84 protein-coding genes and 1 pseudogene are annotated in these 81,351 nt (G+C 47.2%); 14 read left to right on the top strand and 71 right to left on the bottom strand.

Annotated elements, in window-relative coordinates:
• Nucleotides 1-33 precede the first annotated feature (33 nt).
• A complete protein-coding gene (locus ACFSB2_RS06805; RefSeq protein ID WP_377942283.1) occupies nucleotides 34-840 on the bottom strand; it encodes an undecaprenyl-diphosphate phosphatase in 807 nt (268 codons plus the stop codon).
• Between the two features lie 153 nt (nucleotides 841-993).
• Between ACFSB2_RS06805 and ACFSB2_RS06800 the strand changes: the two genes are divergently transcribed.
• The 3 genes from ACFSB2_RS06800 to ACFSB2_RS06790 all read left to right on the top strand — a co-directional run bounded on the left by ACFSB2_RS06800 (nucleotide 994) and on the right by ACFSB2_RS06790 (nucleotide 4,035).
• Complete coding sequence (locus ACFSB2_RS06800; RefSeq protein WP_377942282.1) at nucleotides 994-2,040, top strand: YkvI family membrane protein; 1,047 nt, start codon at nucleotides 994-996, stop codon at nucleotides 2,038-2,040.
• A gap of 79 nt (nucleotides 2,041-2,119) precedes the next feature.
• The gene (locus ACFSB2_RS06795; protein ID WP_377942281.1) at nucleotides 2,120-2,995 is read left to right on the top strand and encodes a YitT family protein; all 876 of its coding nucleotides are present in this window, start codon (nucleotides 2,120-2,122) and stop codon (nucleotides 2,993-2,995) included.
• 281 nt (nucleotides 2,996-3,276) lie between these two features.
• Nucleotides 3,277-4,035, top strand: a complete 759-nt coding sequence (locus tag ACFSB2_RS06790) for a GNAT family N-acetyltransferase (RefSeq protein ID WP_377942280.1) — start codon at nucleotides 3,277-3,279, stop codon at nucleotides 4,033-4,035.
• Between the two features lie 55 nt (nucleotides 4,036-4,090).
• On the opposite strand, the gene ACFSB2_RS06785 is transcribed toward ACFSB2_RS06790, so the two are convergent.
• The 13 genes from ACFSB2_RS06785 to ACFSB2_RS06725 form a co-directional block, all read right to left on the bottom strand.
• Nucleotides 4,091-4,984 (bottom strand): glycoside hydrolase family 25 protein, encoded by an 894-nt coding sequence (locus ACFSB2_RS06785; RefSeq protein WP_377942279.1) that lies wholly within the window; start codon nucleotides 4,982-4,984, stop codon nucleotides 4,091-4,093.
• A gap of 206 nt (nucleotides 4,985-5,190) precedes the next feature.
• On the bottom strand, nucleotides 5,191-5,487 hold the full coding sequence (locus tag ACFSB2_RS06780) for an HAD family hydrolase (RefSeq protein ID WP_377942278.1): 297 nt from the start codon (nucleotides 5,485-5,487) through the stop codon (nucleotides 5,191-5,193).
• Entirely contained in the window at nucleotides 5,480-5,665 is a 186-nt protein-coding gene (locus ACFSB2_RS06775) for a hypothetical protein (protein ID WP_377942277.1), read from the bottom strand. Before ACFSB2_RS06775 ends, ACFSB2_RS06780 begins: the two co-directional genes overlap by 8 nt.
• Nucleotides 5,666-5,703: 38 nt before the next feature.
• Nucleotides 5,704-6,651, bottom strand: a complete 948-nt coding sequence (locus tag ACFSB2_RS06770) for a hypothetical protein (protein WP_377942276.1) — start codon at nucleotides 6,649-6,651, stop codon at nucleotides 5,704-5,706.
• A gap of 35 nt (nucleotides 6,652-6,686) precedes the next feature.
• Nucleotides 6,687-7,361 (bottom strand): GNAT family N-acetyltransferase, encoded by a 675-nt coding sequence (locus tag ACFSB2_RS06765; RefSeq protein WP_377942275.1) that lies wholly within the window; start codon nucleotides 7,359-7,361, stop codon nucleotides 6,687-6,689.
• Between the two features lie 110 nt (nucleotides 7,362-7,471).
• Nucleotides 7,472-8,491: a phosphotransferase gene (locus ACFSB2_RS06760; RefSeq protein WP_377942274.1), complete on the bottom strand. Its 1,020-nt coding sequence runs from the start codon at nucleotides 8,489-8,491 to the stop codon at nucleotides 7,472-7,474.
• A 105-nt stretch (nucleotides 8,492-8,596) separates the two neighbouring features.
• Entirely contained in the window at nucleotides 8,597-9,130 is a 534-nt protein-coding gene (locus ACFSB2_RS06755; protein WP_377942273.1) for a DNA topology modulation protein, read from the bottom strand.
• 355 nt (nucleotides 9,131-9,485) lie between these two features.
• Nucleotides 9,486-10,466 carry a phosphotransferase family protein gene (locus ACFSB2_RS06750; protein ID WP_377942272.1) on the bottom strand — a complete coding sequence of 327 codons (981 nt, stop codon included), beginning with the start codon at nucleotides 10,464-10,466 and terminating at the stop codon, nucleotides 9,486-9,488.
• A gap of 17 nt (nucleotides 10,467-10,483) precedes the next feature.
• Nucleotides 10,484-10,978 (bottom strand): GNAT family N-acetyltransferase, encoded by a 495-nt coding sequence (locus ACFSB2_RS06745; protein ID WP_377942271.1) that lies wholly within the window; start codon nucleotides 10,976-10,978, stop codon nucleotides 10,484-10,486.
• Between the two features lie 347 nt (nucleotides 10,979-11,325).
• Nucleotides 11,326-11,598, bottom strand: coding sequence for a hypothetical protein (locus ACFSB2_RS06740; protein WP_377942270.1), 273 nt, complete (start codon nucleotides 11,596-11,598; stop codon nucleotides 11,326-11,328).
• 26 nt (nucleotides 11,599-11,624) lie between these two features.
• Nucleotides 11,625-12,056 carry an anti-sigma factor gene (locus ACFSB2_RS06735; protein ID WP_377942269.1) on the bottom strand — a complete coding sequence of 144 codons (432 nt, stop codon included), beginning with the start codon at nucleotides 12,054-12,056 and terminating at the stop codon, nucleotides 11,625-11,627.
• Nucleotides 12,040-12,630, bottom strand: coding sequence for an RNA polymerase sigma factor (locus tag ACFSB2_RS06730; RefSeq protein WP_377942268.1), 591 nt, complete (start codon nucleotides 12,628-12,630; stop codon nucleotides 12,040-12,042). Before ACFSB2_RS06730 ends, ACFSB2_RS06735 begins: the two co-directional genes overlap by 17 nt.
• A gap of 282 nt (nucleotides 12,631-12,912) precedes the next feature.
• A complete protein-coding gene (locus ACFSB2_RS06725; RefSeq protein ID WP_377942267.1) occupies nucleotides 12,913-13,386 on the bottom strand; it encodes a GNAT family N-acetyltransferase in 474 nt (157 codons plus the stop codon).
• A 236-nt stretch (nucleotides 13,387-13,622) separates the two neighbouring features.
• Here ACFSB2_RS06725 and ACFSB2_RS06720 point away from each other — a divergent pair, with 236 nt between their 5' ends.
• Nucleotides 13,623-14,021, top strand: coding sequence for an Rpn family recombination-promoting nuclease/putative transposase (locus ACFSB2_RS06720; RefSeq protein WP_377942602.1), 399 nt, complete (start codon nucleotides 13,623-13,625; stop codon nucleotides 14,019-14,021).
• 7 nt (nucleotides 14,022-14,028) lie between these two features.
• Here ACFSB2_RS06720 and ACFSB2_RS06715 read toward each other — a convergent pair whose 3' ends face one another.
• The 5 genes from ACFSB2_RS06715 to ACFSB2_RS06695 form a co-directional block, all read right to left on the bottom strand.
• Nucleotides 14,029-14,994, bottom strand: coding sequence for a site-specific integrase (locus ACFSB2_RS06715; protein WP_377942266.1), 966 nt, complete (start codon nucleotides 14,992-14,994; stop codon nucleotides 14,029-14,031).
• Between the two features lie 31 nt (nucleotides 14,995-15,025).
• On the bottom strand, nucleotides 15,026-15,415 hold the full coding sequence (locus ACFSB2_RS06710; RefSeq protein ID WP_377942265.1) for a hypothetical protein: 390 nt from the start codon (nucleotides 15,413-15,415) through the stop codon (nucleotides 15,026-15,028).
• Nucleotides 15,416-15,508: 93 nt separating this feature from the next.
• Nucleotides 15,509-15,712 carry an AbrB/MazE/SpoVT family DNA-binding domain-containing protein gene (locus ACFSB2_RS06705; protein ID WP_377942264.1) on the bottom strand — a complete coding sequence of 68 codons (204 nt, stop codon included), beginning with the start codon at nucleotides 15,710-15,712 and terminating at the stop codon, nucleotides 15,509-15,511.
• Nucleotides 15,713-16,017: 305 nt separating this feature from the next.
• Complete coding sequence (locus ACFSB2_RS06700; RefSeq protein ID WP_377942263.1) at nucleotides 16,018-16,881, bottom strand: sugar phosphate isomerase/epimerase family protein; 864 nt, start codon at nucleotides 16,879-16,881, stop codon at nucleotides 16,018-16,020.
• A 77-nt stretch (nucleotides 16,882-16,958) separates the two neighbouring features.
• Entirely contained in the window at nucleotides 16,959-17,192 is a 234-nt protein-coding gene (locus ACFSB2_RS06695) for a hypothetical protein (RefSeq protein WP_377942262.1), read from the bottom strand.
• A gap of 428 nt (nucleotides 17,193-17,620) precedes the next feature.
• On the opposite strand from ACFSB2_RS06695, the gene ACFSB2_RS06690 reads away from it, so the two are divergent.
• A complete protein-coding gene (locus tag ACFSB2_RS06690) occupies nucleotides 17,621-18,217 on the top strand; it encodes a TetR/AcrR family transcriptional regulator (protein WP_377942261.1) in 597 nt (198 codons plus the stop codon).
• 122 nt (nucleotides 18,218-18,339) lie between these two features.
• Nucleotides 18,340-19,293 carry an SDR family NAD(P)-dependent oxidoreductase gene (locus ACFSB2_RS06685; RefSeq protein WP_377942260.1) on the top strand — a complete coding sequence of 318 codons (954 nt, stop codon included), beginning with the start codon at nucleotides 18,340-18,342 and terminating at the stop codon, nucleotides 19,291-19,293.
• Between the two features lie 523 nt (nucleotides 19,294-19,816).
• Here the strand turns inward: ACFSB2_RS06685 and ACFSB2_RS06680 are convergent.
• The 7 genes from ACFSB2_RS06680 to ACFSB2_RS06650 form a co-directional block, all read right to left on the bottom strand.
• Complete coding sequence (locus ACFSB2_RS06680; RefSeq protein ID WP_377942259.1) at nucleotides 19,817-20,245, bottom strand: YfmQ family protein; 429 nt, start codon at nucleotides 20,243-20,245, stop codon at nucleotides 19,817-19,819.
• Nucleotides 20,246-20,542: 297 nt separating this feature from the next.
• Nucleotides 20,543-22,324, bottom strand: a complete 1,782-nt coding sequence (atzF, locus tag ACFSB2_RS06675; protein ID WP_377942258.1) for an allophanate hydrolase — start codon at nucleotides 22,322-22,324, stop codon at nucleotides 20,543-20,545.
• Nucleotides 22,325-22,357: 33 nt separating this feature from the next.
• Nucleotides 22,358-23,053, bottom strand: a complete 696-nt coding sequence (biuH, locus tag ACFSB2_RS06670; RefSeq protein ID WP_377942257.1) for a biuret amidohydrolase — start codon at nucleotides 23,051-23,053, stop codon at nucleotides 22,358-22,360.
• Nucleotides 23,054-23,065: 12 nt separating this feature from the next.
• The gene (locus tag ACFSB2_RS06665; protein ID WP_377942256.1) at nucleotides 23,066-23,824 is read right to left on the bottom strand and encodes a 5-oxoprolinase subunit PxpA; all 759 of its coding nucleotides are present in this window, start codon (nucleotides 23,822-23,824) and stop codon (nucleotides 23,066-23,068) included.
• 61 nt (nucleotides 23,825-23,885) lie between these two features.
• Nucleotides 23,886-25,379: an amidase gene (locus ACFSB2_RS06660; RefSeq protein WP_377942255.1), complete on the bottom strand. Its 1,494-nt coding sequence runs from the start codon at nucleotides 25,377-25,379 to the stop codon at nucleotides 23,886-23,888.
• A 128-nt stretch (nucleotides 25,380-25,507) separates the two neighbouring features.
• Nucleotides 25,508-26,800 (bottom strand): cytosine permease, encoded by a 1,293-nt coding sequence (locus ACFSB2_RS06655; protein WP_377942254.1) that lies wholly within the window; start codon nucleotides 26,798-26,800, stop codon nucleotides 25,508-25,510.
• An 83-nt stretch (nucleotides 26,801-26,883) separates the two neighbouring features.
• Entirely contained in the window at nucleotides 26,884-27,528 is a 645-nt protein-coding gene (locus tag ACFSB2_RS06650) for a GntR family transcriptional regulator (protein ID WP_377942253.1), read from the bottom strand.
• A gap of 533 nt (nucleotides 27,529-28,061) precedes the next feature.
• On the opposite strand from ACFSB2_RS06650, the gene ACFSB2_RS06645 reads away from it, so the two are divergent.
• On the top strand, nucleotides 28,062-28,430 hold the full coding sequence (locus ACFSB2_RS06645; protein WP_377942252.1) for a VOC family protein: 369 nt from the start codon (nucleotides 28,062-28,064) through the stop codon (nucleotides 28,428-28,430).
• A 59-nt stretch (nucleotides 28,431-28,489) separates the two neighbouring features.
• Nucleotides 28,490-28,756 (top strand): annotated as a pseudogene (locus tag ACFSB2_RS06640) (DUF1569 domain-containing protein); the annotation flags it as partial.
• 191 nt (nucleotides 28,757-28,947) lie between these two features.
• Here the strand turns inward: ACFSB2_RS06640 and ectB are convergent.
• On the bottom strand, nucleotides 28,948-30,234 hold the full coding sequence (gene ectB / locus ACFSB2_RS06635; protein WP_377942251.1) for a diaminobutyrate--2-oxoglutarate transaminase: 1,287 nt from the start codon (nucleotides 30,232-30,234) through the stop codon (nucleotides 28,948-28,950).
• A gap of 515 nt (nucleotides 30,235-30,749) precedes the next feature.
• Between ectB and ACFSB2_RS06630 the strand changes: the two genes are divergently transcribed.
• A complete protein-coding gene (locus ACFSB2_RS06630; protein WP_377942250.1) occupies nucleotides 30,750-31,025 on the top strand; it encodes an ATP-binding cassette domain-containing protein in 276 nt (91 codons plus the stop codon).
• 34 nt (nucleotides 31,026-31,059) lie between these two features.
• Here the strand turns inward: ACFSB2_RS06630 and ACFSB2_RS06625 are convergent, their stop codons facing one another.
• From ACFSB2_RS06625 to ACFSB2_RS06455, 35 genes are all read right to left on the bottom strand, one after another.
• Nucleotides 31,060-32,655 (bottom strand): DHA2 family efflux MFS transporter permease subunit, encoded by a 1,596-nt coding sequence (locus tag ACFSB2_RS06625; protein ID WP_377942249.1) that lies wholly within the window; start codon nucleotides 32,653-32,655, stop codon nucleotides 31,060-31,062.
• 127 nt (nucleotides 32,656-32,782) lie between these two features.
• Nucleotides 32,783-34,090: a UDP-N-acetylglucosamine 1-carboxyvinyltransferase gene (gene murA, locus ACFSB2_RS06620; protein WP_377942248.1), complete on the bottom strand. Its 1,308-nt coding sequence runs from the start codon at nucleotides 34,088-34,090 to the stop codon at nucleotides 32,783-32,785.
• Between the two features lie 160 nt (nucleotides 34,091-34,250).
• Nucleotides 34,251-34,706, bottom strand: a complete 456-nt coding sequence (locus ACFSB2_RS06615; RefSeq protein WP_377942247.1) for an NUDIX hydrolase — start codon at nucleotides 34,704-34,706, stop codon at nucleotides 34,251-34,253.
• A 50-nt stretch (nucleotides 34,707-34,756) separates the two neighbouring features.
• Nucleotides 34,757-35,314, bottom strand: coding sequence for a nucleotidyltransferase family protein (locus ACFSB2_RS06610; RefSeq protein ID WP_377942246.1), 558 nt, complete (start codon nucleotides 35,312-35,314; stop codon nucleotides 34,757-34,759).
• The gene (locus tag ACFSB2_RS06605; protein ID WP_377942245.1) at nucleotides 35,311-36,429 is read right to left on the bottom strand and encodes a phosphotransferase; all 1,119 of its coding nucleotides are present in this window, start codon (nucleotides 36,427-36,429) and stop codon (nucleotides 35,311-35,313) included. Before ACFSB2_RS06605 ends, ACFSB2_RS06610 begins: the two co-directional genes overlap by 4 nt.
• A 54-nt stretch (nucleotides 36,430-36,483) precedes the next feature.
• A complete protein-coding gene (locus ACFSB2_RS06600; RefSeq protein ID WP_377942244.1) occupies nucleotides 36,484-37,449 on the bottom strand; it encodes an aminoglycoside phosphotransferase family protein in 966 nt (321 codons plus the stop codon).
• Between the two features lie 284 nt (nucleotides 37,450-37,733).
• Nucleotides 37,734-37,994, bottom strand: coding sequence for an alpha/beta fold hydrolase (locus tag ACFSB2_RS06595; RefSeq protein WP_377942243.1), 261 nt, complete (start codon nucleotides 37,992-37,994; stop codon nucleotides 37,734-37,736).
• A 44-nt stretch (nucleotides 37,995-38,038) separates the two neighbouring features.
• Nucleotides 38,039-39,361, bottom strand: a complete 1,323-nt coding sequence (locus tag ACFSB2_RS06590) for a nickel pincer cofactor-dependent isomerase, group 22 (RefSeq protein WP_377942242.1) — start codon at nucleotides 39,359-39,361, stop codon at nucleotides 38,039-38,041.
• Nucleotides 39,362-39,420: 59 nt separating this feature from the next.
• Entirely contained in the window at nucleotides 39,421-40,329 is a 909-nt protein-coding gene (locus tag ACFSB2_RS06585; RefSeq protein WP_377942241.1) for a sugar phosphate isomerase/epimerase family protein, read from the bottom strand.
• Nucleotides 40,329-41,009, bottom strand: a complete 681-nt coding sequence (locus ACFSB2_RS06580) for an orotidine 5'-phosphate decarboxylase / HUMPS family protein (RefSeq protein WP_377942240.1) — start codon at nucleotides 41,007-41,009, stop codon at nucleotides 40,329-40,331. Before ACFSB2_RS06580 ends, ACFSB2_RS06585 begins: the two co-directional genes overlap by 1 nt.
• A gap of 43 nt (nucleotides 41,010-41,052) precedes the next feature.
• Nucleotides 41,053-42,096: a zinc-binding dehydrogenase gene (locus ACFSB2_RS06575; protein ID WP_377942239.1), complete on the bottom strand. Its 1,044-nt coding sequence runs from the start codon at nucleotides 42,094-42,096 to the stop codon at nucleotides 41,053-41,055.
• 193 nt (nucleotides 42,097-42,289) lie between these two features.
• The gene (locus tag ACFSB2_RS06570; RefSeq protein WP_377942238.1) at nucleotides 42,290-43,447 is read right to left on the bottom strand and encodes a transglutaminase-like domain-containing protein; all 1,158 of its coding nucleotides are present in this window, start codon (nucleotides 43,445-43,447) and stop codon (nucleotides 42,290-42,292) included.
• A 30-nt stretch (nucleotides 43,448-43,477) separates the two neighbouring features.
• Complete coding sequence (locus ACFSB2_RS06565; RefSeq protein ID WP_377942237.1) at nucleotides 43,478-44,221, bottom strand: SDR family NAD(P)-dependent oxidoreductase; 744 nt, start codon at nucleotides 44,219-44,221, stop codon at nucleotides 43,478-43,480.
• A gap of 221 nt (nucleotides 44,222-44,442) precedes the next feature.
• Nucleotides 44,443-44,925, bottom strand: a complete 483-nt coding sequence (locus ACFSB2_RS06560) for an NUDIX hydrolase (protein WP_377942236.1) — start codon at nucleotides 44,923-44,925, stop codon at nucleotides 44,443-44,445.
• Between the two features lie 49 nt (nucleotides 44,926-44,974).
• Nucleotides 44,975-45,565: a hypothetical protein gene (locus ACFSB2_RS06555; RefSeq protein ID WP_377942235.1), complete on the bottom strand. Its 591-nt coding sequence runs from the start codon at nucleotides 45,563-45,565 to the stop codon at nucleotides 44,975-44,977.
• A gap of 36 nt (nucleotides 45,566-45,601) precedes the next feature.
• On the bottom strand, nucleotides 45,602-46,492 hold the full coding sequence (locus ACFSB2_RS06550) for a phosphotransferase (protein ID WP_377942234.1): 891 nt from the start codon (nucleotides 46,490-46,492) through the stop codon (nucleotides 45,602-45,604).
• A 646-nt stretch (nucleotides 46,493-47,138) separates the two neighbouring features.
• A complete protein-coding gene (locus ACFSB2_RS06545) occupies nucleotides 47,139-47,471 on the bottom strand; it encodes a phosphotransferase-like protein (RefSeq protein WP_377942233.1) in 333 nt (110 codons plus the stop codon).
• Between the two features lie 56 nt (nucleotides 47,472-47,527).
• Nucleotides 47,528-47,683 carry a phosphotransferase-like protein gene (locus ACFSB2_RS06540; protein WP_377942601.1) on the bottom strand — a complete coding sequence of 52 codons (156 nt, stop codon included), beginning with the start codon at nucleotides 47,681-47,683 and terminating at the stop codon, nucleotides 47,528-47,530.
• Nucleotides 47,684-47,959: 276 nt separating this feature from the next.
• Nucleotides 47,960-48,397, bottom strand: a complete 438-nt coding sequence (locus ACFSB2_RS06535; protein WP_377942232.1) for a GNAT family N-acetyltransferase — start codon at nucleotides 48,395-48,397, stop codon at nucleotides 47,960-47,962.
• Between the two features lie 165 nt (nucleotides 48,398-48,562).
• Complete coding sequence (locus ACFSB2_RS06530; RefSeq protein ID WP_377942231.1) at nucleotides 48,563-48,949, bottom strand: NUDIX hydrolase; 387 nt, start codon at nucleotides 48,947-48,949, stop codon at nucleotides 48,563-48,565.
• A gap of 263 nt (nucleotides 48,950-49,212) precedes the next feature.
• Entirely contained in the window at nucleotides 49,213-50,118 is a 906-nt protein-coding gene (locus ACFSB2_RS06525; protein WP_377942230.1) for a phytanoyl-CoA dioxygenase family protein, read from the bottom strand.
• 40 nt (nucleotides 50,119-50,158) lie between these two features.
• Nucleotides 50,159-51,061 (bottom strand): carbohydrate ABC transporter permease, encoded by a 903-nt coding sequence (locus ACFSB2_RS06520; RefSeq protein WP_377942229.1) that lies wholly within the window; start codon nucleotides 51,059-51,061, stop codon nucleotides 50,159-50,161.
• On the bottom strand, nucleotides 51,051-51,953 hold the full coding sequence (locus tag ACFSB2_RS06515; RefSeq protein ID WP_377942228.1) for a carbohydrate ABC transporter permease: 903 nt from the start codon (nucleotides 51,951-51,953) through the stop codon (nucleotides 51,051-51,053). Before ACFSB2_RS06515 ends, ACFSB2_RS06520 begins: the two co-directional genes overlap by 11 nt.
• A 53-nt stretch (nucleotides 51,954-52,006) precedes the next feature.
• Nucleotides 52,007-53,320: an ABC transporter substrate-binding protein gene (locus ACFSB2_RS06510; RefSeq protein WP_377942227.1), complete on the bottom strand. Its 1,314-nt coding sequence runs from the start codon at nucleotides 53,318-53,320 to the stop codon at nucleotides 52,007-52,009.
• Nucleotides 53,317-54,282, bottom strand: a complete 966-nt coding sequence (locus tag ACFSB2_RS06505; protein WP_377942226.1) for a helix-turn-helix domain-containing protein — start codon at nucleotides 54,280-54,282, stop codon at nucleotides 53,317-53,319. The genes ACFSB2_RS06510 and ACFSB2_RS06505 overlap by 4 nt, the downstream gene beginning before the upstream one ends.
• A gap of 816 nt (nucleotides 54,283-55,098) precedes the next feature.
• A complete protein-coding gene (locus tag ACFSB2_RS06500) occupies nucleotides 55,099-55,677 on the bottom strand; it encodes a GNAT family N-acetyltransferase (protein ID WP_377942225.1) in 579 nt (192 codons plus the stop codon).
• A gap of 75 nt (nucleotides 55,678-55,752) precedes the next feature.
• Nucleotides 55,753-56,973: a S41 family peptidase gene (locus tag ACFSB2_RS06495; protein ID WP_377942224.1), complete on the bottom strand. Its 1,221-nt coding sequence runs from the start codon at nucleotides 56,971-56,973 to the stop codon at nucleotides 55,753-55,755.
• Nucleotides 56,974-57,055: 82 nt separating this feature from the next.
• Nucleotides 57,056-58,315 carry an MFS transporter gene (locus tag ACFSB2_RS06490; protein WP_377942223.1) on the bottom strand — a complete coding sequence of 420 codons (1,260 nt, stop codon included), beginning with the start codon at nucleotides 58,313-58,315 and terminating at the stop codon, nucleotides 57,056-57,058.
• A 304-nt stretch (nucleotides 58,316-58,619) separates the two neighbouring features.
• Nucleotides 58,620-58,823 (bottom strand): acyl-CoA thioester hydrolase/BAAT C-terminal domain-containing protein, encoded by a 204-nt coding sequence (locus ACFSB2_RS06485; protein ID WP_377942222.1) that lies wholly within the window; start codon nucleotides 58,821-58,823, stop codon nucleotides 58,620-58,622.
• Entirely contained in the window at nucleotides 58,807-58,977 is a 171-nt protein-coding gene (locus tag ACFSB2_RS06480) for a hypothetical protein (protein ID WP_377942221.1), read from the bottom strand. Before ACFSB2_RS06480 ends, ACFSB2_RS06485 begins: the two co-directional genes overlap by 17 nt.
• Complete coding sequence (locus ACFSB2_RS06475) at nucleotides 58,955-59,482, bottom strand: class I SAM-dependent methyltransferase (protein ID WP_377942220.1); 528 nt, start codon at nucleotides 59,480-59,482, stop codon at nucleotides 58,955-58,957. Before ACFSB2_RS06475 ends, ACFSB2_RS06480 begins: the two co-directional genes overlap by 23 nt.
• Before the next feature lie 172 nt (nucleotides 59,483-59,654).
• A complete protein-coding gene (locus ACFSB2_RS06470) occupies nucleotides 59,655-60,224 on the bottom strand; it encodes a YpiB family protein (RefSeq protein ID WP_377942219.1) in 570 nt (189 codons plus the stop codon).
• Between the two features lie 163 nt (nucleotides 60,225-60,387).
• Nucleotides 60,388-61,767: a helicase-associated domain-containing protein gene (locus ACFSB2_RS06465; protein ID WP_377942218.1), complete on the bottom strand. Its 1,380-nt coding sequence runs from the start codon at nucleotides 61,765-61,767 to the stop codon at nucleotides 60,388-60,390.
• Nucleotides 61,754-63,394: a DEAD/DEAH box helicase family protein gene (locus ACFSB2_RS06460; protein WP_377942217.1), complete on the bottom strand. Its 1,641-nt coding sequence runs from the start codon at nucleotides 63,392-63,394 to the stop codon at nucleotides 61,754-61,756. The genes ACFSB2_RS06465 and ACFSB2_RS06460 overlap by 14 nt, the downstream gene beginning before the upstream one ends.
• A 243-nt stretch (nucleotides 63,395-63,637) precedes the next feature.
• A complete protein-coding gene (locus tag ACFSB2_RS06455; protein WP_377942216.1) occupies nucleotides 63,638-64,486 on the bottom strand; it encodes an aminoglycoside phosphotransferase family protein in 849 nt (282 codons plus the stop codon).
• Nucleotides 64,487-64,897: 411 nt separating this feature from the next.
• Between ACFSB2_RS06455 and ACFSB2_RS06450 the strand changes: the two genes are divergently transcribed.
• The 4 genes from ACFSB2_RS06450 (at nucleotide 64,898) to ACFSB2_RS06435 (ending at nucleotide 68,996) form a co-directional block, all read left to right on the top strand.
• Nucleotides 64,898-66,268: a L,D-transpeptidase family protein gene (locus ACFSB2_RS06450; RefSeq protein WP_377942215.1), complete on the top strand. Its 1,371-nt coding sequence runs from the start codon at nucleotides 64,898-64,900 to the stop codon at nucleotides 66,266-66,268.
• Nucleotides 66,269-66,714: 446 nt separating this feature from the next.
• The gene (locus tag ACFSB2_RS06445) at nucleotides 66,715-67,080 is read left to right on the top strand and encodes a VOC family protein (RefSeq protein ID WP_377942214.1); all 366 of its coding nucleotides are present in this window, start codon (nucleotides 66,715-66,717) and stop codon (nucleotides 67,078-67,080) included.
• Nucleotides 67,081-67,285: 205 nt separating this feature from the next.
• Nucleotides 67,286-68,158, top strand: coding sequence for an aminoglycoside 6-adenylyltransferase (locus tag ACFSB2_RS06440; protein WP_377942213.1), 873 nt, complete (start codon nucleotides 67,286-67,288; stop codon nucleotides 68,156-68,158).
• A 184-nt stretch (nucleotides 68,159-68,342) separates the two neighbouring features.
• Nucleotides 68,343-68,996 (top strand): alpha/beta hydrolase, encoded by a 654-nt coding sequence (locus tag ACFSB2_RS06435; RefSeq protein WP_377942212.1) that lies wholly within the window; start codon nucleotides 68,343-68,345, stop codon nucleotides 68,994-68,996.
• A gap of 414 nt (nucleotides 68,997-69,410) precedes the next feature.
• On the opposite strand, the gene ACFSB2_RS06430 is transcribed toward ACFSB2_RS06435, so the two are convergent.
• Complete coding sequence (locus tag ACFSB2_RS06430) at nucleotides 69,411-70,373, bottom strand: translocation protein TolB (RefSeq protein ID WP_377942211.1); 963 nt, start codon at nucleotides 70,371-70,373, stop codon at nucleotides 69,411-69,413.
• A gap of 505 nt (nucleotides 70,374-70,878) precedes the next feature.
• Here ACFSB2_RS06430 and ACFSB2_RS06425 point away from each other — a divergent pair.
• Nucleotides 70,879-71,295 carry an NUDIX hydrolase gene (locus tag ACFSB2_RS06425; protein WP_377942210.1) on the top strand — a complete coding sequence of 139 codons (417 nt, stop codon included), beginning with the start codon at nucleotides 70,879-70,881 and terminating at the stop codon, nucleotides 71,293-71,295.
• Between the two features lie 134 nt (nucleotides 71,296-71,429).
• Here ACFSB2_RS06425 and ACFSB2_RS06420 read toward each other — a convergent pair whose 3' ends face one another.
• From ACFSB2_RS06420 to ACFSB2_RS06385, 8 genes are all read right to left on the bottom strand, one after another.
• On the bottom strand, nucleotides 71,430-72,032 hold the full coding sequence (locus ACFSB2_RS06420) for a sulfotransferase family protein (RefSeq protein ID WP_377942209.1): 603 nt from the start codon (nucleotides 72,030-72,032) through the stop codon (nucleotides 71,430-71,432).
• 59 nt (nucleotides 72,033-72,091) lie between these two features.
• Complete coding sequence (locus tag ACFSB2_RS06415; protein ID WP_377942208.1) at nucleotides 72,092-72,895, bottom strand: class I SAM-dependent methyltransferase; 804 nt, start codon at nucleotides 72,893-72,895, stop codon at nucleotides 72,092-72,094.
• A gap of 567 nt (nucleotides 72,896-73,462) precedes the next feature.
• Nucleotides 73,463-74,311: a glycoside hydrolase family 16 protein gene (locus ACFSB2_RS06410; RefSeq protein WP_377942600.1), complete on the bottom strand. Its 849-nt coding sequence runs from the start codon at nucleotides 74,309-74,311 to the stop codon at nucleotides 73,463-73,465.
• Nucleotides 74,312-74,492: 181 nt separating this feature from the next.
• A complete protein-coding gene (locus tag ACFSB2_RS06405) occupies nucleotides 74,493-75,821 on the bottom strand; it encodes a nucleotide sugar dehydrogenase (RefSeq protein WP_377942207.1) in 1,329 nt (442 codons plus the stop codon).
• A 21-nt stretch (nucleotides 75,822-75,842) separates the two neighbouring features.
• Nucleotides 75,843-77,147: a glycosyltransferase gene (locus tag ACFSB2_RS06400; RefSeq protein ID WP_377942206.1), complete on the bottom strand. Its 1,305-nt coding sequence runs from the start codon at nucleotides 77,145-77,147 to the stop codon at nucleotides 75,843-75,845.
• Between the two features lie 101 nt (nucleotides 77,148-77,248).
• On the bottom strand, nucleotides 77,249-78,655 hold the full coding sequence (gene glmU / locus ACFSB2_RS06395) for a bifunctional UDP-N-acetylglucosamine diphosphorylase/glucosamine-1-phosphate N-acetyltransferase GlmU (RefSeq protein ID WP_377942205.1): 1,407 nt from the start codon (nucleotides 78,653-78,655) through the stop codon (nucleotides 77,249-77,251).
• Between the two features lie 480 nt (nucleotides 78,656-79,135).
• Complete coding sequence (locus ACFSB2_RS06390) at nucleotides 79,136-79,486, bottom strand: hypothetical protein (protein WP_377942204.1); 351 nt, start codon at nucleotides 79,484-79,486, stop codon at nucleotides 79,136-79,138.
• 297 nt (nucleotides 79,487-79,783) lie between these two features.
• Nucleotides 79,784-80,839 carry a hypothetical protein gene (locus ACFSB2_RS06385; RefSeq protein WP_377942203.1) on the bottom strand — a complete coding sequence of 352 codons (1,056 nt, stop codon included), beginning with the start codon at nucleotides 80,837-80,839 and terminating at the stop codon, nucleotides 79,784-79,786.
• Between the last annotated feature and the right edge of the window lie 512 nt (nucleotides 80,840-81,351).

Below are 81,351 nucleotides of genomic sequence, written 5' to 3'. Positions count from 1 at the left end.
CCGATCGCGGTTATGGCGCGATCGGCGTTTTATTTATACCAGCGAAGGGAAAAAGTGATGGCCAAATAGTTGATCATATAGAATGAAAGCAGCTAATGCCCATGTGTAGACTGCGAAAATGCGCATGCGGCTGTGTTGAATCAGCCACCTTGTGCCAAGCACGGCGAAGTAACCAGCCACGGCGGCGGCGATGGCCCCGATGATCATCTGGCTCCAGGGCAATGCCAAGGTTGTCGCTTTGTCTTCGAACACATCGTCCACTTTGACGAGCGTCGCGCCAAGGATGGCGGGAATGGAAAGGACGAAAGAAAACCGAGTGGCAGCTTCGCGGTCCATGCCGCGCCACAGCCCGGCGGCGATGGTCAGGCCTGAGCGGGACAAGGCTGGCAAAATGGAGATGCCTTGCAGTGTGCCGACCCACAAACTGTCTTTGACGCTCATGGTGGCTTCGTTTTTTTTGCCCGTCTCAACGCTGTCCATCCACCACAGGATGACGCCAGTGATGACGAACTCGAAACCAATGGTGATGCCACTGTCGAATAGGCTGTCAAACCATTCCTCGCAAACGGCGCCGACAACTGCAGTTGGCAACAACGCCACCAGAATCATCCACGCTGTGCGCGATTTCGGATGCGCAATCAGCCACTTCACTTCTCTGCGCATGGCATAAACGACTGCCACCAAAGTGCCAAGGTGCAACAACAGGATAAACAGTGTATCGTCCTCAATTTGGATATGCCAGAGCTTTTCCAATAGCACGATGTGACCAGTGCTGCTGATGGGCAAGAACTCGGTCACACCTTGTACAATTCCCATGATAATGGCCTGTAAAGTGGTCATATCCACCCTCCTTTTACTCATCTTGCATACGCGTAGGACATGCTTAGTGAAATATATATGGCCATTGGCGATGAACATGTCCAAAGCTTTGCGCAAAACGGCATCTTTTTTCTGTCTTGTCCATATGTATAAAGCGTATTGGGAGGGATAGTCATGGCCAACCGCTGGCTGAGCCTACAGGTCGCGTGTGTGTATATCGGGACTGTAGTTGGCGCTGGTTTTGCGTCGGGGCAAGAGATTTACCAATTTTTTGTTCAATTTGGTCCGGTGGCCTATCTTTCGATTGTCCTCGTCACCGCCTTGTTCGCTTGGTTGGGTTATCGCCTGATGGCGCTTGGCGCCATGTTGAAAGCAACATCGTTTCGCGATCTCAATGCACATCTGTACACGGGTGCTTTGCGCAAGATCATCGACGCCATCTTGCTGTTTATGTTATTTGGGGTCACCGTTGCGATGTTGGCTGGGACCGGCGCGCTGTTTAAGGAGCAACTGCACCTTTCTTTTTCATTAGGTGTCCTCACAGCTGTGGTGGCCACGTTTGTCACGATGTTGTTTGGCATGAACGGGCTTTTGAAAGTGAACAGCGTCATTGTGCCAACTCTGATCTTGTTCGTCTTCTATACGGCCTTTCACACTTGGTGGGGCGCACATACAGGCACAGGGCATTGGCCGCTGCCCTCCCCTGTTCATCTCGGAGCGCAGGTGTGGCTGTCAGCGCTGCTGTATGGCGCCATGAACATCGCTTTATCAGCTGGTGTGCTGGTACCGCTCGGCGGTCAGATTGGTCAGTTAAAAGTATTAAAACGCGGGGCGATTTTCGGCGCGATCGGGCTGGGCGCGATGCTTGTCGCCGTTAGTTTTGCGCTTTTCTGCTATTTGCCGGACGCACTCGCGTACGCCATGCCGATGGCGTTTATCGCGTCTCATTTCGCACATTGGTTATCCTGGCTCTTCATCGCCGTATTATTTGGCGAGATTTACTCCACTTTGATTGGCAACGTATACGCGCTGGCGGCTACCGCAGCCATCAGCCGCAGACAAATGCTGATTGGCAGCCTCGTTTTGTTGATCATCGCTGGGGCATTGAGCCACTTCGGTTTTAAAATCATCGTCGCCTACGCCTACACAGGATTTGGCTGGGTCAGCCTCTTTCTCATTCTGATTTTAGTGCTGCACCGCACGCATTTGCCGCGCGCTTAAAGCGCTCGTATAATAGCCACTGGGACGAGTTTCATATATTACCCAATTGGCTGAAGCGCGGCAAAGGAGCTTTGCACCCATGTTTAGACAACCTATGCAATGGTTCATGATCGTGATCGGCAGCTTAATTTATTCCATTGGTTTAAACGGATTTCTGATTGCCAATCACCTCGCCGAGGGAAGTTTTGTCGGGATTTCTGTCCTCCTCCTCTACGAATTTCATCTTCCTGTCGGCTTGACTTTTTTGGTTTTAAATATTCCTTTATTGATTGTCGCCTGGCGGATGTTTGGCAAAGAATTCGTGTTCAAAACCGCTTTGGGCGTCGTCGGTGTGAGTGTATTTAGTGAATTGACGAAGTTCATTCAGATCCCCACGCATGATCAACTCCTGGCGGCTTTGTATGCTGGTGTCGTGACAGGGATAGGGCTAGGCCTCATTTTCCGGACGGGCGGCACCACGGGCGGCGCGGACATCATCGCGCGCATTCTTCGCCATCGTCGAGGCATGGGGATGGGCAAGACGCTGTTTTTCATTGATGTCATCGTCATTTGTCTCGTCATCATTGTCGTGGGACGAGAAGTGGCGATGTATTCGTTGGTTGCGCTGTTTGTCTCCAGCCGGGTGATTGATTTTGTCATTGAGGGAGCGCAAAGCGGGAAAGCGATCAGCATTATTTCGGAAAAACACATGGATATCGTGACCGCCATCCACGAACAGTTGGATCGCGGGACCACCTTGTTGCAGGCGACAGGCGGTTACACCGGCCAGACGCGACAAGTCATTCACTGTGTGGTTTCCCGCGAAGAGGTCGTCCGCGTCCAGCGCATCATTCATGAAGTAGACCCACAGGCGTTTGTCACCATCAGCGATGTCCACGAGATCGCTGGTGAAGGATTTACGTTTGACGATGTGGTGACGCCGCGCCGCAAAGGCGTTTTGCGCAAGTCGCGGTAAATCGTGTGCATATCTGACAATCCACTTATATCGACAGGGGGATCGCCGTTTTGACGGTTTATTCCCCTCCCTTCGTGGCCTTCATCAAGGTGCATTTCCGTGAATTTTGTGTATAATTATTCACTGATAATGATAATATATTCATTGGATTCAAATTTGCCATTCGGGGTTTCCCCATTGCTTCTATTTCCATGCTTCTGTTCATGAAATCGGCATTACATATCGTGTTCTCTCTCGATTTTTTATTCATTTTCTTTTATCAGCAAAGGAGGAATTGATGCATGGATACTTCGATCAGTCTGGCGCACTCAATTGAGGAAATCAGCGCGAATGCTTGGCCTGCACGCATTCGCCAAACGATGGGATGTTGGCAGTTGCGTGCGTTTGACGGGATTACAAAGCGTGCAAACAGTGTCCTGCCACTGTACAAAATGCCAGATTATGAATGGTGGATGGATGAAGTGGAAAGGTTTTATCAACACCAGTCTTTGCCCATCAGATTTCAAATCAGCGACGTATCACCGCAACCGTTGGACGAAATGTTGGCCGCTTGGGGTTATCAGATTGAAGGTCAATCGGCGGTGTATACCGCGACTTGCCACGAAATCCTCGCCTGTGCGCACATTGATGACGTGCTGCAAGTCATTGTCTCGTCGGCGTTGACTCAAGAATGGATGGAGGCGTTTATACATATCGAAGAAATTCCGCTGCACATGAAAGGATTTTATCAAGAAATGTTCCAGACAATTGGATTGCAACAAGGGTTTATACAGGTGCGGTCTCAAGGTGAGTGCGTCGGGATCGGCACAGTTGTTTTGGAACGTGGCTGGGCTGGTTTGTTCAATCTGGCCACAGCCCAGCACTTTCGGAGACAGAGAGTTGCGACCCGCGCGATACACGCGCTGGCGGAATGGAGTCTGCAGCATGGTGCGGAAAACGTGTATTTGCAAGTCGTGTCTGATAACGACAAGGCGCTTGCCCTCTATCGTAAACTGGGCTTTCAGCACTTGTACCGCTATCATTATCGGACAAAATATTGAGTTGTCATGATGCGTGCTGAACAAGTACGTCATACCAAACTGGCGCAAATCCGGATCACGAGTAAAAATGCCATACTTTCTCTGATTTCACACTAGACGCCAAAGAATCCCAAGGAAGATAAGTGCTTCCCTGATAAACAATTCCCTGTACGTCTTTGCCGTTGACGGTCATCACGCCGTTTCCCTTGTAAACGTGCGGTGTGCCCATTGTATTCAGCGCCGTCCATAAGACATACGTCACATTGTCAACCGCGATGGCTGAATAGGGGTGATCTAACACAAAGACATTGAATATCGGGTAGGTCGTTGACGCTGGCGTTGGCGCATACGTGTTTTTCAAATCCGTCACCGTCCCTGCATAAACATCCAAATCCACGTTCCCATTGATACCCGGTATAGATCCTGTATCCGAGTATTGCCAAAAGGTCCATGAGGTCCAACCGGCAGCGTTTGCTGGTTGACTGACATCATAATTCGCAATCCACACAGGAATACTGCTCGCTAACGTTGGCTCCAAATAGGTGTCGGCAAAGTTCGGATAGGTATAAATCATGGGTTTTTTGCCAGCCGCGCTTGCGACGAGATCGACCCAGTCCTTAATCCAGGTGGCCAATGCCGCATTGGTTAGTCCACCGTTGTCCTCCACGTCCAATACAGGGGGGAGTTCACCGAATCCGCCATTTGATTTCATGGTGTTGATAAAGTAGTTGGCTTGTATCGCCGCTGAACTTTGCCCTGGGCGCGCATAGCAATATACGCCGCGCAATAAACCTGCGGCTTTTGCGGCAGGGAAATTCGTGGGGAACTTACTGTCCGTGATATTTGACCCTTCGGTCGCTTTGATAAAAGCAAATGAAATATTCGCTTGTGCAACCTGTTCCCAATTGATGTTGCCTTGATACGCTGAAACGTCGATGCCCAGCGCATCCGTCGGTTTTCGTGTTTGCATTGCTCACACCCATCCCTTGTAGCGCATTCTTCATGCTATTTTCAAGGCCGTCTTACACCATATGTAGGTTGCTTACATTCAGTTCATCCCAACCGATGATTTTTCCAGGATTCACGTCTAGGCATCATTCACTCCAGAGCTGGCCAGGGAAGTCAGCGCATGTTCGAACCTCCTTCACAACCAAACTTGTATAGACTTGTGTTTCATTACGTGCGATTCTGTTCCAGAATGATGTGCAGTGCGTCGGATAGTGTATTCACTTTGAAATCTGCATGGACATCATTTCTGCGACGATGATCAACCAAGATGGTCATGAGCCCCACTTGCTTTGCTCCGTCCATCTCGTTGTCCCCTCCATCGCCGATAAAAAAGCAATCTTCTGCGCGCCCGTTCAATTCTTTCAAAGCTTTCAGATAAATATCAGGCATCGGCTTTGCTATCTTGTGCTTGTACGATAAGACGATAGAATCAAAATAAGAACGTATACCAACTGTATCAAGCACGATATGCTTCCACGAATTTTTGTAAATCTACGTTCATTTGGTTGGAGATTGCCGCATAGAAAGGAGAGCCAGGCTTTTCATCAATCAAAGTTGCCCACAAATCAAAAAATACGATAGGTGCATCATCACGTACATTTGAATGATCAAATTCCGATATGTGCTTTGCAGACGCTGACATCCTTGACACCCCTTGTTCACTCAAATCATGTTTGGCACTCAACCTCCCGCACTGAATAACAGGAGCCGCTCTAACCCAATTGCGCTAATCAGCATTCGTTCTTTCTTATTTCCCAACAACTTTTGGGACCAATCGACGTATCCTCCGTCGCCAATCGCATGTTCTTGTCCGTTGAGCTTCGCTTTTATCGTAAATTGAAGGCCTTTGTAATACCCGTTTTCTTCATCAGCTTCTTTGATCGCGATTTTCATCGCATGCGCTTCCCCGTATTCAATGATACTTTGCAACAACCCGGCTGAGTCCTTATAGCCAGCGCGTCGACTGACGACAACCTCAATTTCTGTCCCGAACAACATACGAAATATATCCAGATAGACATGGATATGTTCCCAAAAGGATTGCTTTTCAAAATGATACGAACCTTGGTCAACGCCCGCCGTAACCATACAGAACAAATGAAAATGCGGCCGCATCCCATGCGCATTGCCAAAGTATTGTGCCCTCACATGTCTGTGGGTTGTAGATAGTCTGATTAAATCGGAGCGAGCACGCCTGCTGTTTGTCTGTATCAAATGACAGATGTGGAGCGCCAAGAGATTGGTTGCGTCCGCCACAACTTCGGTTCCCCTGGTTGCAGAGATAACTTTACGTTGATCCACTTTCGCGATAATTGAACACGAACCTAGCGGCGCTACTGGCGATAGTTGAATGGGTGTCGCTGCATGATTTCTTGCCATATTCAATACATCCAACTCGAGTTGTTTCAGTTGAATCGGATCCACATCGGCAGGGTGTACGAACCGGTTATCCGCGTACCCTTTCAGTAAGTCACTGGCTGACTGTTTATCGGTTTTCTCTCTAAACACTTCCAAGAGAAGGGTGTTTAAATCAGCACCATTGATTCGTTCACTGAGCAACGCGACAATGTCCTCTACACCCAGCTTGCGAATGATTCGACCGAGGTGATTTGGCATATCTTCAGTCATCATGCTTCCCCCAAATTTCGACTTTTAAAAACAAGTCAGCTAAAGTGTAAATCTGTTCCGTACTGTATTAATTGCAGCTTCTTCGCAACAGCTTGGGACGCGGAATTATGCCATGAAGTGCTGTAGAGCGCAATTAAACCACGGCTTTGCATCGCGGCAGCCCATGCGATTGATACCTCCACACCATATCCTTTTCCGCGGAAATCCGCTGCAGTCTGCACACTCGCTTCAGCGCCGACAGACGACAGTCTTGCACTGCAACACAAGGAGACAGCAACACCGTCTCGAACGATCACAAAAAATGGTTGCATAGCCGCCAAATCACCCAAAAAATCAGAGAAGTGTGATTGTAACAGTGATTGATTCTCTTGTGTGATTCGTACCGCTTGCGTAGATCTGCCCCTCACATCCGGAAATACATATGCCGGACCAATCCAAATACGGTCCAACTGTCGATCACGATTCAAAATATGCACAATTTCTGCTAGGTTGATCCGGTCGTGATCGCCAGTTGCTTGCTGCAATGCTTCTATCACATCCGCCCCCAACGAATGGAGATATCTTTTTACATTTCCACCCTTCGTGTGGCCAAGGAAAAAGCGTGGCGCAATGCGGTTCGTGCCATCGTTCACAGTGGTCAGGCGACCATTTTCGTCGTGGTTAAATAATAGGCGCGCTTGGAAGTTCATCAATTCCATGTCAGAAAGCAATCAATTCCCTCATTTCGGTTTCAACCAACTGTACTGCGCGAAATATATGTGGTTGGTGTTGCGCATTTCTCTTCATTCACGCGGCGTATAGCGACTAAGCGACGTTTTGCCTATCCAAATATCGCTTCGGGGTGCGCAAGTATCCATTCACTGAGGCGCAGAAGCACGCTCTTTTCATGAAGCTGTTTTACAGGATTGTTTGAGAAGCCGACGTTGGCCGCGTGATACATCGGTATCGAGGCAATATACGGAGCCAACGCTTTTCTCTCTAATGTAGTAAGCCAAGTATGCGCAGCGAGCTCATATTCGTTGACAAGTTGTCCGACATCTTGCCATCGATAGTGATTTGGCGCTTGATGTCCACCTTGAGTGAGCACCATGAATGCCAAAGCATAAGCGATATCATAGATTCGTGGCCTGTGAGCGGCAAACCCAAAGTCGAAATACACTGTCTGACCATCCAGTGTTTGACACACATTGGATAGGCGGATATCGCCGTGGACGAGTTGCGTCGGAAGCTCTGACGTTGAAATCCACTGACTGCGCAAACGTCGCAAGAGATTGTTCAGAAGCTCGGCGGTGATGACAGCCTCCGAATCGTCTTGTACGGCGATGGAGGTCACCTGCAACCATCTACGCAATGTCGACGGACTGGCATATGTGGCAACCAAAGGGCGTGGAACGGCGACATGCAACCTTGTAAGCGTACGATGGAGTACACCCATGGCTTGAAACAGCCACAAGTACGAATCCAACGATGGGTTAAGTCGTTCGTGTGGGATAAATTGCTCCAACTCTGCCCATCGGTTCTGGCATCGCAAGAGTGGCGCATTGTTCCAATACATTGGAATCGGCACAATCAATCCCTGGTTATCACAGCCATATCGAAGCTTTTGAACAGCCAGTAAACGCGATCTCGACACAAAAGGCTGATGTACCCGCAATACCAATTCGTCAGGCTCGATTCTCACATTGAGGCTCATGACTCCGCCAAGATCAGTGGTTTTGGCGTCAGGAGCAATTTCTGCGATCAACTTTTGCGCATGTGGATTGTTCAACAGCATTCGATCAGGATCAGAAGGATCATCCCTCCACCATTTTGTGAGCCGCGCGTGGTTCACTGCAGTCACAAGAAATACATCCTTTCCAGATAGGTTTTTTGAATCGATATGCGCGCTGCTTAAAAGTTTGAGCTGTTTGTAAATCCATATCGTGATCGAATGACTCCGTTTTCATTAACTCAATCGACGAAATGCTCCGGTTTCACGTTTGGCCTGTTCAATCAGCTCATCGATGTCTTTGAGGCTTCTTAAAATGATGACATTTTTATTGGCGTGTTTTTGAATTTTCTCCATGATAATGGCACGTCTGTTCTTGGGAAAATTCCAGACCCACTTTACAAACGCCCAATCGAGTTTCTCCGGACATCCATCATGCAGATCTGGTCTGGTTTTTCCGTGGTATTGAACTCTTCTCTTGATGACTCTGTATGTGGTGATCCAACGAGGCAAGTCTATAAAGATGACGGTATCGGCGGCGGACAGTCGAATATCCAACGTCCTGTTGTACATGCCGTCAATAATCCACTCATCTCTTTGAATAAGTTCTTTTTGCATGTCATCCCATTCATCATTTGGCGTCGCAACCCATCCAGGTTTCCAGAACAGCGCATCCAAATGGTAGACAGGCAACTTTGTAATATCCCCCAGCTTTCGAGCCATCACGGATTTGCCCGATCCGCCCGAACCGATGATCATGATTTTTTTCACTGCGTTCCTCCTCCACGCTTGGAATTGACACGCATATTGAGCATATCAAAAAATGGTTCCGTCAGGGAATGTTGCCTGTCACTTTCTCGCATTATTTCACGAATGCGAAGCGTTCCATTCAGCGCGCAGGATTCCATAGATGTACGCATCGTGCCTCTTCCCATCTCTTCGCAGAAACTCCCTTTGAACACCTTCGCGTTTAAACCCCGATTTCTCGTACAGGGCGATTGCCATCGGCGTTACGAACTTTGTTTCCTTGGAGAAAACCGGTTGCAAGCATTCCAGTACCTTCTTTCTCAATTTTTGTTCGAACCAATGTACACCTGTTCATGACGGTACAAATGCATATTAGCATTCATACATTGGTCTGAACGGTTCTTGCGATCAAACGTCGCAAATCTCGCACTCGGTTTGGCGTTTCTGTGGTGGAATTGTTCAGTAAGTCGCACAAGGCAATCAGATCTTCAAGTTTGGATAGGTGTTTCCAGTTGTCCGCCAAAACGATGCCTTGTGCTTGATAGGCTTGTATAAAATGTCTTTCAAATGGCGAGTCATCCTCTTCATACCGCAGCATGTTGGCGATGTCGGCGTGACGGCTCCAGGCAAAGGCGAATTCCCAATCCAAAACTGCGGATACTGAATAGTTCGTTGAATCGGGTTGCATCAAGAGGTTTAGGCCGTTGAAATCCGAATGGACAAGGACTGGCTTTTCGCTGTTTTCTGACAGAGCGGAATGAGATGCTTTGCAGAAAAGCCACAGTTTTTGCGTAATCTCTTCCCCCAGCCACTTGCCGCATTGGTTATGGAACAGACTTTCTTCCATGAATGAAAGAAAAAAATCGCCGTCCATCCTGATGGGGTAGGTAATTTTCAGCTTCCCGTCGAAGAAGCCCGATTCCGGGAATGAGAAGGCGTGAATATCGGCAAGCACCTTGCCAACTGCGGCCGCGGGTGCAGCGATGTCCTCGAACGATCCGCTCTTCAAGACATCGCGTAAAAGAATGCCTTCTTTCCATTCCAATATCGCCCAAGGTTGTTCAAGCACGCTGCAACTTGTATCGGCGTATATGAAATCAGCAACCGGTACGGTTTTATGTACAAGTTCAGCGAGGGCAAATTCTTTATCCGCAATTTCCTTGCTTCCACGATACAGGCGAAAAACGAAAGGCCTGGAGCCCTCGGAGAGATGGATTTTGTAATTGGTATTGCTGAATCCCGTGCCGATGCGTTCGGCAGATACGATTCGTTTATCAGGAAACACTGGCTTGATGATGTCGCTCATCTGGCGAAGATCGAGCGTAATGGGGATTCCCGTTCGTTCCCAGCCTTCCTTCATCTTGTCGACTCCCTAGTTTATAAGACTTTTTGCATGATCCACGAACCGCCGTCGTCTTCGCTGACTTTCTTGAAACCACTGGTTTCATATAAAAGTATCGCAGGGAAATTATCTGCTGACACGCTTAATGATAATGCCTGATAGCCAAAAGAACGAGCATGTGAGGACATTTTGGACAGCAATTTACGTCCGATTCCCTTTCCTCTGTATGGAAGGCATATTGCCATTCCGAGTTCGGGGGTTTCTTCATCTACAAAACCGTATCCTGCATCATCTTTTTTAAACTTGCGAATCCATATCGCACCTATCGGTGTGCCATCGGTCCGAACCGCCATTAACGCGTAGTCGCCTTTTTCTTCGCCCCAGTTCTTTAGATATTTCTCGATACTGGGATGCTTTAAGACGTCTTTGCTTAATGGCTGGTCGCCATCCGCAACATAAATGGACTGATACAGCATCTCCCAAAGAAAGGGGGTATCTTGTTTTTTGCATGGTTTTACTAAAAAGTCCATATAACGAACCTCCCGTTGGGATCGACGTAGTTGTTTGTCAGCATATCAGCAATGAGGCGGTACCACATAGATGCTTTCTTGGTACCGCCTCATCTCAACTGAATTCACTTTTGTCTCTTTTTCGAGTTTGTGAAGTTTTCACGATATGCGAGCGGATTGAGATTGACCATGTCTCCGTAAGATTTTGTGAGTTCTTGCACGGCACCCGATGACAGGCCATTGGCTAATAGCTCTCGTTGGAAGCGCCTTTGTGCCAGTCGTTTCGCAACGTATATTTTTGGCAGTAACACACTGAGATTTATCATCAGGACCACGCCCTTTAGGACGATACGGATGATGGGCATCGCTTAATCCTCTTCTTTTTCGTTCGATGGCTTAATGTGTTTGATCACATCTTTCAGCGAGATCATATAATTTGACGCCATTTTCAATGCAACTTCCTCTGGAATCCCAGCGGAGGTGAGTTCTTTATAGAGGGAACCAACGGCTTTGCCCAGATCGCTCCCAGCCTGTTCAGAGTAAAGCGTTTTCAGGATTCCCGAGATGAGCTCTGGAACTTTTCGCGATGTGATATCCAACAGATCATATACTTCTTTTGCATCTTCGCTGTAATTTTCCATTTGATATCGCTCCTCTTAAAAACTTTTTATAGCGCATTCGCAATCAGGTGCATCGTTGTCAGAATCGGTTTTCTTAGGCGTTCTGCCATGTTTCGTATCGGGGCGACGTATGAATCCTCGACAATGTGAAGAATGTTGCGAGAGACAGAGGCGGAAACCTCTTTATGTGGCAGGATATTCGTGTGCAAGATTGGCCACAAGCCATGTGGTACGTGTTCGTTCATTCCCTCAATTTGTTGGTTTATCCTTTTGAGCAGGCCGTCAGTAAATTCTCCGCTGGGCGCCGCCGCAAAAGACGCCTGAATCGCAGTGCGAAGTGTGCTCAACAAAAAAAGTTCTTCCATGCATTGTGGGCAATGGCGCACGTGGTCGAGAACACGGATGGTGTCATGACCCTCTAAGCTACTGTTCACGAGCCAAGGAAGCAGCATGTTCGCTTCGTCACATTTGGGGTCCATCTCGGTTCCCTCCTTCCTGCAACCATTTGCGAAGACGCAATTTCATGTAGTGCACACGGCTTTTCACCGTACCTTCCTGAATCGCTAAAATTTGGGCAATTTCCTTGTACGACATCTCTTCGACAAAGACGAGATGGGCGAGTTCTTGGAGATGAACGGGCAGTGATGCCAGTGCTTGATTCCAATCTGCCCTTGCTTCTACTTGTCCGGTAAAGTCACTACAACTCAACTTCTCATCGTCTTCATCCCATGTTTCATTTTGCTCTGTTCGCTGTTTGCTGCGCAGTTTATCAAACAATTTATTTCTGGCGATGCCGAAGATCCACGTAGAGACGCTAGACGCGCCAGAAAATTGTCCTGCATTTTGCCACACAGTTAAAAATGTTTCTTGCAGAATGTCATGAATATCATGTTCTGCACTGCACCGCAAACGGAGATAACCGTAAATGTTCCCTACGATTTCACGGTAAAGTGCCTCAAAGGCAATTCTGTTTCCATTGGCTGTTTGAGCAAGTAAAAAAATCAGGCGTTGATTGGTGCTGTTTACGCCGTTCTCTGAATAAAACCCATTCACCTCACCCCCAACATGTGCGCAGTTCGAACTCGCCTTTAGTTGCTTCACGAAGGTATTACAGGGTCATGAAAGCGGACTCATGAGTAAGTCGTCAAAAGTGAAGGAATGGTTCAACGAATTTTTCGATTTTTTTAATGGATTAAATTCTGATGATTGCTGACCATTCGCGCCGAAGTCCAATAAATTACATAACGCATATCTCTAAAGGAATTCCACTGGGATCGCGAAAATAAAAAGCGTAATATTGCGCTGTGTACTCTGGGTAATGTCTTGGTGTGCTCGTTAGCCATCCAGTTCGCGGATAAACGTTATCCTGTCATAACTTGGTCCCCAAAAGTCGGGATCATGAGCCACTGTTTTGAAACCAAGTTTCTGATAGAAATGTATCGTACGGGCATTTGCGGGATGTTCAAGTGTGTACAAGATGACCTTATCATGTCCAAGCGATTTGATGTGTTTAAAGATGAAATGTATGATGGATGTGCCGATGCCTTGACCCTGCAGACCTTGTTTGACCACAACACCAACGATTTCACACAATCGCAGAGATTCACTGTAGATATATCCAGCATGTCCCACGACACCGTTCAGTTCAGCAACGAAAAAACCATGTGATTCAGGTGCAGGCGCATTCAAAAATCTGTTCCATCGTTCGGGGTAGCTGTCAATGATTCGCTGTGGAAATTGCCATGGATGCGGCACCATTATCTCTTGAACTGCAGACTGATCTTCAGTGCGCAAATCGCGAATTTGCACAGTACATCCCTCCAAAATAAAGCCCTAACGATGCTGTCAACACTATTTTACAGGAATTGCTCCTACGCCAATGAAAAAATTTGACCTTAACTGTGGCACTGTTTGAGTAGCGTCAGCTACTTATCTGCTGTAAACAGTCATCTCCGCATTTACATATGCATCCTTAGAGATGGATGAATGATATTCCTTTATGTGGTATGATCACGCCAGAGTATCTGTAATCTGTATTCAAACGTATCTTCGGCATCGAGGAAAATAAGGATATCCACATGATTGAACTGCAAAAATTGCGAGAGGTCTCTGTGGGGCAACAGCGCAAACTGGTGCGTTGGATGCTGTTTTTACTAGGACCTACACCGGAAAAAATGGGGGAACTTGTGATGGGAGAACCGGCCCTGCAAAAAGCGTTGACGACGCTGGAGTTCTTGAGCCAAGACCGTGAGGCGCGTGAATTGTATGAGTCCCGTCAGAAAGCGATGAACGATTGGATATCCAACATCGAGGGCGCCAGAGAAGAAGGTAGGGAAGAAGGCAAAGCTGAGGTGGCGCGCCGGATGTTGTCGAAAGGGATGTCCATCGAAGATGTGGCGGAACTGACTGGACTCGGTGTAATGGAGATTGAGCGACTGCAGTGAGATGGCTTTAAAGCCCTACGTCTGCAGCCGCATTCTGTCTAAATAGATTTCCGTCGCGTATGTATCCCCGCAATACAGCGACACTTTTATGTCCCGTTTGGCGTTGAATGTTGCGTTCGTCTACCCCTGCTTGGGCAGCGGCTGTGGCAAAGCCCGCACGTAAACTGTGCCCGCTGAAATGGGTTGGGTCCAATCCAGCGTTTCGAATGGCGCGTTTGATGATTTTTGCCACGGCATCGCCCGTCAACCGTGATTTCTCGACTCTATCTCCTTTATTGACGCGGCGGAAAATGGCGCCTTGCTCAATTCTAGACACAGCGAGCCAATCCTGCATCGCGCGCACAGGACAAGTCTCCAGACGCGAACCATATGGAATGGCGATTTTACGCCCTTCTCCTTCTTGGTCAGTCTTGCTGTGGCGAAGTAAAATCACAATACCCTCTCGCTGAAACGTGAGGTCTTCGACATCCAAAGACACCAATTCAGAGCGACGGAAGGCACCTGCAAAACCAATTAAAATCAGTGTACGGTCACGGAACCCTTGAATGGTGTCAGGTATATGTTCCATCATGGCACGCAGTTCTGGTATCGTAATTGGCAAGGCGCCTTTCACGGCAATGCCATGCTTCCGACGAATGCCGCGCCACAACATGCGGACGTGCATATCGTCGATCGGCGATGCAATTTTAGCAGCTTGATGCGCCACGGAGATGGCGCTGATTCGTCGTTGGATCGTACTGATTTTATACCCAGCTTCTACACTTTCTGTGAGATACAACATCAGTGTCTCTGGCGCACAGGGCAGCGCTGTAAAATCATGTTGGTTGCACCAGGCTGTAAAGTGACGCCAATCCGTTGCATACGCGCGCCTCGTATTATCCGTGTGTGATGAAATCAGATACTTTTTTACACTGTCAGACAAGCGATTCAATTCACTTTGCGGCATCTGAAACTTGCGAGTATCAATCGACAAATGGCCACCTCCCTACTACGCTGATATAAGTCTATATAATAGAAGAAACTCGAATTAAATCTTCCTCCGTTAAAAACAGCGCTTTCGATTGTTTGCTTTGCACCAGGGCAAATGCGTCCGCAAACGACGTATCATCAGACCTCGCCCAAATATCCAGCGCTTGAAGAACAACGGTCTCCCTATCGCAGATGACGCCATCTAGTAAAAGCAACCGTGTAAAGACGGAAGTGATCTCTTTGCGGGCAAATCCCGCTTCCATCAATGACATGCAAGTGTCGGCAATTGTCACAGGGTCAATCCATAAGGTGCAGTCTTTTTGCTCTGCTTTCTGGAAAGCTGTCGCGGCGTGTGGCGCCAATGCTGCATCATCATTGAGCAGAAATCGAAGCAGCACAGCACTGGTGACGTATATTTGTTTCATTGTCGCTTCTCCTCGCATTAAGTGGATTATTCTTGGATTGGAAGGTGAATTGAATTTTACCCGACTGATTGGTATATAGATGTATACTAAAATTTAGTCGGAAGTTGTTTCATCTGTACGCCTGAGTGCGCCTAGTAGATCATTTGCACTTGCTTGCTTCATACTTTCAACCACGATGTCTCCATGCGCATTTTTGCGGAAAATCAATCTATCTCCTATATCGATATTCAATGAATGACGAAGCTCACTTGGTAAGGTAATTTGATATTTTGCAGTGACTCGAACATGTGACAGCATATAGATACCCTCGATTCATATGTATATATTTCCTCTATTATAGTTGATTCATTTCACTTTTGCTTAAAATATTCATTTTCTGTTCTACAAGATAAGCTTCGATATGCTTCACTTATCGAAGGTGAATTATGTTCACTAAATTTATGCTTTGTTTTATGTGAAATTAATAATAATTTCTATAAATGGTTTATTGTTTTTTAATTTACAAACAAAATTAAAATAGGCAGCCGATGGGCTGCCTGCTGAGGAACAGATTTAAATTTCGTCATTGAAGCATGCGCGGTACGTTTTAAGTCGTTACTCACTCATTTCATGATGCTGAACTTCTGAAATGCTTGCATGCTGGTCTGGATGGACTCTATTTCTTCGAGCTGTGTATGGTCCTGTTCCAAGAGGATGTATTCGAGATGCGGCGCAGTTTCTGCGGCATCAAGGATGTCCTGAATCGGAAGGATTCCCGTTCCGATTTCAGTAAAGCACAGCGGATCTTTTGTCTCGGTAAATACAGCATCCGTGATCTCTTGATTCAGGTCCACTACACCGTCAAACATCACGATAGGCTGCGGCGCATTGCGGGGAAAATCTTTTTGATGAAGGAGCACCAGTCGGTCCTTGTATTTTTCCATCATCTGTAGTGGATCTTGCCCACCGCGTGTCATCCAGTAAGTATCCATCTCAATGAACACCAACGATGGATCCGTGTTTGACATGATGATTTCATAAATGGTTTGATCGCCGATTTTTTGAAACTCCTGATAATGGTTGTGGTAGTAATAGCGCATTCCGTACGCTTTACACATCTCACCCACTTTGTTAAACAGTTCGCAACGACGCAGCACATACTCTAAATCATAATAGGGATAAAACTCGATGTCACAGCCGATCTGTTTGTTGCCAAGCGTCTGGTGGTACTCTAAAATCGCTGGCAGTCGGTCAAGATTGAGTGGATTGATGTGGCAGCCGACAATCGATAGTCCGAGCGCTTCCATACTTTCCTTCATCTGGACAGCTGGAACACCGAAACCAACACCATCATCTGTAGCTGCATTGTGATTTGCCGCCTCTATATATTTAAATCCCGCTTCGGCTACTTTCGCCAACGTGCCATACGGATCCGCTTTTAATACCTCCCGCACCGAATAAAGCTGAAGACCGATTTTAAATGTCATTGAAACCATCCTTCCCTATGTCAGTTGAGATGTTGGACACATTGCGATCCGATGTTAGCGCTTCCATGACTGTGAGTTTAAAACTTGAATCCTTCATTTTCAGGATAATTGAGCGGTGGAAAATTCACAATGAAAACTTGGCGATGAATTGAGAGCCGACGTCGTGTCCATCTGCGGTTTACGCGTGCGGTTTGAGCGTGAGCGCAGTATGCCATCACATGTATACTGAGGATACATTGGTCGACGTGTGCCTCTACTGCTTTCCGGCCACGTTTATGTACACGCCGTAAACTGTATCCGTCTTTTAGCATCCCAATGCCCCGCTCAATCCTTGTCCGAGCATCATACAACGTATCGAATGTACGGCTGTGTTGTGGGAACTCATGTTCTATCTGAGGCGTCTCCGAAAAATCAACCCGAACACTCGACCTTGTGCGGCATCACTGCAGCAGACAATATGCTTGTGGTGAGGGCAGACTAGCCCATCCTTGACTATTCTTTGGTCGCTTGGTGTCTGGTAAATCCCGTCCGCCAGCACATACAATTAGAAACTTAAATAGACAAGTAAGACGGTTTGTCCACCAAAAGAGTGTGCACTGATAATTGATGTTCGACAACTGTGGAATACAGTGATTCTATGCAGGTAAAATCAGGTGCAGATTTGGACGATCTATTTTCAAGAGACGACTGTTAGCTGATTCGGAGCAATATTAATTCGGTTTCGCTTGATTTAAAACGAATGTTCGTTTATTTTAGATGTATGAGACACAAAGATGAGAATAAACGTGACGCTATTTTTCGAGCGACCATTGAGTTGTTGAACCAAATTGGATTTTCGGATATTTCGATGTCCAAAATCGCGAAACACGCTAAGGTGTCGTCGGCAACCATTTATGTTTATTTTGATAACAAGGATGACATGTTCCGTAAGGTGTATCTCGATGTCAAAGAGAAAATGAGCAGGCAAATGACACGCCACGTTGATATATCCATGCCTATTCGTGACGCTCACCGTCAGATTATGACGGATTTACTAGACTTCATCCGAAATAACCAAGACGAGTTTTTATTTATGGAGCAGTTTTCAGCCTCGCCTATGCCGGATAGGCTCCTTTTGCAAGAATCGTCCGAGATTGCAATTCGCACACTTCATGATTTCATCAATCGGGGTAAGTATGAAAACGTGTTAAAACCCTACGATAATAAACTACTTTTGTCTTATTGTTACTTCCCAATTGCCCGATTGGCAACGGCTGAAGTTCGACACAGAATTCACATTACTGAAGACGACTTGAACGCCGTCATCCAAATGAGTTGGGATGCGATTCGTATGTAATATTCTCGTCCATCATTAAACGAACGTTCGGTTATTATGCGGAAAAGGGGATGATGAAAATGTGAGATGTTTATCAATCATGTCCAGCGAAATTATCCACGAATTGTAGGAGGCGATATAACATGGCTAAACGCGAATTGATTAAGACATCGTTTGACGCAACGTCAACCGCTATAGAAGTCATCTCTGGAATTGACCTGAAAGGTCGAAATGCCATTGTGACGGGTGCATCCTCTGGCATTGGTATTGAGACGGCCCGCGCCCTGGCGCATGCTGGTTCAAACGTAACAATTACGGTTCGTAATGTCGAAGCGGGTCAGCGGGTTGCCAAAGACATTATTGAGACAACCAGAAATCGAAATGTGTATGTGAAAAAGTTGGATCTAGCGGACCGGCTATCGATAAAGTCGTTCGTTTTATCTTGGACCGACCCGTTACACATTCTTATCAATAACGCAGGTGTCATGGCCACACCAGAATCCCGCACGCCTGAGGGATGGGAGTTACAATTCGCAACCAATCATTTCGGGCACTTTGCATTAGCACACGGACTTCATGGTGCACTTATTTCTGCTCGCGGGGCCCGCGTCGTATCGGTGAGTTCGGCAGGCCATCTCCGATCACCAGTTGTATTCGAAGACATCCACTTCCACGATCGCCCCTACGATCCTCTTCTCGCATACGGGCAATCTAAGACAGCTAACATTCTGTTTGCCGTTGAAGCTACAGAGCGATGGGCGGAGGACGGAATCATGGTAAATGCTGTTATGCCTGGGGCGATAAGAACTTCTGGTGTCAAAAATCTCGAACTGAGTGCTGAACGGATTACAAAGCTTCAATCTTCGAGGGCTCCTGGAAACGAGATTGTCTGGAAATCTCCGCAACAAGGAGCAGCAACCTCAGTTTTAGTCGCCACGCACCCCTCCCTTGATGGCATAAGCGGACGCTATTTCGAGGACTGTAACGAAGCGGACACTGCTGTTCCCGGCATTGTGGGTGGAGTGGCATCTTACGCGTTGGATCCAGTTGCGGCAAGACGGTTGTGGAATCTGTCAATAAGCGAGCTCAACTTATAAATGCGTCGATATAGTAGAGAAGACATGAGGCTTGGTGTGGGCCTCAATCACCATGTGTCTGTCCACCGCCTATTTTATGTTAAGTGCTCACACTGAAGAGCATCTAGAACAAGAAATTGAAACAATTTTCTTGGGTAAATCACCAACGAGATGGCCTTGCGTTCTGTCGTTAACTGGTGCAATAGTGCAAGATCGATCGTCGCATAAATGCGAATTAATATGCGAGCGCGGTGTATATATACCGCGTTTCTTCATGTTTCAAGCAACTCTTAGAGTAGGGGAAAATTGAATTTCCATTCCAATAAATGTATTATCGTATATTTTCGTTAAAATGTCGGCGCTACCCCTGGGTTGATATGCCGCAATGCGGATTTGGCGTGTTTGATCGCGATGTGGATTGAACGGCAGAAAAAGTGACAGCCACGCGGCCTTTGCGAGATGCGGCGGTCACGTGGCTGTGGAATACTGGAATACGTGTGTTCCAGCCATTTGTGAAATGATAAGCGGTTGCGGGATGCTCGTATTAAGATGCCGTTGCGACATAGCTCAGCAGTTCTTGTTCCAACGCCTGCGAACGCACTCTGTATGGCATGTATTTATTCTTTTTATATCTGATGATTTCAACCATGCCGTCTCCATAAAGATACATTTTAAAAGAAAATAAGCTTTTGGCTTGCTTAATTTCGACCATGATTGGATTTCGGCTTTGCTCATGAATAATGCCACCGTCATACAGGAAATTTGCTTCATTAAACTCGGCGACAAACTGTTCCTTACGGTCCTGCGACAATTGGACACCGTTTACCATAATGGATGAGACGTTCTCATTTTTTAACTTAGGATGTTTCGCAAACGTGTTAAAAAATTTGTCCGCCCAAGAAGTTGGTGGTGTCATGAAAAATGCACCGACAATATGGAGTGCCAACAAAATCATGATGATCCAGAAAACCATTCCGCAGTCCCCCTAACCAGTACGAGGTGTTGAATTAGTCCTATTCCACCATCAACAGTGAACTGGTTTCTCCAAAATTCTCCTGTATCGCTGTTGACAAAGTGAGTATACCCCCGTGTCAGACTGGATAAAAGGTTTTCAAGAGAGAATTCATGGATTTGTGAAATCATGTTAACCATTTGTACATAAATCGCAGACGAAGGCTTCATCACTCGCGACAATCGCGCTGGATGCAATGATTGGAATGCAAAACGCCGAACTTCTGGCAAGAGAAATTCGGCGTTTTGCGATTGTGCTCTACACAGGCAGCTTGCGCCAGCCACCGTACCTTGTGATATCTTCAGCTTCCTCTGCTGCGATGGCTTCGCAGAGAAAGCCAGATACTTCTTCTTCATCTTGCAGTTCGATTTTGCCGATACAAAGCGGCGAAGGAATGGATGCGACAAAAGCGCCGAGCATCGCGGTTGGCATGGACCAGATTTCCAACTCAATCGCCGCGCCTCCGGATTGACGGCGCACCAATCCAGGTTTAGCGGGTGTTGTAGGCAGTTTGAGCATTTGGTACTTTGGCGCCGTGATCGCTTCACGGATGAACTGTGCGCCGAATTCCTGCATCTGTTTCTCCAGCGGATAGCCACGCATATGCAGACCGCATACGGCGATGGCAGTGGTATCCGTTTGATTGGACGCTGTCGGATTTGTCAAATCGTCAGTTGTTGGCGCAATACTTATACCACATAAGAATCGCTGCGCGACGCCACGAATCAGATGCTCATTTTCCGCCAGTCCGAACAGTGTGATGCCAAATGGAATATTTGTGGCAGCATCTGTCGTCGGCAGCGCCAATGCGCACAAGTCGAGAAGGTTGCAGTGATTGGTGTATCGGCCCATTTCGCGATTGGTGCCAATGGGGTCTTGGCGCACCTCTTCGCGCGTCCAGGTGCCACCTGCGGTCGGCATTGCAAGAACGGCGTCCTCTAGTTGCGTCCGCGCCGCCAATTTCAACGCTTGCAACTGATGCATTGCATTGAATAAGGAAGCTGCGTCATAGTTTGATCCCGCTCCCATGCGCAACACTCGCTCGGTCACTGGGAATGCAGCGTCTGGATGCGTTTCAATGAACTCACCGAGCGCGGCCCAACGTTCCGCCACCCAAGGACCTTCGTAGAGCATGGCCGCAGCCGCAACGTACAAATCCATCTCCACATATTCAATTGAAATGCCCATCTGTGTGAGCTGGCCGATTGCTGCCTGCCATTCATGCTTGTATGATTCGGTATATTGTCCAAAGAACACCGTGGGTTCTTTCGGTAGCAAAATCCGAGTTGGCAGCTTGGGTGACGGAATCGGCAAATGCTTTGACCAAGGATCCTCAGCACAGACGCCCCGTACGACTTCATCCACCAGCAGCGCATCCTCCAAGTGATGTGCAAAAACTGTTACACAGTCCAAACTTTCGCAGGCCGGTACAACCCCTTTGGTTGGCCAAGCGCCAAGGCTTGGCTTGTATCCGACAAGGCGGTTCAGCATGGCAGGCACGCGGCCAGACCCGGCGGTGTCCGTTCCCAAAGCAAAGATGGCGTGGCCGCGCGCGACCGCCACAGCGGAACCGGAACTGGATCCACCGCTGATGAGTTCTGGTTTCAAGGCATTGTGCGTTTCGCCATACGGACTACGGGTTCCGACCAGACCCGTCGCAAATTGATCCATGTTTGTCTTGCCCAGCGGGATCGCCCCAGCAGCAACCAATCTTTCCACCACTGCGGCATGTTTGCTGGGTGTGTACGCATACGCTGGACACCCTGCTGTGGTGCAAATACCTGCCACGTCAATGTTGTCCTTGACCGCGAACGGAATCCCCCACAACGGCGCTTTGTCGGGATCTAACTGGGCTAACCCATCCAGGTACGGTTGTAGCGATGCCAATGAAGGTGGCGTGATCCACACGTTCATGTCTGCATCTGCTTGCACACGCTCAATGATTTCTTCGATCACTTCACGTGGTGTCGTTTCCTGATGCTTGTATCGATTGCGCAATGTTGCAATGGAGTCTGCTGGTGATTGGGTGAACGTGTTCATTTTGTCGCCGCCCCCTGTCTGTTCATCATTTTCTTATTTTCCGTTGTCGGTCAATGCGTCCATGATGGATTTGGAGTCTGCCACCGCGCCAAAAACGCCGCCTTGCATTTTCACCATGTTGATGGCTGCCAGATGGTTTCCGTAGTCGGTGGCGCCTGTGCAGTCCGTGACGAGCAGACATTCATAGCCGCGGTCGTTCGCCTCACGCATGGTGGTGTGTACGCAGACATCGGTCGTGATCCCGGTCAAGATGATGTTTTTGATCCCTTTGCGCGTAAGCAGCAAATCGAGATCCGTGGCATAGAAGCTGCCCTTCCCAGGTTTGTCGATGATGGGTTCGCCAGGAAGCGGCGCCAGTTCGGGAATGATGTCCCACCCAGGCTCGCCGCGCACCAAAATTCGGCCACATGGACCTTCATCGCCAATGCCAGCGCTCATCTGCCTACTGCGCCAACGTTTATTTGCGGGCAAGTCGCTCAAATCCGGCCGATGCCCCTCCCGAGTGTGAATCACGGTAAATCCGGGGATGCTGCGGACCGCATCCAGCAGAGTGCGAATGGGTTCGATGGCAGCGGATGTGAGGCTGATGTCGTAGCCCATCTGCGCTACGTACCCACCGTCGCCGCAAAAATCAATTTGCATGTCGATGATCATAAGCGCGGTGTTTTCTGCTGTCATGGTTTGGTCAAACGGCCATTGATATGGCTCAGCGGCAATTCCATTTTTCATTCCATCATCTCCTTACATGACTGCATTGTGGCAGGCGTAACCACGGTGGGTCAGCGCCTCATGCACTGCACGCGCGATGGTTGGCGCGCCTGGTGTATCGCTGTGGATGCAGATGCTGTCAGCCTGAATGGTCAACGCTTCATGTTTTGTCAATGGCAAACGGCCTGATTCGACGACATGCAGCACACGTTTAGCGCAATCGTCTGGCTGACCGACTTCTTCCGGCGTCCAGCCGAACATTTTGACCCCGCTTGTGGTGTAGGGTCTATCGGCGAAGAACTCTCGCACCACTTTTGCTCCTGTATGTTGCGCTGCAACTGCCAACGCCGAATTTGGCAAAGTGTACACGGCGAGCGACGCGTCAAATGCCAATACAGCTTTGACGACCGCGCGAGCAATGGTTTCCTCGCGAGCGGCCATCATGTAAAACGCGCCATGCAGCTTAATGTGGGCCATGGGCGTTTGCATCACTTGCAAAAATCCAGCGAGCGCGCCGAGTTGATACAGCGTGTAATCGTAGGCATCATCAGGATGGATTTGGAGTTCTCGCCTTCCGAACCCCAGTCTGTCCGGAAACCCGACATGCGCGCCGATGGCAACGTTGTGTTCAATGGCCAACGCGATCGTTTTGCGGATGGTAGCGGGATCTCCGGCATGGAACCCGCAGGCAATGTTGGCAGAAGTGATATAGGGCATCATCGCTTCATCTGCGCCGTACGAATAGACGCCGAAACTTTCCCCCATATCACAATTGATTTGAATCGCTTCCAAGCGCTAAGCCTCCTCGTCAACCTTGAAAAAATGTGCCTTATGATGCACTGTGCAGAACGCTTCACACAGATTCCATATGTAAAGCGGGCGCTTGTCTTGGTCGTACGCTTTGTTCATATTGGTAGGCCACTTGCAGCAGTGAAAGTTCCGCGTAAGGCATGCCCAGCAGTTCCATCCCCACCGGGATGTCAGCCTCCGTGAATCCAGCGGGGACGGAGATTGCTGGCAAACGCGCCTGCGACGCGATGACTGTATTGGTCGGAAATGTGAGCGTACCCCATTTTCCTGCCATCAAGTCGGATCGCAATGGCGGCAAGATTTGCACATCCGGGAATACGAGCATTTGCACATCGTGTTGGCCCATGGTGTGCAGTATCGTCCGACGCAGTGTGTCTTGAGCGACGCGACGACGAAAGTAATCGTTGGCGGACTCGGGTACATCCGGCCCGTTGGCGATATCGTGAAACAGATCGTTCATTGGATGAAATAACTGCTGGTGATAGACATCCATAAATGAGTCGCATGCCTCCCCATTGCGATTGCGCAGAAAACGGTCGAGATCGGCCTTCGACTGATGCGTATAGAGTGATGTCTCCGCCAGCAATGCCGCTAAGTCGGGAATTTCAACCGCATCTACCACGGTCAGACCAATGTCTTTCAACTTGTGGATGGCTGTATGGACAACTGCGTTCACGTCAGCACACTCGGCTGCAGAACCAAATCCCGAGGACAACACACCGATTCTGATTCGATCCGGCGCGAACGCTTCTAGCTTGTGTTCATATAATCCGGCATCTTTGGTCAACAACGCTGCGGTGGTATATGCATCCGCGGGATCATAACCGACCATTACGTCCAACAGTTTCGCGACATCTCTCACCGTTCTGGCCACAGGTCCAGGGGTGTCCTGAAAATGAACCAATGGCGAGAGACCCGTGCGACTGATGAGCCCCGTCGTCACACGCAAGCCAAAGAGGTTGTTAAACGAAGCTGGGAGGCGGATGGAACCGCCAGTGTCTTCACCGATGCCGACCAAACCCAAGTTGGCGGCAAGGCCAGCGCATGTTCCTGCGCTGGAACCTCCTGCTTCTCGGGCGGGATCGTACGGATTCTTGGTGTGGTCTGTCATAGAAGAAAATGAGAACCACCCTGCGGCAAAATCACACATGCTTGTTTTGGCCAGGATGATGGCGCCTGCAGCTTTCAATTTTGCGATGATGGTCGCATCCTTTGCCGGGATGTAATGTTCAAACGCCTTGGTGCCGAACGTGGTTCTGATGTTCGCCGTTTCGGCTTGATCCTTCACCAACACTGGGATACCGTGTAAGGGGCCTTTGAATGTGCCGGTGGCGCGATAGTGTTCATCTAAGGTTGCTGCCTCAGCGAGCGCCGCATGATTCACAGTGACAATGGCCTGTAGCATCGGACCAGCTTTGTCGTAAGTTTGAATCCGCCCAAGATACCAGGTGACCAATTCCACTGCGGTCAATTTCTGTTCAGCATAAGCTTGATGAACTTGCGCAATGTTCGCTTCTATTGGAGAAAAATCATTCATTTGCCAACCCCTCCTCCCTGTTTTCCAGAAACAAGACCTGCGTTTAATCATACAAAATGTGGTATAATTGTCTTGGCTGAGTGTCTAGTGTATTCAGGCAGGTATGGCGGCAACCATACCTGCCCTATTCAATTGACGACATCAGATGTGGGTTTGATGTCGGGTAGCCCGGTCTGGCGGTTCGCCTGCCATTCTGGCAAGCTGATGAGCAGATAGGCGAGTCCAGAGGCGACGATGCCAATTAAGGCATTCGACAAGTTCGGCAGCGCAAAGTTTGCGACTAAGGCCAGCGCGGAACCGATGGCCCAGGCGACAAACGGTTTTGCGCGGAAATTGCGCACGGCGTGAACGCTTCTGCTTCTCACCATGAATTGGTCGACAATGAGAATGGTACCGATGGGCGGTACAAGGATACCTAGCACATTCAGCCAGTCCTCAAAGAAATTCCAAATGCCAAGCACGGCGGCGATCACGCCGATGATGCCGAGTATCGTAGCCAATATCCGCATTTTCCCGCCGACGATATGCGACCAACCGACGGCCCCGTTGTACAGACAGTGTGTACAAACCGTGCCTAAGTTGAGGAAAAGGAAGAGCACCGCCAGAACGGCGAACCATCCTCCTTTGGCTGCCAGGTAGCCGAATACATCTCCTGTGCCATTTGTGGTGGTTGCCGCCAAAATGGCGCCAACCAGCATCGCGACCAAATTTGCAATCGGAAACGCGAAAAACGTAGCGATGGTTGAATGCCCGCGATTTTTCGCCCATCTTGTAAAATCGGCGGTCATCGTGCCAGAATCTGCGAAGAGCGCAAACACCGATGTGATGGCGACACCAAGCGCCATCGAATGGGTTTTAGGCGAGTGGATGACAGTCGTGTGCGCACCATGTGTCAGGGCGTCAATCACTGCGAAGATGCCAAGGATGAGAAAGAGCGGCGCCGAGACCATGCCGATGACGGCCAGTGCGCGAATACCCAGCAGTGTAATTAATAAATAGAGAACGCCGGCGATCAAGGTCATCAGCGTCAAATTGACGTGAAAGGCGCCAATCATGCTCGACCCAGTCAGTCCTGTCTGGACCGCAAACCATCCAATCACGATGGTCGATAGCAGCCCCGAAGCGACGACATAGCCTTTGCGCCCAAATGTCAGCGCAGATAACATGGAAAAGTTCATACCTGATTTTGCGCCGAGCGCACTTAGCAGGCCAACATAGGCAAACAACATGAGATTCCCGATGATCATCGCCCACAGCGCGGAGGCAAATCCCATGTCCTGCACAAGTGTTCCGCCTGTGATGGCCCCTGTGATAATCATCGGGAAACCAACCCAGATCCAAGTGATGGACATGAGCGACTTGCGCTCAGTGAGCGGCACTGGCGCACGTTCGTACTCAAGCGTCACATTCTTCTGTGTCATCACCATTCCTCCTGAATGTTCAAAATGTATAAACCGTTCCATCCCGCTCCCTACATCTTCATCACCTCCCACTCCGTGCATTGCTAGCCTAAATGCATGAGGATGGTTTCCATCGTCTCTTTCAAGTGAATAGAAGTGAGCTCCAATAGCTCTTTCAAATTCCTTTTTTCGATAAAATCGATCATCGCGTGGTGTTGCCTTTGCGCGTGCGCCAACGAAGAGACACCCGTTGCATACACGTGCATATAGGCATCGACTGATTTCCACAGCGTTTCGATGGCTTGAATAAGAATCTCTGATTCACAGCGTCTGTAGAGATAGAAATGAAATCGTTCATTGAGCACTCGCCAGTCAGCGCGCGACGCTTGTGCCTCATCCATTTTCTGCACCATTTTGCGCATCTGTGCAATATCTGTTGACTCGAAATTGGCAAACGCCCATTCGGTCGCCAACAACTCCAGGCGATCCCGAATGGCAAACGTTTGCTCCACTTCAAGTGGCAACAATCGCCTGACGGTGACAGACCTCCGTTCAAATACGACGAGTCCTTCCGCCTGGAGCTTACGCAGCGCCTCACGAACAGGCATCGTGCTCACACCAAACGCGTCTGCGATCTGGCGGATGGTAATTTTCTCACCAGGTTGAATGCGGCCGACGGCGATCTGTTCACGAAGACGTTGGTATACTTCTCCATGCATGGATGGAACTTCAATCCATTCTCGTTCCATCTCGTCACCTCCGTGATTTGTGATCACAAACACTTCTGAAAAATGGCTTTGTATCTCGCGCCGGATCGCAACACCTCAACGCCGCGCGGGCAAAACCATGGGGACAATCCATGAACCGAAGCGTCCGAAAGGTTCCACTTAAATTTCGGATAGCTGCATTTTAGCAGATGAAAATAAAAATCCAATCATGTATGTTAGTTTATATTACATAAAAGAAAGAAAATTTGATTTTTTATCGTGATCTCAATGAATATTCGTTAATTTATATGACATATATGTGTTCTGAATCATAGATGAAGGCGTATCGTCAACAAACTCAAAAATTGAACGATAATACATTTTTTTGATTGTAAAGATCAATTTTTGTACTCTAAGCATGTTTGTCAATGAAAGTAGATGCTAACTAACACTCCTAAAGTGTTAGTCTATCTCGCTAAAACTACGCAGAAGACCGATGATTATCGCATGTTCTGATCGTCTACACTGTGGAGAGGTAAAATCGTATTCACTCTATATTCGATGGAGGTTTGCGTATGTTGGAACATATGTTTATTTGGGTCGAGATTCCGGTTGCGGACATGAAACGTGCCAAGGCGTTTTACGAGCACATTCTTCAGTGCGAGATGCAAGAGATGCCAATGGGGGATTCTGACTACGCTTTTTTCCCGGTTCAGGAACAGTTCAACGGTGGTGCGCTGGTCCAAGGGACGAATCACAAACCGTCCACAGAAGGGGTTACTGTATACTTGTATGGAGGCCCGGACATGGACGTCATATTGTCACGGGTTCAGCAGGCAGGAGGTCAGATTCTCATGGGTAAAACCTATATGGGCAAGACCGTTGGCTATATCGGGATGTTCAGGGACAGCGAAGGCAATCGGATTGGAGTACAACATTTGTGAAATTCGGAAAGCCTGGTGTTTTCCGTTTGCCGTTCTTAAATTGAAACTTGCAGGGGTTCATTGGACGGTTTGTGAAACCTATTGTTTATAATGACAAGCCGTTACCACGAAATATGTCGACAATTTCTACCTTACTTATCTTAGATGACAAAGATTTTCAGGTAGAAAAAGAAAGGCTGAAGCAAAAGATTTTAACTTTCCAAAGTAACGGTCCGGAAAAATGCACACGCCACCCACATCCGTTTTTCGGAAGGCTAACGCCTGACCAATGGGGGAAAGGAATTTGTAAACATCTAGATCATCATTTAAGACAATTTGGTGTATAGTATTTCTCGCAGCGATGAATCATTGCTCGGCGGAGACAAGTGCTGAATAAACACAAATGAAAGCTGCCGATCATGAGGGTGCGGTGGCCAATTCGAACAAGACGAGCGTACAGTAAAAAGATGATTCTTGCGCTTAGAACAAGAATCATCTTTTTTGTCGAACCCAAGACGAAGTTGGACTCGCTGAAATACTAGTTAAAATCTTTGCTCCAAGCTTTGACGCTATATGCCAAAATATTCAAACCGTGTTCAAGTCCTTCGCGGTCAATCGTGAGTGGGGGCATGACCTTGGCTACCTCTCTATTCACTCCGGCGGTCTCCATGATTAGCCCCTGTTCGAAAGCTGTCTTGCACACTTTGGTCGCAAGGCCTTCAATACCAAAGGCAATGCCCTGCATCAGGCCTCTTCCCCGCACTTCTCCCTTCATATTCGGATATGTTTTGATTAAATCTTCCAGAAAAAGACGTACTGTCTCTCCATGTCTCTCCACATGTCGGCAAAGTTCATCATTTTCCCAGTAAGAAAGGGCTTCTGCAGCAGTAATGAACGCCATGTTGTTGCCCCGGAATGTCCCGTTATGTTCCCCTGGCTCCCAAATGTCCAACTCCGGCTTCAACAATGTGATGGCCATCGGCAGTCCGTAACCGCTTATCGATTTGGAAAGACAGACAATATCCGGTTCGATCCCGGCTTTTTCGAAGCTAAAGAAAGTCCCGGTTCTGCCGCAACCTGCCTGAATATCGTCCACGATCAGAATAATCCCTCTTCTTTTGCAAATATAGGAAAGTTTTCTTAGCCATTCATAATCAGCTACATTGATACCCCCTTCCCCCTGAACGGTTTCTAGAATCATCGCCGCAGGAAGGGAAACACCGCTGCCCCCGTCATCCAGGACCCGCTCTACATGTTCAATGGTGTCTACTTTATCACCGTAGTATTTGTCAAATGGGACAAAAACGCTGTGATACAAGGGCACGCCTGCGCCATGTCTTTTGAATCTATTGCCGGTAATGGCCAGAGAACCTAACGTCATGCCGTGAAAGGCGTTCGTAAAGCTCATGATTGTTTCTCTGCCTTTTACCTTCCTTGCTAACTTTAGTGCGCTTTCCACCGAATTCGTGCCTGTCGGGCCTGGAAACATGACCTTGTAGTTCAGTCCGCGCGGTTTTAAAATCACTTCGTTAAATCTTTTTAGAAATTCCGCTTTGGCTGAAGTAGCCATGTCCAAACTATGAGTTATTCCATCGTTCATAATATAATCGACCAGTTTTCTCTTCAATTTTGGGTTGTTATGTCCATAATTCAAAGCGCCGGCTCCGGCAAAAAAATCGATATATTCTTTGCCGTCAGTATCCCGAAGCATATAATTATTTGCTTGTGTAAATACAATTGGAAAACTTCTGCAATAGCTTCTTACTTCAGATTCAAGTTCCTCGAAAACGCTCATGTTCGACGTCTTATCCAATAGAGATTTCATGTTTAATCCCTCCTGAATCGTTACTTCGTGTCGCCGTCACACATTGCGAGGCCAACCTTCACATGAGAGAGCATAGGCCTATGGCTTGTACGAAGGCTCAGCGCTTACGCTTATGAATGATCATGGCCGTAGGACACTGGTTGATGTATTGCCTGATCAGGGAATATTGAACTTCCTCATCAGCTGTTGGACACACATCAAATTCCATTTCGAAGGGAGGTCGCACTGGGGATGTGATGACTGGGAATGCCCTTACTTTATTCGAGGAGTTGGGTGTTCCAGTTGCATATATTTCGATACTGGCTAGGTACACCCATAGCCCTATTGAAGTGGTCAATGTGATATCTCACTTGTGAACGCGTTGTTTTTAACCTTGCCGGATCCGGATGCCTTGTGGACCTTTATGCATGGCCATCTCCCCTTCCTACAAGAATAATCATAATGCATAGATAATTCCTCAGAAAGCAGGCACATTTTCTATAGTCAGTTACCTCATTGTTACTAGGGTTGGAAAGATGTATGGACATACCCGATTTCGAACCTGGGGCGGTAGCAAAAGCGGTGAGTACACACGTTGTCGCCATTCGTTGCGACTTGTTCAGGCTACGAAGTCGTATGCAAGGAGACGTGTACTAGATGGAATCACGCTGACCATCTATGAAAAAGAGACACTTGGCATCATCGGATCCAATGGCTCTGGCAAAAGCACGCTGTTGCGTCTGATAACTGGCTTGGTTCCGCCATCCGCTGGAAAGCGAGAAGTGATAAAAAGCAATTTGCGCACCGGTTAATCCCAAAAGCGCTCTAAAAAAACCTTGCAAAAAGTCATTCGAGCAGCAGTTGATCCTTCTTTGGCTCTGCTGATTTGTTTCTACGTCTTTCCTTCCCCTTCTTGCTCGAATAGAATAGGACGACAATGACACCAAATGCAGTCAACAGCGTGGCCACCATAAATGCGTCGTTCATGCCGACGACGAAGGCCTTTTCTTGGATCAAGTCACTTATCATTGATAGTGCACTTGCTTTCGCCGCTTGAAGCGACATGCCCTGTGCCTGCAAGGTTTGTTGAATCCGCAGCAAATATTGTCCAGAAGAAGAGGCCGGTGTCACCTGCCAAGACATATGTGCGGCAGAAATCTTTGATTGAGTGGTCATGTATGTCGTCAGGATGGCAGTTCCCAAAGAGGATGCAACTTGGCGCACTGTGTTGCTCATTGCCGTTCCCTGACTGGTCAATTCAAACGGCACCGTATTCATGCCTGCAGTCATGATGGGCATCATCGCCATACCAACACCAGCGCTACGGGCAATGTACAGCCACTGAATGGTAGACGAACTGGTATTGACACTTAGCGTGGTGAATCCAAGCGTTGCCAAGGTGACGATGGCAAGTCCGACTGCCCCTAACGGACGTGCGCCAATGCGGTCAAATAAGCGACCGCTGATCGGCATGATAATGGCTGAGGCCAATGCGGCAGGTGTCATGAACAGTCCTGTCCGAACTGCGGTAAAGCCTCGGATGTTTTGCAGATACAACGGGAGGAAAAATATCCCCACAAACATGGATATGCTGACAACCGAAACCAAGAGAAGGCTCATGCTGAACTGGTAGTTTTTCAACACCTGCAACTGGATCATCGGGTTCTTCACGTTCAATTCAATCAGAACCAAAATGAAGAGACAGATAATACCTCCCCAAAGAAAGGTCTCCACTTGCGCCGAAGACCAGCCGTCGGAAGACACTTTGTTGAACCCGTACAACAGGCTGCCAAAACCGACAACGGTGAAGATAAAGCCCAAGGTGTCGAATTTGCCTTTTGTGCCATGTGGAAATTCGTGCATCGTAAATACACCCAGAATCACTGCGACGATCCCAATCGGGACGTTGATATAAAAGATGAACCGCCATGACCAATAGTCCACTAAATATCCACTCAGCGCAGGTCCAAAAGCAGGAGCAGCCATCATCGCAATTCCGAAAATTCCCATGACTGTCCCACGGCGATTGGGTGGGAAAATGCGAAAAATCATCGCCATCGCCACAGGTTGCATCAGGGCTCCGCCAAGTGCTTGGAGTATGCGAAATGTAATGATGGAGGCAAGATCCCATGATATACCGCAAAGCGCCGAGCCGATGGTGAACGTCGTCAAGGCAAAGAGAAACACTTTCTTTGCGCCGAACTTATCGGTGAGCCAGCCGGAAATGGGAATCAGCATGCCCAAGACCAGCATATATGCTGTGACGACCCATTGAATTTGATCTGTACTTGCGTCTAGGGCCGTTTCCATTTTGGGGACTGCAACATTGACGACGCTCGTATCTAAAATGGCCATGAAGACGCCAAGAATGATGATGGTCATCTGCAAAGCCGGTGACTTGATCCGCTCTATTTCGTACACTGGAGCCGCTGTTTCTGCCACGTTGAACTCGACCTCCTATCTTTCCCAATCCATAATAGCAGTTTGGATTCTGGAATGGGATAATATCCAGAAACAACAATCCCAGTCCGTGCATAGGGTGGATTTTATAGGAAGTCAACGTTGGAAATCAACCGCCGATGGCATCGTGACTGCTCACCAGATGAAGCTTGGCCCCATTTCCAAATCGATGCACTGAAGCACCTAGATTTTGCAATTTGGCCTCAAAGCAACTATATCCCCGATCCAGATGATCCAATCCGTCGATAATTGTCTCGCCCTCTGCCGCCAACCCACCTAGCGCAAGTGCAGCAGCAGAACGCAAGTCGGTTGCTTTTACATGTGCGCCAGACAGTTTGCGTACACCATCGATCATTAACGTTTGGCCTTCGACCTTCATACTTGCGCCCATGCGAATCAATTCAGGAACATGCTGAAATCGGTTGCTGAATACCGTCTCGGTAATCATACTGGTTCCCTGTGTTATCGCCAAAAGGGACGTCATTTGTGCCTGTAGATCTGTGGGGAAACCAGGAAACGGCAACGTCTTTAAAACTGTGGGTTTAAGTGGGCGTTCGGCATTGACATAGATCCCACTCGTATCGTCGATTACTGTGACACCCATTTCCCGAAGTTTTGCGCAAAGGGGGCTTAGATGGTAGTGAATGGAGCGTTCGACATAAACGCTACCTCTCGTCATAGCAGCAGCTATCATGTAAGTTCCTGCTTCCATTCTGTCAGGAATGATTCGATGTGACTGCCCGGTCAATTTATCAACACCCTGAATTCGGATCACGTTCGTTCCAGCACCGCGTATATCGGCGCCCATTTTGATGAGAAAACTACAGAGATCGACAATTTCAGGTTCTTTAGACGCGTTTTCGATGATGGTCTGCCCGGTGGCCAGCGTGGCTGCAAGAATAATATTGATGGTTGCACCATGGCTTTGAATATCCAAGTAAATCTCATTGCCTTTTAGGCGACTACGCGTATGGCCAATCAAGTAGCCACCTTCAATTTTTACAGTCGCACCAAGGGCTTCAAACCCTTTGATATGTTGATCCACGGGACGCTCACCGATATTGCATCCCCCCGGCAACGCCACCTTAAAATGGCCAACTCTCGCCAATAGCGCTCCGGCCATGTAGTATGAAGCTCTAAGTTTCTTGGCAAGTTCAAAAGGTACAGTTGTGGTTTTGATATTTGAAGCGGATATATGTAGTCTACCGTGCGGATCTCGATCCGCTTTTGCTCCGAGCCCAGTTAAAATGGCCAACTGCGAATCAATATCGGTCAATGCTGGCGCGCCTTCAATCACGGATTCCTCGCTGTCTGCCAGAAGGCACGCAGCCATGATCGGTAAAATTGAGTTTTTCGAACCATCCGCTTGAACTGTGCCACTGAGCGGGACTCCACCAATCACTCTTAGGTAAGTCAATTTTTAAACCTCCGTCCAAACTTTTCATCTAAGTTTGATGATTAATATGCAACGACTTCTCATGGTTCATGATTGAACATTCTGCCTTACGGAGGCGGAATATTGGAAAAATTGTTTTTTGATGAAGAGATGATACCAAAGTTTATGAACTTATGTTATGTCAGTCTATGAAGTGGGTTTTGTAGTGTTCAAAAATCGTCCTGTGTGACTTTGCAATGTTGCCGGGCAATTCTTCTGGTCTGAAGAAGCGCAATGCCAATGATTCATGATCGTTAATTGTGAGGTTACCATAAAAATCGTTCGTTGCGTATACAATATTCACTGCGAAAAACTCGTCTCCGTTTTGGGCTCGAATAAAGTAATCTGCGCCAGAAAACACTCCGACAAGGCGTAAATTGCCTACATGCAGTCCTGTTTCCTCAAAAGCCTCCCTTCGGGCGGTTTCTTCTGCCGACTCACCAATCTCCATCAATCCGCCAATCAATCCCCACCGCTCATTCGTCTCGTTTCTCTTTTGAAACAAAACTTTGCCCCCGGATTCGATAATGACAACCGAACCGACGAGAATAAGTGGTCTGTGGCCGACCAACTGGCGTATTTCTTCTATGTACCCCAAATTTAGTCCACTCCCTTCGTGAGTCATTTTACGACCTCATTTGCGTGAGTTTAAACGCGGATGATGCTAAGGCAGTTCCAAGTCTGCTTCCATCTTTTTGAATCCACTCGTTGTGCATAAACATCTTTCTTATCCTCGGCGGTGAAAAACGGCGTGGGACGCACCACTAAGTTCACCAGATCATCAATTCCATACGGAGCAATCAACCGCATTTGGTCATTATCGTCCAAATGAGCACCAATCGCGGTACATACTTCAGGAAAATTCGCCAGACCGTCTTCGGTTGAAACATACGGTACATGACCATTTTTCGTATGCATTCTTGCCTGATTCTTTACAGACCAAGGAATCGAAGCATCTAATTGCTGCAGAACTTTCTCGTACGCCTTCTCTGGGGTTTCTTTTGTGTTATCAGCGTCGAAGTACACCACATCAACATCAGATAACGGTGTAGAAGTATCAAACCCATGAAGATGATCCCAAACTTTCGACCGAACAAACCCAGCACATACACACCAATCGGGCAATTTCAATGATCGAACTAAACGAAGCACGTGCATCATCCAATTATCATCGGATATCAACTTTATGATATTCTGCTCATTCATCGAAAATCATTTCCTCCTATATATGGGCTTAAATGTTCCGCTTCCTTCGCACAGTCCATGTGAATCTTATTAATACGAATGAGCTCAACTGCTTCATCTTTCATTTCTGTCATATTTGAGTCGACCAATATTTTTAAAAGTTTTGGTACTTCCCAAACACTTCTACAGGCCAGTGAAACACAGAATCCGTATCTTGGTCTGGAAATACTACCTTGCCACCCTGCATTGGTAAGACCATCCATATAATTTTGAAACAGAAGTTCCTTGTAAAACTCGTAACTATCACGCGGGATGTTTCCTTGACTCATTGCCACACCATATAACTTGCCTAAATCCTCTCCCAGTCCTGAAACGCTCATGAATTGCCAGTCAATCAGCGTGAGCTTTGGTCCTAGGTCTGTATTCGATATGTACATGTTTCCTTTGCTTAGGTCTTGGTGGGCAAGCACACGAGGCAAATGATTCAATGCCAAAATGTGTCTGTCCATATTCGCTTCGAACTGTAGGAATCGTGCCCATAGCGAGTCAATTTGGGAAAATCGATTGTGAATCTTTGAATAGTGCTGAAATGGATCACTTGCGTACTTTTTACACCCATCAACCCAAGAACGGAGCCACTGGCGACAGATCCATGGTTCCTCTGGAAGAGGCATATCAGATAAGTAAGCCCCATTAAGAAAACCAACTTGCCTTGCTATAAAGGCCCACTCATCCTGTGAAAAGAGGCGGTCATTATCAACTTTAACTTCATCCATCCAGAGCCAAACAGTACCGTCCGTTTTCTCCTCTACCAAGTAACATTGCGGAAAAGAGACGATCGGAGGCAGTTTTGTGAGAAGTCCAGACGAATGTATTAAGGCTTCCCTCTTCCAGTAATTATGGTGACTCGGATCGTTTTTCTCTTGACTATCAGGTTTTATGATTTTTACTACGATTGACCATTCATATACTTGGTAGCCTACTTTCGCGTTTCCACGGATTTTAAAGATTCCATCTGTCGTGAAATTCATGGGCGTATTGATTGATGTGATAGCATAGTCCACAATTTCAATCTCATCTCTACCAAACAGCCTAGATAAGCATGTATGTAAACTACTTTGATGTTCTTCAAGCAATCGTAATCTCTCCAAAATCCCACCTCATCAGCAAACTGTATTGATGCTACCAAATCATTTGGATAGACCACTATCGGATACTGCGCAGGAATGTAGTAATCTTTCAGCAACAAAAATGTTATCAACAATAAACTGGGAATCGTCTAGACTTTCTCCGTGTTGCAAATCAGAAGATAGCCACGTAACGTTGTCCACGAACAGGCACTGGATCAGTAAACTAGATGCCATGTGTAATCTATCTGCCACTTTTGAAATAAACTCTAGGATTTCGCATTCCGGTGCACTCGTCAAATTATCGTCGAACTCCAGCATGATGAATCGTGAGACGTCGAACACAGGATCACCTATATACCCTATCGGATCAATAATCAGGTAATTTTGGTCCTGCGACAGCAGTATGTTCTGGTGATGAAGGTCGCCGTGTAACAATATTTGGTTTGTGCATTTCGAACAAAGTGATTGCAGCGTATTTTTTGCTTTGTCAATTACCCGCGAAAGGAAGTGGCAATCTTCTCTCGTTCGGATGTACCCAAGTCGTCTATTCATCACCTCATGAATTGTCGGAAACGCTGCATCGGCGCTTGGTACAACGTGTAGATTCTCGAAGAGTGAGACGAATTTATCGATTCGGTCGTCCTGATTCGTAACTTCCAATAGCGTCGTACCTGGTGTGATCCGTTGTTCCAAAATGACATGATGTGCTAAGTCGCAAGCGAATACTTCACAGGCCCCTCTTCCTGCGAATTCGTGCAAACAGTTGTATTCATTTTCTAGTGGAGAATATCCAACTTTTATCACCGCATCACCAAACATACCTGAGAAGCAAGTGAAGACACAGTTCTGGGAATAGAAAGGGTACAACTGAATATTGCTCAACTGCCATTTAGGACTGAATGTCTCCAATATGGATAACAGTTTTTCCACATAAATCTCATTCCATCTCGCACTGATATGTACCTTTTGTTCTGCAGATAAGATCCTGTCAAACCGGCTATTGATACAGCCCACCTTCTTATTCAACTAAAACAGTCTTTTTGGAAAATTATGCGGAGTTCAACACTTATGTTCAACAAACCATCCCACTGTTTTAGCAAACAATTCTGGTTCTTCGTGCCGTGGCATGTGGGCTGAATTTTCGAAAACAATCGTCGATGAGTTCTTTACCTTAGAAAGGAAGCTTTCTGTCTGATTCTCACTACAAACCGGGTCATATTTCCCCTTTATGAGCAAGACTGGACATCTAATAAACGAGAGCTTGTCGGTTATTGGGGAAAGTGCCTCCTGATTTAGCTTCTGCTGGTATATCATTTTATTCCGAAGTGCTGCCTGATCTCTTCGCAGTCTGCAACAAGATCCTGTATAGAAAAATCCTCCTCATCATCGATAGCATCTGATCGCAGACATCCTCTTTGGTCAATAGAGATGAGGTGAATATATCTGGACAATCGCTCTCCTTGAATGAAATTGAAATCATATGATCCTATACCAGGTCCACCGTGCAGGTATAAAAATGTTGGAAGGTTTTCTTCTCCATAAATTTCATAGTAGATTTTCTTGCTTTGCACGTTGAGATACCCCTTGATGATGATCACCGCCAATCCTTGGGATACTAACCCTTACCATGACTCGGGTTTTGACCGTAACTTCCACACCAACTCCGTGTGACATTTAAGGCGCCGTTAGCGTCAAAGTCCCACTCCATCGGATCAGAAAGAATCTCAATGTCAGCTCGATTGTTTAAAACCGGAAGCAACGACTCTGAGACGCGAATCACGTCCAATTGTAAAGTTGTGCGAAGATGCACCAATTTGACGTCCTCTTCCCGCAGTAGGTTGGATGTTTTAATCGCTGTTTGGATGGCCAGTTTGTCGTTCTCGAGTACCATCGGGAGTTTGACTGGCTCGATGACCGTGGAGGTCAACGCGTTCGGATATGTCTTCTCAAAATCAATGGCCTCAAACACCTGCTTCGTCGTCGTATCTGCCAGGCCAATTCCATTTGCGTTTCCATGCGTGTGTTCCGTGAGGCGACGGACGCAGATCCGGGTCACCTTTGGGCCGCCCGTCGCAAAAGGGGTCGGATAGCGACCTGTGATGTTCGGATCCATGCCATCTCCACTGATGTTCTTGCCAATTTCATCAACCACCAATACGTCGAACGCATCCAGCAGTATCCGCGGCATGAGGCTTTTCGCCCGCGTCAACAGGGCAGGTTCTCGGTCGAGGATATCATTCGCAGGCAGCACCTGAATGTCCGCGATCCGGTCATACGCATTCTCGATGATTGCCACGCCCGCCAAAATAGCCCCCGTCCGAAGCGACACCTCAGCCACTTGGACGATGTGCTCAGCCATGTGCCCGAATCCCAACTTGTGGCAGGATTCGGCGCCCTTTTGTTTGCCAAGCCCAATGGCGATCATCTTCACAATGCCACTCTCATACGTCCCACGAAATGCAGTGTGCGGTTTGATCCGGTTGATCACGACGATGCCATCCGCCTCGTGCGCGAGTTTATCCATGTAAATCGGCAATCCGTTGGAAAGCTGTCCAAGTTGAACGACTTCCATCGAGGCTCGAATGGGGGCGCCAACAAAATCCTCAGTGACGCCCAAGCTCTCCAAAACTTCCTTCTGCCCCTCGGATGTCGCTCCACCGTGGCTGCCCATCCCAGGGATCACAAATGGCTGATACCCTCGGCTCTTGAGGTGGCTTACGACCGCTTTGGTGACTTTATCAATCTGCGAGATTCCCCGGCTGCCGACGACCACGGCAATCTCGCCTGATGCTGGCCAGGCGATGCTCGATGCTTCGGCAGCAAAGGCGCGGTTGACCGTATGATCGATGTCCTCGACAGTCGGGTTTGGGAACCGCTGACCGATTTCCACCATTTTCGGAAGGGGAACAGCTTCTACAAGTTGGCGAATGACGCTCATTTCCTGCACTCCTCTCGTATAGCCGATATCGTTGGAACCACGCCACTACCTCGTCTGCTTTACGCTTGAGTTGTGTGCTGAAAGTGCTTTGCCACACTTTGCTTCAAAAATGTCACTGACTGCCGCATTTCATCCAACCCGTTTAAGCCATCCTCGACCGAAATCCAGCCATCGAAATCAACTTCTGCCAATTGACTGAAAATGGCGTCATAATCATTCATCCCTTTGCCGATCACGCCGTGCGCCAGCGCCTGGGAGTAGCCTTCCATCTCGTGGCTCGTCACGGATTCCCACGTGTATCCGTCTTTTAGATAGCGATCACTGGCGTGCATCGTCAACACACGCGATTTCACTTGCGCGAGTACGGCAAGCGGATCTTGCCCGGCCACCAGCGCATTGGACGGATCGTAATTGATGCCGAACCACGGCGAAGAAATCTGTTGGGTGATTTCAAGAAACACATCGAGTGATTGGGCGAACTCGGGATAAATCCAGAATCCATCTTTATAGTGATTTTCCATCACCAAGTGAACCTGATGCTGTTCGGCATAAGGCAACAGCGCTCGAATGGACTCTACCGTGTATCTGATACCATCTTCACGCGAGACTTCAGGTCGCCTCTGCCCCGATAAAACGCGGCAACTGCGGAAATCAGATGGCCCAATTGCAGCCATGAGATCAATCATCCGTTTCATCTTGTCAATTTCTTTGGCCCGAAACGTCGATTCAGGATGCGTAAAATCCGGAGAAGCGCACATCATCGGGATCGTCAAATTGTAAGAGGCGGCTTTGTCTATGACAGTGTTCAAATAGGATTGATCAGTTTGACGGAAAAATAACGGATACAATTCCAGACCATCTGCCCCTAGTGTGGAGGCAAGGTCTATCCATTCCATCAAATCCATCTTCCCTGTAGACAACTCTTCCATATACGCTTTCGGAAACACGGCAATTCGCGGCAATTGCATCACACCTCCTGGCTCTTTACCTTTGCGACGAGTTGTTGCAAAATGTGCCGAAGTTCATCTGGCTCCGTGCTCGCGCGGAATTCTTTGCGATCAATCACCAACGGTGCTCCGACAACAACCAATGGCGCGCCATGGCTCGGCATTTCGGCAGCTTGGTCGATGGACAGGCCGCCCACTGCTTGGACGGGAACCGATACCGCCTTGACGACATCGTGCAGGTGATCGAACGGACTGCGCGCTGGATCTTCGCCACGTTCGTCGAATCCGGTATGCACAATCACGTAGTCAACGCCATTTGCTTCCAGCGCTTGCGCGCAGGCAACAGGATCCGCTGCTGCGAGGATGTCTCCCATGACTTTGATGCCGTATGTTCTGGCCGCTTTGACCACCGCGCGAACAGTGGCCGGACAGGCAACGCCCATCACGACGACATGTGTTGCCCCGGCCTTTGCCATCATCTCAGCTTCCAGATATCCGCCATCCATCGTCTTTAAATCGGCGATGATTGGGTGGTTTGGAAAAGCTTCGCGCAGTTTGGCCACTGCATGCAGCCCTTCGCCAAGCAAGAGCGGCGTTCCCGCCTCCAGCCAATCCACACCTGCTTCTACGGCAATTTTGGCGATGGCCAGCGCTTCGTCTATTGAAGTGACATCCAAAGAAATTTGCACGATGGGTTTCATATGACGCCTCCAAATATTGATATTTTGTAAAGATACAGATAAATCAAGACGGGTTTGGCAATAGAATCGATTTTGCGTGTGCGAGTGAATCCATTTCCTCAAAAGCCTGCTGCCACGCTTCAATCGGGTATGTTTTTGCCATCGGCATCGGATCCAACTCGCCTTTGGCCATGAGCAGCAACACTTTCTCCCACATCGGATATGTGTGGCTGAAAGAGCCCTGCAAACGCACGGCTTTCTGAATGATGGGATCTAACGAGAAGCCAACTGGCGCTGGTCCCCAGCCAATTTTCGTGATTTGTCCCGCTGGCCTCACGATATCGATGCTTTGCTTCAAAGTCTGGGAAACCCCTACGGCGTCAAGGATGAGATCTGGCCCAAATCCATCGCCATAAGATAGAATCGCTTCTGTCACATCGTCTTGCCCAGCAACGAATACTTGATCTGCGCCAAACAACTTGGCAACTTCCAGCCGTTTGATATCTCTTGCTGTACCGACGACGGTCAAGCGCCCCGGGTGAAACAGCTTGGCGATTTGCACGCACAACAGACCGATGGGACCTGGCCCGAATACGACGACATCGTCCCCTGGACGAATGTGCGAGTGATGCGCTACAGCGTTGTACGCCACGCAGCAAGGTTCAGTCAGCGCCGCCTGTTCAAAGGAAACATCATCTGGAATGCGATGCACGATGGCCTCTCTCGTTTTCACGTACTCTGCCATCGCACCGTCCACGAGCACGCCAAATCCGAGGCGTTCGGGGCACAGGTTATAGCTGCCTGTGCGACAGTAAATACACGTTCCACAGACTGAGGCAGGGGTTTCGCTCACAACCCGGTCCCCCACTTTAAAAAGTGTCACATCTGAACCGACTTTTGCGACGACGCCGGAAAACTCATGTCCCAGCGTAACAGGCCGTTTTACCGCGAACCCTTGTGTGTCGTGATACATGTGCAAATCACTGCCACAGACGCCAGCTGCCTGCACTTGAATCAATATGTCATGAGCGCCCAGCTTATCCGGCACGGGCACGTCCCGAATTTCAACTTGATGGGCACCTCCACCGTAATTGACGACAGCTTTCACGAGTATCCCTCACTTTTGATTAGGCCAACTCTGGTTGACTTATTTGAACATAGGATAGCAGAACGAGTCTGTGATTGAAAGCGGTTACCGGTAGGTTAGGCTGGACATGTCTACAACCTTAGTTTTCACAATCTACGTCTTTCGCCAAGAAGCGTGTGGTTACTGACGGCTGAAGCTCCGGAAATTTTCGAGACTAATTTACGTACATTTTAACAACGCTTGTACTACCTCTTCTTCCAGAGTCGTTGACAGGCGTGATCGAGATACAATTTTCATCAGCTTGAAGCTGAATGTCTGTTTCATTTTTGTTCAATCTGAAATGTTCGCCGTTCGCAATGACATCGAAATGATCAAACCAGGGCATCGAGTGTTTTAAATGTAAGGTGATGCGCCGAGTGTCTTCGATAGGCGTTTCTTCCGTCACTTCAATAGGAGTCCACTGTATTTCTGCCCCGTTTATTGGAAAGTCAATTTTGGAGCGCTCACATGTGTATTCACAGGTTTGCCGCATTCGTTGGAAGACAATTGGCGGCATTTCATGCGAAGCGTAATAGTACAATTCATTCCCACCACTGCTGCCCGATTCACTTTTAGCCCGATTAAAGCGATATGTCCTTCTAACAACGAACTGATGGTAGTATTCTTGCCAGAATCGAACAAATCCAGCGAAATCACCGTGTTCGGGTAGTGACTCCCATATTTCATCACGTTCAAATCCGACGGGAACTTCTAATGAATCATAATTCGTGTTGTCTCGGGCTTCGACACCATCTAATTCGACGCTCAATTCAGATCCGCGTGACATGATAATGTCATCGAACATTCCAGCCCTTACACGGTCATGAAGTTCAAACACAGACAATGGAGTACCCTTGTGGTCGGTATAAAACGTATTCAGTTGAGGGTCCAATACAATCCACTTTTGAAAATCATTACTCCAAACATCAACGACCACATGTCCTTTTCCCAAACCTATGTGAGAATCAGGACGCCTCACACCGATTACCCTTGCAGGAATACCATAAGCTGAGAGAATATGCTGAAACATGTGGGCAAATTCCACACAGCGGAAAGTTACAGTACCAGCCTGCACACCCTGCAGGAGTTGGAGTGCACCAAGATCCGGTGCTTCGTTTATTCCTTGATGGGCAGATAGATTGTTCACCCAATCCATCATTTTAAGAATTTGATTCCATTCAGATTCGATGGAGGAAAGTACCTCCTGCAAGCCCGTCTCCCTACGAACGTACGCTCTTAATTCTGGTTCATTCGCCCATATATATTCGTCGAAGAAGCAAGACTTCTCAGTATGTCTGTATTCTAGCAGGCTCCATTGAAATCGACGGTCCATCTTATTTCCCCCATTGCGTGCAGATTGGTCCTACTGTGCTGTGTACCCTCCATCGACCGCCAGGTCTGTACCAGTGATGAAGGACGCTTTATCACTGAGCAAAAACACAATGGCCTCCGCGATCTCCTCTGGTTCAGCCAATCGTCCCATTGGATGCCTCGCAACCATCGCTGTCACAGTTTCCTTTGGAAGCTTATGAATCAAAGGCGTTTGCACATAACCAGGTGAAATGCTGTTGATTCGTATGCCACGTTGCGCGTAAGTCAGGGCTTGTGACCGGGTAAAGTTGACGACTGCTGCCTTTGCGGCGGAATAAGCCGTGCTATTCATCTGGCCTACGTGCGCTAAAATGGAGCCCATGTTTACAATGGAGCCAGAACCGTTGGCTAGCATGTGTTGAATGGCGTACTTGTTCGTGATCACGACACCGGTTAAATCAATATCGATCACCCTATGCCAGTCATCCATCTGCATCTCGTGCACGGGACTCTTTTTTTCTGGAATCCCTGCGTTGGCAACCAGGATGTCCAGTTTTCCATATTGAGTAACTGCCTCCTGCATGAGTTGCTCCACGCTAGATTCATTTGTCACGTCGCAGTGGACAAATGAGGCGTCACCACCACTCCGTCGAATTTTTTCAACCACAGCACTGGCGCTTTCGACAACATCGCCAATCACCACTTTCGCTCCTTCGCAGGCAAGTAGCACTGCTGTCGCTTCTCCGATCCCCGATGCTGCGCCGGTAATCACTGCCACTTTGTTAGCGAGTAACATCTTTGTCGACTCCTTTGTTCAACTGACACATTCACGATGTTATGAATACAGTTATATACCCAAGTCGACAATTTAGGTTATACTTGACATGCAAGAAATTTGTGCATAAATATGTAAAGAGACTGGTGATGGTGGTTCTGTCCAGGAGCTGCCTCGTACTGGTCTCATTTTGTTATAATGATTTTTCAATGATATTGCCTCACAGCATTTTGTGCCCAAGCTCATATAATTCGACCAACCCCATTTACCATGACTTCCATCACGTCATCTCCATCCAATTGACACTTGATGAATAATGGCTCGTGACCAGCGTGATCGCGAATCAAAGGAAATATGTACGCGTCAGAATTGGGGATTCTTAACGTTGGGATGTCATCGATTTCAATCCAGCGCAATGTCCCTTCCGCAGATGAAACAGGTGTTCCTTCGAAGTCGTCGCTCCAAAATGCATATAGTAACGCATTTTCATTGGTAGAAGTCGCTAAAGTTATCATTGCTTTGCAACGCATAGACTTGATAGTCAAACCTGATTCCTCTTTAACCTCATGTATTGCAGCGACATATGCGTCCTCGTTTTTCTCGACATGTCCCCCTGGTGGCAACCAGTATCCTTTAAGCGGTTGATGATTCCGCTCCATCAACAGCAAACGACTTCCGCTTTGGATGTAACTCAGCGTCATTTGTCTGACGCCGTACAATGCCATAGCTTAACCTCCCATCTAATACTTCATATGGTGTAGCCATAGGAACTGATCATTTTGTGGATTTATTGCGTAGCCATTCGTCGAATTGAGACAGTGTCCGTATATCATCATCTAAAACGGCTGTGTATATGTCATAGCTCGTCACTTGTTTGCCGTACTCGACACGTGTTGACCAAACACGCTTGATATTGAGAATGGACTTGCGCAATTCTGGCGTGATTCGTGCGGGCATTGTTTTGATATGTTGAAGATCCGGTTGTTTTTCAGGTTCATCTACAAACCAAATATCAAGTTTCCAGTCTGCGCCGTTGAGTGACCTGTATTTTATCCCGAGATATAGCCCATCCGGATAGTCTGAATCCATTTTCAAACTACCGGAGTCATTGAGGAATCGCAACTCTCGCACGCCTCTCCGGACCATCATTTCCCTGGCGATGTGGGCGATATTTTCCTTGTTGAGTGAAGAACATACCACGGTAATATCCAGGTCTCTCCAAACCATCAATCCGAGCGCGGAACTGCCAACTCGAGTTGGCTCACCCACTGTCGTTAATAGTTCGTCGAGTTGCAACTCATCTGCAACTTCTTTTGCTTCAATCTGAAGACTATGCTGCTGTCTCAAGAGTTCGTCATCAGTCATTTGCGTAGCATCCCTCTTTATTGGTGTCTTTCAATGCTAAAACAACGCCGGTTGCCCTAACCATGTATCTAAATCTACCTCGCCTTGCACACCCAGTAGTCTGTAGAGATATCTATAGACCGTTCTGCAATAAGACAAATCGGGAAGTTGGAGTATCTCCTCGTAACCATTGATAAATGATCTTGACGCCGTTTCATCCAGCACATATTCAAGTCCAATGAAGTCGAATTCCCTTGGCCCCACAGCATAAGCTTCAATATCTACAATCGCTGAAATCTTCCCGTCTTCAACCAAAAATTGAGATGGATCTAAGTCTATCAGAATTGGACAGAAGTGCTCAGGTGAGGGGAGCTCGGATAATTCCTTAAGAATACTTTCCAGATATAATCGAATTTTGCTTGTATGATGATGTTCTCGATCCACGATGGTCGTCATCGCTTGACACAGTTTTTGATGGAAATTTTCTTTGTGATCCACTTTCGTTCTAGCAAGATTTCCAAAGTAGTTCAATTTATGCAGGTGGACTTTCGCCAGCCATGTCCCGAGCTGATGAAGAAAATCCTCTGACTGTCCTATAAATGTTTTTGGCATCTCACCGTTCATTTTTTGAACAATCAAATACTCTTTGCCGTGTACACTTTTACGTGCAATAATTTCAGGCACAGGAATATCTGAAATGCGCTTAAGAAACGTTGCGTTGTGTTCAAAATAGATCATATATCTGGGGTCAATGCCAAATAAAAAATTGCATCCCCACCAAAACTCGTGATCTGGCTCACAATTCAATCGTGAGGATCGCACGATGACCTCATTGGTTGCTGTTTTTACCAGCCATACATCACTGGCGTGTTCTGAATAACCGGGATCGAGTATTTTTGCATCGATTATTGGTTCATTGAACAGTAGCTGGAGATTTGTCTTTTCCATGGGCGCTTCATTCCTCTGTATTTATTATCAAGTTCAGACCACAATGATTAGTTTATCGTGGTCAGTAGGTACCATCTGTTGAAACGCTTATATGTTATGAGCGACATTGATTATTTTCTGAATAATGGGCGGAACATCGCTGCTGTCGTTGACATTAAACAGATGGTCTGCTTCTTCTTGTGTTGGCGCAGTCACTTCGCCCTCTTTAGACTGAACTTGTCCAGCACGTTCATGCGACTTTTACGATTAAGGTTTGAATTGCATAGAATCAGATGATAATTCGTCTGATTGATGGCGTAATCCACAATAGTTTGTGTCACCGCATATTTGATTTCATTTGGTCCTTGTTTCGGTTGTAAAGGTTTGTAATAGGTATTGATGAATTCAGCATGATTATCTTGGTCAATCACGAGTGAATTGTGCAATTGTTGTTCCAGCGCTTTAGCAAATGTCGTTTTCCGCTATGGGTTTTTCCGACGGTCATAATCAGCAACCTATGCACATCATTACGGCTTCATTCTCTTGAATCAGGGTATGTCGTTGTACGAGTCATTTCGTTCTACAGACGGTTGTCAAATGGACCATGCTCCAAAGTACGCTGAATCGATATTAGTGATTGATTATGTAAAGAAGTTGTCTAAAGTGCCTATGACTTGTCAAACACCTTTTTTAGAATTAAATCTGTGCATTCTTCAGGGGAATTAAAATGTGTGTTGACAGTAAAATTGTAGGCGATATCTTTGGCCATCATTTTGTGTTGCCAATCTGATTGACTTTCATTTCTGTCTCCACGTTCTATATTTCTTTGACGGCAAATTTCCAAAGGACAAAACACTTCCACCATATATAAGGGGTATCCAACAAAAATGTCTTTCACTTTTTCATAATGCGGTTTTATCTCGGGCGCTTCTAATATCATACCGTCAATAAGAATATTTTTACCATGATCAGAAAATAGTTTTGCAGTATGATACATCATAATGATTGCATCGTTTAGATATTTCCAATAATTTTCACGCAGGTACCTATCACCTATCATTTCTTCACAAAGATCATTTGCAACGACATAAAAAATTCATCTGATGTCAACTGGATTGCATCTACTATAGATGTTTTTCCAGAACTGGTTAGCCCGTTTAGAAATACGATTTTTCCCTTTCGCAATTCAAGAGTCGAATTTCTTTGCTCCATCATATATGGGTACCACTGTTCCTTTCCGTAATTAGAATGACTATACCTGATCCAGTAAGTGTTTAATGCTTGTAAGGTAAAGTTCACTTGCACCCCATTGTCTATATTGGAACACTTTAAAGTGTTTTGCGCTACGGACCAACATATTCGTCACTCCAGTGCTTGGGCAACTTTACGTTTCCATTCTTACTGGACTTTTCGCAATGTTTATTGCATCTTGAATTCTAAAAGTGCTCTCCAGTACCATTGCGTCATGTGGACAGCGTTATGGAGCAATTACAGTAGTTTTTTAAGCTCAATTTCATCATGAATCGGAATATCGTAATAACCGACTGTAGGGATTGTGTTTTTTATTTTTCTTGCCTCGTCAATGGCATTCGGATATACGGCAGTTATGCGATATCCACGTCTTTGATAAAATCGCAAAGCATCCAAATTATCATTTGATGTGATGAGCCAAATGCGATGTATTCCGGTCTGGCGAACAGTCTGTTCGACGAAAGAAATCAAAATAGTGCCGATACCTGCCCCTTCTACTGTCGTATTCATGCTTATCAACTCACATTCATCGGTACAAAGACGATAAGTTGCCGCGCCAACTCGAACACCATCAATCCAGGCAATGACAGACTCCAAATTCTGAAAATGATACTTTTTTCCTTTAGATACGATGATTTCTCCGCCCACGCATTTAACCATAAGTCTTTCAACCATTCCTGATCTTCCACTGTCAGTATAGGTGCTATTTCAACTCGTTTAATTTTCCCCAATTTTCATCACCGAGTTTGAGGATGCTCCATATTTTTGAAATCCGATTGTTTAAGACACAGTTTTGCTCTCGCTCGTGTAAAAACGACTTTCAATAGCACATGGTGAACCCTACGGATTTAACAGAGAAATGATCCGTTCGACTTCAGGCAGTTTCTTTGCTTGCTCAATTGGAAACCAGCGTACATCGGTCAATTCTTGCTGATCTTCTGGCAATTCTGGATCGTATCCTAAAGTCGGTGTGGCATTCATCAACACAGCCAGAAAGCAGTAATATAATCCATTTATTCTATCACTATGGACCTGTAGGATCTCATGTTGGATTTTTATGTCTACACCGGATTTTTCTTTAACCTCACGAATTGCAGCTTGTTCAGGTGTTTCATTTTGTTCAATACTTCCTCCCGGAAAGGTCCAAAAGGTTTCCCCTTTGTAAATTTGACGTACCAAGAGAATCCGATCACCATTTACAATGGCTGCACAGCTTCTAGTTGACATTTGCGAAAAACCTCCACAATTCCTGTTGCAGCGTCCAGATGTTTTCTGGGTTATTCGTTTCTCTACATTCGTTCATTTGTCACGACAACATTTAGCTTACGTTCCCTATTCTCGACGAGATTGCCTGCTTTTTGACGTACGACGCGAATTGAGATGTATTGCCTGTGTCGAAATTTAGATCGGACTCATAGCCACCTTTTGATACTATTCCGATGGGCCGCAGCTAGCGGCCCCCATGCTCCTTAAGTGTCGGGTATTCAGCACTATAATTCTAGCTTTTTCATCGCAAGCGCATCCGTAGGATCGATTGTTTTCTGCAAGTTCCCCCAATGTCCTTCTGGTGTACAAGGCGTTCCCGAGAACTGGAAGCCCGTTTGGTCAAGTTGTATCATTGAACGATCATCCGGTGTTTCGTAACCCATTGCCACTCGCTTATCGATCATCTGACGGGCTCGTGAATAAATCCCCTCGTCCCAACGCCCCCATCCACTATAGGCATCTGTGTATACTTCATGAGACATGTAATGGATATAGAAAATCCGTCGTTGACGGGAGGATGTATTTGCGCGAGACCCATGTGGCGTGGAGAGGCAATGAAACATCACATCGCCCGCTTCCATTTCAATTGGAATCGCCCCAAATTTCTCGAACAGTTCTTCCTCCCCTTTGCCAGTCAAATCGACACTGCCAATCAGATGATGACCTGGAATTGCGTAAACGCAGCCGTTATCAGGGCCGGAATGGTCTAGGTAAATATCGGTCGTAAAATTCGGGATAGGAAATGTCCAATCTCTATTTTCATTCATGTATGGCGGATCTTGATGCCATGTGACAGGCGCCCCATTGTCTGTCAATTTTACAACCAAAGAATCATTGATAGGAAAGAACGGCCGGCCAATGCATTGCCCGATGTTTTCCAAAAGCGTTGGATGAACGGTGACAATCTGAAATATGTCCGCTCTTTGCCACATTTTCTCTGATCTCCAGTAAACCTCCTCCCCTGCGTGATTGCGAATATAACGATGTTCAGCACCTTCACGAGCTACCCCTTGTGCCTGCACCACATCTACGGCTTTTTGTAACATTTCCAGTTCTGGGTTTTGAAAGAGGCCCCGCATGATTAAATACCCATTTTGATGAAACGAATCTAATTCCGCTTGTGTTAACACATCCATTCCTCCCAGTTTTTAAAATGCAATAACGTAGCTCCTACCGCGATACGCCTGTAAGCGTGATACCGCGAAGAAAAGACTTTTGAAAGAGGAAGAACAAGACGATGACTGGCACTACCGTCATTACGACAGCTGCCATCAAATAAGGCCATTTCTGAGAGTACAGCGACACAAACATGTTTAACCCGAGTGCCAACGTGTACTTGTTTTCGGAATTCAGATAAACCAATGGGCCAAGAAAATCGTTCCAGGCTCCCATAAACGCAAATACGCCCACCGTTGCAATCGCTGGTCTTGCGAGCGGTACGATGATATGAGTCAGTATCCTGAGTTCCCCAGCCCCGTCGATCCGCGCGGCGTCTGATATCTCCTCGGGAATCCTGCGAAAGAACTGACGCAACATGAAGATAAAAAACGCATTCCCCGCAAATGCAGGCACAATTAAGGGATAGTAAGTGTTGATCCAACCGAAACTGTGAAACAACAGGTATTGGGGAATTAAAACGACGATGAATGGAATCATCAACGACGAGAGCATGAGGTTGAAAAACAATTCCCTCCCCTTCCACTGCATACGCGAGAAGCCATATGCGACGACGACACTCGATAGAATGGAACCTACGACTGTGCCCGCTGTGATGGTGACCGTGTTCAAGTAAAATCGAGCAAATGGAATGTACGAAAACACGTCCGGAAAGTTGGCCCACTTAAACGGTTTCGGCCACCATTGCGGCGGTAGGACAAACTCTTGCGCTGACGATTTCAAGGAACTACTCAAGAGCCACAAGAATGGCAATATAAAAGCAACAGAAATGATGGTAATCACTAAATACTTGATAATGACACCTGTTACAGATGCGGCACTAAGCCTTCCAGATGCTGTTGGCCGTTTACCTTTCCCTGCCTCCAAATCAGATGTCAGCGTCACTTCAGTTTTCATAGTACGTATACCTCCCTAACATGCGGCTGACAAAAGCAGTACAAATCGCTGTAACGATAAACAAAATCCATGCAAGTGCGCTTGCGTATCCCATGTTGAAAAAAGCAAAAGCTTGTTCGTAAATGTACATTCCATAGAACAACAGACTTCCTGCGGGCGCGCCATCTAGACCACCCGCGATAAACCCCTGGGTAAATGTCTGCAACCCGCCAATTACACTCATGATCACGTTAAAGAAAATGACTGGGCTTAAAAGTGGGATCGTGATTCGAAACAACGCCGTCCAAGGTTTGCAACCATCTAGTTCCGCAGCTTCATAGACATCTTCCGGCAAACCCTGCAGTGCGGACAAATAAATGATGACCCATGGACCGGCTGTCCAGGCGCTCATGAGAACAAGGCCTGGTATGGACCAATGCGGATCGGAAAACCATGCCGGGGCTGGGATGTGCAAAAGTCGCAAAAAGGCATTGACAATCCCGTAAGAAGGATTGAGTACCCAGACGAACAGAATGGTTCCAGCTACGGCTGGAAGAACACTTGGCAGAAAAACGACCGTACGAAAAATGGAAGCAAAATAGCGAATTTTGTTCAGAAGCAAAGCAATGGCGAACGACACAATCGTACCAAAGACTACGGACACAATTGTAAAATACAGGGTGTTTCGTATGGCTTGATAAAACACGGTGTCACTACTGAGAATTTTGATATAGTTTTGCAATCCAACCCAGTGTGCTGGACTAATGACGTCATAACTGGTGAAGCTGTAGTATAGCGAGGACAACAACGGGTACGCCATAAACAAAAGATAGCCAATCAACCATGGGGAGATGAATAACAACCCTTTCCCCATTCGTCTAAGCTCACGCTTATCCTTGATGAGCGATACCATGGCATTCACTCCCTTTTGAATTCCGTCGACTAAACGGATGCGCCGTGTAGACACTAGATGCCGGATTTGGCACGGGTTTGAGCTTTATTCAGCGCCGCTTTTGGAGATGAGGTAAGGGTTGTGACTTCGTTTTCCGCAGATGTGCCCTCTATTTCGACCGTTTCTGCATTGTTCGTGGCTGGAAATTCAGGTGTCAAATTTGGATGGAGATTACGCTCTTCGATAAATGGTTCAAAGCCAGGATCTTTCTTAATAAGCATCGGCGTCGCTTGTTTCAAAACAGGATTGGAGGCCGGAATCCATCCTGTCCCAATACACCAATCCGCGTTGTGTTGAGGTTCGCTCAACCATTGAATGACTTTGAGCGTTTCTTGTAGATGAGGTACCTTTTTAGGAACCACCCAGGACCATCCAGAAGCTAGATAGTCTGTTGTTCCACCTGCAGGAACCGGCGCGGTCGCCACGCCCCAATCCTTTCCAAATTTAAAGTTCGGCGCGTATTTTTGTAAACTAGGCAATTCCCAATCTCCTGTAACCATAAAGGCCAATTTACCGTCGACAAACGGATCCATGCCATTCGGTGTAGCAGATAGGAAATTTCCAATTGCATTCGGACCATACTGCTTTGCCCACTGTTGCTCCCATGTCACCGACTTCAGCATCGCAGGGCTGTTGAGCAATATTGTTCCATTTGGCGACTGTGGTGTTCCACCGTATAGATGCGCCCAGCCGAATACATTAAAGCCGTATCCCTCCCATGGGATAAACCCCATCTGGGTATATGACTTTCCTTTTTTGACAGTCAACTTTTTCGCGTCGGTCCAGAGTACGTTGAATGTCTTGGGAGGGGACGAAATTCCCGCCTTTTTCATCAAATCGATATTGTAGTAGAGCATGTTATCTGGATCCCAATCCACAGGCGCACCGTACACGTTCTTTTGGTACATTGCACTCGCCCACGCACCACTTGGGTAGTCCTGTTTTGATACACCGATTTGCTTTAAATATGGATTCAGTGAAACGAGTAAATTTTTAGAGGCCCATCCGGCTGTGGTCGTTTGGTCATTGAGTATAATGTTCGGTGCTGTTCCAGAAAGTTCAGAGGCGATCAATTTGCCAGTGACAAACGCGTAACTGGACTGGCCCGGCGGTAGAGGAATCGGTGAAAAAACCAGGTGAATGCCAGGATGTTGACTGTTGAATTCCTGCGCTATTTGAGGAGCAACAACGTAATTTCCGTAGGTCCAAACGGTGATGGTCACCGGTTTGTTCGCCTGAGTGCCACATCCGACCAAGCCTGACACAGTTGCTAAACTTAGCCCGCAGTAGGTGACAACTTTCAGTCTTCCTCGTAAGAACTTGTTCATTCTCCCATGTCAACTCCCTTCTCACTTGTCTTCACTGAGCCGACATCTAACGCATTAAAATAGAACCACCTATTTAAAGGATAAGTCGTATCCCCATTACCAACGGGATATAAATTTCGAAACCTTGCGTCCCCATAAGCTGCCCTGTATTCAGACGCAGACATGCCAGTAATCCTGCGAAAACAACGACAGAAATACTTCTCGTCTTCAAAACCTAACGCATAGGCCACCTCCTTAATTCCGGTCATCTCACCGTATACCAAAAGTTGGCATGCACGCTCAATGCGTTTGTTCATGATGAACAAACTTGGAGACACTCCCGTGTACTCTTTCACTACGCGACTCAAATGGGACTGTGTCCATCCGGCAAATGAAGCAAGTTCGGAAATCCTGAAGTTTCGATCCAAATTTTCATCGATAAACTGCAGCACTGCCTTTAATTGCGGTGAACAACAAATTGACACGGAGGGTTCTCTTTGCGCTTCCTCCTGACAAAACTCTGCGTTGAGCTCCTCTAGCACAACACCTAACATCCGGTTACAGCGTTCTTGCCAACGAAAGTTCTTCTCATATGCCATGTTCAGAATGTTTTTTAGAAGAGCAGGCAAAAGTGTATTATAAGAAGTCATCCACACTGCGCGGCGCAATAGTTCCAGTTCCAGTTCCAATTCAATCTGTTTTTCAAGTGTAAAGTGGACAAATAAATGCCTCGTGGCCTCAACTGGATCGAAAAGATACGCATGCTCTTCACCTGGACGCGTGATGATAAATCCCGGGGAGGAGACCTCATACCTTCTATCACCCACCATATAACATGTATTGGATTTCTTGGGGAAGTACACTAACTCAAATTCAGGTATTACCCTTGGTTCCAATTGAGAGTCCGGTTTCACAATAACCTCCCCAGCGAAAACGATGCTTGGAATGCTGCTATTCGAATTAAGATGCCTTGTCACACTCATAAATTAGCCCCCATCACAAGCAGGCATCAGATTATGAAAACGTTATCATTCTTCAACTCTAAATGAACGGAAGCTCTTGGGCAATAAATTAGATTGATTAAAAATTGGATTGGTTTGATACGGTGTTTGTAAGCACAATTCACCTCCGACTACTGCGATCCTTTTACATGAATATCAAATGAATTCAATCATTAATGAATACCCGGTGTATTAAGGTAGCATCGCATGGCCAAGCGGTACATCTCAAGATGTGGCTGAAGCGGCGGCCCGGTCGTTTCTCCAGCTTGTCCTTTCCTTTGGCAGTTCCATTGTATCGACCAATTTGTCTATACTTTTATGCAGGGACTTACCATGTCACTGAATTTGGATCACCTCCCAATCCGATCTTCGGTGAGTTTAGATCTTCAGATGCTCAATGGTGGCCTTAACCATACTAAAGGACGTTGAATTTGCGACAACAGGTTTCCGTACGCAGCTTAGTTTCCTGAAACTTATGCAAGTGCCCGCTCGGTAATTCCACTTGCCCTACCTAACCGACTATTAGCGGCTAAACCGCAGAATCACATTAAGGAGGCATAGAGATACGTGTGATTTTATGCATTTGACAAAGTTTTGCTGTAAAACCAAACCAACCATGTGGATGCGTATTTCACATCCAAAGGGTGTAATCCTAGTAAATCCTTATCGAACTGCCCAAGAGCGCAAAAACATAAGTTCAATGGGAAACAATTTGCAAATGCGATTTATAGTGGCTGTAAACTTACCTGAATAGAAGTTTCCCATGCCTTTCTTCGCAAAATTGATTGTTAAAATGAGTTATAATTTGGAATACCAAGTCAAACGTGATATATCGGGTTTATCTGGATATGCGTAAAGATTCACTTCACCTAATAGTGCCCCTTGTTTAGCATAGAACTTACACGCTCGGACGTTATCGTTTTGACATTCGATTTTTAATAATTTACATTTTCTGTACCGGCACCACTCTATGCATTTAAGAAAAATGGCAGAACCAATGCCCCTACTCCGATAATCGTAATCAACTCTTATATCCCACAAAGCTGCAATATCCCTTCTACCTTCAAGAGCGTTAACTCCCGGGGTGTCATAAGCAATGACAGCCCCTCCAATTCGCTTTTTTTGATCAAAGGCTGCAATTACGCCCCAGTTTTCTGTATCCCATCTTTTTAACCATCTTTCCGGACCATTCTCCTTTTCAGAATCAAAGTCAACGCAATAAGATTTTTCTACTGGGACTTCTTCAAGGATTAGCCCTCCGAGCCCGTTTCTTAGCTGGTTTACTTCTAAGATAGAATGAACAGTAAATGCAATTGGGACTTTCCCGTATTCTTGCAATTTCGTCGTATCTTCAAATGTAATTTCAATGTCTCCCATATTTCAGTTCCTTTATCCACTATCATTTGTTTTATTTACCATATACACTGCAATGCTGTTTGAGGCGTTAAAAAGCTACAGCACATCCAAGGCTCGCTGAAGAACGGGATCCCTGCCGCAGATAAGATCTTCCCGAGTTCTTTTAACCAATATATCCGGCGCCATCCCAATGCCCTCGAATGGTTCTGCGGATGGCATGTAAGCGCGGATGGCACCGACGCAGAAGTGAATATCTCGATAAGTCCAATACTGCGGTTGTCCAGTACAACCTGCTGTAGGTTTTCCAATCACCGTGGCACGTCCTGTGTCTTTAAACGGCATGACCAAATCCTCCGCCGCTGACCCAGTGTCCTGGTTTGCGAGGATAATCACTTTGGCGCGATAAATGCAGCTTTCAGGTTGAGTATAGTCGCTTTCCCAACGTGCAGAACCATTCTCTAACACGGCCAGACGGCCGCGTTGATCAGTATGTCTCCGGTGCAAATAACCGACATTGGGTGATGTTTCAGTCCACCATCTGTATGGCCTTTCCATAAGCGCTGCAATCAATTGGGCCGGGGTACTTCCACCGCCATTGTTGCGAACGTCGATCACGATGGCACGAGCATTCACGAATTGCTGTACATAGTTTAAAGCGTCATCCTCGAAATGTGGTTCATTGAACGATGGAATGCGTATGTACCCAACTTTTTGGTCCACAAGCCATTTTCCTTCAGTGTGTGCGTCTCGTGAACTGGTCTGCATTGCCGTTTTGAGTTCCCATTTTGGAGGATGATATTTGACTTCGCATATCTTGTCAGAGAAATCACGGACGAGAAGTGCCGCGGCGTCAGCTTTCCATATTGTTGGCATTTGCCCCTGCCATTCTGTTTGCCGGGTTTCTGGACTCGTGCCTATCAAATAGTCTTCGAATTTTTTCATCCATTCGTCGGGCGTATGTCCATCAATGGATTCCATCACATAGCCCACTTTAACTTCGCGTACTTCACTATCCACAACAATCCATTGACCATCGATTTTTTCTAAGAGAAAACCAAGTTTAGCACCACCTTCATAGGCTGTAGCATCGGTACACCATGAGTGTCCATTTCTAAGGCCCGTCATACATTTGCGGAGAAAGTCCATAAAATCTCTACGTTCGTCAAGTTTTAATCCTACATCAAGCCATTCCCGGTATATGTCGTCCATTTGATCGTGTGTAAACGCCGCATCTTCCCAGTGTGCGAAATATTCGCTGATATTGCGGTATAGCCTCCCAAGTAGCCAAGCTCGTTCCTCAACAGAGAGATGGTTCATTAAAAATTCCTCCTCGTCTCGTACTGATTTCATATAAACTGGAAAAATACAGTGTGATCGACAATATTTAAGGTGATAGCCGTCACTCTTTCATCGTTCCGTCTTGAGCCATGATTTGCGCTTGCTCCGAAGCGTAATTTCGGATAACTGGCATGAAATAACCGATAACAGCTACAACCATCTCCAGAACGCCCGTGCAAATCAACAAAACCGTAACGCCTGACCACTGAATCATCCATCCTGAAAATGCGCGTGCCAATGGTTCCGAGCCCGACATTAAAACAATCATAAAACTGATAACTCGCCCAATGAGGTGTGGCGGGATAATTTTCTGATTCACACTGGGCGCAATGGTGTTTACCACCGCTTCCGTGATGCCAATCACGAGCATCGTACCAATGAGTGGCCACAACGCCCGCGTAAAGACGAGCCCTAGAAACGCTAGACCTTCGAAAAAACAAGCGAGAAAGGTCATTCTGGGTGTTGGTTTTTGAATTCGAATGAAAGCGAAGAAGATTGCTGCGAATGCGCCGCCGATCCCAATGCCCATATTCATCAAACCAAACCCTTGTGCACCCAAATGAGCTTGTTTGGCTAAGAATGGAATCGCAATGAAAGTGGCTTGTACGCAAGCATTGACCAAAAATGCACTCAAGGATGTCGTTAAAATCAAATGGTTTTTGAGTACGTATCGAATACCGACATGGATATCGGATAAAAAAGATAGTCTCTCTTTTTCTGCTTCATCCGCAGATGCGGCGGGAAGCGGTTTGACCAAGAGTAGAAGCAAAATGGAGCAAACAAACGAGAGGCCATTCGCGACAATAACAAGTTGGTAACCCCATTTGGAGATCAACGCGCCACCAAGAACGGGACCCGCAATCCCTGCGACTTGAACACTAATCATCAACAATCCAAAGGATTGCGTGTATTGTTCCGAAGAAACGAGTCTTTGCTGAAACGCTGACTGTGCAGGAAAAAATACCGCATCCATGCAGCCATAGATGATGGCCATCATAAACAACGTCCACATGGGCGGCACACCGTCAAAGCTCATGACAACCAGAAAAACCATGATAAGTCCGCGCACCGCATCGGATGCAATCATGACCCATTTGGGATTCAGGCGATCCGCAATCACGCCGCCAATGGTGACAAGCAAGATTTGAGGCAGTGAAATACTCGCCATGATCGTTCCGAGAATGAAGCCCGAGTTTGTTTTCTCCACGACCATCCAATTGAGCGCGAGTAGAAACATGGCGTCGCCAAGTCCTGAAATCAGTCCACCGCTCCAATAGGATAAAAAATTCTTATTTTTCAAGATTGTCGTATTAAAATGCATGAGATCCATCTTCCCGTAGTGCAATTGTGTAGCTACGCTATACGCGCTGAATACTGAAAGAACACATCATCATGTACGTCGTACGCCTGCAAATTCGACGTGCTCCTCTAAGGGATGAGCCTCAGTTTTCTTACAAATTTATCAAGAAGGGAAAGCGCATTCATATGGAGTTCCCCTAACTAGCTATAGAAATAATTTCCTGGATGAGTTTCATAATACCTCTTCGGTTCTGGCAAGTCTACGGTTGGCTTCATTGAGGTGGACGGCAATCTATCGTGCACTGTCGCAAATCATATGTGGTTGTTTATGTGTCGTCCTTCAGAAATTGCAGTATTTTCTCCCAGGAATCGGCCTGTGCGAAGGCATCGTCAGTCGGGTTCCCGCCAAGATCAAAGGGTCCATTTCGACTTGTCGTGGGATAAAAAGGGGGAAAAATGCTGTGACCAGCTTTCGGGTAAAATAAGTGTTGATGAGCAAATGGGTGACCATGATCATCCAACCTCTTCATGACCATGTCCGCTAAATAGGACGACGGTCATGGAAGACCGCCCTTCACGGCCTTCACATGGAGGTCCTCCATCACCTTGATTTACGTCCTGTAGCTCCACGATGACATCAGCCTTTGTGCGGGCGTGATCGTCAAACAGAACGTTTGCGCCCATGCACCAGCGCCACTTTTAGGCAGAATGATTGCGGTACGCCATCTTCAGTAAACATCACGCGAAATGTCTCTTTGCAATCTGGAGCGGCGGACTGCAAAAATGAGACGAGTTTCTGGCGCATTTCTTGCGTCACACCTGCCCGCTCCACATCGGTGAAATGGTGGGCGGCAAAACGGCATGTGACGATATCGAACGAAGCGTCGTCATATGGCAGTTCTGCCACGTCTCCCACTTGGAATTGGGCATTGCGCACACCTTTGTCTGCTGCAAATTGGTTTGCCACCTGCACCATTTCCTCGGTGACGTCGACGCCATAACAGAATTGCACATGTGGAGCAAACGCCAGCGCGGTATGTCCGGCGCCTGCGCCGATGTCCAAGACGGTTTCTGTGCCTGACAGGCGGATCGAATTGACCATGAGGCCAAGATCTTCTCCTTCAGCAAACAACGGGGCATCACGATACTTTTCGGCATTTTTTGCAAACTGCGAGTCGGCAGTACGCAAGATGATTCCTCCTTTTGGCGATCACAATGGGATTGCGTTGATTTCATGGTACGTCATCAGACGGGAGGTGTCGAAGATATGTATGCTATCACTTGGATAGGTTGAGCCTATAGCCCTGTGCACACAAAAAAGAAGCACCGACAAAAGTCGATGCCTTTTTTTCTGAAGCCCATCACGTACTTGCAGCCACGAGTTCATTTTGGTCAAACTCAATCAGGCGACGACTCGCCATGATGAACGCCATCCGATCCCCGGAATCGAGTGCACGGTCGACCTCTTGCATCAGCTGTTTGCGATGAAAGCTGCGTAAGGATTGATCTATGACCCATTCTGCTTGCAGAGACAGCAGTTCTTTGACTGCTGGATCCATCTCTGTCTTGGTGGTTTCTTCTAACACAGCTGCATATTCTGGGCAAGTGGAACGGTCTTTAAAGAACAACCCAACGTATACATCATCGTCTGGGTGTTGATATAAATCAATAAACGCTTGCTCAACATCGGTTGTGACCGGTTTGTTGCGACGATAGTATCGAAATGGAGCGACATGGACGCAAGTTGTAGAGACGACGATCACCCGGGAAAAGTGACGAAAGTTATCGACAAAATGAACACGCTGTAACACGTTATCGCGAGTCATCATATACCGTAACAACATTTCCGCCTCACGACTCTGCAAATCGTAATTGGCCAGAAACCAGCGCAGAAAATGTTTCTTTTCAGCCACAGATACGATGGTTCCCATAGCCATTCTCCTCCCTGTTTCACATATCTCCGATAATTCGGCCAAAGTGCAGTGAGCAAATGTGAGAATCCTTTGTGTATTATATTCGGGTCTTCTGCACATTTTTCCTGCAGACGTCTGTTTTTCTCAACATTGCTCTCCTGCCGTGACACACTGCCGAATATCAGGAACTCATTGGACGTTGCGACGACATGTAGACAGCCATCCATTCGTTGAGCGTGCGCTCGACATTGCCCGGAATTGGGCCTAGGCTTTGTTTGGTCAACAATTCACGCCAAGCTTGAAAATCGTATCCTGAATGTAAGCCACGTGTGACCGTGTGCTCAAGAATGCGATAGATGCGGATGGCGCCAGAACTCTTAAGATCCGCAAATTGCGCGAGGATACCTTCCACTTCGGCATTGTGAAGAGTGACCATCACCTCGAAATTCGGCTGAACAATGAGAGACGCTTGGCTTGGGACGCTTTCCTCCACCAAGCTCATCTCGTCTTGTGTTAGTAATTCTTGACCGAGATTCGTCATTTGAAACCACACTGGACCAGATTCTTCATCAAAACCTGTGCGAATGACACCAAGGTGGGTCAGCATCTTCAGGATGCGTTTGGCAAACACATCTTCTCTCGTGTCGTAGTAAAAAGCGGTCACCATGTTCCCGCACGCTTCGAGAACGGACGCTTTCTCCACCCACTTATCGCCGATTTGCCGCATCACTTCTACAATCTCGCGCAGTCGCGGGATAGGGCGGCGATAAAGGCGCAGATAAAAGCGCAGCATGCGTTGAAGTTGACGGGGTTTCGCTAAAGCGCGCCAATCTTGAGCTTGGTCGGTGATTTGAAGTGTTTGATCCGCTTGTTCGCGAATCAGCTCCGCGTCGTACGCAAAATCGTAGAGCAAAGCGAACCTGTCTGGGTAGTCATGTGCTCTGCGACCGTAGCCAAATCGCCACTCAGGCACGGTCAAGTCTTCAGGCACCTCGAACAGTTCCATCAGTTGCTGGGTGTTTCGTTTATACATCGCACCCTCTGTTGTCAACGGAACGTCGTGATGTTGTATGTAATCTATGAAGGTGGTCAAGTCGCTGATGAGGGCAAAAGCCTCCTCTTGTTGAATCAACGGCTCATCTTCGCGTGTGGACAACTTGCACATGAAGTTGTCACGAAGCTGTTTGCGTATGGCTTCCCGCACGTCGTCGGGTATGACATAGGTCGGACGCATCGATTTTTCCGTCCGGGAAAACAACCAACCCTGGGATAGCGCCGTGTCAAGGGCATTGGGCGGAAACTCGTTGCTGGTAAACAGGGCCGCCACTTCTTCTTGGGAAAAGTGTGCACGGTTGGCCAGCGCCAATCGGGTCATGGCTTCGCGCCAATCGGTGAGCCAACGGGAGACCATCGTATCGAGATGTGTCTGCCAGCGCATGTGAAACAGAATGGTTTGCATCAAATCGTGTTTGGAGTGCAAAGAACAGGACAACTCCTGATGCACGGCAATTTTCCGCAACGTAGTGACCGACGCGTGATTGAGACATTCACTCAATTTCAACGTTCATCATCCTTTCTTTTTCCATTTCAGCGGCCGTCATGGTCTCGTAGGTGTACCCGTGTTCCAACAAAAAGTGTTGTCGATGGCGCGCGGTCTTCTCTTCGACCGTCTGCGCGCTGACCAATGTGTAAAACAATCCACCCTCTGCTTTGGGGCGCAGCAAGCGGCCAAGGCGCTGCGCTTCTTCCTGGCGTGAACCAAATAATCCGGAGATCTGGATGGCCACATCGGCGTTGGGGAGATCGACTGCGACGTTGGCAATGCGCGAGAGGACGAGGCAGGAAACCTCGCCTTTGCGAAATGCGGTATATGCTTTCAGACGATCCGCCTTTGGCGTGTCGCCAGACAGCAGCGGGCAATTCAATTGGCGCGCCACTTTCGCCAGAAATGCGGTATAGTGCCCCATCACGAGAATTTGTTGATCGCGATGGCGCGCGCATAGCGATAGAACCAGTGGCAACTTATCCTCGTTATCGGCTGCCAGGCGATGTTTTAGACGAATGGGCGCAGCATCATACGTCTTTTGTGCAGCGGCATTGAGTGGGACGAGAATTTCCTGACAGCGAACTTGAGACAGGTAGCCTTGGCGGACGAGATCGACCGTGTGCACTTCGTAGCACTTTGGCCCAATGAGCGTGAATACATCGCTGGCGCGCCCGTCTTCGCGAATCAGTGTCGCACTGAGACCCAGTCGGCGTGCACTTTGCAGATCAGCAGCCAGGCGGAACAAGGGTGCAGGCAACAAATGCACTTCGTCATAGATGATGAGGCCCCAGGTGTGTTTGGTATAGCGCCGCAAATGGTGGAAATCGCCGTTCTTGCGGCGGGCGGTCAGGCGTTGGTACGTAGTGATTGTGACGGGGGTGGGCGTGTTGAAGCCGTCGTCGATGGATACGATGTCAGGCGTCAACGTCGTAAAGTCGAGTATGTGTTTGTGCCACTGCGCCGCGGATGCTTCGTTTGGCACGAGCACGAGCGTATGTACGGCCAATACGGCCATCACGCCGACGCCGATGACTGTTTTGCCTGCGCCGCATGGCAGCACCATCACACCGGATTGCAGATTGCCATCCACGAAGCGGGAGATGGCTGTGGATTGATATGGACGCAATGGCTTGTCTTCGCGCAACTGAACCGAGAGGGATTTGCCCGTGGTTGTTGCTGCCGTTGCATCTGCGACATGGAAACCGTGTTTTGCCAATGCGACTTTGACAAGCGCGATGGCTGTGTGCGGGAAAATCATGCTGTCGGGACCACGCGAGCTTGCCTGTTTTGTCACGGAGGGTAAGCGCTGGATTTCGTCCATCACTTTTTTAGCGCCAGTGAGGACGACATCGTTGCGATCCGTTTCCAGGCGCAGTTGCCCCCACCTCCCCATTGTCTGTACCACGTGTTGTTGTAAGGTTGACGGGAGCGGTGTATTGGTGTGCGTTCTTATAAATTGAATGACTTTGGCTGCAGACCATCCGGTGCGACATGCATTCCACAACTGTTCATGTGTCAATTTGTACACAAAGAACGGCGGTCGTTCGTGTATGCGCTGCGCAAAACAATCCAACTGATGGATGATGTGCATGTCGTCGCCGTGATCGACGTAGAGCGTGTCCATGCCTTGCGGATAAATCATGCTTGCTCATCTCACCCTGCCATCTGATTTGCGATGGTTTTTCGTTGAGCGTTATGCAACGCTTAAGTTAAATGTATTTTTAATGAAATTCATGGAATGTATACCTATTCAGAGGCAAAAAAATAGGAATCCGCTTTCACGGATTCCATACAGGAGATTCTGCTAGGAGTGGAGAGAAATCAGAACATAACACCCTTCGAGAACCAGAATACTCCTCCATGGAAGCGCTGTCAATAGTGAATTTTACAGTTGATCTGCAAGTGTTGGGTCGGACGGTTTCGCTCCATCTGGCGAGCGCAACGCTTGTTCCAACATCGCCCGATGGCGCAGAATCCAAGCAGCGGCGCGGATTCGCCAAGCCAGTCCCCACTGTGGTCCCTGGCTTTCTGGTGTGATGCCCGCTTCGATGGCCTCTTCGGCCGCCTCGCGCACCGCAACTGTCAAAATGAGATCCAATAGATGCTGGCGTTCAAAGTCCGTGACGCCGTAGGCATCGACGAGCAATCGCAATTGCCTGGCCCGATCCGCCAACGGCGGCAACCCGACCATCTCTGCCACATCATCGTCATGCAACTGCGGAAAGAGCCAGCAAACCCGCGCCAGTTCGACCATTGGGTCCACTGGTCCCGCGAATTCCCAATCGATGAGCGCCAGCGGCATGCCATCTCGTGTCACCATATTCCAAGGGGCGATGTCCCCGTGGCTGATGACGCGGCGCGCGCCGCCCAGTTCGCGCAGGAACCATGGTTGCCATTGCGCGTCTTCAGCGGGTTCGAAGGAGGTAGTTGCATCGTGTAACCGACGCAGCATTTGCCCAACCGCGACAATGGCTTCATCACGCCATGGGCCAGGGTGGACAAATTCACCTTCAATATAGCTTTGCATCTCACGGCCATCCGCAGCATATCCGATGGCCGTTGGCGCGGCGTCAAAGCCAACGTGTGCCAAATGGTTCAACAAACTGTGTACGCTTTCTGTCCATGGGCCCGTTGGCCGTAGAACGACATCTGCTTTTCGATTGACCGATTTTTGCGTCGATAGCACGGTTTCCTCATTGCTTGTCATTGCGTGGTTTTGCTGATTGTCTTTCAATTTGTGTCCCCTTCCGTTCAAGGGGATCTCGCAGTTTATAGGGCGTCTGATGCGTTTCTCCCCCGAATTTGCGCCCGAACTACAATGGTTATGCTGCTCATGGTAGCAGAGGTAGATGTTTTTTGACAGACCGTCCTGCGTGATGCATTTTGCATCTGCACAACCATGAAAATGTGCGCCAATCCGGGGAACATGGACGGCAGCTTTTAGGACGCTTTATTTTTCATAGGACAAAGTGGCAACAGGACAAGACGCCAGACCCATTTGTAGGGTATATTGAAGCAAACGGCTGTAACATGGCTGTAACGTTTAGTACATATGTATCGTCTAAAAATGTAGAGAATGACTCCACTCCCACTTCTCCTACTTGAGAACTTTGGTGAGCGTTGAGATAGATTGGAGTGTGTGGCAATGAAACGAAGGGCAGCACTAGGGGTATCCATTTTATTGGGCGTTTCTCTGACCGGATGTGGAACGTTTGACCTCGGCAAATACACAACAAGCCACAATACACAGAATGGTGTGAATTCGACGACTACCTCGGTCCAGCCATCACAACACAAAAAGGGATCTTCATCCTCTACAAAAGGAGAACAGTCCAGTGACACAGCGCCTGTCACTGTCAAAACCATCGATACGCCACAATACCCTTCCTTCGGATTGGGAGCCAGTGGTCCTGCGGTGTTGGCCTTGAATGAACGATTGGCGGAACTCGGATATCTGCCTGTGCAAATCCAGGGAGGGCAGCAACCGCAAATTTCCCTCGCCAATATAGAGAGCCCGCCGCAAGCCGCTTTCAGCTGGCGCTATACGAATGTGCCATCGGGGTTGGAACAAGAATGGCAACCCAACACGTTTACAGAAATGACGCGCGGCGCAGTCATTTCTGTGGAACACGACAATGGTCTGCCGATAGACGGCATCGCCGGACCGGCGGTTTGGAACGCGATTTTAGGGAGTAGCGCAGCGCAGAACACACAGCCATACACATACGTACTGGTGACGGAGAACCCAGCGCCAGAGACGCTCCGTGTGTGGAAAGACGGCACATGGGTTTATCAAGCATTGGCCAACACCGGTATTCCGCAGGCTCAAACGACAAACGGCACCTTTGCCGTCTACCTGCGCTATCTGTCGCAAACCATGACCGGTAAAGACCCAGACGGCCAGCCTTACAGTGATCCTGGCGTACCCTATGTGAACTACTTCAATGGCAGCGAGGCAATTCATGGTTTTGAGCGCGCTTCGTACGGTTCTCCGCAAAGCCTAGGCTGTGTTGAATTGTCGGCATCTGACGCCCAGACAGTCTGGTCGTTGATAGACTATGGCACGCTGGTCACAATCTCTGGACACTATGTCGCGCCATCACAGACAAACCAGTCTTCAAGCAGCACCGATGGAACAAGCAAACAAACCTCGTCAAGTGGGACGAGTGGCTCGACTCAATCGGGATCGAGCAAGACAGGTGCAACTACGACGACTTCGAAAGGTTCCGGTACATCCAACGCGACAGGTAGCGGCCACACCACAAGCGGAAACGGTTCGACTGGCAATGCGACGGGTTCCGGCGCTTCGAATTCAACGGGCACGGGCAACTCGACAAGTGGAAACAATTCGACCGGCAATTCGACAGGAACAAACAGCACGAGTGGAAACACGACGAATACTGGCACCGAGAATGACACGACCGGGGATGCGAACAACACGAATACGACAGGTGCGACCAATGTCACAAACGCGAGTGGTACGGGGACGACTGATACAACCGTTCAAGGCGGATGACCCCCCTCTGAGGCGGGTGGTTGTGAGCCAGTTCAGTTCAATTGCGCGTGACCCTGTGTTGTCAGATTCGTCTGACAACACAGGCGTCAAATGCTCATATATCAACGATGTTGTTTCGATAGGCTCGTACATCGACGACCGGTCCTGCGCTTCGTGAAGGGCAACCGGTTTTCGGCGCACAGCAACAGTCTTAGATGTCCAATCCGTACTCCAGCATGATGTGTCTTTCCCTCAAACCAGAAGTAATAATCTTGCTTATCGCGATATTCGCGTGCCCCTTCGGCCTGAAAGTCGTGTAACGCAATCCAGCACTTCCTTGACTTCCGTTCTATCCTCATAATACAGTTTTTTTTGATGAAGACTGATAGAGCACCAAATCTCGCGAATTTTATGAGAAAATGAACACGACACAAGTGCATAAATGAATTTTAGAAAGAAGGTTGTCCGTGCGCTCAGTTAAAATCCGCCCATTTGTTCCCTCTGGGAGTGACTATCCCCTTGCCCAACGTTTTTTTGAGGATCTCGGTTTTAAAAAAGTGTATGCAGACGATGGGTTGAGCATCTTTCAAAATGACGAACAGGAATTTTTCTTGCAAAATTTCAACAACCAGGAATTTCAGGACAACTTCATGTTGGAATTGCGTGTCGAGCATCTCGATGATGTGTGGAGACATATTCAAGATACTGAGCTTGAGAAGAAGTATCCCATCCGTGTCAAAGCGCCCGAGGTCTACCCTTGGGGAAGTCGGGAAATTCATTTGATCGATCCGGCTGGGGTATGTTGGCATATCTCTGAAAGTGTTAAGGAATAAAATTCAGATGTAATCGCTTGTGGGCGTTGTTGCTGAACATTTTAATGCTGAGCTAGAGAAAGGTGATCGACGAATGAAGAAATGGTTAAACAAGTTATAACATAGTTCCCAGACATGTGCGGGTATCCCTTGGATTCGTGGACCGCCTGCTGTCATTCTGCTTTTTTACTAAATTCATCAGGAATGCGGAGGTTGGAAAGCGAAGATGAGAAATGAAAAGGAAATGCTCGATTTAATTATCGGGTTTGCAAATGATGACGCGCGCATACGCGCGGTGATGATGAACGGTTCACGCGCCAATCCGGCAGCGCCGAAAGATATCTTTCAAGATTACGATATCATCTACTTTGTGACGAGTGTCGATGAATTTGTGCGTGATCGCAGTTGGATCCAACGCTTTGGAGAGCTCATCATCATGCAAACACCAGATGAAATGGGCATCCCTTCACCGACGGAAAGTGACAGTTTTGCTTTTCTCATGCTCTTTCAAGATGGAAATCGGATTGATCTGACACTATATCCGGTGGATAAATTGGATAGCCTGGAACGGGATAGCTTAAGTGTTTTGTTGCTTGATAAAGACCATATCTTAGGGCCGCTTCCGTCTTCAAGCAATCGGGATTACTTGACGGTTCCACCAACGGCAAAACAATTTGCCGATTGTTGCAATGAGTTTTGGTGGGTCAGCACGTACGTGGCCAAAGGTTTGTGGCGGCGTGAACTCCCTTATGCAAAATACACGTTTGAGCGTCCTGTGCGGGATATGCTGACATTGATGTTGCAATGGGACATTGGGGTTCAGACCGATTTTGCAGTCGATTCCGGGAAATGCGGCAAATATTTTTCTAAGTATTTGGAAGCGCGCCAGTGGGATGCATATGTGAAGACCTTCGCCAATGGCGAGTATGAAGAAGCTTGGAACGCGCTTTTTGTCATGTGCGATCTCTTCAGAGAGACGGCGGTCAAGGTGGCGCAGCATTTTGGCTATGCGTATCCAGATGATGACGACAAACGGGTCAGCGGTTATCTACGGCATGTAAAGGAACTCCCGCCAGATGCACAAGGCATATATGAGTAATAAGTAAAAAGACCTGAAGTCGCTGGAACCGATAAGGGCATGCGCCCTTGTCGGTTTTAGCATGTTCCTTCAATTTATCTAATAGTGGTACTATTGAGAGCGTTGAATCTAAGAAAACAGTAGCGGGTACCCAGTAGGATCTCGTGTTCTTCCGCTCGGGTACTGACAGAGGAGGCCAGCGACAATGTCATTCATCGCAGGAGAGCTCGTCACCGAGACGCTCGAGTACGACGGCGGTCGGCAAGTCACCGTGTACGTCCCTCCGGATCCGCCCCAGGCAATCGTGTTTGCCGGTGACGGTCAGTTGATCTCACAATGGGGTGTAGTTCTCGAGGCGTCCGCCGCACCGTCCACAATGATCGTCGGCGTGCATCGACTAGCAGATGAGATGCTGCGGCTCCATGAATACTCGCCAGGCTTTAGCCCGGAACGATTCGCGGCACACGAGAAGTTCTTCGTCGAGGACGTCCACCAATGGGCCCGGTCGCGTTTCGGAGTTACGCTGCCCCCCGAGCGCACTGCGGTGTTCGGTGTCTCCGCGGGTGGAGAACTCGCGCTCGCCATTGGCCTTCGGCATCCAGACATCTACAGTTCGATCTTCTGCGCCTCGCCAGGAGGGGGTTACCGACCACCTGACGTGATGCCGAGTTCGATTCCGCGCGCATACCTCGTCGCCGGCACGTTGGAGCCGTTTTTCCTCGATAACGCGACGCGGTGGGCGGCTGCGCTGCGCGATGCAGGTGCGGATGTGGAAATGAGAGAGCGGGTCGCGTCGCACGACGATGTGATGTGGCGAGAGGAGTTCCCGTTGATGGTGGCGTGGGCGTTTGGACGATAAAACATCCGCCAAGTCCGGGTACAGTGGTTCGACTCGTATCCGACCGTTCCTGAATTGGGACTTCTCTTTCATGAAGCAGCGAAGCATCCCGATCCGCCATATATCGACTGTCTGAACATTGATGATGGACTTGATTTGGTTCTCGAAGGTTGGGAAATAGCTCATTATGGTAATCACTCATGTGATCCAAATATCTGGCACGTGGGACCATTTGAATTGGCGACGTCCCGAACTTCAACAACGATACGGAACCCACGGGTGTCTGTGTTACTTAAGCGGATTGTTGGTGCTGTTAGCCACCTTTGATTTAGCCATTGTTCCACGACACCATTAACGGGGACGAATGCCCCATAAATCCATTTCTCATACGGAGAATGCTTTGGATTTTTTTCAGTCCCCCCGAATTCTAAATACTCACTGAATATCAAGTAACTTGTTCCACATTGACCAGTACGGCGGCCATTGTCCCCTATCAATGTTGATAATCCAAGAGGTTTGGTGTTGCCGCGCCTTATCCGTGCGCCATACGGATGAAGAGCCCTCGTTTGATCGCACCCAAAAAAGATGTTTGCTTTTTTCATCCCACATAGGCTGAAAATCCCCCATCCCTTCAGGTGGAGTTGTAATTTTATGCACACTTTTATTTTGAAGCTGAACATTGTACAACGATGGCAACTGTTCCAGAGGAAGCTTCCTTTTAAACTCGCCTTCTCGTACTCTAGAGACAGTCAATGACATATCATCATTCCATGTGAATGCGTTGTCCACGAACCCCTTTGGTGTAAATGCTTTTACAGCCCTAAACTGTGGTGCAGAGGCAACCGCAATTCGTTTATTTTCAGTGATAGAGCGCCCACCACCTTGGATAAACGCAAGTTCACTGGATTTTGGTGCCCACTCAAACCAATCATTTCGGTCAAGCATTTCTGCAATGGGAATTAGATGTTTGTCATGGACAGACAAGACACACAAGATATTGCTGTCTGCTGACCAGGAGGCAGTTGGATGAACAATAAACGCAATCCATTTTCGATCAGGTGACCACTTAAATGTCGATGTTCCAATCGCCAATACCGTTGTACCCGATAAGCTAACTTCTTTGGGCAAATCGTAAAATACAACGGCATGATTGAGCAGTGATTTATCTCTAGTCAGTGGGATCGTATACAGGTGTGCGCGTGTCCAACCATCTGGGAGCAAGTGAGCTGATGAGGAAACCATAAAGCCACTTCCATCCGGCAGCCATGCGAATTGCGAGACACCCAGGGACACATTCCTAAACCCTTGTTCTCGAAGATTCCGCATATCAATGTCATTTAAAAGCGTTCCATTTTGAAACGCTAAAATATCAGAATTAGGTGACCAGGCAATGTTCATGTCACTGTCGCTTTTGTCAAACGCGAATACCATCGTATCTTGATGTGTCTTGAGATTTCTTACGCGGAGCGTGTTTAGTTTGTGAAATTCCGTGTCGTCGGTGACAACGTAAGCAATCCATCGCCCATCGTATGACCATTTTGGAGAAGACACGGACTTGTCTCGCGTGACCTGTCTCTCCGTATCCTTTGTTTTTACCCACAAATTTCCGTCTCGAATAAAAGCGGCTTCTAAGTTGTTATCATTTGATACCTGAGCTGTAACAAAGCTGGGGTGACTACATAACAATCCCGCCAAAAGCCCTAGCACTAGTAATTCAGTTCGCAACCAGAATCCCTCCAATGGAGGGTAGTGTATCCAACGCCACTTTCCTTACGACAATTAGGTGGAATAAAGGAATTATTCTGTCGCATTACTTCCTACGGCGATACCCCTATATTGTATTTTGGGTAGTAAAATATTGATAACGCTTGTTAATGGAATTTCCTTAAATGGAGGTAAAGCAATGCAGGGATACAACGTTGTGATGATATACAGCAGGGATATGGGGCGGTTGCTCATGTGCAAACGATCAAAAAATCCATATCAAGGCTTATCTAATCTGGTTGGTGGGAAAATTGAATTTGGCGAAGCTGGTATGGATGCCGCTTACAGAGAACTGTTTGAAGAAACCGGCATCTCAAAAGAAGATGTCATTTTGCATCATCTAATGGATTTTACATACTACTTCCAAGCTTGCTATGTTGAAGTTTATGTTGGCAAATTGGAGCGGGATGTGCCCGTCTATGGAGATGAAAATGAACTGTACTGGTCTGATTTGAATCAAGATTTTTTTGACATGTCCTTATATGCGGGCGAAGGGAACATTGGGCACATGATTGAACAAGTCAACATGAGCAAAAATATCATTTTTACTGATTGATACATCTCTGCGGGCGGATCGATTATATCCGAAATCCTGCGGTGGTAATTTAGGGTTGCTGCGCCATCCGCGATTGCTCGATCCGGCTGATGGCGCGGGTGGTATCATGCGCAGAGGTCTATTCCAACAAAGGCTTAGCCCCAATCGCTTCTTCTGTTGACCCAGGGGAAGGGCGTATTTGGAACTGGTAAATGAAGTGCGCGACAGATTGGCCCCCACCCTTCTTTTGCATTCCATTCCAATAGCCTATGTGGCGGAACACTACTTCGCACTTTTGCATTGTGCCGCTCGTAGGCCGCCATCATCACAGATGGATCATCCCACTTCGTTGTTCCGGCGAAACGTTCCAACAAATCCAACAATGCCCTGCCTTCGTTCCAATCCGGTGCAAGCGCCATGCGTGCTGGTTGTAAAATAGTTGCATTGACACTATGCCACCACTCTTTTGCACTATCGCGTACCGACAACAGCACCAACGCATCTGGATTCGCTTCACTGATTTCGCGCCAAAACAGCGACGTTGGCCAATCGACCGCAGCGACGTATCCGTCGAACAACCTGTCCCAGTCGATAGCTTCATCTTTCAACGCTCGGTTCCAATCATCCCCAAGATTGAAAGGATGACCAGGAATGGTACTCATGTGATGGCATCGACCACCAAGTAAATGTTCAAATGCATATCTCTGCGATGATGTGCCTGTTCGTGGCAAGCCAGCGCCCACAACTCGGAGTCCCATTATGCAGATTCCACCTCTCATGTTTGGTGTACCGTTGTTCCACCTGTCTGTTGGTGAGGTCAGCCGCGGCGACGAGCGATATGAAGAACGGCTCCCCAGTGTCGGCGAACTGACTTGTTCGGTCGTTGATACAAGCGGTCGCGAATTTCACTATACAATCTTTCTTGTTTCCACTCCTCCATGAGGATGTGTCCGGAGAATGTTTGAAGAAGTGCGATGTATTCATCGACATTGTACACGCGTTCCCAGTCGAAGTGGCGAATGTGTACAACCTCAAACAACCCGCTTTGCTCGATCTCGCTTCCTTGCTCCGCTAACTCCCCTGGGCGTGGCCAAGCGGTGCTCGTGGGGACTCCTTCGCCGATCTCGTCGTAAACGTCTTGAATTTCAAGGAAAAAAGGGTCCCCATCATCCGGAAAGACATGGCTTGCATTCCAGAAGGCAAGGTGCCCATCGGGACGCAAAACCTGCCAGGCCTTGCGATAACGAACTGCAGGGTCAATCCAGTTCCACGCAGTCGCGGCGAATACCAAATCAACGGCAGTTCCTGTCGGAAGCTGCCAATCCTCAAAATGACTTTCAATGACCTCCACGTTCAATCCAGAAAGATTTTGGCGGGCAACCGAAGCAAGCTGTGCTCCACGTTCAATGCAGGTGATGGCAAATCCACGTTGCGCTAATGGAAGCGTCGCTTTTCCTGTTGCGCAACCGATTTCAAGAAGATGAGCACTTGGCTTCAATTGAGCGGTGTTGATTAAGTCGTCGATCAGCTCTTGAGGATAATCAGGCCGAACCTGTTGATAAATGGATGCTGCTTGATCAAAAGTCTGCCGCAAACGATTTCGCTCATTGTCCGCAGTCATCAGATTCGCTCCTCCCATCAACCTTGGCAAGGGATTTCGACAGAAGGTATACGTATCCTTCCAGAATGTCACCATTGTGATAAATATACGGAACACTAAATTATGGCCGCTATTTCATCCAGAGTCAGAGGTTTGCCCTGAAGTCCGCCGGAAGTCGAGACAAACCACGTGGAAGGTTTTATCCCGAGCGCTTTCAACATAACTTCATGGGGCGCGAAGCCCTTCTACGGGGATATATCCGTAGTGAATTCATCGCACGCGGATTACCACATATTGTGGTGGATGGCTCTAATCCTATCGATAAAGTAATAAGACAGGTCGAAAATCACTTCTTGGACTATCTGAGCTCTAGTAAAAGAGCGAGCGAGTAAGGACCCCAAACTGGCGCAAAAAAGAAATTGCCTCATTCTCTTCACCAATGTAGTCTATGATCCGTTTAAGAGGCTGTTCGATTAGAAAATCTGTGTCCAGTTCGTATCGAGGATGATCAACTGTGACTTTCGCAGCAGGGCAACGAAGATTCTTGGATTGTGATTTTCATGAGCGTTTTGCAGAGTGATCGTGAAATTAAATAAGATTGTCCTTACTTACATTCGATGTGTAGATATGAACATAATCGATTTTTAAAAATGCTGGAAATTGCGTTTCCTTTGTAGGTATCCCTGCCATTCCACCAACCGCATTGTTTATTGTCAGATACATCGGCTCATTTGGTACAAACTTTGTTATGTGGAAAATCTGTTGTCCATCAATGTACCATGTCAAATCGTTCTTTTTCCAGACCAGTATATATGTATGATAGCTGTGAGACAAATTAAAAGGCATGATCGCCGTCACTCCGACACGTTTGTAAGTTCCAGTCGGAGCCGCGTGAAATGTGGCATATGCGTTGTTCTTTTTGGATCCGATGTATTCCATCATATCTATTTCAGGATAAACAGGGCCTTCTACCGGTTTGAGCCATAAAGCAGGGAATATTCCTTTTCCAGCCGGCAGTTTTGCTCGAATCACCACTGTTCCATATGTAAATTCAAAATGGCCTTTGGTATCAATTCTTCCAGAAATATAATCTTTTCCGTTATAGGGTGTGTGGTCAGCCTCAATCATCAATTTTCCATCTCGGATGTACACATTTTCCTTGGAATAGTATTGTAGCTCATTGCTATAGGGCCATGATTGTGACACTATGCTCCATGCTTTCAAGTCTGACGATGTATTGAACTCTTGGTCAAATGCTGGTGACCCCAGTGGAATAAGATTTTTTGTTGGTTCGATATGTGTGATATGGATTACCTGATTAACACGCTCTTTAGGAAGCGTTAGAACGACAGTCACGAAGATTGGGATTATGATTGTTAGTAGCAGGAAAATTCGAGATCTGGCCTTTTTCGATTTAAATTTTTGGGGGAATTTCATCACTTGTGTATGACCTCATTTATTTAAACTAATAGGAATTTGTATTGTATTATCGAAAGAACGAGGGGGTTCATTAAATGGCTGTATTTCAGAAAATACCATGCCTCCCTCACGGTTGTTTGAGGTCGATTTTGAGGTGGTGTCCCATATGAACATGTTGGGACACCACCCCAGAGTTATACTATAACCGAATGTATTCTCCCTTTATTGCACCGAGCATGCTTTGTACATTTTTCGTATCAAAAAGAACGGCCGCATTCTCCCCAAGTAAAGTATAATCAATATCTGAATGATTTGTTACCACAACGGCGATATCCGAGTTTACAATGGCAGTTTTCGCATCTCTAACATTGTGATACGTCTCCCCCTGTACAGTTACACTGGTCACATGGTCATCCCAGATTGCTACATTTGCACCAAGCCGGTTTAGCTCTGCAATCAACTCAAGTGCTGGAGATTCCCGTACATCACTAACATCCTTTTTGTAGGTGATACCAACGATAAGAATATTACTCCCATGGATGACTAAACCTCTTTCATTTAATAGCTCCATGATACGTTGACAAGTATACCGTGGCATATTTGAGTTGATGTCACCAGCTGTTTCAATCATACGACTTTGCATATTAAATGACTTCACTTTCCAACTCAAATAATATGGATCAACCGGAATACAGTGTCCCCCTACACCACTACTAGGGTAAAACGGCATAAATCCAAATGGTTTAGTACTCGCTGCATTGATCACTTCCCAAACGTCAATGCCCATGTTATTGCAAAGAAGTGCCATTTCATTCGCAAAACCGATGTTTACGTATCGGAATGCATTTTCGTATATTTTGGTCATCTCCGCGACAGATGGGGATGACACTTGGATTGCATTGTTTCCGAAGTACATACAAGCGATCTTTCCGCAAACTGCAGTCATCCCGCCAACAACCACGGGTGTATTTTGGATGTTAAAGTTTTGATTCGCAGGGTCGATCCGTTCCGGTGAATACGCTATGAAAACATCCTCGCCAATTGTAAGTCCTCGTTCTCGAAGCATTGGGACTAAGATTTCCTCGGTAGTACCTGGGTATGTGGTGCTTTCCAAAATCACTAAAGCACCTGGCTTCATGAAATTTGTCACATCGCTACACGCGTTTTCTACGAATTGTAAATCGGGATGCTTGTATTCATCCACTGGTGTTGGCACACAGATAACAATGACATCTGCATCCGATAAATGATTCGCGTCATATGTTGCAGTCAAATTCCCTGAATGAATCAATTCACGAATGGATTCGGACGTAACATCATCGATGTAGCTTTCTCCACTTGTAATTTTATGAACTTTATCGACCGAGAGGTCATACCCGATTACGCGGAAGCCTTCCTGTGCCTTGGCAACAGCATTTGGTAGACCAACATATCCTAGTCCGATAATCGCGATTTTTGCTGTCTTATTTTCAATCTTAGCCATCAATATTTCTGCGTGCATACTCGCATTTTGTATCGAAATTGCCATAACAGTTCCCTCCCAATTCTTTTATCTTGTGCCCCAACCTGTGACTTTCAGAGTCGCCAAGGCATATATTCGTAGCGGAAACAACAGCCCTAAATGAACAATTCCATAGAGTGGTGCCAATAAAAATACGAGTGGACGTTTCAAAATGTAGTACACATTTCTGGCGTAAGCTGATAGGCAGATATACGCAGCATAGTAGCTGATCAAAACCAATCCCATCGTTCTTTCCTTAAGTATGACACCTGCGAACAATGCAATCCCAAAGGTTATCCACAGTGCCATTTCTAATATGACCCATACCAAAACCTTTGGTTTTTTGAATCCCAATTTAAACGCCAGCAGACTTTCCCTGAAAAACGATTTATTCCAGCGTACTTGCTGTTTTACAAACTGGCGTAATGTGGGTGGAACGTCGGTTAAACATATCGCATTTTCCTGGTAGACTGTTTTTCCTCGCTCAATTGCGTAGTTCGTTAAACAACGATCATCACCGAATTGAACAGGTTCTCCCAAGAAGGTCTGGTTCCGGTAGCGTTCCAAGTTATCTAGGATTACTTCACTGCGATAGCAACTAATTGGACCAGAGCAGACAAGCACATTACCTGTTACTGATTGAGCGGCACGTTCAACACGAAATGCATTATCATAACGCATATCAAGTAAACGTGTTAACCATGACTCTGTCCGATTTCTCGCATTGATGTGGCCTGTCACTGCCATAACCTTTTTATCCCGAAAAGGTATCAGCATTTCTTCTACCGCATTTGGGTAGACATAGCCATCTGAGTCGGTGGTGAAAATAATGTCTCCTGTCGCACGTTCAAATCCGTAGATTTGTGCATGGCGCTTTCCCCTATTATCTTTGTAACGATGGACGTGTAGGTTTTCGGCACCGGTTTGCTCTTTTAATAGAAGAATTGCGTGATAGGCCGACAAGTCTTTGCTACCATCATCGATGAAGAAAATTTCATGCACTCGATGTGTCTGTCTTAGCAAACTTTCTACAGTGCTGCGTGCCGCTTCTTCCTTTTCGTTGAATGATGGAACAATGACTGTGACTTTATAATCCAATGCATCTCCTTTAAATGGCTTGTAAAAAAATGAAAGTACCATTTTCCCCAGCAAATAAGTAACCATGACTGAACCATATATTCCAAGCGTGAAGTCGATACGTCCATGAGCTTTTGAATTCACATAAATCATGCCCATCACAAAAGCTAAAAATAGTACAAAAATAAAGAGCCGACTGATGAACGACGTAGGTTTTCGATTTCTGTTATCTTTTAGCAATGGTATATTCGAATCGTTCAGTTGGTGTTCAATCACTTTTGTTTGCTCCTTTTGTTGACGTGATCCATATCGGCGGTCGTCACTTACGAACAATCTAGACGTTGAAGATTGAACCGCTTGGATTGTTCGTTAATAAGTTAAGTAGTAAGCGACGGATCACGTGTAATTCCCTGTGCTTTTTGCGCCTTCCACGCACGCACGTAGTTCGGTTTCGTCGCCTGACGAGTGCGGCCGATAACAAATCCATCGTCGTCAACATCGTCTGTGACAGTCGATCCTGCACAAATATAGACACTGTCCCCAATCGTAACAGGCGCAATTAGATTCACGTTCGATCCGACGAAGCTGTCATCCCCTACGACAGTCCTGTGTTTCTTTTCACCGTCATAATTTACGGTGATGACACCGCAACCAACGTTAACATTGCGTCCGATTTGCGCATCTCCCACATAGGCCAAATGACTGACTTTTGTATTGTCACCGATTTCGCTGTTCTTAATTTCTACAAAGTTTCCAACCTTGACATTATCGCGCACCTGTGACCACGGGCGAAGATAAGCAAACGGACCCACTTGTGACTCGTTGCCAATCACGCTGTCAAGTGCCACCGTGTATTGCACGACTGTGTTTTCCCCAACTGTCGTGTTTACGAGGCGCGAATTGGGACCGATTTCAGCAAATGATTTTACTTTTGTCGTACCAAGCAACATCGTCCCGGGAAGCAAAGTTACATCCTGCTCTAGCTCTACGTCGCTCTCGATGTATGTGTTATCTGGATCCTCAATGGACACCCCGGCACGCATCCACTGTTCTAGAATGTTCCGACGGCAAAGTTTTTCCACATGCGCTAACTGAACTCTGTCGTTCACACTCGCGATTTCATCGACATTCGATACCGAAACAGGCACGACTTTTTGATTGTCAGAATTCAAAATCCCGAGCGTATCCGTCAAATAAAACTCTTTCTGGGCATTGTCCGCTTTTAACCTTGCGATGGATGATTTGAGCGCATTTACTTCATACGCATAAACTCCTGTATTGACTAAACGATTCGCTCGTTCCGCTTCGGTAGCGTCCTTCTCTTCAACGACGCGAACAATTTGTTTCTTGTCGTCCAAGAAAACGCGACCGAAGCCTGCAGGATTGTCTACTTCGGCGGTCAACACTGCTACGGCTGCTTCCTGATGCCATTGCGTCTCAAACAATCGAAAAAGCGTCTCTGGTTGTATCAAAGGCGCATCACCGTACAACACAACGACGGAATCCGTGTCATCTCTCAAATGCGGCAAAGCTGCCCGTACCGCATCTCCTGTTCCAAGTTGTTCTTCTTGAACAGCGATATCCACCCGTCCCTTAATCGTTTCCGTGACAGCTTCTCTTTGCTGACCGACAACAACGATAATCTGGTCTAAACCAACTCGATTCAATGTATCAAGAATGTGCATGATCATCGGCTTGCCACACACACGATGCAACACTTTGTGTGTTCGCGACTTCATCCGTGTACCATGGCCGGCCGCTAGCACAATTGCGCTTTTACCCATATTATCCCTCCGTGCCTGCTTCGAGTTTCTACTTAAAAGATTGTGATAGAGAGTCAATAGAAGTTGGTCTTTGTAGTCCTACACTCATTTCTAAATCATGACGCCGCCTAGATTGTGCTCGTCCACATATTGGGTTTTCATAAAGATAGACAGTGAGGCGTCAAAACTACTAAATTCGTTCTCATCAGACTCGCAATCAAAATCATTCGTATAATCCAAATGTTTCGTAAATATGTTTGCTTTCTTCTGCTTAAAACTTGTGTGAGACCAATTGTTGTAAGGAACAGAAGTGACTGCATAGTCCGTTGTTCTGACCCTGAAGCCCTGGAATTGCATCAGATTCGTCATTTATAACGCTCGTACATATTCCCGTTGCCATCCCCTGTACATGTCCAAGAGAGCACTCCTTTTGTGTAGTGAATAGCAGACCATTCAGGCTCCAAGATAGAATTTTGCAGCTCTTTCAAACCGCCATGGGGGTTATATTACAGCCATTAAATGTACATTTGACTGTTTAAGATACTGAACACGTTTCATTTTGAGTGGCTTTACCTGGTCACTGAGTGTATATAAGTGAGGATTCAGTGAATGAGCGCTGGATAGCGATAGTGCTTGTTCTCTAATGCGCCTTGAGTGCTTTTTTATAGTGGATAGCAAATCGGTAGTGGTCGTTCTTGACGACGAAGGAGGAACTTGCACCGATAGAGCTTTTTCCATGTTCGAATTGGCTTGGTACTGGCGGTCGAACAGTGTTGTCGACGCAATACTCTTTGTTGCAACAGTTGCAGAATCTGTAAAACCTTCAATGACGTTTCCCAGAACTTTATTCACCGATAAATCCCCCCTTATGAGTTGTCATAGTGATTCGGCATAGTTCGACAACTTATGAGGGTCGAGACATTATCTTTTCATTTGACCAGTTCAACTGGCCAAGACGATTCTGAAGTTGGAACGTCATCTTGGCCATCGTTCACAGCGGTATACTCAGCGCTCCATCAATCCTCCAGAATCAAATGGCCACGGAGAATTTGATGGAGCATTATTGGCGGACGGAGGAGGGGAAATGAGGATATGATAAAAATGGCTTTTGGCCTAATGAATGTTCGCCTGGCTATGCCGGATCAATATTTAGAGTGTAAGTGCAGTTAGCACCCCTGCGCTATCCTTGAAATACAGCACGTTGTCTTCAGAGTTGACAAATATACTGTTATTGGGCGCGTTCGATGATGAACATGTTGACAGTCCAAGATACCCCGCACTCTGAATTCCATAGTTCCGCATGTTCATGACACTATTCCAGCCGCCGCCTGAATCATGGCTGATGTACTTCGCATTCAGATGGGAGTGATCCATGATCATATTCGCGCCAGATATATTTCCGTTGGTAAACGCTGTTGCCAAGTTGATATATTGATTTCCGGTCATCAGTGTATTGGTTGTTGCGCTGGACAGAATAATACCAGTTCCAGATGCTGATCCGCTGTTTTCAAAACGGTTCCCAACAAATACATTTCTATACCCATTATCCATAATTCCGTTTGTAAATTGCTCAAATGTACAGCCAATGACGATAATATGGTCAGTGATTGTAGCAATTTGTACCGCTGTTGTGACAGCATTTGTACGACATCCAATTAGTCGGTTGCTGTTTGCTTTGTTTTGAAACAAATACCCTGTTCCAATTGTATTCGCGGATCCAGCATTGACAGATACGTCCGTCATGGTGTTGTAATAGCTGGTGCCAATGTCCCCCTGATCAAACGAGACACCTGTGAAATTCGTGTTACCCCCATTTGATTGAAGGATATTGATTCTTGAAGCGACTGATTGATATACCATAGAGAATTCAATACCAATCGTGCTATTTGGATTACAGATCAGTGTAAAATCGGTTAGTTCGATGTTCCCAACGGGCGTTCCTGTATTGTTAATCATCGCTTTCCCTGATCCCGTATGAACAATGGTTGTGGCATTCCGTCCTGAACCACGAATGACAAGTCCAGAAATGAGTTGGATGTTTTGCACGTAATATGTTCCTGGACCAAGTTGAATTGCTCTTCCATTTGCCATGTGGGCAGCTGATGCAAATGCTTGCGTATCATCTTGCACTCGGTTTACCGACGGTGTCTGATAGTTTCGTATATCGATCGAATCATGTTTTCCACCAAAAGAAATATCACTCATTTGATTCCTACCTTCCGATAAAACTAAAATACGGTTGTCACAGAAACCGTTGGCGTCCTATTGCGCTATTGAAGTTCTCAAGAACGGGATGAACTGTTCGTCATACGGGATTCGTTCTACGTACTTCAGTTCCTTCGGCAGTTGGAGAAAGCGTTACAAAAGGATACACATGGAAGAAAATGAGGGATTACGCGTCTTGGTTCGTACACTTGCGTAAAATGTCCTAGATGAAATTCATGAGTGAATCCAAAGGACCTGAGCGTAAAAATTTGCGCTAGTCATTTTTGGGAGGAGAAACAAACCTGCAAACACGCGCTTACAGGCACCGCAGATGCAGGTTTGTATTCTCGTTTTATAATAATCGCATAAGACAACTGATTTGCGACGGTCAAATGCTGATTTTCATAATTAGGGGCTGCTGAATGATCTATGCAACGGCACTGTTGATGGCAAAATCCAGTGCGATGAGTTCGGAGAGTATGAGACAAAAAAGAAACCGTAGCCTCTTCTCA

This window comes from Alicyclobacillus fodiniaquatilis, from assembly GCF_042678105.1.
Lineage (GTDB): Bacteria > Bacillota > Bacilli > Alicyclobacillales > Alicyclobacillaceae > Alicyclobacillus > Alicyclobacillus fodiniaquatilis.
This window is presented reverse-complemented; position numbering and strand designations above follow the sequence as displayed.

Coding starts and splice junctions, on each gene's coding strand:
- ACFSB2_RS06805 (WP_377942283.1), bottom strand. CDS start 840: ATGACCACTTTACAGGCCATTATCATGGGAATTGTACAAGGTGTGACC.
- ACFSB2_RS06800 (WP_377942282.1), top strand. CDS start 994: ATGGCCAACCGCTGGCTGAGCCTACAGGTCGCGTGTGTGTATATCGGG.
- ACFSB2_RS06795 (WP_377942281.1), top strand. CDS start 2,120: ATGTTTAGACAACCTATGCAATGGTTCATGATCGTGATCGGCAGCTTA.
- ACFSB2_RS06790 (WP_377942280.1), top strand. CDS start 3,277: ATGGATACTTCGATCAGTCTGGCGCACTCAATTGAGGAAATCAGCGCG.
- ACFSB2_RS06785 (WP_377942279.1), bottom strand. CDS start 4,984: ATGCAAACACGAAAACCGACGGATGCGCTGGGCATCGACGTTTCAGCG.
- ACFSB2_RS06775 (WP_377942277.1), bottom strand. CDS start 5,665: ATGTCAGCGTCTGCAAAGCACATATCGGAATTTGATCATTCAAATGTA.
- ACFSB2_RS06770 (WP_377942276.1), bottom strand. CDS start 6,651: ATGACTGAAGATATGCCAAATCACCTCGGTCGAATCATTCGCAAGCTG.
- ACFSB2_RS06750 (WP_377942272.1), bottom strand. CDS start 10,466: ATGAAGGAAGGCTGGGAACGAACGGGAATCCCCATTACGCTCGATCTT.
- ACFSB2_RS06745 (WP_377942271.1), bottom strand. CDS start 10,978: ATGGACTTTTTAGTAAAACCATGCAAAAAACAAGATACCCCCTTTCTT.
- ACFSB2_RS06740 (WP_377942270.1), bottom strand. CDS start 11,598: ATGGAAAATTACAGCGAAGATGCAAAAGAAGTATATGATCTGTTGGAT.
- ACFSB2_RS06735 (WP_377942269.1), bottom strand. CDS start 12,056: ATGGACCCCAAATGTGACGAAGCGAACATGCTGCTTCCTTGGCTCGTG.
- ACFSB2_RS06710 (WP_377942265.1), bottom strand. CDS start 15,415: ATGAAACAAATATACGTCACCAGTGCTGTGCTGCTTCGATTTCTGCTC.
- ACFSB2_RS06705 (WP_377942264.1), bottom strand. CDS start 15,712: ATGCTGTCACATGTTCGAGTCACTGCAAAATATCAAATTACCTTACCA.
- ACFSB2_RS06700 (WP_377942263.1), bottom strand. CDS start 16,881: ATGACATTTAAAATCGGTCTTCAGCTTTATTCGGTGCGGGAGGTATTA.
- ACFSB2_RS06695 (WP_377942262.1), bottom strand. CDS start 17,192: ATGCTAAAAGACGGATACAGTTTACGGCGTGTACATAAACGTGGCCGG.
- ACFSB2_RS06690 (WP_377942261.1), top strand. CDS start 17,621: ATGTTCGTTTATTTTAGATGTATGAGACACAAAGATGAGAATAAACGT.
- ACFSB2_RS06685 (WP_377942260.1), top strand. CDS start 18,340: ATGGCTAAACGCGAATTGATTAAGACATCGTTTGACGCAACGTCAACC.
- ACFSB2_RS06680 (WP_377942259.1), bottom strand. CDS start 20,245: ATGGTTTTCTGGATCATCATGATTTTGTTGGCACTCCATATTGTCGGT.
- atzF (WP_377942258.1), bottom strand. CDS start 22,324: ATGAACACGTTCACCCAATCACCAGCAGACTCCATTGCAACATTGCGC.
- biuH (WP_377942257.1), bottom strand. CDS start 23,053: ATGAAAAATGGAATTGCCGCTGAGCCATATCAATGGCCGTTTGACCAA.
- ACFSB2_RS06660 (WP_377942255.1), bottom strand. CDS start 25,379: ATGAATGATTTTTCTCCAATAGAAGCGAACATTGCGCAAGTTCATCAA.
- ACFSB2_RS06655 (WP_377942254.1), bottom strand. CDS start 26,800: ATGACACAGAAGAATGTGACGCTTGAGTACGAACGTGCGCCAGTGCCG.
- ACFSB2_RS06650 (WP_377942253.1), bottom strand. CDS start 27,528: ATGGAACGAGAATGGATTGAAGTTCCATCCATGCATGGAGAAGTATAC.
- ACFSB2_RS06645 (WP_377942252.1), top strand. CDS start 28,062: ATGTTGGAACATATGTTTATTTGGGTCGAGATTCCGGTTGCGGACATG.
- ectB (WP_377942251.1), bottom strand. CDS start 30,234: ATGAAATCTCTATTGGATAAGACGTCGAACATGAGCGTTTTCGAGGAA.
- ACFSB2_RS06630 (WP_377942250.1), top strand. CDS start 30,750: ATGTATGGACATACCCGATTTCGAACCTGGGGCGGTAGCAAAAGCGGT.
- ACFSB2_RS06610 (WP_377942246.1), bottom strand. CDS start 35,314: ATGAATGAGCAGAATATCATAAAGTTGATATCCGATGATAATTGGATG.
- ACFSB2_RS06590 (WP_377942242.1), bottom strand. CDS start 39,361: ATGAGCGTCATTCGCCAACTTGTAGAAGCTGTTCCCCTTCCGAAAATG.
- ACFSB2_RS06585 (WP_377942241.1), bottom strand. CDS start 40,329: ATGCAATTGCCGCGAATTGCCGTGTTTCCGAAAGCGTATATGGAAGAG.
- ACFSB2_RS06580 (WP_377942240.1), bottom strand. CDS start 41,009: ATGAAACCCATCGTGCAAATTTCTTTGGATGTCACTTCAATAGACGAA.
- ACFSB2_RS06570 (WP_377942238.1), bottom strand. CDS start 43,447: ATGGACCGTCGATTTCAATGGAGCCTGCTAGAATACAGACATACTGAG.
- ACFSB2_RS06565 (WP_377942237.1), bottom strand. CDS start 44,221: ATGTTACTCGCTAACAAAGTGGCAGTGATTACCGGCGCAGCATCGGGG.
- ACFSB2_RS06560 (WP_377942236.1), bottom strand. CDS start 44,925: ATGGCATTGTACGGCGTCAGACAAATGACGCTGAGTTACATCCAAAGC.
- ACFSB2_RS06555 (WP_377942235.1), bottom strand. CDS start 45,565: ATGACTGATGACGAACTCTTGAGACAGCAGCATAGTCTTCAGATTGAA.
- ACFSB2_RS06550 (WP_377942234.1), bottom strand. CDS start 46,492: ATGGAAAAGACAAATCTCCAGCTACTGTTCAATGAACCAATAATCGAT.
- ACFSB2_RS06545 (WP_377942233.1), bottom strand. CDS start 47,471: ATGATGTATCATACTGCAAAACTATTTTCTGATCATGGTAAAAATATT.
- ACFSB2_RS06540 (WP_377942601.1), bottom strand. CDS start 47,683: ATGGAGCAAAGAAATTCGACTCTTGAATTGCGAAAGGGAAAAATCGTA.
- ACFSB2_RS06535 (WP_377942232.1), bottom strand. CDS start 48,397: ATGGTTGAAAGACTTATGGTTAAATGCGTGGGCGGAGAAATCATCGTA.
- ACFSB2_RS06530 (WP_377942231.1), bottom strand. CDS start 48,949: ATGTCAACTAGAAGCTGTGCAGCCATTGTAAATGGTGATCGGATTCTC.
- ACFSB2_RS06520 (WP_377942229.1), bottom strand. CDS start 51,061: ATGAAAACTGAAGTGACGCTGACATCTGATTTGGAGGCAGGGAAAGGT.
- ACFSB2_RS06515 (WP_377942228.1), bottom strand. CDS start 51,953: ATGGTATCGCTCATCAAGGATAAGCGTGAGCTTAGACGAATGGGGAAA.
- ACFSB2_RS06510 (WP_377942227.1), bottom strand. CDS start 53,320: ATGAACAAGTTCTTACGAGGAAGACTGAAAGTTGTCACCTACTGCGGG.
- ACFSB2_RS06505 (WP_377942226.1), bottom strand. CDS start 54,282: ATGAGTGTGACAAGGCATCTTAATTCGAATAGCAGCATTCCAAGCATC.
- ACFSB2_RS06500 (WP_377942225.1), bottom strand. CDS start 55,677: ATGGGAGACATTGAAATTACATTTGAAGATACGACGAAATTGCAAGAA.
- ACFSB2_RS06495 (WP_377942224.1), bottom strand. CDS start 56,973: ATGAACCATCTCTCTGTTGAGGAACGAGCTTGGCTACTTGGGAGGCTA.
- ACFSB2_RS06490 (WP_377942223.1), bottom strand. CDS start 58,315: ATGCATTTTAATACGACAATCTTGAAAAATAAGAATTTTTTATCCTAT.
- ACFSB2_RS06485 (WP_377942222.1), bottom strand. CDS start 58,823: ATGAAGAGGTTGGATGATCATGGTCACCCATTTGCTCATCAACACTTA.
- ACFSB2_RS06480 (WP_377942221.1), bottom strand. CDS start 58,977: ATGGGCGCAAACGTTCTGTTTGACGATCACGCCCGCACAAAGGCTGAT.
- ACFSB2_RS06470 (WP_377942219.1), bottom strand. CDS start 60,224: ATGGGAACCATCGTATCTGTGGCTGAAAAGAAACATTTTCTGCGCTGG.
- ACFSB2_RS06460 (WP_377942217.1), bottom strand. CDS start 63,394: ATGATTTATCCGCAAGGCATGGACACGCTCTACGTCGATCACGGCGAC.
- ACFSB2_RS06450 (WP_377942215.1), top strand. CDS start 64,898: ATGAAACGAAGGGCAGCACTAGGGGTATCCATTTTATTGGGCGTTTCT.
- ACFSB2_RS06440 (WP_377942213.1), top strand. CDS start 67,286: ATGAGAAATGAAAAGGAAATGCTCGATTTAATTATCGGGTTTGCAAAT.
- ACFSB2_RS06435 (WP_377942212.1), top strand. CDS start 68,343: ATGTCATTCATCGCAGGAGAGCTCGTCACCGAGACGCTCGAGTACGAC.
- ACFSB2_RS06430 (WP_377942211.1), bottom strand. CDS start 70,373: ATGAACATTGCCTGGTCACCTAATTCTGATATTTTAGCGTTTCAAAAT.
- ACFSB2_RS06425 (WP_377942210.1), top strand. CDS start 70,879: ATGCAGGGATACAACGTTGTGATGATATACAGCAGGGATATGGGGCGG.
- ACFSB2_RS06420 (WP_377942209.1), bottom strand. CDS start 72,032: ATGGGACTCCGAGTTGTGGGCGCTGGCTTGCCACGAACAGGCACATCA.
- ACFSB2_RS06415 (WP_377942208.1), bottom strand. CDS start 72,895: ATGACTGCGGACAATGAGCGAAATCGTTTGCGGCAGACTTTTGATCAA.
- ACFSB2_RS06410 (WP_377942600.1), bottom strand. CDS start 74,311: ATGAAATTCCCCCAAAAATTTAAATCGAAAAAGGCCAGATCTCGAATT.
- ACFSB2_RS06405 (WP_377942207.1), bottom strand. CDS start 75,821: ATGGCAATTTCGATACAAAATGCGAGTATGCACGCAGAAATATTGATG.
- glmU (WP_377942205.1), bottom strand. CDS start 78,655: ATGGGTAAAAGCGCAATTGTGCTAGCGGCCGGCCATGGTACACGGATG.
- ACFSB2_RS06385 (WP_377942203.1), bottom strand. CDS start 80,839: ATGAGTGATATTTCTTTTGGTGGAAAACATGATTCGATCGATATACGA.